At 64.5% G+C, this 102,372-nt stretch carries 93 protein-coding genes and 3 pseudogenes (1 of these 96 cut by a window edge); 71 read left to right on the top strand and 25 right to left on the bottom strand.

The annotated features are described in order from the left end of the window. Positions 1 to 452, bottom strand: a 452-nt coding sequence (locus IEY43_RS09505; protein ID WP_445236376.1) for a transposase-like zinc-binding domain-containing protein, incomplete at its 3' end; no start/stop codon positions are given. 80 nt (positions 453 to 532) lie between these two features. After that, positions 533 to 970: a hypothetical protein gene (locus IEY43_RS09500; protein ID WP_188948359.1), complete on the bottom strand. Its 438-nt coding sequence runs from the start codon at positions 968 to 970 to the stop codon at positions 533 to 535. A 340-nt stretch (positions 971 to 1,310) separates the two neighbouring features. Here IEY43_RS09500 and IEY43_RS09495 point away from each other — a divergent pair, with 340 nt between their 5' ends. Beyond that, positions 1,311 to 1,976 (top strand): integrase, encoded by a 666-nt coding sequence (locus IEY43_RS09495; protein WP_188948358.1) that lies wholly within the window; start codon positions 1,311 to 1,313, stop codon positions 1,974 to 1,976. Positions 1,977 to 2,107: 131 nt separating this feature from the next. After that, a complete protein-coding gene (locus IEY43_RS09490) occupies positions 2,108 to 2,248 on the top strand; it encodes a hypothetical protein (RefSeq protein WP_188948357.1) in 141 nt (46 codons plus the stop codon). Positions 2,249 to 2,857: 609 nt separating this feature from the next. On the opposite strand, the pseudogene IEY43_RS09485 reads toward IEY43_RS09490, so the two are convergent. Continuing rightward, positions 2,858 to 4,344 (bottom strand): annotated as a pseudogene (locus IEY43_RS09485) (IS3 family transposase). Between the two features lie 593 nt (positions 4,345 to 4,937). Between IEY43_RS09485 and IEY43_RS09480 the strand changes: the two are divergent. The 3 genes from IEY43_RS09480 (at position 4,938) to IEY43_RS09470 (ending at position 6,972) form a co-directional block, all read left to right on the top strand. Further along, on the top strand, positions 4,938 to 5,150 hold the full coding sequence (locus IEY43_RS09480) for a hypothetical protein (RefSeq protein WP_188948356.1): 213 nt from the start codon (positions 4,938 to 4,940) through the stop codon (positions 5,148 to 5,150). A 376-nt stretch (positions 5,151 to 5,526) separates the two neighbouring features. Then, a complete protein-coding gene (locus tag IEY43_RS18165) occupies positions 5,527 to 5,811 on the top strand; it encodes a hypothetical protein (RefSeq protein WP_209550406.1) in 285 nt (94 codons plus the stop codon). A 933-nt stretch (positions 5,812 to 6,744) separates the two neighbouring features. Next, positions 6,745 to 6,972 carry a hypothetical protein gene (locus IEY43_RS09470; RefSeq protein WP_188948355.1) on the top strand — a complete coding sequence of 76 codons (228 nt, stop codon included), beginning with the start codon at positions 6,745 to 6,747 and terminating at the stop codon, positions 6,970 to 6,972. A gap of 203 nt (positions 6,973 to 7,175) precedes the next feature. Here IEY43_RS09470 and IEY43_RS09465 read toward each other — a convergent pair. Beyond that, positions 7,176 to 7,589, bottom strand: a pseudogene (locus tag IEY43_RS09465) (transposase); the annotation flags it as partial. Between the two features lie 4 nt (positions 7,590 to 7,593). Between IEY43_RS09465 and IEY43_RS09460 the strand changes: the two are divergent. The 4 genes and pseudogenes from IEY43_RS09460 to IEY43_RS09445 all read left to right on the top strand — a co-directional run. Next, a pseudogene (locus IEY43_RS09460) lies at positions 7,594 to 7,920 on the top strand (IS1595 family transposase); the annotation flags it as partial. A 255-nt stretch (positions 7,921 to 8,175) separates the two neighbouring features. After that, positions 8,176 to 10,566 carry a PEP/pyruvate-binding domain-containing protein gene (locus IEY43_RS09455; RefSeq protein ID WP_188948353.1) on the top strand — a complete coding sequence of 797 codons (2,391 nt, stop codon included), beginning with the start codon at positions 8,176 to 8,178 and terminating at the stop codon, positions 10,564 to 10,566. After that, positions 10,559 to 11,164 (top strand): TetR/AcrR family transcriptional regulator, encoded by a 606-nt coding sequence (locus IEY43_RS09450; protein ID WP_188948352.1) that lies wholly within the window; start codon positions 10,559 to 10,561, stop codon positions 11,162 to 11,164. The genes IEY43_RS09455 and IEY43_RS09450 overlap by 8 nt, the downstream gene beginning before the upstream one ends. Positions 11,165 to 11,314: 150 nt before the next feature. Further along, positions 11,315 to 12,508 (top strand): MFS transporter, encoded by a 1,194-nt coding sequence (locus tag IEY43_RS09445; protein WP_308425054.1) that lies wholly within the window; start codon positions 11,315 to 11,317, stop codon positions 12,506 to 12,508. 106 nt (positions 12,509 to 12,614) lie between these two features. Here the strand turns inward: IEY43_RS09445 and IEY43_RS09440 are convergent, their stop codons facing one another. Then, positions 12,615 to 12,818: a cold-shock protein gene (locus tag IEY43_RS09440; protein ID WP_013349123.1), complete on the bottom strand. Its 204-nt coding sequence runs from the start codon at positions 12,816 to 12,818 to the stop codon at positions 12,615 to 12,617. A 1,174-nt stretch (positions 12,819 to 13,992) separates the two neighbouring features. After that, on the bottom strand, positions 13,993 to 14,928 hold the full coding sequence (locus tag IEY43_RS09435; protein WP_209550405.1) for an NAD(P)/FAD-dependent oxidoreductase: 936 nt from the start codon (positions 14,926 to 14,928) through the stop codon (positions 13,993 to 13,995). 45 nt (positions 14,929 to 14,973) lie between these two features. On the opposite strand from IEY43_RS09435, the gene IEY43_RS09430 reads away from it, so the two are divergent. Then, positions 14,974 to 15,576 (top strand): helix-turn-helix domain-containing protein, encoded by a 603-nt coding sequence (locus tag IEY43_RS09430; RefSeq protein ID WP_308425053.1) that lies wholly within the window; start codon positions 14,974 to 14,976, stop codon positions 15,574 to 15,576. Positions 15,577 to 15,668: 92 nt separating this feature from the next. Next, complete coding sequence (locus tag IEY43_RS09425; RefSeq protein WP_188948350.1) at positions 15,669 to 16,487, top strand: thioesterase family protein; 819 nt, start codon at positions 15,669 to 15,671, stop codon at positions 16,485 to 16,487. Here the strand turns inward: IEY43_RS09425 and IEY43_RS09420 are convergent. Further along, the gene (locus IEY43_RS09420) at positions 16,484 to 17,092 is read right to left on the bottom strand and encodes a uridine kinase family protein (RefSeq protein ID WP_229777341.1); all 609 of its coding nucleotides are present in this window, start codon (positions 17,090 to 17,092) and stop codon (positions 16,484 to 16,486) included. The two genes, IEY43_RS09425 and IEY43_RS09420, sit on opposite strands and share 4 nt — an antisense overlap. 119 nt (positions 17,093 to 17,211) lie before the next feature. Here IEY43_RS09420 and IEY43_RS09415 point away from each other — a divergent pair, with 119 nt between their 5' ends. Continuing rightward, on the top strand, positions 17,212 to 17,958 hold the full coding sequence (locus tag IEY43_RS09415; protein WP_188948349.1) for a lipoate--protein ligase family protein: 747 nt from the start codon (positions 17,212 to 17,214) through the stop codon (positions 17,956 to 17,958). 54 nt (positions 17,959 to 18,012) lie between these two features. On the opposite strand, the gene IEY43_RS09410 is transcribed toward IEY43_RS09415, so the two are convergent. Beyond that, entirely contained in the window at positions 18,013 to 18,291 is a 279-nt protein-coding gene (locus tag IEY43_RS09410) for a mycoredoxin (RefSeq protein WP_188948348.1), read from the bottom strand. Between the two features lie 120 nt (positions 18,292 to 18,411). Between IEY43_RS09410 and IEY43_RS09405 the strand changes: the two genes are divergently transcribed. Further along, positions 18,412 to 19,137, top strand: coding sequence for an SOS response-associated peptidase (locus IEY43_RS09405; RefSeq protein WP_188948347.1), 726 nt, complete (start codon positions 18,412 to 18,414; stop codon positions 19,135 to 19,137). Here the strand turns inward: IEY43_RS09405 and IEY43_RS09400 are convergent. The 3 genes from IEY43_RS09400 to IEY43_RS09390 form a co-directional block, all read right to left on the bottom strand. After that, positions 19,134 to 19,670, bottom strand: coding sequence for a hypothetical protein (locus tag IEY43_RS09400; RefSeq protein WP_188948346.1), 537 nt, complete (start codon positions 19,668 to 19,670; stop codon positions 19,134 to 19,136). The genes IEY43_RS09405 and IEY43_RS09400 overlap by 4 nt on opposite strands. An 89-nt stretch (positions 19,671 to 19,759) precedes the next feature. Then, the gene (locus tag IEY43_RS09395; protein WP_188948345.1) at positions 19,760 to 20,389 is read right to left on the bottom strand and encodes an MBL fold metallo-hydrolase; all 630 of its coding nucleotides are present in this window, start codon (positions 20,387 to 20,389) and stop codon (positions 19,760 to 19,762) included. Beyond that, positions 20,389 to 21,474: an S-(hydroxymethyl)mycothiol dehydrogenase gene (locus IEY43_RS09390; RefSeq protein WP_188948344.1), complete on the bottom strand. Its 1,086-nt coding sequence runs from the start codon at positions 21,472 to 21,474 to the stop codon at positions 20,389 to 20,391. Before IEY43_RS09390 ends, IEY43_RS09395 begins: the two co-directional genes overlap by 1 nt. A 253-nt stretch (positions 21,475 to 21,727) precedes the next feature. Between IEY43_RS09390 and IEY43_RS09385 the strand changes: the two genes are divergently transcribed. Then, entirely contained in the window at positions 21,728 to 22,102 is a 375-nt protein-coding gene (locus IEY43_RS09385) for an aldo/keto reductase (protein WP_188948343.1), read from the top strand. Between the two features lie 114 nt (positions 22,103 to 22,216). Here the strand turns inward: IEY43_RS09385 and IEY43_RS09380 are convergent, their stop codons facing one another. Beyond that, positions 22,217 to 24,631, bottom strand: coding sequence for a HelD family protein (locus IEY43_RS09380; protein WP_188948342.1), 2,415 nt, complete (start codon positions 24,629 to 24,631; stop codon positions 22,217 to 22,219). A 1,147-nt stretch (positions 24,632 to 25,778) separates the two neighbouring features. On the opposite strand from IEY43_RS09380, the gene IEY43_RS09375 reads away from it, so the two are divergent. From IEY43_RS09375 to IEY43_RS09350, 6 genes are all read left to right on the top strand, one after another. Beyond that, positions 25,779 to 26,606: an aldo/keto reductase gene (locus IEY43_RS09375; protein WP_188948341.1), complete on the top strand. Its 828-nt coding sequence runs from the start codon at positions 25,779 to 25,781 to the stop codon at positions 26,604 to 26,606. Between the two features lie 249 nt (positions 26,607 to 26,855). Further along, complete coding sequence (locus IEY43_RS09370) at positions 26,856 to 28,211, top strand: MFS transporter (RefSeq protein ID WP_188948340.1); 1,356 nt, start codon at positions 26,856 to 26,858, stop codon at positions 28,209 to 28,211. Between the two features lie 196 nt (positions 28,212 to 28,407). After that, positions 28,408 to 29,268 carry an SDR family NAD(P)-dependent oxidoreductase gene (locus IEY43_RS09365; protein ID WP_188948339.1) on the top strand — a complete coding sequence of 287 codons (861 nt, stop codon included), beginning with the start codon at positions 28,408 to 28,410 and terminating at the stop codon, positions 29,266 to 29,268. 48 nt (positions 29,269 to 29,316) lie between these two features. After that, positions 29,317 to 29,820 carry a nuclear transport factor 2 family protein gene (locus tag IEY43_RS09360; RefSeq protein WP_188948338.1) on the top strand — a complete coding sequence of 168 codons (504 nt, stop codon included), beginning with the start codon at positions 29,317 to 29,319 and terminating at the stop codon, positions 29,818 to 29,820. A 223-nt stretch (positions 29,821 to 30,043) separates the two neighbouring features. Further along, the gene (locus tag IEY43_RS09355) at positions 30,044 to 30,352 is read left to right on the top strand and encodes a DUF6504 family protein (RefSeq protein ID WP_229777340.1); all 309 of its coding nucleotides are present in this window, start codon (positions 30,044 to 30,046) and stop codon (positions 30,350 to 30,352) included. A 33-nt stretch (positions 30,353 to 30,385) separates the two neighbouring features. Beyond that, positions 30,386 to 33,844: a DNA polymerase III subunit alpha gene (locus tag IEY43_RS09350; protein WP_188948336.1), complete on the top strand. Its 3,459-nt coding sequence runs from the start codon at positions 30,386 to 30,388 to the stop codon at positions 33,842 to 33,844. A 30-nt stretch (positions 33,845 to 33,874) separates the two neighbouring features. Here the strand turns inward: IEY43_RS09350 and IEY43_RS09345 are convergent, their stop codons facing one another. The 3 genes from IEY43_RS09345 to IEY43_RS09335 form a co-directional block, all read right to left on the bottom strand. Further along, entirely contained in the window at positions 33,875 to 34,558 is a 684-nt protein-coding gene (locus IEY43_RS09345) for an HAD family hydrolase (RefSeq protein ID WP_188948335.1), read from the bottom strand. Between the two features lie 48 nt (positions 34,559 to 34,606). Continuing rightward, positions 34,607 to 35,047: a VOC family protein gene (locus IEY43_RS09340; protein ID WP_188948334.1), complete on the bottom strand. Its 441-nt coding sequence runs from the start codon at positions 35,045 to 35,047 to the stop codon at positions 34,607 to 34,609. A 165-nt stretch (positions 35,048 to 35,212) separates the two neighbouring features. After that, entirely contained in the window at positions 35,213 to 36,793 is a 1,581-nt protein-coding gene (locus tag IEY43_RS09335) for an MFS transporter (protein WP_188948333.1), read from the bottom strand. 79 nt (positions 36,794 to 36,872) lie between these two features. Here IEY43_RS09335 and IEY43_RS09330 point away from each other — a divergent pair, with 79 nt between their 5' ends. The 11 genes from IEY43_RS09330 (at position 36,873) to IEY43_RS09280 (ending at position 49,787) form a co-directional block, all read left to right on the top strand. Then, the gene (locus tag IEY43_RS09330) at positions 36,873 to 37,520 is read left to right on the top strand and encodes a winged helix-turn-helix domain-containing protein (RefSeq protein ID WP_188948332.1); all 648 of its coding nucleotides are present in this window, start codon (positions 36,873 to 36,875) and stop codon (positions 37,518 to 37,520) included. Positions 37,521 to 37,628: 108 nt separating this feature from the next. Continuing rightward, positions 37,629 to 39,644, top strand: a complete 2,016-nt coding sequence (gene thrS / locus IEY43_RS09325) for a threonine--tRNA ligase (RefSeq protein WP_188948331.1) — start codon at positions 37,629 to 37,631, stop codon at positions 39,642 to 39,644. Between the two features lie 28 nt (positions 39,645 to 39,672). Then, on the top strand, positions 39,673 to 40,233 hold the full coding sequence (locus tag IEY43_RS09320; RefSeq protein WP_188948330.1) for an HIT family protein: 561 nt from the start codon (positions 39,673 to 39,675) through the stop codon (positions 40,231 to 40,233). Positions 40,234 to 40,734: 501 nt separating this feature from the next. Further along, on the top strand, positions 40,735 to 41,994 hold the full coding sequence (gene bioB, locus IEY43_RS09315; RefSeq protein WP_188948329.1) for a biotin synthase BioB: 1,260 nt from the start codon (positions 40,735 to 40,737) through the stop codon (positions 41,992 to 41,994). After that, positions 41,991 to 43,352: an adenosylmethionine--8-amino-7-oxononanoate transaminase gene (gene bioA, locus IEY43_RS09310; protein ID WP_188948328.1), complete on the top strand. Its 1,362-nt coding sequence runs from the start codon at positions 41,991 to 41,993 to the stop codon at positions 43,350 to 43,352. The genes bioB and bioA overlap by 4 nt, the downstream gene beginning before the upstream one ends. Further along, positions 43,345 to 44,535 (top strand): aminotransferase class I/II-fold pyridoxal phosphate-dependent enzyme, encoded by a 1,191-nt coding sequence (locus IEY43_RS09305; RefSeq protein ID WP_229777339.1) that lies wholly within the window; start codon positions 43,345 to 43,347, stop codon positions 44,533 to 44,535. The genes bioA and IEY43_RS09305 overlap by 8 nt, the downstream gene beginning before the upstream one ends. Next, positions 44,532 to 45,713: a cytochrome P450 family protein gene (locus IEY43_RS09300; RefSeq protein WP_188948327.1), complete on the top strand. Its 1,182-nt coding sequence runs from the start codon at positions 44,532 to 44,534 to the stop codon at positions 45,711 to 45,713. The genes IEY43_RS09305 and IEY43_RS09300 overlap by 4 nt, the downstream gene beginning before the upstream one ends. After that, positions 45,710 to 46,426 (top strand): dethiobiotin synthase, encoded by a 717-nt coding sequence (bioD, locus tag IEY43_RS09295; RefSeq protein WP_188948326.1) that lies wholly within the window; start codon positions 45,710 to 45,712, stop codon positions 46,424 to 46,426. The genes IEY43_RS09300 and bioD overlap by 4 nt, the downstream gene beginning before the upstream one ends. A gap of 88 nt (positions 46,427 to 46,514) precedes the next feature. Next, entirely contained in the window at positions 46,515 to 47,186 is a 672-nt protein-coding gene (locus IEY43_RS09290; protein ID WP_188948325.1) for a TetR/AcrR family transcriptional regulator, read from the top strand. 10 nt (positions 47,187 to 47,196) lie between these two features. Continuing rightward, a complete protein-coding gene (locus IEY43_RS09285; protein WP_188948324.1) occupies positions 47,197 to 48,126 on the top strand; it encodes an ABC transporter ATP-binding protein in 930 nt (309 codons plus the stop codon). Next, positions 48,126 to 49,787 carry an ABC transporter permease gene (locus IEY43_RS09280; RefSeq protein WP_188948323.1) on the top strand — a complete coding sequence of 554 codons (1,662 nt, stop codon included), beginning with the start codon at positions 48,126 to 48,128 and terminating at the stop codon, positions 49,785 to 49,787. Before IEY43_RS09285 ends, IEY43_RS09280 begins: the two co-directional genes overlap by 1 nt. On the opposite strand, the gene IEY43_RS09275 is transcribed toward IEY43_RS09280, so the two are convergent. Next, positions 49,784 to 50,476 (bottom strand): HAD family hydrolase, encoded by a 693-nt coding sequence (locus IEY43_RS09275; RefSeq protein WP_209550438.1) that lies wholly within the window; start codon positions 50,474 to 50,476, stop codon positions 49,784 to 49,786. The genes IEY43_RS09280 and IEY43_RS09275 overlap by 4 nt on opposite strands. Beyond that, positions 50,473 to 51,276: a DeoR/GlpR family DNA-binding transcription regulator gene (locus tag IEY43_RS09270; protein WP_209550404.1), complete on the bottom strand. Its 804-nt coding sequence runs from the start codon at positions 51,274 to 51,276 to the stop codon at positions 50,473 to 50,475. Before IEY43_RS09270 ends, IEY43_RS09275 begins: the two co-directional genes overlap by 4 nt. A 313-nt stretch (positions 51,277 to 51,589) precedes the next feature. Between IEY43_RS09270 and IEY43_RS09265 the strand changes: the two genes are divergently transcribed. The 5 genes from IEY43_RS09265 (at position 51,590) to pdxS (ending at position 57,100) form a co-directional block, all read left to right on the top strand. Then, positions 51,590 to 52,567 (top strand): carbohydrate ABC transporter permease, encoded by a 978-nt coding sequence (locus IEY43_RS09265; RefSeq protein WP_209550403.1) that lies wholly within the window; start codon positions 51,590 to 51,592, stop codon positions 52,565 to 52,567. Further along, positions 52,564 to 53,457 (top strand): carbohydrate ABC transporter permease, encoded by an 894-nt coding sequence (locus IEY43_RS09260; protein WP_188948320.1) that lies wholly within the window; start codon positions 52,564 to 52,566, stop codon positions 53,455 to 53,457. Before IEY43_RS09265 ends, IEY43_RS09260 begins: the two co-directional genes overlap by 4 nt. Positions 53,458 to 53,517: 60 nt before the next feature. After that, positions 53,518 to 54,885 carry an ABC transporter substrate-binding protein gene (locus tag IEY43_RS09255; RefSeq protein WP_188948319.1) on the top strand — a complete coding sequence of 456 codons (1,368 nt, stop codon included), beginning with the start codon at positions 53,518 to 53,520 and terminating at the stop codon, positions 54,883 to 54,885. A 2-nt stretch (positions 54,886 to 54,887) separates the two neighbouring features. Further along, positions 54,888 to 55,637, top strand: a complete 750-nt coding sequence (locus IEY43_RS09250) for a glycerophosphodiester phosphodiesterase (protein WP_188948318.1) — start codon at positions 54,888 to 54,890, stop codon at positions 55,635 to 55,637. Between the two features lie 560 nt (positions 55,638 to 56,197). Then, positions 56,198 to 57,100 (top strand): pyridoxal 5'-phosphate synthase lyase subunit PdxS, encoded by a 903-nt coding sequence (gene pdxS, locus IEY43_RS09245; RefSeq protein WP_188948317.1) that lies wholly within the window; start codon positions 56,198 to 56,200, stop codon positions 57,098 to 57,100. A gap of 129 nt (positions 57,101 to 57,229) precedes the next feature. Here the strand turns inward: pdxS and IEY43_RS09240 are convergent, their stop codons facing one another. Continuing rightward, complete coding sequence (locus tag IEY43_RS09240) at positions 57,230 to 57,787, bottom strand: hypothetical protein (RefSeq protein WP_188948316.1); 558 nt, start codon at positions 57,785 to 57,787, stop codon at positions 57,230 to 57,232. Positions 57,788 to 57,972: 185 nt separating this feature from the next. Between IEY43_RS09240 and IEY43_RS09235 the strand changes: the two genes are divergently transcribed. Then, positions 57,973 to 58,533, top strand: coding sequence for a dihydrofolate reductase family protein (locus IEY43_RS09235; RefSeq protein ID WP_188948315.1), 561 nt, complete (start codon positions 57,973 to 57,975; stop codon positions 58,531 to 58,533). Positions 58,534 to 58,617: 84 nt separating this feature from the next. On the opposite strand, the gene IEY43_RS09230 is transcribed toward IEY43_RS09235, so the two are convergent. Together IEY43_RS09230 and IEY43_RS09225 are read right to left on the bottom strand one after the other, a co-directional pair. Next, positions 58,618 to 59,382, bottom strand: coding sequence for a GNAT family N-acetyltransferase (locus IEY43_RS09230; RefSeq protein ID WP_188948314.1), 765 nt, complete (start codon positions 59,380 to 59,382; stop codon positions 58,618 to 58,620). Beyond that, positions 59,382 to 61,388, bottom strand: coding sequence for a M3 family metallopeptidase (locus tag IEY43_RS09225; protein WP_188948313.1), 2,007 nt, complete (start codon positions 61,386 to 61,388; stop codon positions 59,382 to 59,384). The genes IEY43_RS09230 and IEY43_RS09225 overlap by 1 nt, the downstream gene beginning before the upstream one ends. Positions 61,389 to 61,481: 93 nt before the next feature. On the opposite strand from IEY43_RS09225, the gene IEY43_RS09220 reads away from it, so the two are divergent. Then, positions 61,482 to 62,690 (top strand): CapA family protein, encoded by a 1,209-nt coding sequence (locus tag IEY43_RS09220; protein WP_188948312.1) that lies wholly within the window; start codon positions 61,482 to 61,484, stop codon positions 62,688 to 62,690. A gap of 15 nt (positions 62,691 to 62,705) precedes the next feature. Here the strand turns inward: IEY43_RS09220 and IEY43_RS09215 are convergent, their stop codons facing one another. Then, on the bottom strand, positions 62,706 to 63,599 hold the full coding sequence (locus IEY43_RS09215) for a hypothetical protein (RefSeq protein ID WP_188948311.1): 894 nt from the start codon (positions 63,597 to 63,599) through the stop codon (positions 62,706 to 62,708). A 6-nt stretch (positions 63,600 to 63,605) separates the two neighbouring features. Continuing rightward, positions 63,606 to 64,247: a DUF6318 family protein gene (locus IEY43_RS09210; protein ID WP_188948310.1), complete on the bottom strand. Its 642-nt coding sequence runs from the start codon at positions 64,245 to 64,247 to the stop codon at positions 63,606 to 63,608. A gap of 404 nt (positions 64,248 to 64,651) precedes the next feature. On the opposite strand from IEY43_RS09210, the gene pdxT reads away from it, so the two are divergent. From pdxT to IEY43_RS09165, 9 genes are all read left to right on the top strand, one after another. Then, positions 64,652 to 65,263 carry a pyridoxal 5'-phosphate synthase glutaminase subunit PdxT gene (gene pdxT, locus IEY43_RS09205; RefSeq protein WP_188948309.1) on the top strand — a complete coding sequence of 204 codons (612 nt, stop codon included), beginning with the start codon at positions 64,652 to 64,654 and terminating at the stop codon, positions 65,261 to 65,263. Between the two features lie 3 nt (positions 65,264 to 65,266). Beyond that, positions 65,267 to 66,025, top strand: coding sequence for a YebC/PmpR family DNA-binding transcriptional regulator (locus tag IEY43_RS09200; RefSeq protein ID WP_188948308.1), 759 nt, complete (start codon positions 65,267 to 65,269; stop codon positions 66,023 to 66,025). A gap of 3 nt (positions 66,026 to 66,028) precedes the next feature. Further along, entirely contained in the window at positions 66,029 to 66,628 is a 600-nt protein-coding gene (ruvC, locus tag IEY43_RS09195) for a crossover junction endodeoxyribonuclease RuvC (RefSeq protein ID WP_188948307.1), read from the top strand. An 85-nt stretch (positions 66,629 to 66,713) separates the two neighbouring features. Beyond that, positions 66,714 to 67,337 carry a Holliday junction branch migration protein RuvA gene (ruvA, locus tag IEY43_RS09190; RefSeq protein WP_188948306.1) on the top strand — a complete coding sequence of 208 codons (624 nt, stop codon included), beginning with the start codon at positions 66,714 to 66,716 and terminating at the stop codon, positions 67,335 to 67,337. A 9-nt stretch (positions 67,338 to 67,346) separates the two neighbouring features. Further along, positions 67,347 to 68,396: a Holliday junction branch migration DNA helicase RuvB gene (gene ruvB / locus IEY43_RS09185; protein ID WP_188948305.1), complete on the top strand. Its 1,050-nt coding sequence runs from the start codon at positions 67,347 to 67,349 to the stop codon at positions 68,394 to 68,396. A gap of 185 nt (positions 68,397 to 68,581) precedes the next feature. Then, positions 68,582 to 68,995 carry a preprotein translocase subunit YajC gene (gene yajC, locus IEY43_RS09180; RefSeq protein WP_188948304.1) on the top strand — a complete coding sequence of 138 codons (414 nt, stop codon included), beginning with the start codon at positions 68,582 to 68,584 and terminating at the stop codon, positions 68,993 to 68,995. 55 nt (positions 68,996 to 69,050) lie between these two features. Further along, a complete protein-coding gene (secD, locus tag IEY43_RS09175) occupies positions 69,051 to 70,787 on the top strand; it encodes a protein translocase subunit SecD (protein WP_188948303.1) in 1,737 nt (578 codons plus the stop codon). Next, entirely contained in the window at positions 70,780 to 71,754 is a 975-nt protein-coding gene (secF, locus tag IEY43_RS09170) for a protein translocase subunit SecF (RefSeq protein ID WP_188948302.1), read from the top strand. The genes secD and secF overlap by 8 nt, the downstream gene beginning before the upstream one ends. 272 nt (positions 71,755 to 72,026) lie before the next feature. Next, positions 72,027 to 74,294 (top strand): RelA/SpoT family protein, encoded by a 2,268-nt coding sequence (locus IEY43_RS09165; protein ID WP_188948301.1) that lies wholly within the window; start codon positions 72,027 to 72,029, stop codon positions 74,292 to 74,294. A 7-nt stretch (positions 74,295 to 74,301) separates the two neighbouring features. On the opposite strand, the gene IEY43_RS09160 is transcribed toward IEY43_RS09165, so the two are convergent. After that, positions 74,302 to 74,946, bottom strand: coding sequence for a hypothetical protein (locus IEY43_RS09160; RefSeq protein ID WP_188948300.1), 645 nt, complete (start codon positions 74,944 to 74,946; stop codon positions 74,302 to 74,304). Between the two features lie 59 nt (positions 74,947 to 75,005). Continuing rightward, positions 75,006 to 76,364 (bottom strand): DUF349 domain-containing protein, encoded by a 1,359-nt coding sequence (locus IEY43_RS09155; protein WP_188948299.1) that lies wholly within the window; start codon positions 76,362 to 76,364, stop codon positions 75,006 to 75,008. Positions 76,365 to 76,545: 181 nt separating this feature from the next. Here IEY43_RS09155 and hisS point away from each other — a divergent pair, with 181 nt between their 5' ends. The 4 genes from hisS (at position 76,546) to IEY43_RS09135 (ending at position 81,394) form a co-directional block, all read left to right on the top strand. After that, a complete protein-coding gene (gene hisS / locus IEY43_RS09150; protein WP_188948298.1) occupies positions 76,546 to 77,868 on the top strand; it encodes a histidine--tRNA ligase in 1,323 nt (440 codons plus the stop codon). 87 nt (positions 77,869 to 77,955) lie between these two features. Next, entirely contained in the window at positions 77,956 to 79,764 is a 1,809-nt protein-coding gene (gene aspS / locus IEY43_RS09145; RefSeq protein WP_188948297.1) for an aspartate--tRNA ligase, read from the top strand. A gap of 184 nt (positions 79,765 to 79,948) precedes the next feature. After that, positions 79,949 to 81,100 (top strand): hypothetical protein, encoded by a 1,152-nt coding sequence (locus IEY43_RS09140; protein ID WP_188948296.1) that lies wholly within the window; start codon positions 79,949 to 79,951, stop codon positions 81,098 to 81,100. 3 nt (positions 81,101 to 81,103) lie between these two features. Beyond that, positions 81,104 to 81,394 (top strand): PadR family transcriptional regulator, encoded by a 291-nt coding sequence (locus IEY43_RS09135; protein ID WP_188948295.1) that lies wholly within the window; start codon positions 81,104 to 81,106, stop codon positions 81,392 to 81,394. On the opposite strand, the gene dtd is transcribed toward IEY43_RS09135, so the two are convergent. After that, positions 81,391 to 81,828, bottom strand: coding sequence for a D-aminoacyl-tRNA deacylase (dtd, locus tag IEY43_RS09130; protein ID WP_188948294.1), 438 nt, complete (start codon positions 81,826 to 81,828; stop codon positions 81,391 to 81,393). The two genes, IEY43_RS09135 and dtd, sit on opposite strands and share 4 nt — an antisense overlap. Positions 81,829 to 81,905: 77 nt before the next feature. Here dtd and IEY43_RS09125 point away from each other — a divergent pair, with 77 nt between their 5' ends. From IEY43_RS09125 to carB, 20 genes are all read left to right on the top strand, one after another. Then, complete coding sequence (locus tag IEY43_RS09125) at positions 81,906 to 83,294, top strand: replication-associated recombination protein A (protein ID WP_229777338.1); 1,389 nt, start codon at positions 81,906 to 81,908, stop codon at positions 83,292 to 83,294. A 203-nt stretch (positions 83,295 to 83,497) separates the two neighbouring features. Further along, positions 83,498 to 84,121, top strand: a complete 624-nt coding sequence (gene rpsD, locus IEY43_RS09120) for a 30S ribosomal protein S4 (protein WP_188948293.1) — start codon at positions 83,498 to 83,500, stop codon at positions 84,119 to 84,121. A 122-nt stretch (positions 84,122 to 84,243) separates the two neighbouring features. Then, complete coding sequence (locus IEY43_RS09115; RefSeq protein ID WP_188948292.1) at positions 84,244 to 84,615, top strand: DUF948 domain-containing protein; 372 nt, start codon at positions 84,244 to 84,246, stop codon at positions 84,613 to 84,615. Positions 84,616 to 84,654: 39 nt separating this feature from the next. Then, a complete protein-coding gene (locus tag IEY43_RS09110; RefSeq protein WP_047119185.1) occupies positions 84,655 to 84,864 on the top strand; it encodes a hypothetical protein in 210 nt (69 codons plus the stop codon). A 19-nt stretch (positions 84,865 to 84,883) separates the two neighbouring features. Then, entirely contained in the window at positions 84,884 to 87,574 is a 2,691-nt protein-coding gene (gene alaS, locus IEY43_RS09105) for an alanine--tRNA ligase (RefSeq protein WP_188948291.1), read from the top strand. Beyond that, on the top strand, positions 87,567 to 88,040 hold the full coding sequence (gene ruvX, locus IEY43_RS09100; protein ID WP_188948290.1) for a Holliday junction resolvase RuvX: 474 nt from the start codon (positions 87,567 to 87,569) through the stop codon (positions 88,038 to 88,040). The genes alaS and ruvX overlap by 8 nt, the downstream gene beginning before the upstream one ends. A gap of 45 nt (positions 88,041 to 88,085) precedes the next feature. Then, entirely contained in the window at positions 88,086 to 89,480 is a 1,395-nt protein-coding gene (gene mltG / locus IEY43_RS09095; protein WP_188948289.1) for an endolytic transglycosylase MltG, read from the top strand. 75 nt (positions 89,481 to 89,555) lie between these two features. Then, positions 89,556 to 90,404 (top strand): shikimate dehydrogenase family protein, encoded by an 849-nt coding sequence (locus tag IEY43_RS09090; RefSeq protein WP_188948288.1) that lies wholly within the window; start codon positions 89,556 to 89,558, stop codon positions 90,402 to 90,404. A gap of 29 nt (positions 90,405 to 90,433) precedes the next feature. Next, positions 90,434 to 91,633 carry a chorismate synthase gene (aroC, locus tag IEY43_RS09085; protein WP_188948287.1) on the top strand — a complete coding sequence of 400 codons (1,200 nt, stop codon included), beginning with the start codon at positions 90,434 to 90,436 and terminating at the stop codon, positions 91,631 to 91,633. 23 nt (positions 91,634 to 91,656) lie between these two features. Next, positions 91,657 to 92,145, top strand: coding sequence for a shikimate kinase (locus IEY43_RS09080; RefSeq protein WP_188948286.1), 489 nt, complete (start codon positions 91,657 to 91,659; stop codon positions 92,143 to 92,145). 79 nt (positions 92,146 to 92,224) lie between these two features. Then, on the top strand, positions 92,225 to 93,316 hold the full coding sequence (gene aroB, locus IEY43_RS09075) for a 3-dehydroquinate synthase (protein WP_188948285.1): 1,092 nt from the start codon (positions 92,225 to 92,227) through the stop codon (positions 93,314 to 93,316). Next, entirely contained in the window at positions 93,313 to 93,849 is a 537-nt protein-coding gene (locus IEY43_RS09070; protein WP_188948284.1) for a tetratricopeptide repeat protein, read from the top strand. Before aroB ends, IEY43_RS09070 begins: the two co-directional genes overlap by 4 nt. 147 nt (positions 93,850 to 93,996) lie before the next feature. Further along, positions 93,997 to 94,557 (top strand): elongation factor P, encoded by a 561-nt coding sequence (gene efp / locus IEY43_RS09065; RefSeq protein ID WP_188948283.1) that lies wholly within the window; start codon positions 93,997 to 93,999, stop codon positions 94,555 to 94,557. Then, positions 94,557 to 94,967: a transcription antitermination factor NusB gene (nusB, locus tag IEY43_RS09060; RefSeq protein ID WP_188948282.1), complete on the top strand. Its 411-nt coding sequence runs from the start codon at positions 94,557 to 94,559 to the stop codon at positions 94,965 to 94,967. Before efp ends, nusB begins: the two co-directional genes overlap by 1 nt. A 349-nt stretch (positions 94,968 to 95,316) precedes the next feature. Then, positions 95,317 to 95,886: a bifunctional pyr operon transcriptional regulator/uracil phosphoribosyltransferase PyrR gene (gene pyrR, locus IEY43_RS09055; protein ID WP_188948281.1), complete on the top strand. Its 570-nt coding sequence runs from the start codon at positions 95,317 to 95,319 to the stop codon at positions 95,884 to 95,886. Next, on the top strand, positions 95,883 to 96,845 hold the full coding sequence (locus IEY43_RS09050) for an aspartate carbamoyltransferase catalytic subunit (RefSeq protein WP_188948280.1): 963 nt from the start codon (positions 95,883 to 95,885) through the stop codon (positions 96,843 to 96,845). The genes pyrR and IEY43_RS09050 overlap by 4 nt, the downstream gene beginning before the upstream one ends. 10 nt (positions 96,846 to 96,855) lie before the next feature. Continuing rightward, entirely contained in the window at positions 96,856 to 98,160 is a 1,305-nt protein-coding gene (locus IEY43_RS09045; RefSeq protein ID WP_188948279.1) for a dihydroorotase, read from the top strand. Next, positions 98,153 to 98,665 (top strand): PH-like domain-containing protein, encoded by a 513-nt coding sequence (locus IEY43_RS09040; RefSeq protein WP_188948278.1) that lies wholly within the window; start codon positions 98,153 to 98,155, stop codon positions 98,663 to 98,665. Before IEY43_RS09045 ends, IEY43_RS09040 begins: the two co-directional genes overlap by 8 nt. Continuing rightward, complete coding sequence (carA, locus tag IEY43_RS09035) at positions 98,662 to 99,831, top strand: glutamine-hydrolyzing carbamoyl-phosphate synthase small subunit (RefSeq protein ID WP_188948277.1); 1,170 nt, start codon at positions 98,662 to 98,664, stop codon at positions 99,829 to 99,831. Before IEY43_RS09040 ends, carA begins: the two co-directional genes overlap by 4 nt. Beyond that, positions 99,831 to 102,372 carry the 5' portion of a carbamoyl-phosphate synthase large subunit gene (carB, locus tag IEY43_RS09030; RefSeq protein WP_188948276.1) on the top strand. The gene runs 737 nt beyond the window's last position, so only the first 2,542 of its 3,279 coding nucleotides appear in the window; the start codon lies at positions 99,831 to 99,833; its stop codon lies beyond the right edge, outside the window. The genes carA and carB overlap by 1 nt, the downstream gene beginning before the upstream one ends.

Genomic DNA, 102,372 nt, shown 5'->3' with positions numbered 1-102,372 from the left:
ATCGCACGGTCGTTATTGGAGACCGGCGGGTTCAGGCCACGTTTACACTCTGAATCCTGAAGAGCCACTTTGCCCTTGGCGATGGCGATGAGAAGACACCATCCTTGGCGGAGGTAGATCCCGTCGACTTGGATCTCATCGAACACTTCACCGGTGTGGTTCAGGAACGGGTATACGTTCCAGCACCACATGGTTTGGTGCCGGAAGGTCCTGCCGGTGCCGCCGGCGCGCTCGGCTTGGCTTTGTTTGCTGAGCAGCCAGTTGGTGAATCCAGTGAGGATGTTGCGTTGTGTGGTGTCTGGTCGTTGGTGGGTGGCTGAGGCATTGCAGTTGATACATCGCCAGCGTTGTCTGCCGTTGCGTTTCCCGTTCTTCTTTTGGGGGCTTTGGCAGATACTACATAGGTGGGTGTTTTTTCTCTTAAGGGTCACACCGATGGGAACAAAACCCATGGATGCCTTGATTCTGCCCTGGGATTCCGGGGCAGAATCAAGTTTTCAGACACCATTTACCGCCTATCGGCCTAAGACGTCTATGGTTCTTGAGGTGCGGAATTTAGCGATTGTTGGACGGTCCAACTGTCGCCAAGAAGAGCATCTGCGAATACCTTCTCCAGCAAATCAATAGAGAAACCGGTACGTGCACCTAACCAGATGGCAGCGGAACGGGAATCAGATGCTTTACCTTGAACCCAGAATGTCCCATTTCCCGTCATCGCGAATCCATGACCTACATCAATCAGAATGTTTGATGAGTCACCCGTGCGCAAAATCGGATATATTCCAGTGGTCCATTCCTTCCCAAACGATCTCTCAAAAAAGTCAGGATTTCCATAAGTAGGCATGTTCAAGACACGAACCGCTTCTGGAAACTCAGAAATGGCTTGAATTATCCACTGTATGGCATTCTCTCGCCGCTGGATTCTTGCGTTCTTGCGTTCGACTATTGCGTTTATATCAATGGAAGCCATGTTGCTCCAATACAAAGTTTCGGGCTGTGGATGATGAAGGTATTACCGAATCGGCACCGATTTAATTATCAAACCGCTAACGGTAATCAGATCGTATCTACAACAAGTCAGAATTGGAAGAGGTCGCGTTGGCTCATCTAAAGTGCTCGCGAAATGAGGCCCGTGCCTCACTTATTTCTGCTCGCGAAATCTCTGGCGTTCAGGCGGGCACGGTGGCCTGCTGGAGGAATGAAACAGGAACTCACGATGACAACAAGCCATCAGATAGCCATGGGCTTCGCCCTGAAGGATGCTAAGGCCACCAAACGCGAAAGGCATCTTCCTGGACAGCCTCTGCGCCGTGACCAGTTGGTTCAAGGCCAGCGCCCAATGCCGGGTCGCCGCCGAATACAACAAGATCACCGGCAAGAAACCGGTGATGCCACCCAAGCACCGGCCCCGCATCTACCAGCCTTCCACTATCAGCTTGCTGGCCCGGACCTGGACCCTGACCGGCGAGCCCTGCGGCAAATACCTCGCGGTGAACATCGCCGATGTACTTGAACGCCCCGAACGGTTCGGCGAGCTGGAAACTTATGCCGACTTGCTCACCGACGAGGTTCTCCACCAGCTGCTGAACATGTTCGCAGCCACGATGGACCGCTACCTCAAACCGGTGCGCGACACGCGCTACCCGGCAGGTGCCCAGTCTTCCACCACGCCCGGGGCAATGCTCCTTTCCGAGAGCCCTATCCGCTGGTCAGGCACCCCGATGGAGCAAGCTCCCGGATTCTTCGACGTCGATACGGTTGTCCATTGCGGGCACAGCCTCAAGTGCGAATTCCTGTACTCGATCACCATCACCGATGTGTTCACCGGCTGGAGAGCGAACCGTGCGCTGAAAAACCGGGCCCACCGCAACGTCGTGGCGGGCATCGAGGCACTAGTGCAGTCACAGCCCTACCCGATGACCGGGCTGGACTTCGATAACGGCGGGGAGTTCATCAACGTCCAGCTGATCGAGTGAGCCGAGCAGCAGCACATCGACTTGACCAGGGTCAGGGTCTACCAGCACAACGACAACGCGTAGGTCGAACAGCGCAACCGGGACTGGGCGCGCCGCCATATCTTCAGCTACCGGCACGAAGGGCCTGAAAAATGGCGCTGCTCTACGAGCTCTGGGAACTGGTGGGATGGAGCAAGAACCACTTGCCGCCCTTGGTCAAGGCCAACGTTTACGACACGGCACGCCCTGGGTGCAGCAAGCGCACCTACGATACCCCGCGCACCGCCAAATAGGGTCTCTTGGTAGTGATGTACCGGCGACTTACGATGCCGTGAGATCGGTTGTCTACGAAGCCACGATATTCAGTGTCCACGAAGCGCCGAGATTACACACCGGGTCGTCGGAACGTCACTACCCACTGACGCTATTCGGTAGCACAGCTATCAGCGGCTGCTAGATCTCGGGGCCATGGACGCAGTCCATGCCAAGGAGCTAGCCGCGGAGCATCGAGAGTTGAACCCTGCGCAGATCACCCGGAGGATCAACCAGCTGCAATGACAGTTGATGACTAAGGCCAGGCTACGGTCACGGGCTGGCGGAGTCGATTTTGGCGAGTATTTTAGGTGCGGCACGCGATAAGTTTTCTCGAGCATATTGACATGAGGCACTGCGGTTCATGGAACTGCGGAACAGGATCCAGGAGACCCTCGATGGTCTTCCTAACCCATGCAAAGGCCGCGGCGGAAGACCCAAGGCCCTCGGCCTGCACCAGCTGCTTCGGATCGTGCTGTACCTGCTGTGCCACATCATTCGCCAATCGTTCATAGCCGACCAGTAAGGCATCAGCCACGCCGCCGTCTCCCAGATCCGGAAATTTTCAAGTCAAGTGAGACCAAAGGGTGCTAAGCAGCGAGTATCTCTTCACCTTCCTCCTGCGTCACCGGTTCGTTGATCCACGCGGCCTCAGGCATCTGTAATTTCTTCGGCATGCGACGCTGACCGAACCGTTCGGGATGCGCATCCCACGCTTGCTGCAACGCCACCAGCCGCTGGTCCTCAACATGCCCGGTCATCCCGAAATGCACGTCCGCAGGCGTATGGAACCCGATCCCCGAATGCCGGTGATGACCGTTATACGCCTTCACGAACCGGTCCATGAAATCCCTGGCATCAGCCAGCGAACCGAAACGCTCGGCAAACACCGGAAGATACTTCCACGTCGTGAACCAGGCCTCCGAATACGGATTGTCGTTGCTGACCTTCGGCCGCGAATGCGACTTGAGCACATCCAAATCTGCCAGCAATGCGGCGACCGGCTTCGAGGTCATCGACGTCCCCCGGTCGGCGTGCACCACCTTGGGGATCTGGTCGGTGGCGAATACCTGCGCGATGAACTCACGCGCCAATTCCCCGGATTCACGGGCATGGACCTGGCAACCGACGATGTAGCGCGAATAGATATCGATCATCACGTGCGCATCAAAGTAGGCGCCCTTGGCCGGGCCGGCTAATTTCGTGATGTCCCACGTGAACACCTCTCCAGGCTGGTACGCCACCAGCTCCGGGACCTTTCGGGTTGGATGCCGGGCCTGCCGGCGGCGTTCGGCCACTTGCTTCTCACGGCGCAGCAGCCGATACATGGTGGAGACCGAGCCTAAATACGTTCCTTCAGACAGCAAGGTGGCGTAGATCTGTTCGGGTGCCTGGTCGATGAACCGCTCGCTGTTCAGCGTCTCCAAGATCAGGGCTTCCTCCTGCGCGGTGAGCTTGTTCGCCGGCGCCGGACGCGGTGCTGCAGCGACCGGCCGCGGCGCGGAGCCCGGGCAGCTTGCTGGCGACGGTGCATCGTGGCCCGGCTGACCCCGGACAGGGCGCTGGCCAGCCGGGTGGGCACCCCGACGCCGAGCAGCTGCTGGTAGGTGTCGGTGAGCAGGCCGCGGACTTCTACTTGGAATCCGCGCTCTTTTCAGATTTGTTCCAAGAGCGCGTGCGCTTTTCCCATGATTTCTAGGGCGGTCTGCGTGGTGGCCAGCTTCTGCTCGCTGGTGGCTAGCTGCTTTTTCAGTCGGGCGATTTCGGCTTGTTCCTTGCTCAGCTTGCCCTTCGTGGCACCGGCGCTGCCGGTGCTGGCGGTGGTGTTCCCGTCGAGGATTCCCGCGTCGCGCAGCCTGCGCCACTCCACGATCTGCGAGGAATACAACCCGTTGGCGCGCAGGTAGCCGCGGCCCTCGCCGGTTTGGATCGCGTGCTCGTAGCCTTGCAGGTAGGCGAGTTTCTGAGCCGGGGTGATGGTGCGCCGGCGTGGCTGGTCCGGGCGGGGCTGGGTGGAATCCATGGTCCCATTCTCCGGCATGGTCCCGGTGGCTGGGTGGATGGAGGCGATGCTCATGGTGGAGGTTGGTCCTGTTCTCGCCCTGTCTGGGGAGGATAACTTGCTATGAATCGGTGGTCTCACTCAACCCTGACAGACAGGGATCTACCGCGACCTCATACCGCTGGTCAGCATGGCGCGGGCGCTGGAGCCCCCGATCTCAAGGAAGCACTATCCAAGGGCGAACCGTTGATCGTAGATGGCACTGACGTGCGGGTTCGTAAACACCAGCCAGCGCTCAGAACGCATTACTAACGGAAGAAGAGGCGGCCGGATCAGGGCGGTGCCGGTAGGCGCCGGCAGACAGACGGTGCCTGGTAGGCTGGTCACCAACTTTGAGGAGCTGAACAGCCTGTTCGCCGCATGGGTGACCACGGTCTATCATCACGCGGTGCATTCGAGCACCGGGCAAACCCCGATCGCCCGCTGGGAGGCGACCCGGTACGCAAGCCTATGGAAGAGATCCGGGTGGCGTACTGTTGGGCCGACACCCAAAAGGTGAGCCGGTCCGGGACGGTGTCCTTGTATTCAAATACCTACGAGGTGGATCCCCCTTTGGCTGGCACCACGGTGGAGCTGGTCTAGACCCGTATGACCTGAGCGCCGGGAAGATGGTTGATTCGCATCTGGGAGTTCGCTCAGGCACGGCCAAGTCGTTTGTGGTCGGCCGGCACGTGCATGCCAAGGTAGTGAACGCGGCCAAGGACGCGGATGGGACCGCGCAGCTGGGTTCGGGAGATCAATTACCTAGGAATGCTGGCCTAAGCGCACCGGGAATCGCCCCGGCCATAGACGACGTGTCGGCTCGGGCGGTGGACGACTGATGAGCGCGCTGAACCTGCAGTTCCATTACGGGTTCACCCGGATGCCGTTCGGAAGGGACATTCCGCCCTCGGCGCTGGCCCAGCATTCTTGGCACCGCGAGGCGGTGTCCAGGATCGTCTGGTCCATTGACCAGTGCTGGCTGGGGCGGATCACTGGGGAGGTCGGGGCCGGGAAGACCGCAGCGGCCGCGCCGCGTTGGACGTCTGGAGCCGGCCTGACACTTGGTGATCTATGTTCCGGACCCGACGATCGGGGCTGCGGGGCATCCACTCGCAGATCGTCACCAGCCTCGGGGCAGTCCCCTCGTATTATTCCGGGGCGTTGTCGTCCCAGTCGGCGAAGTTGCTGGCCGGGGAACCCGATGAGCGCTCATGATTGCCGACGCTGGTGATCGACGAGGCGCACCTGTTATCGAATGACCAGCTTGAGGCGTTGTGGATGCTGACGAACGTGGGGATGGATACGGAGTCGAAATTCGAGTTGCTACTGCTGGGCCGGCTGACGTTTCCGCGGCGGATGAAGCTGGCAGTCCTTTCGGCGTTGGACCAGCGGGTCGGTACTCGGTACACCCTGGAAGGGATGGGTATCGGGGATTTGAAGGACTACTTGGGCAAGCACCTTGGGTTTGCTGGCCGGTCGGACACGTTGTTCTTGCGATGATGCGACCGATGCGATCCACCAAGCTTCGCGTGGGTATCCTCGGATGGTGAACAAGCTGTCCATGGCCGTGTTGATTGCCGCTTATGGGCGGCAGAAGTCGATCGTGGATCAGTCTTCGGCGCAGCTTAATGAGTGATCCTCGGTATCCTGACCGGTCCCAGCACATGTGACGAGGACCGCACCAGCTTGACCAGCAAGACACCCCGCCAAAGTAGTTGTGGCGGGGTGTTCGCGTCGGTGGTGGTCGGCATTCGGGGTGGTGGCTTCGTCGTCAAGCGAAACGACGGTAAACAACTATATGTTTACGCAGGTAAATCTTTATATCCTATCGTTGCTTGGTTTGGGAGGCCCTGAGCCGTGATTCGGCAATGAGTGCTTTCCTGCGCTCTTCTTCCTCGCGTTGACGCAAGCGCTCCCGCTCCTTCAAGTACCGTTTGGCTGCTTCAGGATCCGCCTTCTGCACAATTGAAGGGGGTTGCTGGTGAGCTGAGTAGTCCATAATTTCATCCTCGCTTCGGTAGGTGACCCACATCATATCTCAGGAAAGGCGAAACTAATAGGTCGGCAATGTGGGTACACTCTTTTCTTTTACAAGTGAGACTGAGCTGATATTGCCAGTGCCAGAATGAAAAGTTAAATTCTCAGCAACAAGCCATCCGGCAACGCAGGAAACTGTTTCTAAGTTGGAACTATAGGCTTATTTCTGGCAAGTCGAATGCCGCCATTTATTCTCATCCCGGCGAAGCCAGCGTTAACCTTGATGTCGCAAAGCAACTGACTGACCCTGGACGATACTTGGTCAGCTTACTTTCTGACCTGACGGAAGAAAACATTCAAGGGGTAGAGTAGGAGATCGAACATGTCCGTCACCCAAATGGTGGACTCCCATCAGTTCTACATTCCGCTATCGAATCGAGTCCGAAGAGTGGGCCCTTGTATTGGCTCGATTGGATCAAAGTTGTCGAGAACATCAGTTTCAACGTATGGTCAACCTATATGCTCAAGGGTAAATCGAAACCGTCAATGCTTGAAGTGTGTATGGACGTCCTGCGCCACCAATACGCTCCAGCAGCTGCAGCATGGGTAATCAGCCAACGCGGTGGCGAAGTCCTAAATGTAAACATTCTCAACCAGCAACTGCGTGATGGGTATGAAGATTGAGCTGGAAAAATTACCAAAAAATGGTAATGGACCGCTTCTGTAAGTGGCGACGCTAAAGGACTTTTATCACGGTTGAATTGGGTTATGATTTGAGTTCAGTTCTTCAACGCATAGAAGTTTCTGCAGTCAACTATCTGGCATTTAGGGTTACTTGGACCAGTTGGATAAAAGGGCTCTTAAAAGTTTAGCGTGGTGCAGGATGCTCAGCAGGTCCGTAGCACTGTCGTTTGTAAGAGTAACCGAAGCCGATAGTTACCATGATTTCGATAACCACGCCCAATGAGTTTCAGCTTCTTCGTCGTCAGATTCGCCGCCTTCCATCGGGCATTGATCAGTCCTGACCGCACGATCACCAGTATCTCCCTCTGCCATGCGGTCAACGTCCTGAACAGGGACTTCGCATCGGTTATTGTCGTGGCTTTCACCGACTTCTCCAGCACCGCCCACCGGGACTGGAGCTCATGGACGTCAGTGGTTTTCAGCAGTTGCCGCACGTTCTCCTTAATCGCATAGATCACCCCAAGTTCCGGATCCGCGTCAAGGATCGATTTGAGTCGTTCGACCTGCGTGATCGACAGGTTGTTCAGGTTGCAGGTCAACATTTTCCGGTACGTGTAGACCCTCTGTGGGTTTGTGCGCGAAACTGTAGACTCTGGTGCCATTGTCCATACAGATGGGTGGACGGGATATCTCCCGCTAACCAAGACCGGCTATGACCACCGTCCCCGTTTCCAGCGAACAGCCAAGCACGCCGGTGATACCGAGCTGATCATGCCTCGCGTCCATTGTGCTATCAGCAATTTTAAGTCCTGGCTGCGAGGTACTCATCGCTCGATCAGCAGCGAGCACTTGCAGGTCTACCTTGATGAATTCGTGCTCCGCTACAACCGTCGCCACTCACCGATGTCTGCATTTCGAATCCTTCTAGAGCTGGAATCTCACCAATAGCCCGCGACCTACCGACAGATCACAGAGCAGGATCCACGCGCTAATGAGTTGAACCTGCGCTAACCGTCTACCTACTAGCTATCTGAATCCGAAGCCCGAACATGGGTATCGTAGGTCTGGACTTCCTCGTGTTCCATGACCGAGATGCAGTCTGAGCCGCGATGTTCGCAATGGCTGCCCAGACTGAAATAGCTACTATCTGAACCTGTTCAAGAAGTAGTATACGGATCGTTCTCTAAGTCGTAGCATGGCCTCATGGAAAAACCGCAGATCCTGCCTTTGGCATTAGCCTCCCAAGACAATCTGAACGCCGTGGGAGGCAAGGCCGCAGGTTTGGGTGAACTGATCAAGCTGGGGGAAAACGTGCCTCCGGGGTTTGTCGTGACGACGGATGCCTACGAAGAATTCCGGTCGGCTGGTTCCTCCACCGCGCTCAGCGGAACAAAACTCGCCGAAGTGATCGGAGCAGCTTACCGAGAACAAGGAAGTCCGTTAGTTGCCGTCCGTTCCAGCGCGACGGCAGAAGACCTGCCGGGTTCCGCTTTCGCCGGACAACAGGAGACATACCTGGGCATCTCGGGCGAGAGGCAGCTGTTCCGGGCTGTTGAAGACTGTTGGGCTTCCTTGTACTCCGACCGCGCCCGAGCGTATCGAAGAGAGCGAAAGATCGATGAATCGGTGATGTCGATGGGCGTCGTGGTTCAGTCAATGGTGGATGCAGAGTTCGCCGGGGTGATGTTCACCGCTGATCCGGTGACCGGGGACAGAAGCCATATTGTGGTGGAATCCAACCCGGGCTTGGGCGAAGCAGTGGTTTCGGGAATGGTGACCGCAGATCGGGCGATCATTGATTCCAAGGGGAGGATCATCGAGCGCCGAGCCGGACTGGCCGGCACTGTCATCAAGCTGAACTCCGACGGCGGAACCAGAAATGAGACTCCCAAGGAAAACCACCAGCTTTCCGAGGAATCACTGCGCAAGATCGCGGAAGCCGGCGTTCGCATCCGCGAAGGTTTCGGTCGGCCCATGGATATCGAATGGGCCGTAGCCAACGGCGATCTCCTGATCCTACAGGCCAGGCCGATGACAGCCTTGCCTCCAGCCCCGCGCAATATCGGCCCGCTGGCACGGAAAGTCGCACCGATGCTCTACGAGTTGCTGCCGCAGCGCCCCACTATTTTGGAAACCGAAGCATGGATCGATGCCGGCATCGCCCCATTGGTCGCGGGTATGCTGCACGGAATCACCGGGGTTCGCGTGGACTACTCCGCATGGCTGAAGCGCGAGAACGGGGTCGTCACCGAATTCATTCCCGTCACGCCGAAACCATCAGCGGCAACGCCACGAAAAATCGTTCAAGCCCTTATACAGAAACCGCCAACCAGATCATGGCGAAAAGATCCCCTGTATGACGAGTACCTGCGCAACTGCCAACAGCTCAACGAACTCCACTTGGCGGATCTGTCCTGGAAGGAACTGTCGGAGATTCCAAGCAGGGCCACCACCGGCATGCAACTTGTGACTGAGCTGCGCGTGAAATACCTACGCCAAGCGATCCCCGCGGGAATCAAGCTGATCCTGGTACTGGCGTTAGCCGGAAGGCTGTCGCAGTTTGCGTCGCTGAGCGTGACTGCTGATACCGAGACCCACCGAATCAACGACGCTCTGCAACGTATGGCCGAACTGATTGCCGAGACGCCCGGAGCCGCCCAGCTTCTGTGGGATACGGAGCCAGAATCAACACTCCAGGCGCTGCGCTCGCAACCGCACATGGAAGAAATCGCTGACCACATCGATAACTTTCTCGCTCGCTACGGCCACAGGGAATCAGCCAGCTTGCTGCTGCCGCGGGCAGCAACCTGGGGAGACGACCCAACCCCGGTATTCAACCTGCTGCGCATGCTGATCGATGGAACTGGCGCAGAAGTAGCGGAAAAAGACGTCTTGGAAAATCTGATATCCCACTCGCTGCTTGGCAGTCGGTGGCTGGAACCGCGAATCAGGCGATGGGTCAAGGGGCTGCGCGGATTCATCTCCGTGCGCGAAGACACGCATTTCGAAATTACCCGAACCATGCCGGCAGTACGCTCCGCCATCAAGGAAATGGGGCGCCGGCTACATGATGCCTCGGCCCTGGAATGCCCAGGAGATATCTGGTTCGTGAACTATGACCTCCTGCGCCGAGCACCAGATGTCGCTGCGCTCAGCGGTGGACAACTTGCCCTGATTGCGGCTAGCCGTCGACGCCGCCATGATGAACTGGCCGGTGCGCCGATGATTTCTCCGGCCACCCTCTACGATCTGTCTCCGGTGCCAGGGGCATTACTGCACGGCACCGGTTCCGGCGGAGGCAGGGCCAGCGGAAGTGTTCGCATCATCAATTCACCAGAAGAGTTCGAAAAGCTGCTGCCCGGAGAAGTCCTGGTCTGTCCCGCTACCAACCCCTCGTGGACTCCGTTGTTCGCCCGGGCCGCGGCGGTGGTGGTCAATCACGGTTCTGCAGCCTCCCACGCTGCCATCGTTGCCCGTGAATACCGGATCCCAGCGGTCATGGGATGCGCGAACGCCACCACCGTGCTGGCCAATGGCCAGCAAATCATCGTCGACGGCGACCGGGGTCTCGTGTTGGAGCCAGAACATGGCTGATCAGAAAGATTATCGATCAGGCCCACGACGGCGCGGGGAGCAACTTGTCACTGCAATACTCGATGCCGCGGCGTTGGAGCTGGCGCAGTCCGGATTCGCCGCCCTGAGCGTTGAAGCAGTAGCACGACGGGCCGCTGCTTCCAAGGTGTCCATCTACCGGCGGTGGCCGAACAAGATTGAATTGGTGCGGGCCGTTGCGGCGCATAAAGCCGTCATGCCGGTCCTGCCGGAACAGGCTGCAACACTTCGCCAGGACCTGCTTCTGGTGCTGCGCTCGATGGCAGCGCAGATCGACGAACCGATCGGGGAGCTGTTGCGGGGCTTGGTCATCGCGAGCTTGTCCGATGAAGCGCCGAGCATGGCAGACATGTCGTGGGGGATGGGCCCCAACATGATGCAACTGATTGCCGAGCGTGCTCAGGTGCGCGGGGAGCTGGCGGAAATCCCGTCCGAGCTGGTGCTTCGGGTCCCCACCGAACTGTTCAAGCAGCGTTTCATCGGTTTCGGGAAGGTTACCGACCGGTTCATTGTTGAACTTGTTGATCAGATCGCATTACCGCTGTGGACCCTGAAACCCGGGGAGTCCCACGCGAGCTAAGCGCCCGGACATGGCGATGTATCCGAAGCTATAGAATACGGTGAACCCAGCTGGGCGAAGTACCAAGGAGTAATCATCACAAAGTCAGATGCCAGGGCTGAGCAGTTTAGCGAGCCTCAGATCCGCGCAATTCGCCGGCGGTCCATTTCAGTGCTCGCTCTGGGGCAGATACTGGGAGGGCTCGGCGGCGGCGCGACAATAACGCTGGGTTCCCTGCTCATCGTTGATGTTTCGGGCCTCGACTCGCTGGCCGGCATGGCCGCGACTATGAACACCCTCGGCGCGGCGATCATGGCGATCCCGCTGGCGATGCTGGCCCGCCGCTTTGGGCGCCGGATCTCGCTTTCCACCGGCGCCTTGATCGCGGTTCTCGGCTCGCTGCTGATCGTAACCTCTGCGATCCTTGATTTGGTGCCGCTGCTGTTCCTCGGAATGCTGGTGCTGGGAACCGCTTCAGCGATGAACCTGCAATCGCGTTTCGCTGCGACCGACCTGTCGGACGAGAAGACCAGAGGCCGGGATTTGTCCTTGGTGGTTTGGACGACAACCATCGGTGCCGTGATCGGCCCGAATCTCTTCGCCCCGGGCGAAGTAGTGTCCACCGCTTTGGGACTGCCCGCTTATACCGGAGGATTCTTGATTGCGATGGCGGCGCAGCTGGCCGGCATGAGCATTTACCTCCTTGGACTGCGGCCGGACCCGATGAAGGTCGCCCTGCAGCAAAACAGTGGCAGCGTTCCGGCTGCTGCGCGTCGTGGAGGGGGTTTCCATCTCCTGCGTGAGCGGCCGGCGGCTCGTCGGGCCGTGGTGACCGTTGCGCTGAGCCATGCCTACATGGTGGCGCTCATGTCCATGACCCCGGTGCACATGCAGCACCATGGGGCAACATTGACGCTCATCGGATTCACCATTTCGCTTCACGTGCTGGGGATGTACGCGCTGTCGCCGCTCTTTGGTTGGCTGACCGACCGGGTCGGCGGGTCTCGCGTTGCCCTGATGGGGCAAGTCCTGCTGATCGGGTCGAGCCTCTTCGTCTGGTTCAACCCGGAGGACCACGTCATGGTGACTGTTGCCTTGGCGTTGTTGGGCCTGGGATGGTCCGCTTCAACGGTGGCGGGCTCGACCATGGTTTCGGCAGCTGCGCCGATTCATGAACGAACCAGTCTCCAGGGAACCAGCGACCTGCTGATGAACCTCGCCGGCGCACTGGGCGGCCTCAGCGCGGGTCCGCTGCTGGCGCTCTTCGGGTTCCATGGGTTGGCGCTGCTGCTGTTGGCTTTGGCAGTAGTCGTGATTTTTGCCAATCGCGATGCACTGAAGCCGAGCCAACGCGTGGCTCTCTAGACTGGTGCGAAACCCCCGGCTCGCGGAGCCGGGGGAATGAGCCCGAAAACAATAACGGCGTGGACTTCATCAAATGATGAAGTCCACGCCGTTATTTCAAAGACTCTTAGCGGGCCTGAATGTTGGTTGCCTGTGGGCCCTTTGGACCGGCTTCCAGGGTGTACTCAACGGTCTGGCCTTCTTCGAGGCTGCGGAATCCGAAGCTCTGGATAGCGCTGTAGTGTGCGAAGACGTCAGCCGATCCATCCGAAGGAGCGATGAAGCCGAAGCCCTTTTCAGCGTTGAACCATTTCACGGTGCCAGTGGCCATAGTGTTATTTCCTTATTATTGGTTGGCCACAGCGTGGCCTGAGTGCCGATCCGGAGATTCGAATCGGAAATTTTTGAGGTTACCTCGGGCAGTGCCATCCGCAACGATTCGCCTGCCGTCGATACGGGGGATCGATTACTGATTTTGCCGGTATCGGCCAAAAACGGATGTCGCTGCACTGGATTAGTTATCCGAGAGATTCCGGGAGAAGGACGGTAATGAACCAGTCCCATCGAAGTAGAACACGGAATCGGTTGTCATCGGACGCACCGATGCGTCTGGATAACCAGTTTGCAGTGAAGAAGAGAAGATGAAGAATTCGTTTCGGTTAGGAGCTGATCTGATCCAGGATCTGACCAGCCGATATGTGCTGCACAGACGATTTGTTGGCTGTGCTACAAATCCATACTGCTAACGCTTGCTGGTGGGTGAATCACACCTTCAAGCGCCGAGGTAACTCAATAACTCTACCATCTGGAGCCGACGATGTCTTCGTGACGTTCCTAACGGACAGCTTAAGCAAGCGCGGATTGCTATTGTCGGCGCGCGAGTTGGAGCCTTCGGGCTGGAGTATAGGTCCGTCCCGTATGTGAAATTTATGGAACGCTCGGAATGAGATTTCGCGAAGAGTCCGGCAATGGCAGCAGTCGGTTGTGGCCCCGGTCGATGCATTGAAGCCAAAGGGGACTCTTTCGATTCATCGTCTGTAGGCTGTTTCTCCATGACCGGCCTCTTCCCGTTGAGCCAGATTGCGGCGCCGCGGAGGTGAGTCGGATCCTGCATGACCAAATTTATTGTTCACTGATGTTGAATTGCCCTTCTAGGCCCTGAATCACTCGTCGGACGAAGAAATGATGAGCGGACTCGACAAATTCCGCGCCCCTCTACCGAGCAGGTTGATCGTCAAAGGCATCGAGCTCTATGCATTTTTATTGATGAACATTGCATCGTGCTCCTTGAATGAAGGCGATTCGCCCCGCATCGTAAATCGATTGCCGATTTCTCCTGAGCTTCGAGCGCGGTGTGGTCGGGACTGTCTCCAACGGGAATATCGCAGGGGAAATAGTCCGCGATGCCCTTTTGGTAGGCGTAGCAACGCCATGCCCTGTTTCAACTGGCCCGGCAAGTCCTGCGATGGCTGTTCCGAGTGAGGCCATCACAGGACCCCAAGCCGTTAGGCATGCATTTTGTTCAGCTCAGAGTTTAGGCTCGAGATGGCAAGGTCTGCGTTGAGTGCTGCTCCGGCGACGGTGCCAGATGCCGCCGCGGCCATGACCATGGCGCCCAAGTTGGCTGCGTTGCCGGCTGCATAGACCCCGGGAATGCCGGTTAGGCCCATTTCGCTCACCTGGATAAACGTTCCCAGGGGATGCTCTTGCAGCTGACCGCCGAGCTGTTGGTAAAGGCCTGCATTGGCATTCATTCTGCTGGCTACGACGGCCGCTTGGGCATCAACCAGATCGCCGTTGCTCAGCTCAACGCCTTCGAGCTGCCCGTCGCCGTTCACTCGAAGCCTCGCAATCCTGCTCTCCACAATTGGAACACCTAGCTTGTCAAGTGTTGCCCGGTTTTCCTCGGAAAGAACATTTGGCTGGTGATTGATGAAGACCACCCGGCTGCTGAGTTGTGCGAACAGCAGAGCCTGGTGGATGCTCATCGGCCCGACCCCTAAAACGGCAACTGCCTGATCCCGCACTTCCCATCCGTGGCAGTACGCGCAGTGGATGGCGGAGACACCCCAGGCTTCGCGCAACCCGGGGATCCCTGCGAGGTCATCGGTAAGTCCGGTGGCCAGCACGATGCGCGAGGAGGAGTATTCGCTGGTGTCGGTTTTGACGGTGAATCCGTCCTCGATGGATCCGGTCAGGTGTTCCGCCTCCTCGGTGACGATTCGTGCGCCGTAGTGTTCGGCTTCGCTTCGCCCGAGCTCCAATAGATGCTGCGGGCTGATTCCTTCTTGGCCCAAGACGTTATGGGCGTGGGAGGCACGGGCATTGCGCGGCTTGTTCGTGTCGATAACTAAAACCGACCGGCGAGAGCGCCCCAGCGCTACGGCCGCCGCAAGTCCAGCGCTGCCACCGCCGATGATGATTGCGTCGTAGTGTTCCATTGCCATGTCCTTTCGAGAGGTAGTGAAAACTACGATAATCAGTCCTTGCTTATTCAGGGTATCGTTTTGCGTATGACGCAAGAACTTGATGTGGACAGCACGATTCGCCAGCGGATTCGCGCACTGCGGCAAAGCCGGGGCTGGTCCTTGGAGTCCCTGGCAACCAAGGCGCAACTCAGCGTCTCAACACTGAGTCGCATCGAAACCGGCTCCCGGCGTATCGCCCTGGACCAGCTGGTACCCATAGCCCGCGCCCTGGGCACCACGCTTGACGAATTGGTGGCGACGGCCGGGGAAGACGTCGTCATCAGGCCCGAGCCGGTTGACCTGCCGGGAATGACCATTTGGAAACTGACGAATGAGGACGCGGTCAACGGCGTGACGGTGTCGAAAATCCGCTACGACTCCGCGACCGCCCCGGCGCCCAGCGAGGCAAGGATCCATCAGGGCAAGGAATGGTTCACCGTGCTCTCCGGCGAAGTGCAGTTGAAGCTCGGCGAAAGAACCTACCATGTCGTCGCAGGGCAAGCAGCCCAATTCGACACGCTGACCCCGCATGTCATCTGGGCAGTGAATGGGGTTGCTGAAATTCTCAGCATCATGGATCACGAGGGCCGGCGAGCGCATCACGGTGATCGACCAAGCTGATCCGGCGCGGTGGATGATTTAGTGGTTTAGCTCACCCATTCGATACGCTGGGATCAACGACACATCCGCGCGAACATGCCTGGAGGGCAGCAATGACGCATCAGCTCACCGAGGACCTGGACAAGATTCTTGCGTCGGGGGACTTCTACTTCGAGTCGCTGGGCGAGGGGCGATACCGTTCTTCGTGGCATGCCCAGGGCGCGTGGAATGCGCACGAGCAGCATATGGCGCCGGCCTCGGGGATCATGGCCCATGAACTTGAGCAGTTCCAGCCGCGAAGCGACATGCGCATTGCGCGACTGAGCTTTGAAATCCATGGCCTGATCCATGCTGGCGAATTCGAGATCACCACGCGCATGGTGCGCCCAGGCCGGACCATCGAATTGATCGAAGCCGAAATGAAGGCCAAGGGCCGGACGAGCATTGTCGCGCAGGCTTGGCGCGTGATTACCGGGGACTCCGCGGCTGTTGCGGGTGTTGAGGACGCACCGGTGATCGGGCCGCAGGACTGTGAAGCATTGGAGATTTCAAAGCTCTGGCCCGGGGGATACATCAAGTCCGTTGAAATGCGTGCCGCTGAAGGCCGCCGCAAGGGAAAGGGGCTTGCCTGGCTGCGCACTCCCTACGATCTGGTCGACGTCCACAATGCCTCGTCGATGTCCCGCCTGATTGGGCTTGTCGACACCGCCAATGGTGTCGCTCCGCGGGTGGAACCCGGCGCCGGCGAGTGGATGTTCCCGAACCTCGATCTGCAGATCCACATGTACCGCGCCCCGGCGGGAGAATGGCTGGGGCTGGAGGCGCAGCAAAGCTACGGCACCGATGGCATTGGGCTGACCTCGACGGTTCTGCACGATGAAAGCGGTCCCTTCGGACGGGCAGAGCAGATCCTGACCGTCCGCTCGCGCTAGGAAACCGGGCTGAGGTTTGCCAGCAGCTTCTTGAGCTGGGGCTTCGGCATGATCGTGAATCCCTTGGCCCGGTAGTTTTCCCTGTCGGAGGCATGCGCCTTGAACAGTGCGTAGCCTCGCTTGATGAGGAACAGCAGCGGCTTGCGGCGCTGGGAGACGTCCCTGACGAAGCGGCGGATCGTCGTCAGCAGCGCGGACTCGTCGACGTAGTAGGCCTGGACATCGATTCCCTGGGCGCGCAGCGGCTCGAGGATTTCCGAGAGGAAGATCCCTTCCGCGATGATGGGGCCGCCGTTGCCGGAGATCTTTCGATGCCCGTCGTAGCTTGAGGTGGAGATGGAGTAGTTCGGCACCATGGTGCTGCCCGATTCCAATAGCTCGTTGACTGCCTTCAACGCTGCGTCCATGTTCCAGGTGCCCGGGTGGTCCCAGTCGACTTCTCCGTAGGGAGTGCGGGGGAATGCCTCGGGGTGCCCGTCTTCGGAGAGCTGGCGGTAGAACTCATCGAGTGGAAGATGCGGATTTCCAAACCGAGCTGCAAGGTATGACTTGCCTGAGCCTGAGGGTCCGCCGATGAGAATTACTGGTGTAGATGAAGAAGGCACACGACCAATTATGTCCTACCGCGCTCAACGCCCAGTAATTTCGATCCTCGGCCCACCCAGCCGATGACTGGGCGTCATACGTTCGAAGCGGCTTCGCCGGCTGAATTAGACTCATGACCATGACCTTGTGGAACCGCCAATCTGATGCCCCGTTGACCTTGCTGCGCGAGGAACCCAGCGGAGATCCCGGTGCTGATCTGGAGCGCGGGGTGCAACTGTTGCGCGAAGTCCAGTCCGGTGAGCGCGGGCCGCTGTTGCGCCTGTACCGTCCGGACCCCACCTTGGCGTTCGGCCAGCGTGATGTTCGCCTCCCGGGCTTCGAGCTGGCCAGCCGGGCGGCTGCGAACCAGGGATTCGCGCCGCTGGTGCGGAAGGCGGGCGGCCGGGCGGCCGCCTACCATCGCGGCACCTTGATCGTTGACCATATCGAGCCGCAGGCCGAAGCGATCATGCACCAGCAGCAGCGGTTCGAGATTTTCGCCCGGCTCTATGCCGATGCATTCCGCAGGGTCGGGGTCCAAGCCGAAGTGGGGCCGATCGACGGCGAGTACTGCGTCGGGGACCATTCGGTACACGGGGTCCCGGGGGCTGGCTCCGCGATCGGGCATGCGGTCAAGCTGGTGGGCACCGCGCAGCGGGTGATTTCCGGAGCTTGGCTGTTCTCCAGCGTTTTCGTGGTGGAGAACTCCGAGCCTCTGCGACGTGTGCTGGATGCCGTCTACCAGGCCATGGAAGTCCCGATGAATCCCGAGACGGTGGGGGCCGGTGACGACCTGGCGCCCGGGCTCACGACCGAAGCATTTATCGAGGCGCTGCTGGCTGAATACCGGGAGCATGTCGCGGTCCCGGAGCAGACGGCGGGTTAAACACGAAGTTCCCGGAACCTCCAAGGTTCCGGGAACTGTGCATTTAAGGCGAAATTACGCTCCGACGCGCTCGACGACTTCCTCGATGCGCGGGTTGGTTGCGGCGGTGCCGTCGGGGAAGATCAGGGTCGGGACGGTCTGGTTGCCGTTGTTGAACGACTCGACGATCTCCGCGGTGCCCTCGACCTCTTCGATGTTCACCTCGGTGTAGGCCACGCCCTTCTGGTCCATCAGGCGCTTCAGGTTGCGGCAGTAGCCGCACCAGCTGGTGGTGAACATGGTGACTCCGCCAGCGGCAGGAACGTACTTCTCAAGGTTCAATTCGTTGCTCATACTTCATGTAACCACGCGACCTGCCCGTTTGTTCCGCCTGACCCGGCTGCCACCACTGTTTTCTGCCGTTCGTCGGACTACACTGGGAACAAAATTCGAACAAATCTGCGGGGGTTCATCATGTGCGGACGCTACGTCATGGCCAAGGCCATCGGCGACCTGGTTGCCGAGGCGGAAGCGGAGGCGGACGCCAACCTGGAGCTTCGCCAGTCGTGGAACGTCGCGCCGACCACCGACGTGCCGGTAGTGCTCGAGCGGATGATCGACGGACAGCTGCACCGCCAGGTCCATGTGGCCCGCTGGGGCCTGGTTCCTGGCTGGGCCAAGGAGCTGTCGGTGGGGGTGCGCGCCTTCAACGCGCGCAGCGAAACCGCCTCCTCCAAGCCGACGTTCCGTTCGGCGGTCAAGAAGCGCCGGGCCGCAGTTCCCGTGCAGGGCTATTACGAGTGGAAGAAGGAAGGCAGCAAGAAGCGCCCCTTCTTCGTGCACCGCGAGGACGGCAAGCTGATCTTCTTCGCCGGACTGTACGAATGGTGGAAGGACGAGGACGGAAGCTGGATCCTGTCCACCACGATCATGACCATGGATTCGCCATCGAGCGAAGAGCCGGGGGTGCTCGGCGAGCTGGCCGGGCTTCACGACCGCCTGCCGATTCCGCTGGATCGGGAAATGATGGCCCGCTGGCTGGATCCGGAGCAGGAGGACGGCGAAGGACTGATTGAGCAGATCCGGTCCGAGGCCTTCGACGTGGCCTCGACCTGGACCATGCACGAGGTGGATCCAGCAGTGGGAAACGTGCGCAACGACGGCCCGGAGCTGATCGAACCGCATCGCTCGCTGTTCTAGGAGTCCTCGCTCCGGGAGCGCGCTCCCGCATGCAGCCCGAGGCCCAGGCCGATGGCCCCCAGGCCCAGCGCGCTGAGCAGCTTGCCGAGAATTTGCGTCCCGGTCACCGAAGGGGCGGGGGAGAAGGTGCTGTTGTCCAGCGGCGCGTAGGCGAACCAGCCGAAGCTCTTGACCTGCAGCGCATCCCAGATCAGCAGGCCGGTTCCGCCGGCCAGTACCAGCAGCCCGGTGAGCCAGATGATGCGTGTGGTGAGCGCATGCTTCCTGCTTTTGAGCATGCGCCGTCCCAGGATCAGTCCCAGGCTCAGGCACAGCGCCCCGAAACCCAAGGCCAGCAGCAGCTCGCCGGAGACCTGCAGCATCGAGGGGCCGATGGAAAAGGTGTCGACCGGTTGCGGTTCGGTGCCACCGGAATACAGCAGGTACTCGGCTTGGCTGTCGCGCCAGAGCAGCACGCTGCCGGCCAGGATGAACATCGTTCCGATCCAGCCGGGGATTTTCGCCGAGCGCACGCGGGCGGAAGATTCAGGCATGGGATCATCATTCCACACGAAAGCCCAAGCCGGGACGGAATTGCTCATTCCATCCCGGCTTGGGCTTTGCGTTGCGCACCGCTATGGGGTTAGTGCCCGCGGGCGATCCACTCATCCAGGTTCGGCGCTTCGTCGCCGATGGTGGTGGCGGCGCCGTGGCCGGTGTTGACCACGGTTTCCGCCGGCAGGGTCAGCAGCTTGGAGCGGATCGAGTCGATGATCGTCTCGAAGCTCGAGTAGCTGCGGCCGGTGGCGCCGGGCCCGCCGTTGAACAGGGTGTCGCCGCTGAACAGCACACCCAGGTCCTCCGAATAGAAGCAGGTGGATCCCGGCGAGTGCCCAGGGGTGTGCAGGGCGGTCAGCGTGGTCCCGGCGACGGTGAAGCTGTCGCCTTCGTGGATTTCCGCGTCGATGTCGCGTTCCGGGTACACCGCGTCCCAGAGCATCTGGTCTTCGGGGTTCAGGAACAGCGGGGCGTCGACCTCGTCGGAGAACTGCGCGGCGGCGCGGATGTGGTCGTCGTGCCCGTGGGTGAGCAGCACCGCCATCACCTCGCGCTGGCCGATGGCCTGACGGATGGCCTGCGGGTCGTGCGCCGGGTCGATGACGATGACCTCGGCGTCGTCCCCGACGAGCCAGACGTTGTTGTCCACTTCCCAGGTGCCGCCGTCCAGGCTGAAGGTGCCGGAGGTGACGATGTTCTCGATGCGTGCGGTCATTAGATTTCCACCACCGAACGCAGCACGGTGCCCGCGTGCATCTTGTCGAAGGCGGATTCGATCTCGTCGATGGTGATGCGCTCGGTGACGAAGGCATCCAGGTCCAGCCGGCCGAGCTTGTACTGCTCGACCAGCATCGGGAAGTCGTGGCTCGGCAGGCAGTCGCCGTACCAGGAGCTCTTCAGCGATCCGCCGCGCCCGAAGACGTCCAGCAGCGGCAGCTCGAGGGTCATCTCCGGGGTCGGGACGCCCACCAGCACCACGCGGCCGGCCAGGTCGCGGGCGTAGAACGCCTGCTTGTAGGTTTCCGGGCGGCCCACCGCGTCGATGACCACGTCGGCGCCGAAGCCGCCGGTGAGGTCCTGGATTGCGGTGACGGCGTCGACCTTGCTCGAATCCACGGTGTGGGTGGCGCCGAAGCGCTTGGCGGTTTCCAGCTTGTCCGGGTTGACGTCCACCGCGATGATGGTGGTGGCGCCGGCCAGCTGCGCGCCGGCGATGGCCGCCGCGCCCACGCCGCCGCAGCCGATGACGGCCACGGATTCGCCGCGCTTGATCTCGCCGGTGTTGATGGCCGCGCCGATGCCGGCCATGATGCCGCAGCCCAGCAGGCCCACGGCCGCAGGATCGGCGTCCTCGTCCACGATGGTGCACTGCCCGGAGTGGACCAGGGTCTTCTCGGCGAAGGACCCGATGCCCAGCGCAGGGGAGAGCTCGGTGCCGTCTTCCAGGGTCATCTTCTGGGTGGCGTTGTGGGTGTTGAAGCAGTACTTCGGCTCGCCCTTGGCGCAGGCGCGGCACTGGCCGCAGACCGCGCGCCAGTTCAGGATGACGCGGTCGCCGACCTTGACGTTGGTGACGTTCTCGCCGATCTGGCTGACCACGGCGGTGGACTCGTGGCCCAGCAGGTAGGGGTAGTCGTCGCCGATGCCGCCGAGCTTGTAGTGCAGGTCGGTGTGGCAGACGCCGGTGGTCAGCACGTCGACCACGACCTCTCCCGGCCCGGGATCCGGAACGATGATGTCGACAACCTCGACCGGGGCGTCTTTGGCGCGGGAAATGACCGCTTTGACCTTATGGGACATGTCGGTGGGCTCCTTGTGGTGGATTGTGCTTCTGACCCGATGCTATCGGTGCGGCAGGCGCGAAGCTAGGAGCCGCGCGCCGAATGACCAAGTGTGGCGTGGGTCAGCGGCCTTTTCTGCCCGCTCCGCCCATTGTCCCGGATTCCTACATAGTTGCTGTCCTGTTTAATCGTGGACTTTTACACGGTGGGCGCTTAATACTTGAATGGACTATCCAAGGTGAAAAGCACAAGTCAGGGACGAAGGAGCAGTAATGCAGGAACAACACACGATCGAACTGGCCCCGGGGCTTCGGATCCCCGCCATCGGGCTGGGCACCTGGCCGCTGACCGGAGAAGAGGCCGCCGACGCGGTGGCCAGGGCGCTGGGCAACGGCTACCGCCATGTGGACACCGCGGCGAACTACGGCAACGAGCAGGCCGTCGGGGCGGGCATCGCACGGACCGGGGTACAGCGCAAGACAGTGTGGGTGACCAGCAAGTTCAACAACGAGGACCTGAATCGCACCGGGTTTAATCGAGGCAAGGAACAAGGAGCGCGATCGCGTGCCATCGGTGAACTGTTGGTTCAGCGATGGCATGCTTTGTCCCGAAGTCGGGATGGGTTGACAAGGGGGTGGGCCACTTAACTAGACGACACTGCCGATAGTCCGGCAGGGAGGTTTTACCGCGGGTGTTCGGCAGTGGCCTAGACGAATTGATAGCGGCAGGTCGGGCAGGGCGTCTTTGAATGTTGCGCCGATTTAGGAATCAGTCATGTGTGAGACTTTAGAACAGAGGTTCAAAGCTTCCTGCAGAATGGCTACCTGTACGTTTGAACCATAGAACTTCAACACAGTTTCATTCAAGAACTCTGCGTTGCGACGAACCAGTTCCTGTTCAATCGGCGACAAACTGATTGGCTGCTCAACAGGTTTATACATTTTCTGGGGAGATTCTTTTTGAGCATGGGATTCTGAAGCAGACTGCAACAAAGTGGGTGGCGAAGTTTTCTTGCCAGCCAGAATAGCCGGCGTGGGTGTCATCGACGCGGATCGACCATAAGGCTCATCGTCTACCGGTTCTTTGGCCTTAGTTCCCTCATCGACTGAATCAGTGTCTGTATTCTGAGTGTTCTCAACTGGGTTGTCGATGACCGTGATTTTTTCAAAGGCGTCGGCAATGATTCCCGGGATATTGCCGCTCGTGCATAGGACATCGAGACGATGAGTGGTTCGTGTCAAAGCAATGTAAAGGAGCCGCGCACCGTTATCCTCATCCAAGATACTTTGGGGGTCCACAATAACGACCGAATCAAATTCCAGTCCTTTGGAGTCATTAGGTGTGATCAGATTTATGGATTTGCCAAGCTGACCGTCACTTGAATCGCTGTAGGTCAACTCTTCGTGTTGGAAGGCCGTCTTGATCTCATCCCAGCGTTCTTTCGGGGCGATGACGCCCACGAATCTTCCCTTGCCGCTGTGGTGGCTTGCAACCTTTGCTACTTCAGATGCCAGTTGGCCCTCGGGCACGTCAAATAGCTCGGGCAAAGCGTTAGCACTGCGAACAATCGTTGGAGGTTTCAAACCGGGTGCAGCAAGTGGGAGCAATTTGGCCGCGACCTCGAATACCTCCCGTGGCACGCGATAGCCGTGTTCAAGCGAAACTAAGTTGTGAGGTAGAGATGTCCCTAGTGCCGTGATCACCTCGGACCAATCGGCCCGTGCGAATGACCCGGTGGATTGGGCTACGTCGCCGACGATGGTCATTGAACCGGTGCGAGTTCGACGACGAAGTGAGAGCAACTGCATGGGACTGAGGTCTTGTGCCTCGTCGACGATGATGTGGCCATAGAGATCGACGTTTCCGCTCATGCTTTCGTTGGCTTCATCGATCAATGCAAGATCTCCAAGGGTCCATGGTTCCTGATCCATGCGAGCAGCCGCTTGACGGTAAAGTAGCTCGATCGCAGAAGGATCTAGTACGTTCGCTGTCGCAATTCTTAGGCGACTCTTGGAGCCAAGCAACTCTCGAATGAACTGGGGGCCACTTAGCGTAGGCCACATCCGGTCCAGCGCGGCATCCACTGAGGGTGGATCCAAGATGTCCTTAATATCGACAGATCCGTGAAAATTGAGCTGTTCGAGGCAACGCTCCAGCAAGCGTTCGCGCAGTTCTTGACGTCCCTTGCCGTAGGGGAGATGACGCAATGAGTTGACATCGTCGGCAATCATCTCAGGACTGATATTGACAGTAACGGACGAATTTCGACGTTTGATTCGTAGGACCGAAGACGGTACCTTGATCCGGTCGTTGAGGCCATTGGCGATGACATCTGCCATTTCGGCCATCCCCTTGATGCGGGCTGTCGCTTCGTTGTCAACGGCACGGGCTGGAAGACTGCCAGCCATGAGTTCCTGAATGGACGTTTGCCTTATGTCCCGGTCGCCCAGCGAAGGCAGTACGTGCTGGATGTACTTGGTAAAAGCAGGGTTGGGTCCTACAACTAAAAGGTCTCGCGGAGAAAGTTTGTCCCTGTAGTGGTATAGAAGCCAAGACGCTCGGTGCAGTGCGACTGCCGTTTTGCCGGTTCCAGGACCGCCTTGAATCACGAGAAGTTGATTCATGTCAGCGCGCATGAGTTTGTCTTGCGAGGCTTGGATTGTGCGCACGATATCCAGCATTTGACCCGTTCGACCCTCTTGGAGCGCGTGCAGTAGCGCATCGTCGGTGTGGAAATCGCCCCCTAGCTCGTCAAGTCGCTCACGAATCTCTGCGAAAAGTTTGTCGTCGAAGGCATCAACGTGGTTGTACGAGGTGGAAAAAACGCGCTTTCTGGTCAGATCCATAGCATCGGTAGCGGACGCTTGGTAGAACTTTTTAGCGAGGGGCGCCTTCCAACTGATAACACGGCGCTCTCCATCTTCGGCAGCGATCGACACTTTGCCTACGTAAATTGAGCTGCCATCGTCTAGGTCCATGCGTCCGATAGCAACTGCGTCATTCTCGGACAGCTTCTCCACGGAATCTAGATGCCGCTTCATTGCGCGTCGATCGGGGCCGGTTCCTGCAACATTGCGAAGTCGCTGGCGTTCGCTTACCGCGTTTTCATATACCAAACGCGCGTCGTCGAAATATGCCTGCTCTTTCACTAATTCTTCGGCATACGAATTCTGCACCGTTAAGTTCCCCCTTGTTGTTGTAACCAAAACCTAGTTATGCAGTTGCTCCCACCCAGCCTAAGAATGAACTCCGACACTTTAGTGGATTTTGAATGATTTCGGGAAGCGAGTCATGATGAAGGAAAGGGAGCTTCGGTCTAGTTGTGAGAGTTTCAAGTGCTTCGAAAAGCTCATCTGGAAACGCGGGTTCAAGGTCTTAGTGAACCGAAAAATTCTCCGGCCTCCTATCGGTTCCGAATGCCCAATGACGATTACTTTGGCAGTGGCGTCTGTATGCTCGGTGGCTCCACTCGCCCATAGACGATGTAGCTCATCAGATGCATTATTCTCATAGGAAAGCCAAATCGTGCCAACACTCCGGTGCGGGGTCCCGAGTGTTAACCACGGCAGTTTAGAACCACACGACGGGTGAACCGGTGTGACGAAACGGTAGCGCGGGTGTAAGTATCGAGAGAATATGCCAAACGAAGCCAGGTTCGCTTGGTGACGGTTTGCGATCAGTTTCCCTAATTCGATGCTCCGGAGGCACCGCTAGAAGTTCAAACAGGCTCGACGAGTTCCTAGGCAGCATATTCTGCCGTGAAACCCGGGCATGGGCGAGTCAGTCTCATCGCCACCGAACAGTGAGCCTGTAGTGGTGCCCTGTCTGAGGGGAGATTTATTTGCTATGAATCGGTGGTCTCACTCAACCCTGAAAGTCAGGGCTGCGCTAGGAAGAATTCCTCTCCCAGTGATTGAGTAAGGACCTGGATGAGGGAGTCTCGTTGCTCTTCGATCAGGAAGCAACTGTTCAGGTTTCCTGCGTGCTAGGGAAACAAAAACTTCATGTTTTGCTTAAGCCAATCCACTTCCCAATTCATCAACGGAGAAGGTTAACGATCCATAGGTCAGCTACTATCTTGGGTGCCACGTCCCGAGAGGGCAGGAGCGAGCCCTTCGGTGCGGCAGGCGCGAAGCTAGGAGCCGCGCGCCGAATGACCAAGTGTGGCGTGGGTCAGCGGCCTTTTTTGCCCGCTCCGCCCATTGTCCCGGATTCCTACATAGTTGCTGTCCTGTTTAATCGTGGACTTTTACACGGTGGGCGCTTAATACTTGAATGGACTATCCAAGGTGAAAAGCACAAGTCAGGGACGAAGGAGCAGTAATGCAGGAACAACACATGATCGAACTGGCCCCGGGGCTTCGGATCCCCGCCATCGGGCTGGGCACCTGGCCGCTGACCGGAGAAGAGGCCGCCGACGCGGTGGCCAGGGCGCTGGGCAACGGCTACCGCCATGTGGACACCGCGGCGAACTACGGCAACGAGCAGGCCGTCGGGGCGGGCATCGCGCGGGCCGGGGTGCAGCGCGACCAGTTGTGGGTGACCAGCAAGTTCAACAAGGAAGACCATTCGCGCGACGGCGTGGCAATTGCATACGAACGCGCCTTGGAACTGATGGGGCTGGATTACCTGGACTTGTATCTGGTGCACTGGCCCAACCCGGACCAGGGAACGTTTGTCGAAGCCTGCCAGGGGCTGGAGGACCTGGTGCAGGCGGGAAAGCTGCGCTCCTGGGGCGTCTCCAACTTCAAGCCGGCGCACCTGCAGGCAGTCTTCGACGCGGGGCTGCGCCCCGTGCTCAACCAGGTGCAGGTCGATCCCGAGCATCTGCAGCGCGAGCAGCTGGAGTTCCATGCCCAGCACCGGCTGGCCACGGTCGCCTACAGCCCGTTGGGCCGGGCGGGGGATTTCCTGTCCCATCCGGCGATTACCGCGGCGGCGGAGCAGTACGGAAAGACCCCGGCCCAGATCGTGCTTCGCTGGCACCTTGATTCGGGGCGCATCGCGGTGCCCAAATCCGCCAGCGACGTCCGCCAGCGGGAGAACCTGGATGTTTTCGACTTCGCGCTGACCGGGCAGCAGCTGGCGGCGATCGATGCGCTGGACACGGGAGCCGGCCCGCGCCTGGATGCGGATTCCTTCGGCCACTAAAACACAACACCATGGAAGGCTGCCCCGGAATACGGGGCGGCCTTTTTCGGCTTTAATCGAGGCTCGCAAGCCGGTAAATGGTTGCTGACCTGTGGTTTGTCGAGCGTTCCGGGGATGCCTTCCAGGCCGGTGAATTTCCCCAAAATTTCCTTAGGTGTTGCGGGTCACACGGGGGTACACTCAAGTGTGCGCAAAACGTACTGCTGTTCGGATAGCGTACAATTCAGTTCTTGATACTTGGAGGTTCCCATGGCGATTGGCCAGAGCAGCGCAGTGGCCGGTACAGAGCTCTCGCGCGCCGAGCAGTCTTACCGGGTGAAGCGGGCGAAGAAGGCGGCCCTGGCCGCGTTCCTCGGCGGCATGCTGGAGTACTATGACTTCTTCATCTATGCGACTGCCGCGTCGCTGATCTTCTCGCACATCTTCTTCCCGGCGGGGGATCCCACCATCACCCTCATGGCGTCGTTCGCCACCTTCGGCGTCGCCTATGTGGCCCGCCCCTTCGGCGCCATCGTCTTCGGGCATCTGGGCGACCGGCTGGGACGCAAGAACACGCTGGTGCTGACCCTGATGCTGATGGGCGGGGCAACCTTCGCCATCGGCCTGCTGCCGAACTTCGCGCAGGCCGGCTACCTGGCCCCGGCCCTGCTGGTGTTCCTGCGGCTGGTCCAGGGCTTGTCCGCCGGCGCCGAGACGGCGGGATCCTCGACGCTGACCATGGAGGAGTCCCCGGTGGGCCGGCGCGGGTTCTTCCCCTCCTTCGCGATGAGCGGGATCTCGGCGGGTATCGTGCTGGCCTCGCTGGTCTTCATCCCGGTCGCGGCGATGGACGAGGCCGCCAGGATGTCGTGGGGCTGGCGTGTGCCCTTCCTGCTTTCGGTGGTCGTGATGATCGTGGCGATGCTGGTACGACGTTCGCTCGAGGAGCCCGAAGTCTTCGAGGACGAGGTCAAGTCCCAAGGCGGCGGCGAGAAGGAGAAGCTGCCGTTCCTGCTGATGCTCAAGACCCACCCGGCGCAGTTCTTCCAGGTCTCGCTGATGTCCTTCCAGTGCGTGACCAATACCCTGATGCAGGCCTTCGGCCTGGCCTACGCGGTCAGCGTGGGAATCCCCGCGGCGACGATGCTGGTGGTCAGCATCGCTGGCAACGTGCTGGCGATCTTCTCCCAGCCGCTGAGCGCCTACCTCTCGGACCGCTTCGGCCGCCGCACCATCTTCATCACCGGCATCCTGTCCTCTGGCGTGCTGATCTGGGTCTACTTCTGGGCGATCTCCACCTCCAACATCGCGCTGGTCTTCCTGCTGAGCATCGCGATCACCGCGGGCAGCTACGCGGTGTCCAACGCGATCTATCCGGCTTGGTTCTCCGAGCTGTTCCACGTCAAGGTCCGCTACTCGGGTGTCGCCATCGGCCTGCAGGTGGGCATCCTGTGCGCCGGGTTCACCCCGATGATCGCCACCGTGCTGGTCGGCGGGACCCCCGCCAACTACGGGCCGGCGGCCTGGATCGTTGCAGGGTCCTCCATCGTGGCGGCCATCGGCGCCATCTGGGCCCGCGAAACCTTCAAGACCCCGCTGCATGAGCTGGGCAACGCGGTGGATTAGAACTTCCGCTTCCTGCCAAAGGCCCGGAATCAGTTGGTCATCGACCGGCTGGTTCCGGGCCTTTGCGCGTGCAGGGGTGGCGCGTCCGGACGTCCCGCTCAGTGGGATGGCGGATTCCGGCGGTGCATGGCCGGGATGTAATTGTGCCACGTGCGCCCGGAATCTCGGGCGACGCCAGAACCACGGGAGGAAATCGATGACCCAGAAAACCCGACGCGTCGCCGTTGTCACCGGCGCCAGCCGCGGCGCAGGCAAGGGGATCGCACTGGCACTGGGCGAAGCCGGGGCCAAGGTCTACGTCACTGGGCGCACCACCACCGAAGGCGAGGCCCCGCTGCCGGGAACCGTTTTCGCCACCGCCGAGGAAATCACCGCCCGCGGCGGGATCGGCGTGCCGGTGGTGCTCGACCACACCGACGACACCCAGGTGAAAGCGCTCTTCGAACGCATCGCTGCCGAAGACGGTGCCATCGACATCCTGGTCAACAACGCCTACGCGGTGCCGGCGGAGCTGACGCTCGCCGGAGCGTTCTGGGAGAAGTCGCTGGACCTGCTTCAGGTGTTCAACGTCGGGCTGCGCTCCAGCTATGTCGCCAGCTACTACGCCGCACCGCTGCTGATCGCCGGCGGCGGGCTGGTGGTGAACACCTCCTCCTTCGGCGGCACCTGCTACATGCACGGGCCGGCCTACGGGGCAGGCAAGGCCGCCGTGGACAAGATGGCCAGCGACATGGCCGTGGACTTCAAGCCGCACGGCGTCGCCGTCGTCTCCCTGTGGATGGGGATGCTGAAGACCGAGCGCACCCTGGCCGAGCTGGCGAAGAGCCCCGAGCAGTACGGGGACCTGGAAGCCACCGCCGAATCCCCGGAATTCCCCGGCCGGGTCATCGACGCGCTGCACCGCGACCCGCAGCTGATGCAGCGCAGCGGCCAGGTGCTGATCGCCGCGGAGCTGGCCGCAGAGCTGGGAGTGCTGGACGTGGACGGGGCGCAGCCGATCTCCCACCGCCCCATGCTCGGAAACCCGCCGGTGTTCTCCGGTGCCGTGATCGCCTAGACCGCCGACCGAACCCCAACCCGAAACGATTTGTCAGGAGAACGACCCATGGATATGGAACAACGCCTTGCCGCGCTGGAGGCGATCGAAGAGATCAAGGCGCTGAAGCACCGCTACTGGCGCGCCTGCGATGGGAAGGACCCGCAGGGATTCCGCGACTGCTTCATCCAACGCGGCGCGGTCATCGACTACGGCCCCATGGGCGCCTTCGACGACGTGGAGCCGATGGCCGAGATCTTCACCCAGGTGGCGCTGGCGAAGGTCGACGGCAAGCACGTGATCTTCGACATGCACCACGGAATGCACCCGGACATCACGCTGCTTAGCCCCACCACCGCCCGTGGGCGCTGGACGCTGCGTTTCCGCCAGGTCAATCTGCGCGAGGGCACCGAGTACCTGAAGACCGGCGAATACGACGACGAGTACGTGCTGGTGGACGGGCAATGGAAGATGTCCGCCTGCCGCTTCACCGACACCTGGTCGATGACCCGCGCGCTGGATGAGAGCGCGCAGATCACCGAGGGCGAGTTTATGGCGGTTCCGGCTCCCTAGCGGCACCCATTAAAGGCCCGGGGCTCATGCGGATCCACCGCGCAGGTCCCGGGCCTTTCGCGCGCCTGCACCGGGGAGGCTGGCTCGTGTTGTCCTGATCAAAAAATTTGTTCAAGAATCCGGGGCCCGAGCCAAACTGTCGGCCGGGTTGACTAGTGTAGCTACCGATCGAACACATGTTCGAATATAATGAGTTTGTTGACTAAGGAGCGCACACGTGGGCATGTTCACCGAGCCGATCGAGGTTACCCGCGCAGCGAATGGAATACCGCTGCGCGTCACCTGGCAAGGGAAAGACTACCGCCTGGTGGCCGAACCCGAACGCTGGTTCGAACGCCGCAAATGGTGGGAGGAGAACATGAGGATTCCGCGTGGACTAGGGGCAGGAGTAGCCGATTATGAAATGTGGCGACTGCAATTGGTCTCGTCGGAGGGTCGCGGCGAGCCCTTCAGCGTCGATGTCAGCTTCGACGCGCAGAGCGCCCGCTGGCGCCTGGTCCGCCTGCATGAACAGCATGCCCGCAGCGCCTAAGCCACCTTTCGAATACATGTTCGAGCCGATGGCATGAGCTTCACGCATCTGAATGTGGCCTCTTCCTACAGCGCCCACTACGGGGTCTCCACCCCGCCCCAGCTGGCCGCCGCCGCTCACGCCATGGGCGCCGAAGCTCTGGCCCTCACCGACCGAGACGGACTCTACGGGGCGGTCAAGCACGTGGCCGCCTGCCTGGAACATGGGCTGCGCCCCCTGCTGGGCGTGAACCTGGCCCTGCTCGACACTCCGGGCCGCGCGGCCGGGCGAATCATCCTGCTCGCCCGCGGGAACAGCAATGGCGCCGGCTACGCGGACCTGTGCCGGAGCATCAGCCAAGCCCACCAGGCGCCCCACGGCATTCCGGGGCTGACCCGTCGCCAGATCTCCCACCGGGTATCCGCGGGAAACCTAATGCTGCTGGTCGGCGGTGAATCCGACGTGGCCCGGTCGCTGGTTCGCGGGCAGTATGTCAAGGCCCGCGCGCTGTTGGCCGACTGGAAAAATCTGGCCGGCCCCATGCTGCGCGTGGAAATCACCACCCACCTGTCCACCCGCGGATCCCGCTACCATCTCGGGGAAGCCGGAAGGATGCTCCGCTATGCCGATGAACTGGGCCTGAAGGCGGTGCTGAGCAACGCGGTGCGCTACGCCGACCCCGATGGCGCGGTCACCGCAGACCTGCTGGATTCCGCCCGCACCCTGAACAGCCTGAAGGAGATGGACTCCTGCCAGCCCAACGGCCAGGGCTGGCTCAAGTCCCCGCGGGAAATGCGCCAGTTGGCCTCCGAAATCTCCCGAGCCACCGAGCGCGGCTGGATGCGCAAGCTGCTGCAGGAAACCGAGTCGGTGGCCCGCTTCGCCGTCCTGGACCCCGCCAGCGACCTGGGCTGGAAAAAGCCGGTCATTCCCGAAGCCTCCGTGCTGGGCCTGCACCGCCCGGCCATGCAGGAGCTGACCGAACGCGTCTACGCCGCCGTGCCCCGGCTGCTGCCGGGCGAAAAGCGGCACGACGTCGAAAAGCGGCTCTCCCTGGAGCTCGGGGTCATCAACCGGCTGGACTTCGCCGGCTACTTCCTCACCGTCGCCGAAACCGTGAAGCTCATCACCGGGCTGGGAGTGCGCGTGGCCGCCCGCGGCTCCGGAGCCTCCTCGCTGGTCAACTACCTGCTGGGGATCAGCCAGGTCAATCCGCTGGCCCACGACCTGGTCTTCGAACGCTTCCTCTCCGACACCCGCACCACGCTGCCGGACATCGACATCGACGTGGAATCCGCGCGCCGCCATGAAATCTACCGCACCATCTTCGACAGCTTCGGCGAAGAGCGGGTGAGCCTGATGAGCATGCAGAACGCCTACCGCGCCCGCGGCGCCGTCCGCGACGCCGGAGCCGCCCTGGGGCTGGACGACGGGCAGGTGGACGGCATCGCCAAGCAGCTCTGGCGCTTCTCCGCCTCCTCCTTCCGCGAAGCGCTCGCCGAGAAACCGGAGCTGGGCGAACTGGCCGAGCGGCTCGCCGCCGACTCCCAGCTGGACATCCTGATCGACGCCACCGAACGCCTGGACCGGTTGCCCCGGCACATCTCCATGCACCCGTGCGGGGTGATCCTCTCCGACGCCTCGCTGCTGGACCGCACCCCGGTGCAGCCCTCCGGGATGGGACTGCAGATGAGCCAGTTCGACAAACACGACATGGACCTCATGGGCCTGATCAAGCTCGATGTGCTCGGGGTGCGCATGCAGTCCGCCATCGCCTACACCCTTGAGGAAATCGCCCGGCTGCACCCCGACGCGTCCGCGGTCGCCCGCGCCGGGGGACACGCCGACACCAGCTACATCGACCCGGCCGGGCACATCGACCTGGCCCGAGTCCCGCTGGACGACGCACCCACCTTCGAGCTGATCCGCTCCACCCACACCCTGGGCTGCTTCCAGATCGAATCCCCGGGCCAGCGCGAACTGATCGGCAAGCTCGCCCCCACCGAATTCAACGACCTGATCATCGACATCTCGCTGTTCCGCCCCGGGCCCATGCAGTCGAACATGGTCAAGCCCTACCTGGAGCACCGCCACGGCTTCGCCCCCGAGCAGTTCCTGCACCCCGACCTCAAGCCCGCGCTGGCCGAAACCCACGGGGTCACCGTCTTCCATGAACAGGTGCTGCGCATCCTGGACACCATGACCGGCTGCGGCCTGGGCATGGCCGACGTCTACCGACGCCACCTGGGCAACCCCGCCCAGGAACCGGCGGTCGAAGAATACTTCCGCGCCAACGCCGCCGCCAAGGGCTACAGCCCGGAAACCATCGACAAGGTCTGGGAAGTGCTGGCGGGCTTCGGCTCCTTCGGCTTCTGCAAGGCCCACGGGGCTGCCTTCGCCGTACCCACCTACCACTCGGCCTGGCTCAAGGCCCACCACCCCGAAGCCTTCCTCGCCGGCATCTGGGAACACGACCCGGGTATGTACCCCAAGCGGCTGCTGGTCTCCGAGGCCCGCCGCATGGGCATCCCGATCCTGCCGCTGGACATCAACCGCTCCACCGGGCACTACCGAGTCGAACGAATCTTCGAATACGCTCCCGCCGCGGCCCCCACCGTGCCCAGGGCCCCTGGAACCCTGCGTCTCGGACATTACGGTGTCCGCCTGGCCTTCCGCGACATCCACCAGATGAGCGAACGCGAGGTCCAGCGGCTGGTCGCCGGCCAACCCTACGAGCACCTGGCCGAGGTGCGGGACCGCGCAGGCCTGTCCCGACGCACCTACCAGAACCTCGCGGCCCTGGGCGTCTTCGACTCCCTGCTGTCCGGAACCAACCGGGCGGATACCATCGCCCACACCCAATCCATGGCCCGCACCAGCCTGCCGGCCAAATACCGGCCCGGCCCCGGCCAGCTCACCTTCGACCTCGGGCAGATCGAACACATCACCAACACCGGAGCGCAGCTGGAACCGGCCGAGATCATCCGCACCGAACTGGACCTCATGCACCTGGACGCCAGCGAACACCTCATCACCTCCTACCGGCAACGCCTGGCCCATCTGCCGATCACCCAGGCCATCGAGCTGCTGCACCTGCGCAACGGCACCGAGGTGCTGGTGGCCGGGGTGCGCGTGGCCACCCAGACCCCGCCCATGCGCGGAGGCAAACGCGTGGTGTTCATTTCCGTGGACGACGGCACCGGCTGCATCGACGCCACCTTCTTCGACGACACCCAGCAGCGCACCGGGCCGCTGCTGTTCTCCACCCGCATGCTGCTCATCCACGGCATCACCCGGCGCACCGGACCCCGCGGCATCTCGCTGCAGGCCCTGAACGCCTGGGACCTGCACCAGCCCGAAACCCTGCCCGCCGCCGGATACCTGGAGAACACAGCCCGCCCGCACCCCAGCTACCGGCCCAAGCTCGGCCAGAGCCCCGCCGAAACCGTCGGAGAGCTCGCCCGCCGCATGAACGCCGAAGGCCTGGACCAGCGCGGGGCCCAAAGCATGTAGGGGGAACCATAGGTGCGAGGGATCAGCTCGTCAGGCTCCGCGAACCACGCCGGGCAGCTGTGCGAGCGAAACCGGTTCCCGGCCCCGCTCCCGCGCGCCGACATAGCAGGCGCGCATCCCGACCGCTTGCGGGCCCCGGATGTCCGCATCCCAGTTATCTCCCACAAACACCGCATCCTGCGCAGCGATACCATGCGCATCCAGCACCATCCGGAAGATCTGCCGGTGAGGCTTGCGCCACCCCAGCTCTATGGAGGTGAAGACCCGATCGAAATATGTATCCAACTGCAGCTCGCGCAGCAGCCGCGGCACCAGCGCCGCATCGTGGGTATTGCTCACCACGCTCAGCACATGGTCTGCGCAGAGATCCTGCAAACAGGACCGGACATCGGCAGCGGGGGCAACCTGAGCGCTCCACACCGCAAGATACTCCCGCACCAGGCGGGCAAGCTCGCCCTCGCCGATAGTCGGAGAACCCAGCAGCTCCCAATAGCGCCGGGCGATCTGCAGCATCGAACACTCACGCCCGGAGCGGTGCGCCGCCGAGTCCAGCTCGTCCCATGCGCGAGTCCACAACGCATCGGCTTCTGCCTGGCCCACCCGAGCCGAAGCCCTGCGCGCAAATTCCAGCGGAGCGTTGAACGCGCTCGGCAGGATCGAGGGGTCATAGCGCACCAAGGTGCCGAAGAAATCAAAATAAATGTGCGAGGGCATGGGTTCATCTTCCCCTGTCCTACTGGGCACGGGGAAAACGCTCATTCGCTATACGGAGGACACGTGCCCGTCCGCATCAATGACAAATGATGGATTGTGCACGAAATCCCAGCGGAACCCGTCCGGGTCGGCCACGCAGGCGCTCATCCCGCCCCACGGCTGCACCGTAGGGGCCGTGACGGATTGGGCACCGGCATCAAGCGCTCGCCGGTAGAGCTGTTCAACCTCCGCGTCGGTATGCACATTGTGCCCCAGCGAAACCGGGGGAGCCTTCTCGCCGTGCCCGATGTCACCGTACTCGCTGGGCATCTGCGCAATGTCCCACAAGGCCAGCATCAAGGAATGCCCGGCACGGACAAAGGCAATCTCCGGGTGGGCCGGCTGCACCAGCTCGAAACCCAGTCCCTCGGTATAGAACCTGGTTGAAGCACCGACATCACGCACGCCGAGGGTGATCGCGCTGATGGTCGGCGGGGCCGACTTGTTCATATCACCAGACTAGGGTGCGTTGACCTCGAATGATAGAGGCAGAGCCACCCCTGTCAATGTCTTGACAGGGGCAGCTCTGGCTGACCCAGGTGTCACCCGCGGGATGCTGGTGCTTCGAGTACATCGAAACTGGGCAAGAGCTAGTGTTGAAGTTTGCCGAAGCCCTTACAGGTAGATCCACTGCTCATTGCGCGGCGAGGACAAATTGCGATCACGCTGGGCACGAAACTCCTGATCCATTCGGCTCGGGGCATGATGGTGGCGTTGCACGCTGCTGGGAATGCGCCGCAAGCCGAGCCGGCCGGCGGACGCCGATGATTCTGGGGCTGGATTGTTTTTCATGGTCACTTCTCCTTGAACCTGCGGCAGCTCGCCCTCTGCAGACATCACGTCTGCAGATTCCCTCGCCTCCGCTTCGATCTGAGAATTTGCGCTCGCCGGTTCGCTGGTCCAGCGATCCGGGTGCGGGATGCCGCGCACATGCCGTGAGCACCAGGCGGCGACGGTTGCAACGATCACCAGGGAGCTGAAGAACACCAGCGTCGGCCCCATGCCCAGCCATTGCAGGCCGAGCCCGGTGAGAAACGGCGCCAGCGGCAAAGCCGACAGCGCCATGAACAAGATCAGCGAATTGGCGCGTCCTGCCATCTCCCGCGGGACCACCGCCATGAAATAGCCTCCGACCGACGCGTTCAGCGCCGGGACGCTGAGGAAGGCGACCAGCAGCATGGTGCCCAGCCAGACCAGGTGGGTGTTGAAGCCCATGAGCAGCATCGCGCCGCCCAGGACGCTCAGGCAGCTGCAGGCCAGCACCCCGGTCCGGACCTTCTCGATCAGGCGTCCGGCGAACAGCGACCCGGCGAACATGCCCAGTCCCATGAACGTGGATACCAGTCCGATCACCCAAGGGGCCTCGCCGCGCTGCTGCAATCCGTAGATCAACGTGGTGTTCAGCCCGTTGGTTCCGATATTGATGACGGTAATCAGGATCAACAGGCTGCGCAGCTGAGGTTTGGCGAAACACCACCGCATGCCCGCCGCGATGCCGGGGGAGACCTGCGCGCTGCCAGCAGGGGAGTTTTCCACGGGCCTGGAACCGGCTTCAGCTGCGCGCAACGGCCCGCGCAGCGCGAATCCCGAAGCAGCGGCGAGCAGCTGCAGGAAGCTGACGGCCAGCAGGGCAAAACCTGCTCCCAGTCCGAGCAGCAGTCCGCCCAGCGGGGCAGCGCCCAGCATGAGCGCCGAATCGCGCCCCTGGTTCGCCGCCATGGCGCGTCCCAGCTGCTTGGGATGGACCACGTCCTTCAGCGCCGCATTCGTGACGGTGCCGAAGTAGCCTCCGCGCAGCTCCATGAGCACATGGGCGACGCACAACACCGCGACGCCCAGCGACCCGCTGAAACTGGCCACTGCCAGTGCCGAGGTGAGCGCCGCACCGCAAATACCGCCCAGGAGCATCATTCGCGCCCGGTCGGAACGGTCGGCCGCGGAACCGCCCAGCAGCGTCAGGCTGGCCCGCGCGGCCAGGCCCACCGCCGCCAGGGTTCCGGCCTGCACCGGCGAACCGGTCAGCGCCAGCAGGATCAGCGGCAGCACGAAGGCATAGATGCCGCCGGCCAGCAGGGCAGTGGTATCGGCAACCCACCAGATGCGGTAGCTGCGCTGGCGCCGCAACGCCGGCAGCCGTTGTGCGCCGGCGCCGGCCGTCTGCGGCTGCAGCAGGGGAGTCGTCTGGTCCGTGGTCATGCACCCACCATAAACCCGCAAATAAAGTTGCGCAATAGAACTTGTGCAACTTTATTTGGGCAATTGTTATGCTGAATCCATGACGCAACCACAGTCGAACGTCACGTTCACCACTCCCATGCTCAAGGCCATGGCCAACCCGCTGCGCCGGCAGATCTTCGACGCGCTGGCGGCCATGCGCACCGGGCGGGCCTCGGACATCGGGGAGCTGCTGGGCCTCGCGCCGAACAAGGTCAGCTTCCACCTGCGCGAGCTGGCCAAGGCGGAGATGATCGAGGAAGCCCCGGAGCTGGCTCGCGACAAGCGCGACCGCGTCTGGCGTCCGGCCGCCACCGGCTACACCACGGGCCAGCCTGCGGACCGCAGCGAAGACGGTTCGGCCACCGCCATGAACGCCTATCTCGGGCAGGTCATCCACGACGAGCAGCGGCGCCTCGAAGCCACGCTGGCCCACGCCCAGCAGTGGTACGACGGCGGCGAGATCCGGGAGGACCTGGCGCAGCTGAGCACCAGCAACCTGATGCTCACCGATGACGAGCGCCAGGAACTGCAACGCCGGCTGGACCAGGTGATCCCCGCCTTCCGCAAGGACCAGGAGAACGGGAAGGTCGCCACCGCGCAGCCGATCTCCGAGCGCAAGCTGTGGCACTACTCGGGGCTGCTCTCGGCCGATGAGCTGTTGAACGGGTCACACTCGGCCGGACAATCGACACAAAAGCCGAAGTGAACCGGTTGCGCGGGGCGATGCTGAACTAAACTGGGTTCTGGCTGGCTGTGGCCAAGGTATGCCACAAGCTATGAAGCCATCACAGATTGAAAGGTAGAACCCGATCTCATGAGCGAGCAGCTGACTCTCACCATCGACGGCGAGCAGGTACAGGTGGACGCGGGAACGACCGGTTTGCAGTTCTTCGCCAAGGACAAAGACGTGGTAGTCATGCACGTCGACGGCGTACTGCGAGACCTGTCCCGCGAACTCGAAGCCGGAACCACTGTCACCCAGGTAACCATCGCCGACCCCGAGGGTCTGGAGGTGTTGCGCCACTCGACCGCCCACGTGATGGCCCAGGCGGTGCAGCAGCTGCGTCCCGATGCCAAGCTAGGCATCGGCCCGTACATCACCGACGGCTTCTACTTCGACTTCGACGTGGACGAGCCGTTCACCCCCGAAGACCTGAAGCAGCTGGAAAAGATGATGCTCAAGATCGTCAACCAGAACCAGCTCTTCGCCCGCCGCGAGGTCTCCCCCCAGGAGGCCAAGGCCGAGATGGTCAACGAGCCGTACAAGTGCGAGCTGCTGGCCAAGGCCGATTCGGCCGACACCTCCGGCGAAGGCGTGACCGTCGAGGTCGCCGCCGGCGAAACCACCATTTACGACAACGTGGACCGCAAGTCCGGCGAAACGGTCTGGAAGGACCTGTGCCGCGGCCCGCACCTGCCGAACACCAAGCTGATCAAGAACGCCTTCTCGCTGACCCGTTCGGCCGCCGCCTACTGGCTGGGCAGCGAAAAGAACAAGCAGCTGCAGCGCATCTACGGCACCGCCTGGCCGACCAAGGAAGACCTGAAGGCCTACCAGGAGCGCCTGGCCGAGGCCGAGCGCCGCGACCACCGCAAGCTGGGCGCCGAGCTGGACCTGTTCTCCTTCCCGGACGAGCTGGGCTCGGGCCTGCCGGTGTTCCACCCCAAGGGCGGCATCATCAAGCGCGAGATGGAAGACTACGTGCGCGACCGCCACGTGGAAGAAGGCTTCCAGTACGTGGGCACCCCGCACATCTCCAAGGACGGGCTGTTCCACACCTCGGGCCACCTGCCGTACTACGCGGACACCATGTTCCCGGCGCTGCACATCGATGAAGAGCGCGACGAAGACGGCAACATCACCAAGCAGGGCCAGGAATACCGCCTGAAGGCCATGAACTGCCCGATGCACAACCTGATCTTCCGCGGCCGCGGACGCTCCTACCGCGAACTGCCGCTGCGCCTGTTCGAGTTCGGCCACGTCTACCGCTACGAGAAGTCCGGCGTGGTCCACGGCCTGACCCGCGTGCGCGGCTTCGCCCAGGACGACTCGCACTCCTACGTCACCAAGGAGCAGGCCCCGGCCGAGGTCGAGCACCTGCTGAACTTCATGCTGTCCCTGCTCAAGGACTTCGGCCTGGACGACTTCTACCTGGAGTTGTCCACCCGCGATCCGGAGTCGGACAAGTTCATCGGCTCCGACGAGCAGTGGGCGGAAGCCACCGCGGTGCTGGAGCGCGTGGCCACCGAAACCGGCGTCGAGCTGGTCGCCGACCCGGGCGGCGCGGCGTTCTACGGCCCGAAGATCTCGGTCCAGGCCAAGGACGCCATCGGCCGCACCTGGCAGATGGGCACCGTGCAGTACGACTTCAACCAGCCGGCACGCTTCGGCCTGGAGTACCAGGCCGCCGACGGCTCCCGCCAGGAGCCGGTGATGATCCACGCCGCCAAGTTCGGGTCGATCGAACGCTTCCTGGGTGTGCTCACCGAGCACTACGCCGGCGCCTTCCCGGCCTGGCTTGCCCCGGTGCAGGTCCGCGCCATTCCGGTGGCCGAGGCCTTCAACGACTACCTCGCCGAGGTCGTCGCGAAGCTCAAGGCCGCCGGCGTACGCGTGGAGCTGGATGACTCCTCGGATCGCTTCCCGAAGAAGATCCGCAATGCGTCCAAGGAGAAGATCCCGTTTGTGCTCATCGCCGGCGGCGAGGATTCCGAAGCCAACGCGGTCTCCTTCCGTTTCCGCGATGGCAGCCAGGACAACCAGGTGCCGGTCGACGAGGCGGTTGCCCGCATCGTGACCGCCATCAAGAGCCGCGACAACAACAACTAAGCACACCGCAACAAGGGAGTCCACCAGCATGCAGTATCCGCAGGACGCACAGGTCACCGACGATTTCGAACTCGCCGGCGTGCCCGACTCGTTCCAACGCTTGTGGACTCCCTACCGGATGGCCTACATCAAGGGCGGCCAGGACCAGGTCAAGGACGAGGCGAGCTGCCCCTTCTGCGCCGGCCCGGGCCGCACCGACGGCGAGGCGCTGATCGTGCACCGCGGGGAAACCTGCTTCGTGATCCTGAACTTGTTCCCCTACAACCCGGGGCACTTGCTGATCTGCCCGTACCGCCACGTGCCGAACTACACCGACATCACGCTGGAGGAAACCGCGGAAATGGCGGCCCTGGCGCAGAAGTCGATGCGGGTGCTGCGCGCGGTGTCCAACCCCGCCGGCTTCAACCTGGGCATGAACCAGGGCGAAGCCGGGGGAGCCGGGATCGCCGCGCACCTGCACCAGCACGTGGTGCCGCGCTGGAGCGGCGACGGGAACTTCTTCCCGATCATCGCCCAGACCAAGGCGATTCCGCAGACCCTGTCCGAGGTGCGCGAAGCCATCGCTACGGCGTGGCTGGACGTCGAATAGGCCGGGCACCACCCCGAGGCGGTACGCCGCTTGGGCGCGCCGCGGCCCGGAAGGAATTCCCTTCCGGGCCGCGGCGCGCTTTTTGCTGCCCGGACGCCGTTCCGCGGTGATTGACGGCGGCTTCAGGGGTGATCGCCTCCCGAAACACGAAGCACTTTTGAAGCGCGTGCGCGCAGCCGGCCGGGGCGTGCCCCGCGCGGCGGAACAGGTGCCCGGCGGATGGCTGCGCGGCGGGCGTGATCCCCTGGAATCAAGCCGAAATCAGCACGTCGCCCATCCGGCGCGACACCGCGGCGCCTCGAAACCTCCCGGCGGCTGCAGGGACTTTTCGGCGCATGCGGCGCCCGGGACACATAGTTGAACGGTGTTCAAGAAAACTCCCGCAAGGGTGTACGGTGTGTAATCAACATACATTGAACACCGTTCAAGGATGCCGCGCCTGAAGAACATTCTCCTCGCCGGCAGGATCCGGACGCGGTGCTCCCGTTGGAAAGGCACCCCATGACCTTGGATACCGCAGCCGCAGAAACCGCCCAGCCCGCGCTCCTCGACGCCGACGAGCTCGCCGCCCGGATCGCCTCCGGACACCGGATCACCGAAGCCGAGGCGCTGGCGGTGCTGGCCACCCCGGACTTCGCCACGCTGCCGCTGGTCGGCGCCGCCGGCACCCTGCGCCGCCAGCACTTCGGCAACACCGTCAAGGTCAACTACCTGGTCAACCTGAAGTCCGGGCTGTGCCCGGAGGACTGCACCTACTGCTCCCAGCGCCTGGGCTCGAAGGCCGAAATCCTGAAGTACACCTGGCTCAAGCCTGACGAGGCCGTCGCCCAGGCCGGCTACGGCATCGCCGGCGGCGCCTCGCGGGTCTGCATGGTCGCCTCCGGCAAGGGCCCCACCGACCGGGACGTGGACCGCGTGGCCACCATGGTGGAACAGCTCAAGGGCGAGCACCCGCAGGTGGAGGTCTGCGCCTGCCTGGGCATCCTGAAGGACGGGCAGGCCGCCCGGCTGAAGGACGCCGGGGCGGATGCCTACAACCACAACCTGAACACCTCCGAATCGCTCTACCCGGAGATCTGCACCTCGCACAGCTACCAGGACCGGGTGGACACCGTGCAGCAGGCCCAGTCCGCCGGGCTGTCCTCCTGCTCCGGGCTCATCGTGGGCCTGGGCGAAACGCCCGAGCAGCTCGTCGAAGCCGTCTTCGCGCTGCGCGAGCTGGGCTCGGAGTCCATCCCGGTCAACTTCCTGATGCCCTTCGACGGCACCCCCATGGAGGGCACCTGGCTGCTCACCCCGCTGGCCTGCCTGCGCATCCTGGCCCTGGTGCGGCTGGCCTGCCCGGACAAGGAGCTGCGCATCGCCGGCGGCCGCGAGATGCACCTGCGCTCGCTGCAGTCCACCGCGCTGGAGGTCGCCAATTCCATCTTCCTGGGCGACTACCTCACCAGCGAAGGCCAGGGCGCGGCCAAGGACCTGGACATGATCGCCGACGCCGGCTTCGTGGTCCTGGGCCAGGAAGCCTCCAGCCCCGCAGACGTCGCCCGCCGCCTGCGCGAAGCCGCGCACGCGGCCGCGGCCCACGAGGAGCAAGCCCCGGCCGGGGGCTGCGCCAGCGGCTGCGGCACCGGCTGCGGCCCGTCCGCTTCCGCCGACGCACCCGGCTGCGGCAGCGCCGCCGCCGGCTGCGGGCCCAGCGCCGCGCGCGAACCGGTGCTGCGCCGCCGCGGTGCCGGAACCCAGCAGGGCCCGAACGCATGAAAACCGCCACCGACCTTCTGACCCGGGATGCAGGGCTGCTCTGGCACCCGTACGCGCCGCTGGATGCCGGGGCGCACTACGCGGTCACCGCGGCCGGCGGGGCCGAGCTCACGCTGCGCGACGCGCAGGGCGCCGAGCACCGGGTCATCGACGGCATGGCCTCCTGGTGGTCCATGGTGCACGGCTACCGCAACCCGGCGCTGGATGCCGCCGCGCATGCCCAGATTGACGCCTTCAGCCACGTGATGTTCGGCGGGCTGACCCACCAGCCGGCCATCGAGCTGGCCGAACGGCTGGTGGAACTGGCCCCTGAGGGCCTGCGCCACGTGTTCCTGGCCGACTCCGGATCCATCAGCGTGGAGGTCGCGCTGAAGCTGGCCCTGCAGTACCAGGACGCCTGCGGCCGCCCCGAACGCCGCCGCTTCCTGGCGCTGCGCGGCGGCTACCACGGCGACACCTTCGCCGCCATGAGCGTCTGCGACCCGGTGGACGGCATGCACGCGGCCTTCGCCCCGCTGGCGCGCGAACAGCTGTTCCTGCCCCGCCCGCCGGCCGCCGAACGCACCATCGCCGGGGACTGGATCTACGACGAGGACGAGCTCCAGCTCTGGGAGACCCGGGCCCGCCGGATGGCCGCGCAGCACGCCGGGACGCTGGCCGGGATCATCTGCGAGCCGCTGCTGCAGGGCGCCGGCGGCATGTTCATCTACCCGCCGCGGGTGCTGCAGGTGCTGCGCGAGATCGCCGACGAGCACCGGATGCTGCTGATCCTCGACGAGATCGCCACCGGCTTCGGCCGCACCGGCAAGCTGTTCGCCGCGCAGCACGCCGGCATCGAGCCGGACATCATGTGCGTGGGCAAGGCGCTGACCGGCGGCTACCTCTCCCTGGCCGCGATGCTCTGCACCGCAGCGGTCGCCGCGGCGCTGGATTCGGGCGCCGGAACCGCCGGCTCCGCGCTGCTGCACGGGCCCACCTTCATGGGCAACCCGCTGGCCTGCGCGGTGGCCTGCGCCTCGCTGGACCTGCTCGCCGGGCCGGCCGGCACCGCCCCCGGGCAGGCCCCCTGGCAAGCCCAGGTCGCCCGGCTTGAACGCGGGCTGAGCAGTTCGCTGGCCGGCACCCGGGCGCTGCCCGGCGTGCGCCAGGTGCGTGTGCTCGGCGGGGTCGGGGTGATCCAGCTGCAGGCACCGGTGCAGGTGGCTGCGGTGACCCGCGCCGCGGTCCAGCGCGGCGCCTGGGTGCGCCCCTTCCGCGACCTGGTCTACGTCATGCCGCCCTACATCTGCACCGAGGACCAGCTGCGGACCCTGGGATCGGCCCTCACCGCGGCGGTCGCCGAGGTGCACGGTGAGTGAGCTGACGGCGGCGCCCGCCGCGACGGCGTGGGACGGGTGGCTGCGCGGCCGGGCGGCGGTGCGCGCCAAGCGGGACATGCAGCGCGCCGACAGCGCCCGCGCCGACCTCTACGACCTGGCCTCCAACGACTACCTGGGCCTGAGCGCGCACCCGCTGGTGCGCACCGCGGCCATCAACGCCCTGTGCACGGTGGGAGCCGGCGCCAGTGCCAGCCGGGTCGCCTCCGGCACTTGGGGCATCCACCGCGAACTGGAAACCGCGCTGTGCGACTACACCGGCCGCGCGCAGGCGCTGGTCTTCTCCAGCGGCTACACCGCGAACCTCGGGGTGCTCGGCGCGCTGGGCGGGCCGGGCAGCCTGTTCCTGCTCGACGCCCACGCCCACGCCAGCCTGATCGACGGGGCCAAGCTCTCCGGCGCCGCCTGGCACAGCTTCGAACACAACAACCTGGCCGCCGCCGAAGCCCTGCTGCGCGCCAACCGCGACGCGCCGGCCCCGAAGCCGCGGGTGGTGCTGGTGCTCGAATCGATCTATTCGGTGCTCGGCGACGCGGCGCCGCTGGAACGGGCCGCCGCCCTGTGCGCGCAGTACGGCGCGCTGCTGCTGGTGGACGAGGCGCACTCGCTGGCCGCGGTGCCCGGCGGATCCGCGGTGCGCGCCGCCGGGTTGGAACAGGCAGGCCACGTGCTGGCGACCGCCACCCTGTCCAAGGCGCTGGGCGCCCAGGGCGGCGTGGTGCTGCTCGGCGGGCCGCAGGCGCAGCTGTGGCGCGAGCACCTGCTGAACACCGCCCGCACCTTCATCTTCGACACCGCGCTGGCCCCGGCCGCCGCGGCCGGGGCGCGGGCGGCGCTGGACCTGGCCACCACCGAGCGCATCGCCGCGCTGGCGGCGAACACCCGGCTGATCCGCGACACTCTGGCCGCCCACGCGCGGCTGGCCGGCCGCATCGACCCCGCGGCCGGAGCCGTGCAGTCGGTGCGCATGCGCACCCCCGGCCAGGCCGCCGCGGCCGCGGCGCTGCTGCGCGAACGCGGCTGCGCGGTCAATTGCTTCCGGCCGCCCAGCGTGCCCGACGGCATCTCCCGGCTGCGCCTGACCGCCCACGCGCACCATCACCCCGACACCCTCGCCGCCGTCCTGGAGACGGTGGCCCGCACCATCAAGGAGGTCGAATCATGAGCTGCCCCTACGCCGGAACCCTCCCGGTGGCGGCTTCCGCGCCGCTGGCCCGGCCGCTGGAACAGGTCTTCCCGCCGGTAATCGCCGACCGCTACCGCAGCATCGAGAACCCGGCGATCGTCCGCGAGATCCTGCGCCGCGCCGAAGACTTCACCCCGGCCAACGCGCTGCATGCCGCGGTCGACCTGGCCCCGGCCACGCTGCGCCTGCTGGCCCGCGGGCGCTTTGCGCTGCCGCCGGTGCTGGCCAGCGCCTCCGGACCCGAGCACCTGGCCGTGCGCCGGGTGGTCGCCGGTTTCTTCAGCCCCGCCAAGGTCGCCGCCCAGGCCGAATTCATCGCCCGGCGCACCGGCCAGCTCTGCCGGGCGCTGCAGCCTGGCTACCGCACCGGGGCGGAGCTGGACCTGGCCGACGAGCTGGCCGCCGTCATCCCGCCGGAGGTCATGGCCAGGCTGACCGGCACCCCGCTGCCGCCCATGGACCGGCTCAAGCGCTGGAGCCGGGACTCGCTGGAGCTGTTCTGGGGCTGGCCGGACGCGCAGCGCCAGCTGGAGCTGGCCCGCAGCGCGGTCGAATACCACGCCTGGCTGCGCGGCACGGTCGACCAGGCGCTGGAACGCGGGGACGGCAACCTCTACGCCGCGCTGCACCGCGCGGGAGTGGATACCAGGCGGATCGTTTCCCTGGCCTATTTCCTGGGCATCGCCGGGCAGGAAACCACCGCCATGCTCATCCAGGGAACCCTGTTCAGCGCCCTGCACGACGGGAGCTGGTCCGCCTGTGCGCGGCCGGAAGGCGGCGAAGCGGCCAGCGCCCAGGTGATGGCGCAGGTGCTCCTGCAGGCCTCCTCCGTGCCGACCTGGCGGCGCATCGCCCGGACCAACGCGGAGGTGGGCGGCCAACGCTTCGCCGCGGGCGAGGAGCTGGTGCTGCGCCTGTCCGGGGGAGCCCTGGCCGAGGCGCAGGACGATTCTCTGGTGTTCGGCTACGGGCTGCACCGCTGCCTGGGCGCCGGGCTGGCCCGCATGGAAACCGAGGTGGTGCTGCGCGCCGCCGCCGCGGCGCTGCCAGACCTGGAGCTGGCCGACCGGCATCCGGACTGGGAGCACCTGCTCTCCTTCCAGGCCCCAGCCGCCGTCCGCACCAGACGCACCGCATCCGAAGGGAACCTGCCATGATCTACGCCATCACCGGAACCGACACCGACGTCGGAAAAACCGTCGCCACCGCGGCCCTGGCCGCCCGCGAACTCGCCGCGGGCCGGCGCGTCGCGGTCTACAAACCCACCCAGACCGGGGTGCTGCCCGGGGAGCGCGGCGACGCGCAGAACATCGCCGCCTGGCTCGGGTCCCCGGCGGGCCTGGAGGTCCGCGAGGGCATCCGGCTGCGCGAACCCATGGCGCCGGTGGACGCGGCGCTGGTCGAGGGCGGGCCCGCCGCCGTGGCGCAGCTGCCGTTGCTGGGCGACCATCTGGAACGCATCCGCGAGCTGGCCGAATCCAGCGACACCGTGCTCGTCGAAGGCGCCGGGGGGCTGCTGGTCGGGCTGACGGCGGCCGGGCAGACCATCGCGGATTTGGCGCTGGCGCTCGGCGCCGGGCTGGTGGTGGTGGCCCGCCCGGATCTGGGCACGCTGAACCACACCGCGCTGACCCTGGAAGCCACGGTGCGCCGCGGGTTCGCATCCGGCACCCTGCTGCTGGGAAGCTACCCCGCACGGCCCGGGGCGCTGCACCAGCGCAACCTGGCGAACCTGCAGGGACTGGCGGCCTCGCACCACTGGTACTGGGGCGGGGCGCTGCCCTCCGGACTGGTGCTCCACGACGCGGAACAACGCCTCCTCGCCGCCGGGATGTCGCTCGCGCAGCCCCACGCCGCGGCGGGGTGCTGACACCGTTCGGGCGGGGCCGGGAGGCGGCCGCCAATGCCGGGAAAAAAACCCATTGCCAATGGCTATACACCGGAGTAGTCTCCTATACGTGAGTACAGCCCAGGAGGATCTGACCGGCCGGGCCCGGTTGCGCGACGCCGCAATCGAGGCCTTCGCCGCGCAGGGATTCGACGAATCCCTGCGGGCCATCGCCGCCCGGGCCGAGGTCAGCGCCGGGCTGGTGCGGCACCACTTCGGGTCCAAGGAAGCGCTGCGCGCGGAGTGCGACGCCACCGTGCTTGAACGCTACCGCCGGCTGAAGGAAGAATCCCTGCAGGCAGAGCCGAAGCAGGTATTCAACCAGCTGCCCGGCTCGCGCGAGGGCGGGGTGCTGCTGCTCTACATCCTGCGCTCGGCGCGCGAAGGATCCCCGGCCGGCCGGCAATTCACCGAACAGCTGATCGAGGAGGCGTTGGTCCTGCTGGACCAGGCCGTGTCCCGCGGCCTGATCGTCCCGAGCCGCGATGAACCGGCCCGGGCGCGCTTCCTGATCCTGCAGTCACTGGGTGCGCTGGTGCTCTACTTCGCGCTGAACCCGCCGCAGGATCCGGAAGACTTCACCACCGTGATGCAGGACTACTACGCGCACGTTGCCCTGCCCACCCTGGAACTTTTCACCGAAGGCCTGTTCGCCGACCCTGGCTACCTCAACGAGTACCTGGCCTCCGGCGCAGCAGGCATCCCGCCCGCGGGACCCGCGGGAGACACCGTATCCCGGTAAGGAGCAGGCCATGGCCAGCAATGCCCCGGCCATTGAAGTAAGCGGACTGGCAAAGAACTTCGGGCGCACCGCCGCCCTGTCCGGCTTGGACCTGAGGGTCGAGACCGGCCAGGTCGCCGGGTTCCTGGGGCCGAACGGTTCGGGAAAATCCACCACCATCCGCATCCTGCTCGGCCTGCTCAAGGCCGACGGGGGAACCGCGCGGATGCTCGGCGCCGACCCCTGGCAGGATGCTGTCGCGCTGCACCGCCGCGTGGCCTACGTCCCGGGCGAGGTGAACCTCTGGCCGAACCTGACCGGCGGCCAGGCGATCAGCATCCTGTCCAAGCTGCACGGCGAGGTGGATGAGCGCCGCCGCGCCGAGCTGCTCGACCTCTTCGACCTCGACCCCACCAAGAAGGCCCGCAGCTATTCCAAGGGCAACCGGCAGAAGGTCGCCCTGGTCGCCGCCCTGTCGTCCCGGGCCGAGCTGCTGCTGCTCGACGAACCGACCTCTGGCCTGGACCCGCTGATGGAGCAGGTCTTCACCTCCTGCATTCGCGAGGCCGCCGCGCAGGGGCGCAGCGTGCTGCTTTCCAGCCACATCTTCGCCGAGGTGGAAAAGCTCTGCGAGACCGTCACGATCATCCGCGACGGGCGGACCGTGGAATCCGGCCGCCTGGCCGAGCTGCGCCACCTGCAGCGCACCCAGGTCACCGTGGAGGTCGCCGGCAACCCGGCAGAGCTGGCCGGGGTGCCGGGCATCGAGGAGCTGCAGCTGTCGGGAGCCACCGCGAGCTTCAGCGTGGACCCGGACCTGCTGCCGGGGGTGCTGGCCGCGCTGGCCGCCCATTCCCCGCGCAACCTCGTCAGCGCCCCACCGTCGCTGGAAGACCTGTTCCTGCGCCACTACTCCGAGGACCCGGCCCTGCCGGTGTCGGCCCGCGGAGGTGAGCGGTGATGAGCACCGGCACCGCCCGCCGCCGCACACCGGCCGAGCACGCCCAGCGCCATGCCGCCGCGGCACGCGGCACCGGCACCCTGACCGGGGTCGGCACCGCGGCGCTGTTCATCCTGCGCCGCAACTGGCTTCGCCTGGCCATCTGGGCCCTCGTGCTGGCCTCGATGATCCCGGTGGTCTACGACTCGCAGCAGCAGGCATTCCCCACGCAGGCCGCGCGCGACGCCTACGCGCAGGTCGCCAACACCCCGGCGGTGGCCGCCATGACCGGCCTGCCCTACGCGGCCGGTTCGCTGGGCGGTATCCTGGTCATCAAGATCTGGATGACGTTGGCCGTGGCCCTGGCCTTCGCCGTGGTTTTCCTGGTCACCCGCAATGGCCGGGCCGACGAGGAAGCCGGGCGCACCGAACTGCTGCGCTCCACCGCGCTGGGGCGCCACGCCTACCCGAGCGCCAACTACCTGGTGTCCGCAGCGCTGTGCCTGGCCACCGGCCTGCTGATCAGCCTGCTGTGCCTGTCGGTGGAGCTGCCCGCGACGGGCAGCTGGGTCATGGGCGCCTCTATCGCCGGCACCGGCTTGGCCTTCATCGGCCTGGCCGCGATTTGCGGCCAGCTGGCCTCCACCAGCCGCGGGGCGAACTCGCTGGGCGTGGCGCTGATCGGGCTGTTCTACTTCATCCGCGCCGCCGCCGACCTGCAGGCCGAGGGCGTCAACCCCAGCGCGGCCAGCTGGTTCTCGCCCATCGGCTGGGCGCAGAATATGCGCGCCTTCGGCGAGGACAACTGGTGGCCGTTGCTGGCGCTGGCGAGCCTGGGGCTGGCCGGCTGCCTGCTCGCGCTGCGCCTGGAAAGCACCCGCGATCTGAGGGCCGGGCTGCTGCCCGAACGGCGGGGCCCGGCCGCGGCCGGAAGCTTCACCACCACCGCGCTGGGACTGGCGCTGCGCCTGCAGCGCTCCTCGCTGATCGGCTGGTTTCTCGGCGCCGCCGTCTCGGGACTGTTCTTCGGGTCCGTCGCGCAGGCCATGAGCTCGCTGCTGGATCCGGAGAACCCCTTCGCCCGCAACTTCGTGGGCACCGGGCACAGCATGCTCGACGGGGTACTGGGCATCTTCGTGCTGTTCAACGCGCTGCTGGCCGGCGCCTTCGCGATCCAGTGCCTGGGCGCGGCGCGCAGCGAGGAGGAAAGCGGCCGGCTGGAGCAGCAGCTGGCAGGCTCGCTGGCCCGCGGCACCTGGCTCGGGGCGCACCTGCTGATCGCGGTCCTCGGCTCGGGGGTGATCCTGCTGCTCGGCGGCTACCTCACCGGGGCGGCCTCCCAGGGATCGGCCGCGCCGGCGCTGCTGGCGGGCGCCTGCCTGGCCTTCTGGCCGGCGGTGCTGTCCCTGCTGGGTCTGCAGCTGCTGGCCTTCGGCTACGTGCCGCGCTTCACCACCGCGATCGCCTGGGCTGCCTACGGCATTTCGGTGATGGCCGCGATGTTCGGCGGATTGTTCTCGCTCTCGGAAGACGTCATCCGCGCCACCCCGTTCGGGGCGATCCCGAGGATGCCAGCCGAAGACTTCAGCTGGGCGCCGCTGGCGGTGCTGCTGCTGATTTCGCTGGTGCTCGGCGCCGCCGGCATGGGCCGGTTCAACCGCCGCGACGTGCTGGCGAACTAACCGGCCAGGACCGGCCGACCCACCAGTTCACCGAGCTGGGCGGCCGACCGGCCGGCCAGGCTGTCCCACCGCGCCAGCCCCGCGCTGGCTTCCAGCGGCACCATGTTGGGCACCCCCACGGTGCACAGGCCGGCCGCGAGGGCCGAGCGCACCCCGGGCCGCGAATCCTCGACGGCAACCATGGCCCGGGCCGCCTCGGGCGGCATGCCGTGCATCCGGCGCAGCCGCTGCACGGCCAGCAGGTATGGCTCCGGATCGGGTTTCCCGCGGCGCACCATTTCACCGGTCACCACCACGTCGAAAGTCTGCGGCGGCAGCGCATCGAGCAGCACCTGGGCCAGCGGCCCGCGGCTCATCGTGACCAAGGCGCAGGGAACACCCAAGGAGTTCAGCTCCTGCAATAGCTGCCTGGCACCGGGCCGCCAGGGGATATCGGCGCGGGTGCGGGCCGCCACCTCGCCGATCAGGGTTCCGATCAGCTCGTCCGCCGGCAGCGGCACCCCGAGCTCCCGGAAGAAGGCCGCCGAGTCCGGCAGCGCGCTGCCCACCAGGGCATGCGCCTGTTCCTGGGTCCACTTGATCGAGTATCGGCCCAACAGTTCGCGTTGCGCCAGGAACCAGTACGGTTCGGTGTCGACCAGCGTGCCGTCCATGTCCCACAGCACCGCGCTGGGAAGCTTCTGCTTCATCGGGCAGCTCCTTCCGGCGCGTTCGGAGCCACATGCACCCGTACCCCCAGCGCCTTCAACTGGCCGAGGAAATCGCCCGGCGCCTGCATGTCGGTGATCAGATCGTCGACGTGCTCCCATCCGCCAAGCCGGTGCATGGAGCTTTGCCCGAGCTTGCTCGAATCCATCAGCAGCACCCTGCGCCGGGCGGAGCGCAGCATCGCCATCTTCAATTCGACGATCGCTTCCTCCTGGTGGTAGAAGCCGTCGGCGTCGGCGGTGCTCGTGGAAACGAACGCGACATCAACGCGTAATTCTTCCACCGCCCGCACGGCGGCCAACCCGAGAAACGACTCGTGGCTGTGGTTGTAGGCGCCGCCGATAGCACGAACCTCCGCTGCGCCGGATTCTGCCAGGGTATTGATCAAGGGCAGGTAATTCGTCGAGATGCCCAGCCCCTCGATCCCGGCGACGGCCTGGGCCATGAATGCCACGGTGGTTGAGTCATCAAGAAAGAGCGACTGCCCCGGATGCAGTAGTCCCGCGGCGCACTCGGCGAGCCGCTGCTTGTTCTCCGTGGCAATATTCCGTCGCAGCGAGGCGGCAATCTCATGATTTCCGGTGCGCGCCACAGAAACGCCTCCGTGGAACTTGCGCACCATTCCCCGCCGCTGCAGCTCGTCCAGGTCTCGATGGATGGTCATCACGGAGACGTCAAAGCGCGCCGCCAGGGATTGGGCCGAGCTCTTTTCGTCGTCAAGAAGCAGCTGCAGAATCTCTTCAAGCCGCTGGGGGCGAGTGCTGGTTTTTGGTGTGCTCATGGTCCGCCTTTCAGGGATTTATAACAACTTACCTCATCTAGTGATTTAACTTAAAAGCAGTTATGAACCCTTGGTGAACTTCACTTGAAGTTTCCCTGTCGCCCATTTGTCGTGCCGGTGGATTCTGCTGGCGAAGCGTGGTGAGGACCGCCGAAGAACCTTGTGAATACGCGAATTCCAGAGGAATGAGAAAAGCGAAATGTGAGATTTCAAGCAGGCGTCAATCAAGTTGACCGGGTTTGAAGCTGGTGAAACTATCGTTCTCGAGTACGTGAAATCTCAAGAAGTCATGTGAAATTTGAGAGGCATGAGAATGACGGTTCTCGAAACCGAAAGAACAGCGCCACCCACTGGCGCGACCGCGGCTATCCGCCCAACGGTCCCTGGGCCGGCTCCAGAGTCCGCTCAGACGAAATCCGGCAACCGCCGGCAGTATGTATTGTTTGCGCTCTTCGCCTTCCCCAACCTGCTTTTGATCGGGGTATTCGCCTACTGGCCCATTCTGGGAAATTTTGCCCTGAGCCTGACCGACTGGGACATGATCTCCCCAATGCCGAATTTCATCGGCTTGGACAACTACACCGCGCTTTTCAGCGATCCAGGTTTCATTGACGTCATGCGCCGAACCCTGATTTGGGTGGTGGCCGTGGTCGGTTCCAGCCTCATCTTCGGGCTGGGCATGGCATTGCTGTTCAACGGGGGAGCCCGAGGCGGCAAAGCCGTATCAACGTTGGCCTTTACCCCGCACGTCATTTCCGGTGCGGCCGTGGCTGCGGTCTGGTTGTTCATCTTCGATCCCAATTACGGCCTGTCGCGATTGCTGTTCAACTCCATCGGCATGGACTCTCCGCATTGGACGACCGATCCGGACATGGCGTTGGGAGCACTGATCATCGTGGCCGTGTGGAAAGGCGCGGGCTTCGTCGCCATCGTCTATCTTGCAGCACTCCAATCGATTCCCCGCGATGTCATTGAAGCGGCGCAATTGGATGGGGCGGGTCGCTGGAAGACGTTTACAAAGATCGTCTGGCCGCTGCTGACACCGACAACTTTTTTCCTGTGCGTTACGCAAATCATCGGAGCTTTCCAGGCGTTCGACCTGATCGCGATGATGACCAGCGGCGGCCCGGCCGGTTCCACCACGACTCTGAGCTGGTACATCTACGAGCAGGGATTCCAGGAATTCAATATCGGGTCCGCCGCGGCTTCCTCGGTATTCATGTTCGTGATCCTGCTCCTGGTTACCGCGGTGCAGATGCGATTCGCTGAACGAAAGGTGCACTACTCATGAGCACCCTTGCTTCCCGCAGCCACGGCACAGCCGCCCCGGTGCCAAGCCCTGCACCGCGCCCTACCGCCAGGTTCCGGCCGACCAAGATCACCAGCTACCTGTTGCTCGGGCTGGTTGCGCTGGTGTTCCTGATTCCCGCCTACTGGATGGTTTTGGCGGCATTCAAGCCCAACGACGAGATCTACCAGTGGCCATTCACCCCTTGGCCCAGCGAGCCAACCACCGAGAACTTCTCGGCGGCTTTGGCGGCGGCTCCCTTCGAGCAATTCTTCATGAATTCGCTGCTCGTCACCACCATCGGGGCTACCGTCAAGGTGGCACTTGCCGCATTGACAGCCTATGCATTCGCCTTCCTGCCGTTTCCCGGCAAGAAATGGTTGTTCCTGGCTGTGCTCGGGGCGCTCATGGTCCCCGGGCATGTCACCTTGCTGCTGAACTACTCGACCATCAGCAATCTGGGCCTGATCAACACGTACGCGGGCATTATCCTCCCAGGCCTCGGCTCGGCTTTCGGGACCTTCCTGCTGCGCCAGCACTTCATGGGGCTGCCTAAAGAGGTGCTGGAGGCAGCCGAGCTCGACGGGGCCGGCCACCTGCGCAAGCTGTGGTCATTTGTGCTGCCGATGTCCAAGCCGGCCGTGATCACCGTGGCACTGATCGCGGTCATCGACGAATGGAACGACTTCATCTGGCCGCTGCTGGTGACCAACACCCTGGACATGCGCACTATGCCAATCGGCCTGATGTTCCTCAAGCAAACCGAGGGCCTGGATGACTGGGGCATGATCATGGCCGCCACGCTCATGATCGTGCTGCCCATGCTGCTGCTTTTCCTCTTCGCCCAGAAGTACATCATCAACGGCATGGCCGGTGCCGCGGTTCGCCGCTAACCGGTTTATGACCCGAACGAATTCCTTCCACCTCCCATCGCAATCCAAAAGGACATTTCCATGCAGAACAACCCTCTTGCCAGCACCCTGAACAAATCCTCGTCGCGCCGAAGCTTCCTGGGCGCACTCGGGCTCACCGCCTTGGCGATTCCTGCGCTGGCCGCCTGCGGCAACTCGTCAGCGGGAGCATTCTCGCAGCCTGCGACCAAGGTTCCCGCAGGTTTCTCGGGACGACGCAATGTCGTGATCTGGAGCTCGTGGGGAGGCGACAACGGAAAGATGTTCGCCGACCTGATCAAGAAATTCAACGAATCGCAGACGGCGATCTACGCAGAAGTCCAGCAATTCGATGGCTATGACGGTGTCGGCGAAAAGCTCACTGCAGGCCTGAGGGCCAAGCAAATCCCGGATCTTGCCGTGCTTTCGGACATCCACTGGAACCGCTACTTCCTCTCCGATGCCTTGGAGCCGCTGAACAAATACCACGATTCGGGCTTTGGTCCGGCGGTCTACACGGAGAATTTCTACAAGGAAGGCACCGTGCGCGAAGAATCCTATTGGGTTCCGTTCGCGCGGTCGACCCCGCTGTTCTACTACAACCGCGACCTTTTCGCCAGCGTGGGCCTGCCTGATCGCGCCCCGGATACCTGGGATGAATTCCGCAGCTGGGGCAAGGAAATCACGGGGGTGAAGTTCAAGGGCAACACGATGAAGATGCGCGCGCTGACCGGCACCGATGACTGGTACTTCAGCGGCCTGCTCTGGGCCTTCGGGGGATCGATATCCAAGGGGCTGGACGTGACCCTGGACAGCGCCGAGTCGATGGCGGCGGTGGACTTCGAACGCCAGCTGGTCCACGAGGACAAGAGCATGTACCTGGCGCAGAGCTTCGTCAACGACTTCAGCAATGGCCAATGCGCCACCGTGACCCAGTCCACCGGCGGGCTCACCAGCGTCACCAAAGCCGCCAAGTTTGATGTGGGCACAGGGTTCATGCCGAAGGGTCCGGCAGGTGCTGGAACGCCGACCGGTGGTGGCGGCCTCTCTGTCATGCGCCAGATCAGTGATGAACGCAAGGCCGACGCCGTCGAGGTGCTGCGGTTTCTGGCCAGCGATGAAATCTCCGCCCAGTGGACCGTCGGAACCGGATACCTGCCGGTCACCAAGGGGGCAACCAGCTCCAAGCTCGTCACCGACCTGATGGGCAAGAACCCGAACTACCGGGTCGCAGTGGACCAGCTCCAGATTGCCTCGGGCCCCGACGACGTACGCCGCTACGTCACCTCCGCCATTTCGGAGCTCAAGCAGATGGTCCAGAAGAACTACACCTCGAACGTGTCGCCGGAAGAGCTGGTCAAGCCGGTGGCGGAGAAACTGCGCGCCGAAGCGGAGAAGATTCGTTCCACCTACGAAGAAAAGGTTGCCTAGCGATGAATGAGAACACCAGACCGCGAATTGTCGGGCACCGAGGCGCGATGGCGCATCGTCCGGAAAACACGCTGGAATCCTACCGCTATGCCGAAGAGCTCGGTGTTGCGGAGATTGAATTGGATATCAGGCTTTCGGCCGATGGACACGTCTTCATCCTGCATGATGCGACCATCGACCGTGTCGCCCCCGTACCAGGCAGCCTCTCCGGCGTCGATGTCTCGACCCTGACCCTGGAACAACTTCGGGGCGTCGATTTGGGGGAGTGGCTGGGAATTCCCACGCTCACCGAGGCACTGGATGCCACCACAACATCGATCCAAATCGAAATCAAGGATCCACGTGTGGTGCCGGCGGCGGCTGCGATCCTCAATGCCCGACCCCAGGACCATGGGCGCCTGCAGTTCACCAGCTTCAACCATGAAGCACTGGTGCAGGCCAAGAACCTCTGCCCGCAGATTCCACGCGGTTTCATTCTCGGCGGGACCACCGCCTTGACCGAGGACCTCGACTCGCTCTTCGCCCTGCTCGAGGACAACGGGGCGGCCTTTGTGCACCTGAATGTCGATGCGGTGCGTGACGCAGCCGTACAGGAACTGCACCGGCGCGGATATCTTCCGACGCTGTGGCCGCTGCGGGGCCCGGACGATGTGCTTAAGGCCCTGGCCATTGGAGCCCATGCAGTGTGCGCCGACGATCCGGCGGCCGCCAAGCGATGGATTGCGCAGGTCATGGCCGCCACGACGTCCTAATTGTCATGGGCGCCTTCCGCCGTCCCGGGAACCTTAATGTCGCGCAAGCGCGACAGCTGGTTCCCGGGACGGCGCTTCCTTTGCGGTTGAGAATGCCCCGCGGGCAATGCGGCGATCGAATCCCGCAGACCGGGATACGCCGTGAGCACGTGCAGGCAGTTCCTGTAGCGTGCGATCAGGCCCCGGCCTTGCATGGCTCAGCGAATGGGGCGCGGTTCATTGTCATCGAATCGATCGACGTTGGCTCATCAAGAGATGTGGCAGTTGGTTCAACGACATTGCAGGCTCAAGTGACAAGTCAGCTAGTTCACATGCTGGACTTAACAACTCCGTGGAAACTCTAGCTGACCAGTAGTGATCCGAATTCTCGTTTGTTACGGAGAAAAGTGGATCCAATGGATAAGTCTCCTATCGTAACAATGTTACGCAACACAGGAGGTAATGAACTTCATGGATCCTACGATGAATGTGTACGACCTCGCCGCTCCCCGAATTCCACGGTAGAACCTCGGGTGTCAGGCGGCATTTTTTATGCAGTATCGAAAGGAACCAGTTCCCCCATGTCTTCGAACTCCCAGAACCCAATTATCGGTTCGGACCGCGTCAAGCGCGGCATGGCTGAAATGCTCAAGGGCGGCGTCATCATGGACGTGGTCACCCCGGAGCAGGCTCGTATCGCCGAAGATGCCGGCGCGGTCGCTGTCATGGCGCTGGAGCGGGTTCCTGCCGACATCCGCGCCCAGGGCGGGGTGTCCCGCATGAGCGATCCGGACATGATCGACGGCATCATTGCCGAGGTGTCGATCCCGGTGATGGCCAAGGCCCGCATCGGCCACTTCGTCGAGGCGCAGATCCTCCAGTCGCTGGGTGTCGACTACATCGACGAGTCCGAGGTGCTCTCGCCAGCCGACTACGAGAACCACATTGACAAGCAGCCTTTCACCGTGCCTTTCGTCTGCGGAGCCACCAACCTGGGTGAGGCCCTGCGCCGCATCAACGAGGGTGCCGCCATGATCCGCTCCAAGGGTGAAGCCGGCACCGGCGATGTCTCCAACGCCACCGGACACATGCGCAAGATCCGCGCCGAAATCGCCAAGCTCTCCGCACTGCCGGAGGACGAACTGTACGTTGCCGCCAAGGAACTGCAGGCTCCTTACGAGCTCGTCAAGGAAGTTGCCTCCACCGGCAAGCTCCCGGTCGTGCTGTTCACCGCAGGTGGCATCGCAACCCCTGCCGACGCTGCCATGATGATGCAGCTGGGCGCAGACGGCGTGTTCGTTGGATCGGGCATCTTCAAGTCGGGCAACCCGGTACAGCGTGCCGAAGCCATCGTGAAGGCCACCACCTTCTTCGACAACCCGGATGAGCTGGCCAAGATCTCCCGCGGCCTGGGTGAAGCCATGGTCGGCATCAACGTGACCGACGTGCCTGTGCCTCACCGCCTGGCAGAGCGCGGCTGGTAAGCACTCAGCGCTTCCACGGGGCCGCCCAGCCATTCCAATGGCTGGGCGGCCCCGTGTCATTTCTCGGCACGTTGGCGAACCCGCGCGGTGCATTGCAGTGTAGGTTCGACCTCACGCAGGTTCTCCGAACTACCTGCCCGCCCGGTGATGTCCCGGCAGCAGGAGTCCCGAATACGTGCCCTGCCCGCCAGCCTGGGCTTGGACACAGGCAAGCATCGACGGACCGTCCTTCAAGAACAGCGATGCCGATACGGCTCCACCGGCTCGGGTGACTCCGGCGTAGGTAACCCGGGCGGCGCTCGGGAAGCCGTCGATGGTTCCTTCGAATCCACCGGTGAACTTGAACGTGTCGGAAAAGGTCCCCGGAGGCATGGCCAATGCGTCGGCGCACGGCGCATCAATTTTGGCGACGGTGGTGCCCGAAGCCGCGCCTACTGCGGTGCCGGTGAGGTGGAGTACGACGTTAACAGTGAACTGGCACCGGTTGCCGCCAGAAATCGGCACTGCCTGAAGCGAAGATGGATCCAGCTGGACCGCAAGTTCTCCGGTTGCTTGCCGGACGGGGGAGCGCTTGCCATTCTGGTTCTGGTGAACGGCGGACTGCACGGAGCCTTGGGTGCCGAGCGGTGGCCTGGCCGCTGCGGCGGGACCTGCCATCAACGAGCCGAGCAAGAGTGCAGAAGCCACGGCTCCACCGGCGCGGCACATGCTTGAGATGCGAGTTTTCACGATGATTTACCTCCGCTTGTCGGCACCGCGACACGGTGCAAGCCAGACACTGTGATCTATGGGGACTTTCATGATCGTCAGGCTCTCTCGGGCTGTCAATGGCAGATCACGGCCAAGAATTCTCGCGTGGCTAGACTAGCGGTATGGGCAAGATAGTTTTTGATGCAGCGGTTACGCTGAACGGTTTCCTGGCCGATGAAAACCACAGCCTGCAGTGGCTGTTCGAGGTGGAAGGCGCCGATGATCCGGACCCCGGTCTGCTGCCCACCGACGTCGCAGTTCACGTCGAAGGAGCGAACACGTACCTATGGGTTCTTGAACATGAAAAGTTCATGGATGAACCCGCAAAGTGGCAGGCCTACTACGGTGAGCGGCCGACGTATGTATTCACCCATCGGGACCTTCCGATCCCAGAGGGTGCCGATGTCCGTTTCCTGCAGGGGCAAGTCGCCCAGCATCTGCCCGAGCTTCGTGCAACCGCTGGCGACGGGAACATCTGGGTGCTGGGTGGAGGCGAACTGCTCGGCCAGTTCCTGGACATCGACGAACTCGACGAGCTGGCACTGACGATCGCCCCGGCGACCGTTGCTTCCGGCGCTTCGCTGCTGCCACGGGCCATCGGCAGCCATCGGCTCCGCCTTGTTGAGGCGCGGCAGGCCGGGCCGTTTGCGAGACTGCGATATGAAGTACGCAAGCGCGGCTGACTTCCGGCGTCCACGCCAGAACACATCAACGGCGGGACCGGTGGTGATCCCGCCGTTGACGCGGCAAATTGTTCCAGCTTGAGGCTAGACCCAGGAACGCAGCACCATGTGACGTCCGCGGCCGAGCAGCTTCAGCCCGTTGGCCGTGAAGAAGTCGGCACTGGAATGCGTTGCCGCTGCGATCAGCTCGGTTGGGCCTTCGTCTTCGGCCGGAGCCAGCGGGTTGATCATCGATCGCGACAGGCCGTGCAGCAGCGCCGTGCCGATGCCCTGGCGACGGAAGTCGCTGCCGACAGCCAGCGCATGGATCATCAGCTGGCCGCTGAGGCCCTGCTGAGCGAAACCGCGGCCGACAATGTTGCCTTCTTCGGTACGGGCAAGAGCATGCTCCACCCGGCGCAGCGCAGGGTGCCCGCTGGAGAGCTGTGGCGAGGCTTCACGCCACAGATTCGTGACTGCAAGTTCAGCGGCATCGGCCCCGGTTGCTTCCGGAACGTTGTTGCCAAGGCGAATCTTTCCCTCCCAGCGGTCCATGGGAATGGCCAGCGGCCCGGCATGCCATGACACCTGGGCGTTGTCGCTGAACCCCGCGGACTTGAGCTGCGTGGAATCCGCACCCGAATTAACCCAGGCTTCCACGCGGCGTGCTCCCAAGCGCATGCCTTCGGCCAGTGCGGGGCGCAGGCCAGCCGGTTCCGGGTTTTCCGGGAAGAGCAGCACCAGGCGCCGGCGCACCGGCTGCCATGCCCACGAGCACCCATGGGTGGTAAAGATCTTGCCGCCAGTGGCAACGGCCAGCGCCTGATGCCAGTGGCTCAGCGCTTCCTGAGCGGAGGCAATCGTCGTCATTATTCTGCGTTCACCAATCCTCGACGGCGCAGCAGCGGTTCGACCTCTGCACTGCGTCCGCGGAACAATCTGTAGGACTTCAGGGGATCGCGCGTGTTCCCGCGCGACAGCAGCTCCTCACGGAACCGATTACCATTTTCCCGCATTAAGCCACCATTTTCCGCGAACCACTGCACAGTGTCGGCATCGAGCACCTCACTCCAAATATAGGAGTAGTACCCAGCCGAGTAGCCATTGGCGAAAATGTGTTGGAAGTAACCGGTGCGGTAGCGCGGTGCAATCATCTGCGGATCGAATCCGGCATCGGCCAGTACACGCTGCTCGAACTCTTCCGGATCCGAGATCACCGTTCCCGGCTTGATGGTGTGCCAGGCCCAGTCCAGAACGCTCGCAGCCAGGTATTCGGTTGTCGCGAAGCCCTGCCCCCACAATTCAGTAGCCCGCAGGCTGTCGAGCACGGAGGGATCCAGCGGCTCGTCGGTCGCGTAGTGCTTCGCATATCCGCCGACGACGTCTTCATGCAGCGCCCACATCTCGTTGACCTGCGACGGGAATTCCACGAAGTCGCGCGGCACCGAAGTGCCGGATAGCGAAGCGTACTTGCCGTTGGCAAACATGCCGTGCAAGGCGTGGCCGAATTCGTGGAACAGAGTATGGGTCTCGTCCAGCGTCAACAGCACCGGTTCACCGTCTGCCGCCGGTGCAATGTTCAAGGTGTTGGTGACAATCGGACGTTCGTCGAGGAACGATGCGCCGTCGCGCAGTGTGGTCATCCAGGCGCCGCCCTTCTTCGTGGGGCGGGCCAGGAAATCACCGGCATACAACGCCAGTGCGCTGCCATCAGCATCGAAGACCTCCCAGACGCGGACGTCAGGGTGGTACCCGGGCAGATCGAATCGCTCGGCAAAGGTGATTCCATACAAACGGGTTGCGGTGGCAAAGACGCCGTGGACCAGTACCCGCTCGAGCTCGAAGTATTCGCGCAAGGCCGAGGTGTCCACCGAATACTTTTCCTGCAGAACCTTTTCGGAATAGTAGCGCCAGTCCCAAGCATTGATCGCTCCGCCGGCAACTTCGGAAAGTATTGCCGCCTCGGCGTTGGCATTGCGCACGGCCGGGGCACTCAGCTCCGCCAACCGTTCAGCCACGGCCGCGGTGCTTGGCGCCGTTGCATCGGCAAGCACCGTTTCGGCATGATTGGAAAAGCCGAGTACCGAAGCCCGCTCTGCACGCAGGGATGCCATTTCGGCCGCGAGCTCCAAGGTCGAGTTCAACCCGCGGGAGAGTGAAGCCTCATGCACCTTGCGCCGGGAATCCGAGCGGGCAAGTTGGGAAAGCACAGGCTGCTGGGAAGGAGAAACCAACGGCAGCAAGAAACCATCGCGGTACCCGGCGTCCAAGGCGGCCTTAGCCGCCGACGCGATGGCCGCTTCACCTAGTCCTTCAAGTTCAACGGCATCGGCAAAATGCACTGCGTGTGCGTTTTGGTTTTCCAATGCCAAATTAGAGAACCGGCTGGAAAGTTCCGAGATTTGTTCATTCAGCTTCGACAACTTGCCCTTGGCTTCTGCGCCTAGCGCAGCGCCTGCCAGCTCGAATTCCCTCAGCGTCTGATCGGCCAGCCGCGCGTCTTCACCCTCCAGAGCATTGAGATCTAACGCTTGTAAACGAGAAAACAACGTTTCATTTAGGTGGATGGCATCCTGCTGGCGTGTCATGATGCTCGACATCTCGCTTTGGATCGCACGCAGATCCTCGGTTCCGTGCGCTGAGAGCACGGTGAAGTACGTCATTAGCGTGCGTCGAAGCACCTGTCCCGAGGCTTCAAGGGCGAGCAGCGTGTTCTCGAATGTCGCGGGTTCGCTGTTGGAAGTAATCGCGTCCAGCTCTTCAAGCTGTAAGGCAGCTCCTTGGCGCGCTGCAACAACATAGTCCTCGGCAGTAAGTGCCTGGAACTCCGGCCACTGATAAGGGTTTTCGCTGGGAGAAAGAAGCTGATTCGACATGCCATAAGGTTCCCATAGTCAACGTGACGCAGCTTGCATTGACGCTGCTGTCATGCCAAGGGCGAACTGCCATCCACGGGTAAGCTGTGGCGTATGACCATTCCCTTGCCGATTCGATTCGCTGCGCTGACCGCATCGCTTATGCTTCCTGCGGCTCTCCTGTCTGGATGCAACGCTTCGCCGAACACGCAACCAAGTGCAGTGCCGCCACCGTCGGCCGCACCGGAGCTCGAAGCGACGCAGCCAGCCACGAGCACAGATTCCCCGAAAGAAACTGTAAACGAGCTACCGCAGGAGCTGTCCCTGATGGTCACAGGGGATGTGCTGCTCCACCCGCAACTGCTGGATGAGGCAGCTACGGCTGCTGGGAAAACCGGTGGCCACGGCAAGGACTTCGATTTCAAGCCGCTCTTGGCAGGCCTGAAGCCCTATGTTCAGGACGCAGATGCGGCCATATGCAATCTGGAGACGCCGATCGGGACCCCTCCGTATTCGGGGTATCCGATGTTCACCGTTCCATCGCAGATCGTCTCGGATCTGGCCGACATTGGTTACGACGGTTGTACTACCGCGACAAACCACACCGTGGATGCCGGTACGAAGGGCGTCATGCGGACCCTCGAAACTCTGGCGAAACACGAAATGTTTTCCACCGGTAGCTATGAAAGCGAGAAGGACTCCAAACAACCACCCATTATGGATATCAAGGGCGTGAAGCTCGGTGTCATAGCCACAACATATTCATTGAACGGCATGAGCGCCGATACCGATTGGCGCGTCGATACGGGGGTCAACCCGGCAAAGCTCATTGATCGTGCCAAATCCGCACGGCAGGGTGGGGCCGATATTGTTGTCGCAGCAGTGCATGAAGGCGCTGAATACACTAATAGGCCAACGGAAGCCCAGCGAAAATTGGGCCGCGCCTTGGCCAGCTCGGGGGAGTTCGATTTCATCTACATGCACCATACGCACTCTGTCCTGCCGATAGAGAAGTACAAGGGAACCTGGATCGTGTATGGGCTGGGGAATTCGGTCGCGAAACACGCGACTCCTACGATCCTGAATCGCGAAGGAATCAGCGTTAAGGCGACATTCACCCGAGATGGCGAGAGCTGGGACGTATCAAAGCTGCAATGGGTGCCTCACCAGCTAAGCAAGGCGCCAGTAACCTGGTGTCAGGTGGCAACTTCGCAAACATGTGTAACCGAGGGTGACGCTAACGCGTCACTAGAACGCACATTGAAGACTGTTGACATCTACGACGCTGTTGAACACGGTTTGGAGGAGTGGACATTGCCCTGAATCGCCCCGGCTCGACTACTCGTTGGCGATCAATTCTTTCTTGGTTTTCCAGACATCGATCTGTATCGGCGTACTGGGTATAGCGGCTTGACCTGGGATCCTTTGCCATGGGCCTCCGTCTACACTGAATTCGCCACGATACAGTGTTGTAACACCGACGCTGTACGGCCCTGTTTCTTTATAGACATGACTTGTAGGTGTTTCATCATGCAGGGTGTGCTCAGGGGTGGCTTCCCCAGGAAAATTGAGACTCCGTGTAGTTCCATCGCCATAACTCCAATTCCACTGTATTGGAATCGCCTTAATACGGACATCTGAGCCTGAAAAATTGGACTGGAACTCTTGAGTTCTTCGAATGGCCCAAAAGTGGGTGTTGCCGTTTTTCAGTGAGAAACCGTCTGGATCGCTGCTTATCCTTGATTCAAGTATGGGGAAGGATCTAAACATCGCAGGCGTTACGCGAATTTCTTCCTCACGGATCGTTGCGCCTTCAGGGGTTGGAACAGGGTCTCCTGGGCAATACGAGTATTGCTGCAATACAAGGCCTTGGAGATCAACAACTTGACGTTGAATAGGGTAGGAACCGTCTTTGCATGCTTTGACATCAGGATTGCTTTTACAGCCGAGGACCACTTCCATTCCTGGAATGCACGTATCATACTCCCGGACCTTGTATCTGGGTTTTTCTTTCTTTTTTGTACTATGGGGTTCTTGAAACCATGGCTCCGTAGGTGAGTAATCTTCGCTTTCCCCCGCGGGACATTCATCACTTGACTGTTGGATGTCCTTCGGGTTTACACGCATGATGAATTCTGGGCAAATTACGTCACTCTCCATCCGAATACTAGAACCAGGAAGCGGCGCAAATATCACGAACGACAATAGGATGATTCCAAATAATTTGCTCATCTGTAGCTAACTTTCACCGACAATGCTGTCTACTTTCCAACCCTTGTCGTACAGGAGATTCAATGCAAGGATTGTTGACGGAAGGCTTTCAAGTTTAGCTTCAGGTTTGTATTTCATAATATAAAATTCAGACTCATCAACTTTGTATCTAAGCGAAACGACTGTTCTATTATTTGCTGTTTTATAGACATCTATAACTTCAAAATGATGCTTCCCGCCAACCTGCCACATATTCTTCTGTTTGGCTCGCCCGGCCGGGTCAATAATGTCTTCTCCGCATACTTGGCACTGACGGGTTGTTACCTTTTTAATTAAGGAAACATCATTTGTCTCAATCGAGTAATTGATCAGGGAAAAGTAGTACTCAGCGAAACTTTTAGCACCATCGTCCGAATTATTCTTGGCAACAGCTGGCATCGTAGGAATAGGCACATTCTTGGCGGGGGCCGCCGCTGTGGCCGGCTCATACTTTTCCGTGGCCTTCGGTGCAGCGGTTGAGGTTTCTGAAGGAGCAGAACTTCCTCCCTGATTATCCTGACTCTGGGTCGGAGTCTGAGTCGGCGGAGCAGTAGAACCCGAATCGCACGCTGCAAGTGCGATTGAGCCGGCTGCAAGCAGCGCTACACATGCAATTTTCCGAGCGCTCATGGGAACTCTCCGTAATCACTGGGATGCCGTAGTGAGCGTCATCCTATGCCCGGAGGCCATGGAATGGGAGAGTTTTGCTCAAATCTGTGGATAAGTCTCGATGAGTGCGCAGTCCCAATTGACGGAATTTTGCAGCGCAAGCATGAAGAGGCTCCCCAACCATTGATTCCACGGTGTCCGAGTGCATGCGACAGAGTTCGACCACGGTCGTGATCGAAGCTGTCAAAGGTTCTTCTGGCGATGCGAAAGAATCGCGACACGCCTGGTAACAAAACCGACGCTGGACGTGGCGGAGGAATAACGTTGATCCGGCGCTTCCTGGATTGCCGGCGCGCCGATCCCATGGGTTCCGCAGTCAAAGTACTGGACCTGTGGGGGATCGATTCAATTGTGAAGGTAGAAACATGCCGCTCTTTGGCGTCCTTGCATTGCAGGGTGATTTCCGCGAACATCTTGCTTCGTTGACCGACCTCGGTGAAGTAGCCGTGCCCGTGCGTACCGTGGAAGATCTTGAACGGATCGATGCACTAGTCATTCCCGGCGGCGAGTCGTCCGTGATCGACCGGCTTTCGCGCAACTACGGTCTTGCGGAGCCAATTCGCCGACGCATCTCGGAGGGCATGCCGGCCTATGGTTCGTGTGCCGGCATGATCATGCTTGCGGACCGCCTTGAAAATCCGGCGGTTGCCAGCAACGGCGCGGTGCAGGAGACCTTCGGCGGCATAGATATGACTGTGCGGCGCAACGCCTTCGGTCGCCAGGTTGATTCGTTCGAGAACCGTTTGGATTTCAACGGTACGAACATAGAAGCGGTGTTCATCCGTGCACCAGAAGCGGTGCAGGTCGGTGAGGGTGTTGAAGTGATCAGCACGGTACCCGGAGCGGATCCGACGTCACAAGGTAGAATTGTTGCAGTACGTCAGGGAAATCTGTTGGCAACCAGTTTTCATCCGGAGGTATCCGGAAACGCTGCCATCCACGAATTCTTTATCAACATCACGCGAGGAGACGCTTAAAGCATGTCAGGCCACTCCAAATGGGCAACAACCAAGCACAAGAAGGCTGCCATTGACGCCAAGCGCGCCAAGGCCTTCGCAAAATTCATCAAGGGCATTGAAGTAGCAGCCCGTGCCGGCGGTGCTGACCTGGCCGGTAACCCTGCTCTTGAACTTGCAGTCAGCAAGGCCAAGAAGAACTCCGTGCCGATCAACAACATCGACCGCGCCGTTAAGCGTGGTGCCGGCTTGACCGGTGAGGTTGTTGACTACACCGAGATCATCTACGAAGCTCGCGGCCCGCAGGGCTCCGCGCTGCTGATCGAATGCCTCACCGACAACAAGAACCGAGCAGCATCCGAGGTCCGCGTCGGAATCACCCGTAACGGCGGCTCAATCGCCGACCCGGGCTCCGTGAGCTACCTGTTTGCCCGCAAGGGTGTTGTCCGCCTGCCAAAGGGCGAGCTGACCGAAGACGACCTGCTGATGGTTGTCCTGGATGCCGGCGCCGACGAGATTCTGGACGAGGACGAAACCTTCGCCATCGTCTGCGAACCGAGCGACCTGCGTGCAGTCGCCACCGCCCTGGACGAGGCGGAAATCGACTACGAGTCCGACGAAATGGAATTCCTGCCTTCCATGAAGGTGGACCTGGACGTGGATGGAGCGCGCAAGTTCCTGAAGCTGTTCGACGCACTGGAAGAACTGGACGACGTGCAGAACGTCTACACCAACGCAGACCTCTCCGACGAGGTTCGCGCAGCTCTGGACGAAGAGAGCTAGGGTTTGTCCCTTCGAGTCGTGGGCGTCGACCCCGGCCTGACCCGTTGCGGGTTGGCCGTGGTCGACGTTTCTGCAAGCCGCCAGGTCGAGCTGGTCGACGTCACCGTCGCCGGGACGCCGCCGGGCACCCCGCTGGATGCCCGTCTGTTGACCATCGCGAATGCGATCGATGCCTGGCTGGACACCCACAAGCCGGACGTGCTGGCCATTGAACGGGTTTTCGCCCAGGTCAACGTGTCCACGGTGATCGGCACCGCGCAGGTCACCGGCATCGTCATCACCGCCTCCGCGCGCCGCGGCATTCCCGTGGCGCTCCACACCCCGACCGAGGTTAAGGCCGCGGTCACCGGTTCCGGGCAGGCCACGAAGGCAGCCATCGGCAAGATGGTCGCCAAGATCTGCCATCTGGATGAACCGCCCAAGCCGGCCGACGCCGCCGACGCGGTGGCCCTGGCAATCGCCCACGCTTGGCGTGGGGCCGCCGCCGGATCAAACGCCTCGGCCTCCGCTGCCAGCTCCAGCGGTTCCCAGCAGCTCACCTCAGCCCAGCGCGCCTGGATCGCCGCCGAGGCCTCGTCCAAGCACCGCGCCGCCCGGCGCTGAGACTCACCGGCGATGCGTAGGCGTCGCGCTTCGTAGGTATCTTCGATAAACTGTCTGGGATCGAACATATATCCCAAGGAGTGGCATGATCAGCTCATTGACCGGCACCGTCCAAGCGGTGTCCCTGAACACCGCCGTGCTCAACGTGAACGGCTTTGGCATGTTGGTCAATGCCACCCCCGGCACGCTGTCCACCCTGCACCAGGGCCGCGAAGCCACCGTGCACACCTCGATGGTGGTGCGCGAGGACTCCATGACCCTGTTCGGCTTTGCCACCACCGAGGAGCGCGACGTCTTCGAGGTGCTGATCGGCGTTTCCGGCATCGGTCCGCGCACCGGTCTGGCCATCCTCGCCGTGCATACCCCCGAAGAGGTGCGCATCGCCGCCAACACCAAGGACACCGCCGCCTTCACCAAGGTCTCGGGCATCGGCCCCAAGGGCGCCAGCCGCATCGTGCTGGAGCTGAACGGCAAGCTCGTGCCCACCGGTGCGCCGGTCTCCTCCGCGTCCGCGGCCGGCGGTTCCGCGTCGGTCTGGGAACCCCAGGTGATCGAGGCGCTCACCGGGTTGGGCTGGAGCGAGAAGGACGCGACCGCCACGCTCAAGGCCCTGTCCAAGGCGGATCCAGAAATCGTCGCCACCGGCAACGTGGCCGACATCCTCCGTGCGGCCCTGCGCAGCATGTCCAGCGCCAACCGCGCCCGATAGGATGATCCCGTGTCTGATTCCAAACCGCTGACCCACGCCGGAAGCGAACCCGAGGAGCATGTGCTGGAAGCCGCGCTGCGTCCTCGCAACCTGGACGACTTCGTGGGCCAGTCCCGCGTGCGCCAGCAGCTCTCCCTGGTGCTCGAAGCGGCCAAGATCCGCGAACGCAGCGCCGACCACGTGTTGCTCTCCGGCCCTCCGGGGCTGGGCAAAACCACCCTGTCGATGATCATCGCCGCGGAGATGAACGCCCCGCTGCGCATCTCTTCGGGACCCGCCATCCAGCATGCCGGCGACCTGGCCGCAATCCTGTCGTCGTTGACCGAGGGCGAAGTGCTGTTCCTGGACGAGATCCACCGCATGTCGCGTCCGGCAGAGGAGATGCTCTACATGGCGATGGAGGACTTCCGCGTCGACATCGTGGTGGGCAAGGGCGCCGGCGCCACCGCGATCCCGCTGGATCTGCCGCCGTTCACCCTGGTCGGCGCCACCACCCGCGCAGGCCTGCTGCCGGGTCCGCTGCGCGACCGCTTCGGCTTCACCGGCCACCTGGAGTTCTACACCGTCGAGGAACTCGAGCTGGTGCTGCGCCGCTCGGCCATGATGCTTGACCTTCGCGTCACCTCGGCGGCCTTCTCGGAAATCGCCGGACGTTCCCGCGGCACCCCGCGTATCGCCAACCGCCTGCTGCGCCGCGTACGCGACTGGGCCCTGGTGCACAAGCTCGAGGAGATCGACGCGCAGTCCGCGGCTGCCGCGCTGGACATGTACGAGGTGGACTCGAAAGGGCTGGACCGGCTCGACCGCTCGGTGCTCGAGGCGCTGTGCCTGAAGTTCGGCGGGGGACCGGTAGGCTTGTCCACCCTGGCCATCGCCGTCGGCGAGGAAACCGAGACGGTGGAAACCGTCGCCGAGCCGTACCTGGTGCGCGAGGGCCTGATGGGGCGTACTCCGCGCGGACGCATCGCGATGCCCAGCGCCTGGAAGCATTTGGGGATTGCCATGCCCAAGGACGCAATTTTCGCCAGTGCGCAAAGCTATGAAAACGATGAGGATTAGATCAGCATAACTTCACCTGACGCGTAAATGGTTCGCCAGTAGTCGCTCACCCATTAGACTAAAGACGCCTGACCTATGCCCTTAACCGGGCCTGGGTGGGGCGTCTTTGCTGTTCTGCGCGTCGCCGACGCCTGCAGCATCCGGAATTTTCAGCATTCGCAACGAATCGTTAGCAGGTAATTTACGTGAACTCTCTGGTGATCGCCCAGGCCGCCGGTGGCGCTTTCAACCCCTCGATGATCCTGATGATCGCACTGTTCGCAGTGCTGATCTTCATGATGTTCCGCGGGCGCAAGAAGCAGGCAGCCCAGCAGGCAAAGCTGAAGGACAACACCGTCCCGGGCGCGAAGGTCATGACCAACTCCGGCATCTTCGGCACCGTCGTCGGTATCGACGCCGAGGACCGCGTGCAGGTCGAGGTCGCCAACGGCGTGGTGCTGACCCTGCACCGCCAGGCCATCTCCACGTTCCTGGACAGCGACGGCGCTGCGGCAGCTCCTGCCGTGACCGAGGCCGACGCCCCGTCGGCCACCGCGGAAACCCCGGAGGAGTCCCTTCGCCGCCTGAATGACGAAGGCAAGGACGAGCGCAACGCCTAACCAGGCAGAATCGCGGCGGCCCGCCTTGGTCCGCCTAGACGAGAAAGCACATTAGATGTCATCAATTAGACCTGTGAAGCAGGCACGCAAAGCCTTGCTGTGGCTGCTGGTGGTCTTCCTCATCGCCTCCGGCGTGCTGGTGGGCGGCGTACTCAGCGGCAAGACGAGCTTCGCACCGAAGCTCGCGCTGGACCTGGAAGGCGGCACCCAGATGATCCTGGCCCCGCGTGTCCAGGGCGACCAGGCGATCAGCCAGGAACAACTGGACCAGGCGGTGGAGATCATCCGCCAGCGTGTTGACGGCGCCGGCGTGACCGAATCGGAGATCACCACCCAGTCCGGGCGCAACGTCGTCGTTTCGATGCCGGGCGTCCCGACCCAGGAGACCCGCGACCTGATCCAGGCCTCGGCGAACATGGAGTTCCGCCCGGTGCTGATCACCGGAGCCTACACGGCGACCCCCGAGGCCGACCTCACCCCTGCCAAGGACCTGCCCAAGCCGACCGGCAAGCCGGAGAATCCCTCGGACACCAACTGGATCACCCCGGAGCTCTACCAGCAGTTCGAGGCCTACGACTGCCCGACCGAGCTGAAGGAATCCAGCACCACCACCCATGATCCGGCCAAACCGATGATCTCGTGCGATGAGCGCATGGGCGTGAAGTACATCCTCGGCCCGCAGGAGATTCCCGGCGACCAGATTTCCGACGCCTACGCCCAGCTGGCGCGCGGCGTGAACGGCTCGGTCACCGGCGAATGGGTGGTGGTCATCGAGTTCAACTCCGAGGGCACCAAGACTTTCGCGGACACCACCCAGCGGTTGATCTCGCTGACCGGTTCGCGCAACCAGTTCGCCATCGTGCTCGACGGCAACACCATCTCCGCTCCGACCACCAACGCCGTGATCTCCGACGGCCGCCCGCAGATTTCCGGCGGCTTCACCCAGGAGACCAGCCAGGCGCTGGCCGAGCAGCTGAAGTACGGCGCCCTGCCGATCAGCTTCGACATCCAGTCCGAGCAGCAGGTATCGGCAACCCTGGGCGCCGACCAGCTCAAGGCCGGCCTGATCGCCGGCATCATCGGCCTGATCGCGGTGTTCATCTACTCGATCTTCCAGTACCGCGCGCTGGGCTTCGTGACCATCGCGTCGCTGCTGGCCTCCGGCGTGCTGACCTACCTGGCGCTGGTGCTGCTGGGCTGGGGCATGAACTACCGGCTGTCGCTGGCCGGCGTGGCCGGCCTGATCGTTGCCATCGGCCTGATCGCGGACTCGTTCATCGTGTACTTCGAACGCGTGCGCGACGAGCTGCGCGACGGACGCCCGCTGGCCAGCGCCGTGGCGGTCGGCTGGAAGCGCGCAGAGCGCACCATCCTGGCCTCCAAGGCAGTCAACGTGCTGGCGGCCGTGGTGCTGTACATCGTGGCCGTGGGCAACGTGCGAGGCTTCGCCTTCACCCTGGGCCTGACCGCCGTCATCGACCTCGTGGTCGTGTACGGCATGACCCACCCGACGCTGGTGCTGCTGGCCCGCACGAAGTTCTTCGCCGAGGGCCACCGCTTCTCCGGCCTGGATCCCTCGCTGCTGGGCGCCGAACCGCTGTACAAGGGCGCGGGCCAGATCCGCCGCTTCACCGACAATGTGGAAGCGAACCGCGGGAAGAAGAACCAGAAGGCGGGCGTTGAGGCAGCCAAGCGCATGACCATCGCCGAACGCCGCCGCGCCGAAGCGAACTCCGCCCCGGCCGGGGCGAAGACCGCGAAGGACAAGGCGCAGGAGGAGAACAATGAATAAGCTGGTCACGTGGGGCAACGAGCTCTACACGGGCAAACGCTCCTACCCGTTCACCTCCAAGCACCGCCTGTGGTTCAGCATCGCGGCAGTACTGGTCGTGTTGTCGATCCTGCTGCCCGTCGTCAAGGGCGGCTTCAACCTGGGCATCGACTTCCGCGGCGGCTCGGAGTTCACCGTCTCCAACACCACCCACACCGAGCAGGGCATCGGCGAGCAGGCCGTCAAGGCCGTCGCGCCGGAGGCCATGGCGACCGTCACCAACATCGCCCCTGGCACCATGCGCATCCAGACCGAGCTGCTCTCCGACGACCAGACCCTGGCCATCGCCAAGGACCTGGCCGCCGGCTACGGCGTGAGCGCCAACGAGGTCACCAGCAACTTCATCGGCCCGACCTGGGGGCAGGACGTCTCCCGCCAGGCCCTGGTCGGCCTGCTGGTGTTCGTGCTGCTCGTGGGCCTGCTGATGGCCGCCTACTTCCGCACCTGGAAGATGTCGCTGGCCGCCCTCATCGGCCTGTTCACGGTGATCGTCGTGACCGGGGGCATCTACTCGCTCACCGGTTTCGAGATCACCCCGAGCGCGATCATCGGCTTCCTGACGATCCTGAGCTACTCGCTGTACGACACCGTCGTGGTGTTCGACAAGATCCGCGAGAACACGAAGGACTTCTCCAAGCGCAATGAGCGCACCTTCGAACAGCAGGTGAACCTGGCGGTCAACCAGACCCTGGTCCGCTCGATCAACACCTCCGTGGTCGCGGTCCTTCCGGTCGCCGCGATCCTGTTCATCGGCTCCTACCTGCTGGGGGCCGGTACGCTCAAGGACCTGTCGCTGGCGCTGTTCGTCGGCATCATCGTGGGCACGCTGTCCACGATCTTCATCCAGGCCCCGCTGTACGCGTGGCTGCGCCGCAACGACCCTGAGGTCGTCGCGCACACCAAGAAGCTGGAAGCCGCCGCGGCCTAGCCCGCCGGCCTCGAGCCCGACGCGAATCGGCACCCGCCACCTGTGTGGCGGGTGCCGATTTTCTTAACCCGTGACGCCGTGGAATTCGTGGACACCGGGTTCACGTGCTATAACGAATAAACTGGAGAACGTGTTTTTACTGGAAGCCGCGGTAACCCCCGCGGCGGCACGGATCTCGACCGAACGCAGGCAGTGGCGTCGGCACCTGGCGATTCCCTCGCCGTGCACGGCGCCGTCTCTGTTTGACCGGTGCAACGTGGAAGGAGCGGGGCATGGCCAACACGCCTAACCTGAACAATGCGAAACGACGCTCGATCTCACGTTTGGTGCGCTTCGCCGGCCGCGGCAGCACCCCGGGCACCTCGCCGACGCTGGAACCGCTGCTGCGCACCGTGAAGTCCAAGCACCCCAAGGCGGACCTGGACCTGCTGGTCCACGCCTACGAGGTCGCGGAGAAGTACCACGAGGGGCAGAAGCGCAAGAGCGGTGACCCCTACATCACGCATCCGGTGGCCGTGGCGACGATCCTCGCCGAGATGGGCATGACCGGCTCGATCCTGGCCGCCGCACTGCTGCACGACACCGTGGAGGACACCGAGTACTCGCTGGAGTCGGTCAAGAAGGAGTTCTCCGAGGAAATCGCGATGCTGGTGGACGGCGTCACGAAGCTGGACAAGGTCACCTACGGCGACGCCGCCCCGGCCGAAACCGTGCGCAAGATGGTGGTGGCGATGTCGCGCGACATCCGCGTGCTGCTGATCAAGCTGGCCGACCGCCTGCACAACGCCCGCACCTGGCGCTACGTCTCGCCCGAGTCCAGCTCGCGCAAGGCCAAGGAAACCCTGGAGATCTTCGCTCCGCTGGCGCACCGGCTGGGCATGAACACGGTCAAGTGGGAGCTGGAGGACCTGTCCTTCGCCGCGCTGCACCCGCTGGTCTACCAGGAGATCGTGCGCATGGTGGGGGACCGCACCCCCGAACGCGAAAAGTACCTGGCCAATATCCGCCAGACCCTGGACAGGGACCTGGGGGAGGTGGCGATCCACGCCGCGGTCTCCGGCCGCCCGAAGCACTACTACTCGATCTACCAGAAGATGATCGTGCGCGGCAAGGACTTCGACGACATCCACGACCTCATGGGCGTGCGCATCCTGGTGGACAACGTCAAGGACTGCTACGGCGCCCTGGGTGTGGTGCACGCGCAGTGGAACCCGCTGCCCAACCGCTTCAAGGACTACATCGCGATCCCGAAGCTGAACCTGTACCAGTCGCTGCACACCACCGTGATGGGCCCCGAGGGCAAGCCGGTGGAAATCCAGATCCGCACCCACGACATGCACGTGCGTGCCGAGTACGGCGTCGCCGCGCACTTCCAGTACAAGCACGGGCAGAGCGCGAACTCCATGCTCTCCCCGGAGCAGAACATGGACTGGCTGCGCTCGCTGATGGAATGGCAGGCCGACACCGAGGACTCCGAGGAGTTCCTGGACGGGCTGCGCTACACCATCAGCTCCGCCGAGGTGTACGTCTTCACCCCGAAGGGCGACATCATGTCGCTGCCGGTGGGCTCCACCCCGGTGGACTTCGCTTATTCCATCCACACCGATGTCGGGCACCGCACCATCGGCTCCCGGGTGAACGGCAAGCTGGTCCCGCTGCACACCGAGCTCAAGCAGGGCGACGTGGTGGAGGTCTTCACCTCCAAGGCCGAGGGCGCCGGCCCGTCCCAGGACTGGCAGAACTTCGTCAAGTCCCCGCGCGCCAAGGCCAAGATCCGCGGCTACTTCTCCAAGGAACGCCGCGAGGAAGCCATCGAGAAGGGCAAGGAGCTGCTCACCAAGGAGCTGCGCCGCAACCAGCTGCCGCTGCAGAAGCTGATGACCCACGACCTGCTCTCCGCGGTGGCCGGCGAGTTGCACCACTCGGACATCTCGGCGCTCTACCAGTCCGTCGGCGACGGACACACCAGCGCGCAGAACGTCATCGAGCACCTCACCGCCCTCATCGGCCCCCCGGAGGCCGAGCAGGTCGACGAGGAAGCCGTCGTCAAGGTCGCCACCCCCTCGAAGCGCACCGGAAACGACGCCGGCGTGATCGTGGAAGGCGTGGGCGACGTGCTCGTCAAGCTGGCCCGCTGCTGCACCCCGGTGCCGCCGGATGAGATCCAGGGCTTCGTCACCCGCGGCGCGGGCGTCTCCGTGCACCGCACCGACTGCCTGAACCTGGCCCAGCTGGCCGGGGAGCCCGACCGCATCGTGAACGTCTCCTGGGCCTCGAAGCACAACGGCGTCTTCCTGGTGGAAATCCAGGTCGAGGCGCTGGACCGCAAGTCGCTGCTCTCCGACGTGACCCGGATCCTCTCCGAGAACCACCTGAACATCCTCTCCGCCTCGGTGCAGACCAGCAGGGAGCGGGTGGCGATCTCCCGCTTCTCCTTCGAGATGGGCGACCCGAAGTTCCTGAGCCACGTGCTGAACCAGGTGCGGCGGATCGACGGGGTGTACGACGTGTACCGCACCACTGCAGGTTCCCGCCGCTAGCGGTCGGCTAGGCGGCGGCCGGGCGGCCCGGGTCCAGCCGGCCCTCGGGCGCGAAGGACTCGACCAGCCGCAGCGCGCGGGAGACCTCGGGCTGCGGGGGATACTGCGCCAGCCGGCCCGCCACCGCGTCCAGGTGCAGGAAGTCGTCCTCCAGCCGCACCACTTCCGCCAGCACCCGGGTGGCGGTGGGCAGCGGATCGTAGGCGGCGCAGTCGCAGACCGTGCGCAGCAGGCTGGTGACCTTCACCCGCTGGCGGAAGATGATCTCCTCCTCGGCCAGCTGCAGCTGCGAGAAGCTGACCTGCAGCCCGTTGCCCGGCCGGTAGGGCCGCCGGTAGCTGGGCGAATTGATCCGCAGCGCGAAGGTGTAGGGCAGCAGCCCGTGCACCCAGGCCGCGGTCTCGCGGCAGATCACGTCGTGGCGCTGCAGCTGCCGCCCGGAAACGAACGCGGCGATCCGCGCCCGCACCCCGGCGTCGTACCTGAAGAACATGGGCACGAAGCAGTTGCCCATCGCTTCGCGCACCAGTCCGCGCCCCGCCATGGCACCGAGTTCATTGCGGCTGAATAGCTCGCCGGCAATCAGCAGATCCTCTGGAATGCGCAACGCGGCGGCGCACCGTCCAGCAGCCGTGGAATGTAGATTCTCCATGAGGCTACTGAAGCAGGTCACGCCGCCGCGTTGGCGGTGTTCGGACGAACTGTGGATTATTACTCGAAGTCGGCGGCCGACTTCTCCAGGGTGCTCAGCCACATGCGGCGGGCATCCAGGGCTTCCTGGGCCGACGCGATCTGCTTGGCGTTGCCCTTGGCCTGCGCGGCGGCCAGGTCGGCCTCCAACGCGGCGATGGTCTCCTGCAGCTGCGAGAGCATGGAGTTCGAACGGGCCTTGGTCTCCGGGTTCGACCGGCGCCACTGCTCCTCCTCGGCGCCCTTCACCGCATCCTCGACCTGGCGCAGCGCGGACTCGATGCGCTGCAGGTCGGCACGCGGCACCTTGCCGGCTTCCTCCCAGCGGGAGCGGATCGAATCCAGCTTGGCCTTGGCGGCGGCCAGGTCGTTGATCGGCAGCAGCGCGCGGGCTTCCTCCAGCAGCGCTTCCTTCACCACCAGGTTGGCGGCGAATTCGGCGTCCACGGCGGCGTTGGCCTCGGCGCGGGCCTGGAAGAACACGTCCTGGGCGGCGCGGAAGCGGCCCCAGAGCTGGTCGTCGTCCTTGCGCGAGGCACGGCGCGACTTCTTCCACTCGTCCATGAGCTTGCGGTACTCGGCGGCGGTGGCGGCCCAGTCGGTGGAATCCTGCAGCGCCTCGGCGCGCGCGATCAGCTCCTCCTTGACGGACTTCGCCGCGGCGTTGGTGGAATCCAGCTGCGAGAAGTAGGCGCGGCGGTGGCGGTCGAAGGTCGTGCGGGCGGCGCGGAAGCGCTTCCACAGTGCGTCTTCGGTGGCGCGCGGCAGGCGCACGGAGGAACGCTGGGTGGCCTTCCAATTTTCGAACAGCTCGTTCATGGCCGCCGAGGCGGTCTTCCACTGGATCTGCTCGGGGCGCTTGGCGGCCATGGCCTCGGCCTGCTCGACGATGCCCTCGCGCACGGCGAGCTGCTCGGCGCGGGCGGCCTCGTTGGCCTGGCGCTGGGCCGCGGACAGCTCCTGCACGGCGACGCGCACGGTTTCCAGACGCGATTCCAGCAGCGCGATGTCTCCGACCATGTGGCGTTCGGCCACGGCGGCGGCCAGCGCGTCGATGGTCTTGCCCATCTCCCCGGCCGGGGCCTTGGCGGCCACGCGCTGCTCCAGCAGCATCAGCTGGGAGAAAACGTCGTCATATTTGCGCACGAAATACGCCAGGGCCTCCTCGGCGGTCGCGTCCGGGTACTGGCCGACCGGGTGCTCGGCGCCATCGATGATGACGAAAACGTGGCCATCCTCGGCGACACGGGCAAATTTGGCTGCCTCGTCAAGGGGCGTGGAATGCACGACTGGCTGGGCTACGACCGGCTTCGCGGCAGGCTTTACGGCCTGCGGCAGGGGGGTCTTCTGGCTGTCGTCGGATTGCTGACTGGTGGTCACCGCTGAAACTCTTTCACTTTGCGCTGTACTTGCTCAGCCAACTCTACCTGTGACCTCCGCTTCTTAGTAAGCCGACGTGCGCAGGTTTCTTCGTGTTAGCGCTATAAGATGGGTAGGTGGCGCGTTCGCACGGCGGTTTGCGCACAGTTTTTGCCTACAGCAATTTGCACCGAGGAGTTTCATGGCACGCAAGGCCTCCCTATCAGGTTTCCCCGAATGGCTTCCGGCCGAGCGGGTCGTCGAACAGCATGTGCTGGACACCTTGCGCCGCACCTTCGAGCTGCACGGCTTCGCGAACATCGAGACCCGCGCCGTGGAAACCCGGGCGCAGCTGCTGCGCAAGGGCGAGATCGACAAGGAGGTCTACGGCCTGAGCCGGCTGGCCGCCGAGGACGAGAAGAACGACCCGAACGCGCTGGCCCTGCACTTCGACTTGACCGTGCCCTTCGCCCGCTACGTGGTGGAGAACGCCGGTCATCTGGCCTTCCCCTTCCGCCGCTACCAGATGCAGAAGGTCTGGCGCGGCGAACGCCCGCAGGACGGCCGCTTCCGCGAATTCACCCAGGCCGACATCGACGTCGTCGGCGAAGGCACCCTGCCTTTCAGCTACGACGTGGAGCTGGCACTGACCATTGCCGACGCGCTGTCCGCCCTGCCGATCGGCGACTTCCGCCTGCGCGTGAACAACCGCAAGCTCGCCGAGGGCTTCTACCGCGGCCTGGGGCTTGAGGACCCCGACGCGGTGCTGCGCGCCATCGACAAGCTGGAGAAGATCGGCGACGACGCCGTGGCCAAGATCCTCATGGAAGAGGTCGGCGCCACCCGCGAGCAGGCCGACGCCGCGCTCGCGCTGGCCAAGATCCGCACCATGGACACCTCCTTCGTCGAGCAGGTCCGCGCCCTGGGCGTGCAGCACGAGCTGCTGGACACCGGCCTGGACGAGCTCACCCAGGTCATCGCCGCGGCATCCCGGCGCGCCCCGGGCAAGGTGATGGCGGATTTGTCCATCGCCCGCGGCCTGGACTACTACACCGGCACCGTCTACGAGACAGTGCTGGTCGGCCACGAGTCGCTGGGCTCGATCTGCTCCGGCGGACGCTACGAGTCGCTGGCCTCCAAGGGCAAGAAGACCTACCCGGGCGTGGGACTGTCCATCGGCGTCACCCGCCTGGTCTCCCGCATCCTGGCGGAGGAAACCGTCACCGCGGCCCGCTCGGTGCCCTCGGTGGTATATGTCACGCTGGCCAACGAGGACTCCTGGCACGAGGCGCAGGACGTCGCCGCCGCGCTGCGCGCCCGGGGGATCGCCTGCGAGGTGGCCTCCAGCGCGGAGAAGTTCGGCAAGCAGATCAAGTACGCAGATCGCCGCGGGATTCCGTTCGTCTGGTTCACCCACGCCGACGGCAGCCACGAGGTCAAGGACATCCGCTCGGGCGAACAGCTCGCCGCCGATCCGGCCTCCTGGGCCCCGCCGGCGCAGGACCTGCACAACACCGTCGGCTAGGCCCCGGCCGCCTGCGCCCGCACCGGGTGCACTAAACTCTTGCGAAGAAGAACTTCGCACTTTGTCGAATCGACCGAAAGGATCGTAGTGCTACGCACTCATCAGCTGGGCGTGCTAAACGCCGAGCACATTGGACAGCAGGTCACCCTCACCGGCTGGGTCGCCCGCCGCCGTGACCACGGAGGCGTCGCCTTCCTGGACCTGCGCGACGCCTCGGGCGTGGCCCAGGTCGTGGTGCGCGACGAGGAGGACTTCCACCCGCTGCGCAATGAGTTCGTGCTGCAGATCAAGGGCACCGTCGAGCGCCGCCCGGAGGGCAACGAGAACCCGAACCTGCCCACCGGCGAAATCGAGGTGATCGCCGACGAGGTGATCGTGCTGAACACCGCCGCGCCGCTGCCGTTCCAGGTTGATGAGCACGTCGAGGTCGGCGAGGAGGCGCGCCTGCGCCACCGCTACCTGGACCTGCGCCGTCCGACCCCGACCCGCAACCTGCGCCTACGCTCAGAGGTCAACCGCGTGGCCCGCAACCTGCTGCACGAGCAGGGCTTCGTGGAGATCGAGACCCCGACGCTCACCCGCTCCACCCCGGAAGGCGCCCGCGACTTCGTGGTTCCGGCCCGCCTGAGCCCCGGCAGCTGGTACGCGCTGCCGCAGTCCCCGCAGCTGTTCAAGCAGCTGCTGCAGGTCGGCGGCTTCGAGAAGTACTACCAGATCGCCCGCTGCTACCGCGACGAGGACTTCCGCGCCGACCGCCAGCCCGAGTTCACCCAGCTGGACATCGAGGCCTCGTTCGTCGAGGAAGACGACATCATCGACCTGGGCGAGAAGCTGGTCAAGGCCATCTGGTCGCTGATCGACGTCGAGATCCCGACCCCGATCCGCCGCATGACCTACGCCGAGGCCATGGAGAAGTACGGCAGCGACAAGCCGGACCTGCGCTTCGGCCTCGAGCTGACGGAAATGACCGAGTACTTCGCAAACACCTCCTTCAAGGTGTTCCAGTCGGCCTACGTCGGCGCCGTCGTCATGCCCGGCGGCGCCTCGCAGCCGCGCCGCACCCTGGATGCCTGGCAGGAATTCGCCAAGCAGCGCGGCGCGAAGGGCCTGGCCTATGTGCTGCTCAAGGAGGACGGCGAGCTCGCCGGCCCGGTGGCCAAGAACCTCTCCGAGACGGAGAAGGCCGGCCTGGCCGCGGCCACCGGCGCGAAGCCCGGCGACTGCATCTTCTTCTCCGCCGGCGACAAGGCCGAATCCCGCGCCCTGCTCGGCTCGGTCCGCGTGGAGATCGGCCACCGCACCGGCCTGATCAAGGACGGCGACTGGGCCTTCGTATGGGTCGTCGACGCTCCGATGTTCGAACCGGCCTCCGCCGCCGTCGCCTCGGGCGACGTGGCAGTGGGCGCCGGCGCCTGGACCGCGGTGCACCACGCGTTCACCAGCCCGAAGCCCGAGTTCCTGGACACCTTCGACACCGACCCGGGTTCGGCCCTGTCCTACGCCTACGACATCGTCTGCAACGGCAACGAAATCGGCGGCGGCTCGATCCGCATCCACCAGCGCGACGTGCAGGAGCGCGTCTTCAAGCTGATGGGCGTCACCGAGGAGCAGGCGCAGACCCAGTTCGGCTTCCTGCTGGAGGGCTTCAAGTACGGCGCCCCGCCGCACGGCGGCATCGCCCTGGGCTGGGACCGCGTGCTGCAGCTGCTCACCGGTTCGGAGTCCATCCGCGACGTCATCGCCTTCCCGAAGACCGGCGGCGGCTTCGACCCGCTGACCCAGGCTCCGGCGCCGATCACCGCGCAGCAGCGCAAGGAGGCCGGCATCGACTTCAAGCCCGAGAAGAAGAAGGCCGACGCCGACGCGAAGGCCGAGGCTCCGGCCGAAGCCAAGTAGCCAGCTGCGCCGCACGGCCCAGCGCTACGCCGACCGCAGGGCCGGCGCTCCATCCCGCACGGGGTGGCGCGCCGGCCCTGCGCCGTTTTCCGCGCCTGCCGCCTGCCGCCTGCCGCCCGGCGCTTGGCCTGAGCCGGAATGTGCACTAGGTTGGAAATCCACCTAGCCGACCCCGAGGAGCCCGATGCCCGAGAACCGCCGCCACGCCGGCGCCGCCGGTGATTCCGCCGGCGCGCTGATCGCGCGCTACCCGGTGGACGACCGCAACTGGGCCGAGACCTTCCATGCCTCGCTGCTCTGGGCAGGGCTGAGCCAGCGCCAATGCCTGGGCCTGCTGCGCGAGCAGCTGGACGCCATCTGCGACAGCGACGAATCGGTCGAGCAGCTGCTGGGGGACCCGTGGCGCTGCGGCGTCGAGAAGGCCGCCGAGGTCATGTCCCCGGAGCAGCTGGCCCGCCAGGAGCAGCCCGTGGACAGCGGGCGGGTGCTGCTGATGGGATTCCTGCTGACGCTGGGGCTGCTGCTTCTGGGTTTCGGGGTGTGGACCGCGGCCAGCGACGGCTGGCTGGCGCGGTCCTGGGACGGGTGGCAGCTGGGTGCCCTGTGCACGGCGGCCGGATCGGCCCTGTCCCTGAGCTTCGGGTGGTACCTGTACACCTGCGGCCGGCTGCATCGCGCCTGGCTCGTCGCCGTGCTGGGCACCGCGGCCTCCGCCGGCGCCGGCCTGCCCCTGGTCCTGCTCGTCGACGAGGTGCCGCTGCCTAACGCCGCAGGTCCGCTCGGCGGCGCACTGCTGCTGGTCCTGGCCTGGATCTGCATCCACCCGGGGTCCGGCGCCGCTGACCCCGAAAGCCCCGCGGAACCCGCCGGCGCCGCGGCGCCGGCGATGGACAGCGGGCAATGGCTGGCCCGCACGCAGATGCTGCTGCGCGGGCGCTACGGCTTCTCCCGCTCCGAGGCCGCACGGCAACTGGCAGAGGTCCGCGAGCACTGCCTGCAGACCGGCGCGCTGCATCCCGCCGAGCAGTTCGGCACTCCCTCCGAATTCGCCATGAGCCTGGGCGGTTCCAACCCGGGAGCCGTCGTGCGCCGCTGGTGGCTCGGCCGCCTGGCGTTCCTCGCGCTGGTGGCCTACTACGGGGTCTCGGTCCTCTCGCAGCTGTTCGAGCAGGGGCCTTCGCCGTGGCGCGTGGCCCTGGCCATCATGTGGTTCCTGCTGCTGTTGACCGCCTGCTGGCGCCTGCGCCCGGCGCAGCGCCGGGAAGAGGTCTGCGCGAAGCTTGAACAGCGCCAACGCCGCGCTGAGGCGGTGCTGGCCCGATATGACAACAGCTAGTTCTTGTACATTGCTCTACAAGGCGGTGCGCTGCGCCGCGGCCCCGCCCACGGCTACGCGCTGGCCAAGGCGCTGGCGGCCCGCGGGCTCGACCCGCTCAAGGGCGCGACGCTGTATCCCGCGCTGGCCAAGCTGGAGGCCGACGGCCTGGTGTCCACGTCCTGGGAGCAGGGGCAGGGCGGACCTGGGCGCAAGGTCTACGAGCTGAGCGGCGCGGGGCGCAGCGAGCTGGCGCACCAGTCGCTGGCCTTCGCCGCGTTCAGCGGCATCGTGCGCGGCGCCTCGGCAAGCTAGGGCAGGTCGGCCGAATCCACGATGATCGTCATCGGCCCGGAGTTCACCAGCGAGACGTTCATCATTTCCCCGAAGCGCCCGGTTTCCACGTGCGCCCCGAGCTCGCGCAGGCAGCCGACGAAGTACTCGTACAGCGGCTCGCTCACCGCTCCCGGCGCGGCGGCCGACCACGACGGGCGCCGGCCCTTGCGCACCGCGGCGTACAGCGTGAACTGGCTGATCACCAGCAGCGGCGCGTTGGTCGATTCGGCGCTGGCCTCGTCTGCCAGGATGCGCAGGCGCCAGATCTTCTCGGCGACCTTGCGCGCGGTCGCCTCGTCGTCCTCGTGGGTCACCCCCAGCAGGACCACCAGCCCCGGGGCGGGCAGGCGGCCGACGATCTCATCGTCGACCTCGACGTGGGCGGTGGAAGCGACCTGGATGACGGCGCGCATGTGATCCTTTCCAAAGCGGCGGGGTGGCGGCGCCCGGCGTGCGGGCGCAGCTTCCAGAGTATCGCTAGGCTGGAGGGGTGAGCGATTTGTTCGATGCACTCAACGAGGAACCCGGGTCAGCGCCCGTGAATCGGCCGCGGCCGCCGCTGGCGGTGCGCATGCGCCCGCGCACCCTGGACGAGCTGGTCGGCCAGCAGCACCTGCTCGGCCCCGGCTCGCCGCTGCGCCAGCTGGCCGAGCACCCGGAAACCGGCCTGGCGGGGCCCGCCAGCGTGATCCTCTACGGCCCTCCGGGGATCGGCAAAACCACCATCGCCCACGTGATCGCCCGCGCCACCGACCGCAAGTTCGTCGAGCTCTCAGCGATCACCGCCGGGGTCAAGGACGTGCGCCGGGTCATCGAGCAGGCCAAGGACGACCGCGACCTGCGCGGGGTCACCACGGTGCTGTTCCTCGACGAGATCCACCGCTTCAACAAGGCCCAGCAGGACGCCCTGCTGCCCGGGGTGGAAAACCGCGTGGTGGTGCTCGTCGCCGCCACCACGGAGAACCCGTCCTTCTCCGTCATCTCCCCGCTGCTTTCGCGATCGCTGCTGCTCACCCTGCGCCCGCTCACCGACGCGGACCTGGCGCAGCTGGTGGACCGCGCCCTCGCCGACGAGCGCGGCTTCGACGGCCAGGTCACCTTGGAGGCGGAGCAGCGCGAGGCAATCGTCCGGCTGGCCCAGGGCGACGCGCGCCGCGTGCTCACCGTGCTGGAAGCCGCCGGAGCGGTGGCCTGGAACGCGGCCGGCAAGGGCGTGCAGCCGCCCGTGGCGATCGAGGCCGGGCACGTGCACCTGGCCATGGATGCGGCCGTGCAACGCTACGACAAGGACGGCGACCAGCACTACGACATCATCTCGGCGTTCATCAAGTCGATCCGCGGCTCGGACGTGGACGCGGCCCTGCACTACCTGGCGCGCATGCTCGCCGCGGGGGAGGACCCGCGCTTCATCGCCCGCCGCCTGATGATCTCCGCCAGCGAGGACGTGGGCATGGCCGACCCCACCGCCCTGCCGCTGGCCGTGGCCGCCGCGCAGTCCGTGGCGCTGACCGGCATGCCCGAGGCGCGCATCATGCTCGGCCAGGCCACCGTGCACCTGGCCACCGCCCCGAAGTCCAACGCCTCCTACAACGCGATCAACGCCGCGCTGGCCGACGTGAACCAGGGCCGCGGCTCGCTGGTGCCCGACCACCTGCGCGACGCCCATTATCCCGGTGCCAAGTCGCTGGGCCACGGCACCGGCTACATCTACGCGCACGACGCCCCGCATTCGATCGCCGCCCAGCAGTACCTGCCCGACGACCTGCTCGGCACGAACTACTACACGCCCACCGCCAACGGGGCGGAGAAGACCATCGGCGCCCGGCTGACCCGGCTGCGCGAGATCATCCGCGCCAAGGATCCGCGCCGCAAACGCTGAGGTCCAGCCGCCCGCGCATGTGGGGCAGGCCTCACCGCGGCCGCGGGCTGATTCGTGTAAACTTGTTCCTTGGCTGGCAAGCCGCCTGCGCCACGGGTGACTGGGGCGCGTGCGGTTGCAGTGCTTCATCGGGACGCGACGCCCAAGCACTCTCCGTCCGGGAGGCCAGTAGACTCCGTCGCTTAAATGAAAAGGACACACTTATGGCTAACGCCCGTGCCCGCCGTACCGTGCGCCTCTCGCGCGCACTCGGCCTTGCCCTGACTCCCAAAGCTGAAAAGTACATGGAGCGTCGTCCGTACGGTCCAGGTCAGCATGGCCGCGCCCGCAAGAAGCAGGACAGCGACTACGCAGTGCGTCTGCGCGAGAAGCAGCGCCTGCGCGCCCAGTACGGCATCCGCGAAGTACAGATGCTGAACGCCTTCAAGGAAGCCAAGCGCCTGGGCGGTGAGACCGGCGGTAACCTGCTGGCTCTGCTCGAGTCCCGCCTGGATGCCCTCGTTCTGCGTGCCGGCTTCGCCCGCACCATCCAGCAGGCCCGCCAGCTGGTTGTGCACCGCCACATCCTGGTCGACGGCCAGCGCGTGGACCGTCCGTCCTTCAAGGTGAAGCCGGGTCAGCTGATCCACGTTCACGAGAAGAGCGAGAAGATGGTTCCGTTCCAGATGGCCGCAGCCGGCGAGCACGCACAGGTGCTGCCAGCCGTTCCTGCCTACCTGGACGTCAAGCTGGAATCCCTCCAGGCCACCTTCCTGCGCGCTCCTGAGCGTGCAGAGATCCCGGTGACCTGCGAAGAGAACCTCGTGGTCGAGTACTACGCACGCTAAACCCGTGCGTTTGATGGCCCGCAACCGGTTTCCGGTTGCGGGCCATCCGCTTAACTACCCGTTGCGGCCCACACTTCGATAAGGTGGACTGGCAGCAAAAACCCAAGCAGAAGAGGAAGCACATGTCGGGTTCGGATATCGCAGGGCTCATCGCCGCCGGAGCGTTTGTCATATTGGTGGCAATCCTCGCGGTGCCGATCATCAAGCTGGGCAAGGTGTTCGACGAGCTGCGCAACTCGATCAAGGACCTGGCCGACGGGACCACCCCGCTGATCGGCGAGGTCACCAACACCGTCGCGACCACGAACGACCAGCTCAAGAAGGTCGACACGATCACTTCCAACGTCTCCGACGCCACCGCCAACGTCTCGGCGCTGTCCTCCCTGGTCGCCGCCACCGTCGGCAAGCCGCTGATCAAGGTCGCCGCCTTCACCGAGGGCGTCAAGGCCGCGATGAACTCCAAGCCCTCGGGCAAGGCCCGCCGCAGCCGGTAGCCGCAGACGACCAACTGCCTCTCAGGCAAGGAGACTAGAATGAAAAAGCTCTTGTGGGTTTCGATCGGCGTCGGCATTGGCGTGCTGGCGTCCAAAAAATACACCGAAGTTTCCTCCGGGGCGGCCCTGAACCGCCAGGTCGGCAAGTACGCCGACCGCGTCTCGGAGATCGCGCAGGCATTCAGCACCGCAATGCACGCCCGCGAAGAAGAATTACGTTCCGCCCTCGGCGTGGACTCAGCTAAATGAAGGGATCATCCGTAACACGATGAAAACGCAGGAAATTGCCCGTCGATGGGTCGACTTTTTCGTCTCCAAGGGCCACACCGCCGTGCCCAGCGCCTCGCTGGTCTCGGCCGATCCGTCCTTGCTGTTCACGGTGGCCGGCATGGTCCCGTTCATCCCTTACCTGACCGCGCGCGAAGAGCCGCCGTACACCCGCGCCACCTCGGTGCAGAAGTGCATCCGCACCGGTGACATCGAGGAAGTCGGCAAGACCGTGCGCCACGGCACCTTCTTCCAGATGTGCGGCAACTTCTCCTTCGGCGACTACTTCAAGAAGGACGCCATCCACTTCGCCTGGGAGCTGCTGACCAGCAGCATCGAGGAGGGCGGCTACGGCCTGGACAAGGACCGCCTGTGGGTCACCGTCTACGAGGACGGCGAGGAGAAGGACCTCGAAGCCCGCCGCATCTGGGAAGAGGAGATCGGGCTGCCGCGCGAGCGCGTCGTCGGCACCGGCAAGGAAGACAACTACTGGAACACCGGCCAGCCCGGCCCCGGCGGCCCCTGCTCGGAGATCTACTACGACCGCGGCGCCCAGTACGGCCAGGAGGGCGGCCCGGCCGTCGACGAGACCCGCTACATCGAGATCTGGAACCTCGTGTTCATGCAGTACCAGCTCTCCGCGGTGCGTTCGAAGACCGATTTCGATGTCGCCGGCGAGCTGCCCAAGCGCAACATCGACACCGGCCTGGGCCTGGAGCGCCTGGCGATGATCCTGCAGGGCGTCGAGAACATGTACGAGACCGACCAGGTCCGTCCGGTGCTGGACAAGGCCGCGGAACTCGCCGCGATCACCTACACCTCCACCGAGGACCCGGAAGACCCGAACCACGCCAACGACGTGCGCCTGCGCATGATCGCCGACCACATCCGCTCCTCGCTGATGCTGATCTCCGACGGCGTCACCCCGGGCAACGAAGGCCGCGGCTACGTGCTGCGCCGCCTGATCCGCCGCGCCGTGCGCGCCATGCGCCTGATGGGCGTGGACACCGAGGTGCTTCCGGAGCTGCTGCCGGTCTCCCGCGACGCCATGAAGGGCGTGTACCCGATCGTCGCGGAGGACTTCGAGCGCATCGCCCGCATCGCCTACGCCGAGGAGCGCGCCTTCCGCCGCACCATCGCCTCGGGCACCACCCGCCTGGACGAGGCGCTGACCCATGCCAAGGCAGAGGGCCACAACCTCTCCGGCGACGACGCGTTCGCGCTGCACGACACCTACGGCTTCCCGATCGACCTGACCCTGGAGATCGCCTCCGAGGCGGGCCTGGCCGTGGACGAGGCGCGCTTCCGCGAGCTGATGAACGAGCAGCGCACCCGCGCGCAGAAGGACGCGAAGGCCAAGAAGTCCGGCCACGCGGACCTGTCGGTGTACACCGCGCTGGCCGAGGCCGGCCACGTGCACTTCACCGGCTACGACACCCTGGCCGGCGAATCGAAGATCCGCGGCATCATCCGCGACGGCGCCGTGGTGCCGTTCGCCGAGCAGGGCCAGGAAATCGACCTGGTGCTGGAGGAGACCCCATTCTACGCCGAGTCCGGCGGACAGGCCGGCGACGTCGGCCTGATCACCGGCGACGGCTTCGTGCTGGAGGTGACCGACGTGCAGGCCCCGGTCAAGGGCCTGAACGTGCACAAGGTCATCGTGCGCGAGGGCGAACTGCCCGCCGAGGCGCTGGTGCGCACCCAGGTCGACGCGATCCGCCGCCATTCCGGCGAGCAGGCCCACTCGGCCACCCACCTGGTGCACGCCGCGCTGCGCGAGCTGCTGGGGGACACCGCCACCCAGGCCGGCTCCTTCAACAAGGCAGGCTACCTGCGCTTCGACTTCTCCTGGGCCGAGGCCCTGTCCGCGGCCGCGCGCAGCGAGATGGAGGAGGTCGTGAACCTGGCGATCGCCGCCAACCACCAGGTCGTCACCAACGAGATGGCGCTGGCCGAGGCGAAGAAGCTGGGCGCGATGAGCCTGTTCGGCGAGAAGTACTCCAACAACGTGCGCGTTGTGGAGATGAACGGCGCCTGGTCGCGCGAGCTGTGCGGCGGCACCCATGTGGACACCACCGCCCGCATCGGCCAGCTGACACTGCTCTCCGAGGCCTCCGTGGGCTCGGGCAACCGCCGCGTCGAGGCGCTGGTGGGCATGGAGGCCTTCCGCCACGGCGCCGCCGAGCGCGCCCTGGTCTCCGAGCTCTCGGGCCTGTTCCGCGTGCCGGGCAACCAGGTCTCCGAGCGCGTGAACGAGACCGTGGCCAAGCTGAAGGCCGCGGAGAAGCAGATCGCTGAGCTGAAGAGCGCCGCAATGCTCGCGCAGTCGGCGCAGCTGCTGGACAACGTCGTGACCATCGGCTCCACCCGCCTGCTGGCGCACAACGCCGGGGCTGTCGACTCGGCCGACGCGCTGCGCACCATGGCCCTGGACCTGCGCGGCAAGCTGGGTTCGCAGGCCGCGGTGATCGTGCTGGTCGGCGTGTCCAACGGGCGCCCGCTGGTCCTCGCGGTCACCAATGAGGAAGCCCGCGCCAACGGCTTCAAGGCCGGTGCGCTGGTGCGCACCGCCACCGGGGTGCTCGGCGGCGGCGGCGGCGGCAAGGACGACATGGCCCAGGGCGGCGGACAGGATGCCTCGCGCATCGACGACGCACTGGACGCGATCCGCGCGGCGCTGGCCAATGGCTGACATCGCGCTGGGCGTCGACGTGGGCCTGGCCCGCGTCGGCGTCGCCGTGTCCGATCCCTCGGGCCTGCTCGCCACCCCGGTGATGACGCTGCGCCGCGACGCGAAGAAGAACTCCGACCGCCGCCTGCTGCTGCGCATGATCGTGGACCGGGGGGCTGGCGAGGTCTACATCGGCGAACCCAAGGCCCTGTCCGGGAACGTGACCGAATCCACCAAAATGGCCCGTGACTACGCCATTGCCTTGGCCGAGGAGGCAAATGCGGCTAGCATCGAGGTTGGGGTTTTCCTGGTTGACGAGCGGCTGAGCAGCGTCAGCGCCCATCGCGCGCTGCATGCTTCGGGCAAGAAGATGGCCTCGCACCGCGAGGTCGTTGACCAGGCCGCCGCCGTCGAGATCCTGCAGCAGGTGCTGGACATGCGCCGCAACGGCGTGCGCGTGCAGGCAAGCCGCGTGGTGCTGAAGTAGCACCCTGACCAGGCGATCCGGGACCTACCCGAGAAAAGAGAGTTGATGCGAGAGACAGCCCGCGCCGAACGGCAGCGCGCCACCCAACGGGCGCTGTACGAGCGTTTCGCCGCGGGCTCGTCCTCGCCTCCAACCCCTCTGGCCGCCCCCTCCGCCCCCGAGCTGAGCGGGCTGGGCTACTACCAGCTGCTGCCGGTCGATCCCGGCGCCCCGGCCGCGGACGGCGGCGCCGCGGCGCCGCCGGACCCCGAGTACATTCCCGCCGCCGTCCCCGCCCCGGGAGATCCGCAGGCCCAGGCGCAGCCGGCTCCCGCCGACGACCTCGTTCCGCCGGCGGATCAGCTGCCGGGCGAGGACGGCAAGAAACAGCGCCGCCGGCGCACCAAACGCCGCCGCAACCTCGTGATGCTCGCCGTGGTGCTGGTGTTCGCCCTGGTCGTCGCCGGTTCGGTGCTCACCGTGAAGTCCGTGCTCAAGCAGTTCAATCCCGACGACTACCCGGGCCCCGGCGGGGAAGCGGTGGAATTCACGGTCCAGGACGGCTGGGGCGTGCAGGTGATCTCGCGCAAGCTCGAGGAGCTGGACGTGGTCTCCGACGACAAGCTCTTCGCCCGGGCCGTGGAGGAATCCACCGCCGCTAGCAAGGTCATCCACCCGGGCAACTACCTGCTCAAGAAGCAGATGCGCGCCGCGGACGCCGCCGTCGAGCTCATCAACAACAAGCCCGACAAGGTCTTCTACGTGGCGCTGAAGGCGAACCTGCGGATGCCGGCGGCCCTGGAGGAGATCGCCAAGGGCTCGGGACTCCAGCTCTCCGAGCTGGCCAAGCTCGCCGAGCAGCCCGCGAAGTTCGGCCTGCCCGCCGGGGTGGAGAACCTCGAAGGCTGGCTGCACCCGGGAGAATACCGCTTCGCGCTGGACACCAGCGCGCACCAGGTGCTGCAGACACTGGTCGACGCGACCAAGAAGTCGCTGAAGGCCGCCGGCGAGGACGACCTCGCCCGCGGCTACCGCGCGCTGAAGATCGCCTCGATCATGCAGGCCGAAGCCACCCCGAACGACTACGCCGCCGTCGCCGGCGCGATCGAGAACCGCCTGCACAAGGACAACACGCAGACCCACGGGCTGCTGCAGGTGGACTCCGCGGTCATCTACGGGCTGGACCGCTACAGCTTGCAGTTCAGCGCGCAGGAGCGCGCGGATGCGTCCAACGCGTACAACACCTACGTGCACCCGGGCCTGCCGCCCACCCCCATCGGCTCGCCCAGCGACGACGCGATCAAGGCCGCGGTGAACCCCGCGCAAAACAACTACTACTACTGGGTCACGGTCAATACGCAGACCGGCGAAACGAAGTTCGCCGCCACCTACCCGGAGCACCAGCAGAACCAGACGGAATTCCGCGCCTGGTGCGCGCAGAACTCCGACGTCTGCCAGTAGCCATTCCAAGCGGTCCCGCGTCCCGCCGCGCCTGCGCGCAGCCGGAGGGCGGGGCAGAAAGTTCCAGGCATTCCCATGGCGCAGATCCCACAGCCGCTGCAGGCAGCGGTCCTGGGCAAACCCATCAGCCACTCCAAATCGCCGGTGCTGCACCGGGCGGCCTACGCGCTGCTGGGCGCGCCCGTGCGCTACGAGGCGATCGAGCTCGATCCCGCGCAGGCCGCGGCGCATATCGACCGCGTGCGCGCCGGGGGATGGGCCGGCTGCTCGGTGACCATGCCGCTGAAGGACGTGTTCGTTCCCTACATGGATGAGCTTTCGGACCGCGTCGCCCGGCTGGGCGCGCTGAACACCATCGTGGTGCGCGAGGACGGCTCGCTGTTCGGCCAGAACACCGACGTCGACGGGCTGGTGCTCTCGCTGGCCGATTTCGGCCTCACGCAGTGCGCGCACCCGACCATCCTCGGCTCGGGCAACACCGCGCTGGCGGCCATCGAGGCCTGCGCGGAGCTCGGCGCGCGGCGCCTGAAGCTGATCGTGCGCGATGCCTCCCGCGCTGGCCGGGCAACCGCCCTGGCGCGCAGCCTGGACATCGATCCCCAGGTGATCGAGATCGCCTCCTGCGCCGGCGACGCCGTCGCGCGCGACGAACTGGTCTTCAGCACGCTGCCCCCGCGGGCCGCCGACAGCTGGATCCCCGCCCTGGGAACCGGCGCCGGGATCCTGCTGGATGTCGCCTACGATCCGTGGCCCTCCGCGCTGGCCTCCGCCTGGACCGGAACGATCATCTCCGGGCTGCACATGCTGGTGCACCAGGCGGTGGAACAGGCCCGCGCCTTCAGCCGGATGGATTTTGATGAAAAAACCCGCGAAAGCGTCACAAATGCGATGTATGACTCCGTGGGGCTTCATCGACACGGTTAATGCGTGCAGGTCATGGCAAAATGGAGGACATGTTGCGTTGGTTGACCGCGGGCGAATCTCATGGCCCCGCCCTTGTAGGAATTCTTGAAGGTCTGCCCGCCGGAGTCTCGGTGGACAGTGAAGCAGTGCGCGATGCCCTCGCGCGCCGGCGCCTTGGCTACGGCCGCGGCGCCCGGATGAAGTTTGAAAAGGACCAGGTCACCTTCCTCGGCGGCGTGCGCCACGGGAAGACCCAGGGCGGACCGATCGCGATCGAGATCGGCAACACCGAATGGCCCAAGTGGGAAAAGGTCATGAGCGCCGACGAGGTGGACCTGGACGAGCTGGCCTCGATGGCCCGCAACGCGCCACTGACCCGCCCGCGCCCGGGCCACGCCGACTTCACCGGCATGCAGAAGTACGGGTTCGACGACGCCCGCCCGGTGCTCGAGCGCGCCAGCGCCCGCGAGACCGCCGCCCGCGTCGCGCTGGGCGCGGTCGCCTCCCGCTTCCTGTCCGATCTGGGCATCGAGCTGGTCTCGCACACCACCGCCGTCGGCGCCGTGGCCTGCCCACAGGACGCCGCCGTGCCTACCGCCGCGGACGTCGCGGCCCTGGATGCCGATCCGCTGCGCTGCTTCGATGCGGCGACTTCCGCCGCCATGGTGGCCGAGGTGGACGACGCGCACAAGGCCGGGGAGACCCTCGGCGGCGTCGTCGAGGTGCTGGCCTACAACCTGCCACCGGGCCTCGGCTCCTACGTGCACTGGGACCGCCGCCTGGACGCGCGCCTGGCCGGAGCCCTGATGGGCATCCAGGCCATCAAGGGCGTCGAGATCGGCGACGGCTTCGCCACCGCCGCCCGGCGCGGCTCCGCGGCCCACGACGAGATCGTGCGCGCCGAGGACGGCACCATCGCCCGCGCCTCGAACCGCGCCGGCGGCATCGAGGGCGGCATGAGCATCGGCGAGGTGCTGCGCGTGCGCGCGGCCATGAAGCCGATCGCCACCGTCCCGCGCGCCCTGCGCACCGTGGACACCGCCACCGGCGAGGACACCACCGCGCACCACCAGCGTTCGGACGTCTGCGCCGTGCCGGCCGCCGGCGTCGTCGCCGAGGCCATGGTCGCCCTGGTGCTGGCCCAGTCGCTGCTGGAGAAGTTCGGCGGCGATTCGGTCGCCGAAACCAAGCGCAACATCGACTCCTACCTGGCCAGCATCCCGGACAGCCTGGAATCCACCGGCGTCTAGGCACCCGGGGAAACAGCATCCGAATGATCTACCTCATTGGCCCGATGGCCAGCGGCAAGTCCACCGTGGGCAAGTCGCTGGCCGCCGCGCTGTCACTGCCCTTCATCGACACCGACGAGCTCATCGTCGCTGCGCACGGCTCCATCGCCTCCATTTTCGCCGCCCACGGAGAACAGCGCTTCCGCGACCTGGAGGAGGAAACCCTGGCCGGCGTGTCCGAGGGCGTCATCGCCACCGGAGGAGGCGCGGTGCTGCGCGAGGCGAACCGCCAGGTCCTGGCCCGCGGCACCGTGGTCTACCTGGAGATGACCGCCGCCGGCGCCGCCGCGCGCATCAAGGGCGACTCCACCCGCCCGCTTTTGGCGGGTGACGAGGCCCTCAGCGCCTGGACGACGCTGCTGGCCGCCCGCAAGGGCATTTACGAATCAATTGCTGACGTGCGTGTATTGGTCGACGACAAACCAGTTCTACAAATCGTCGAAGAGATCACGGCCCGACTTGGGCATCTGTGATTAGTGCCACGAGATGGCATATCTGCCCCCGTGCAGGGCTACGCTTGAAAAATCAGCACCATCAGGAGGTTTTAAACTGATGCCATTAGCACCAACCACACTGCAGGTCACCGGCGCCACCCCGGCGGAATCCTACCCGGTCCTGGTCGGCACCGGCTTGCTGGGCCAGCTGCCCGAGCTGCTCGGGCCCGCAGTCAAGAAGGTCTTGGTCATCCACCCCCGCGCGCTCCGGGCCACCGGCGACGTGGTGCGTGACGACCTGGCGACCGCGGGCCTCGAAGCGCTGACCGCGGAGATCCCGGACGCCGAAGAGGGCAAGCACATCCAGGTCGCCTCCTTCTGCTGGGAGGTCCTGGGCAAGAACGACTTCACCCGCTCGGACGCCATTATCTCGGTGGGCGGCGGCGCCGTCACCGACGTGGCGGGCTTCGTGGCCGCCACCTGGCTGCGCGGCGTGAAGGTCATCCACATCCCGACCTCGCTGCTGGCCATGGTCGACGCCGCCGTGGGCGGCAAGACCGGCATCAACACCGCCGAGGGCAAGAACCTGGTCGGCGCCTTCCACCCGCCGGCCGCCGTGCTGGCCGACCTGGACGCGCTGGCGACCCTGCCGAAGAACGAACTGGTCACCGGCATGGCCGAGGTCGTGAAAACCGGCTTCATCGCCGACGAGCGCATCCTGGAACTCATCGAAGAGGACCCCGAGGACGCGATCGACCCCTCCAGCCCCCGCCTGCGCGAGCTGATCGAGCGCACCATTGCCGTGAAGGCCGACGTCGTCTCCCGCGACCTGAAGGAATCGGGGGACCGCGAGTTCCTGAACTACGGCCACACCCTGGCCCACGCCATCGAGCTGGCCGAGCGCTACCAGATGCGCCACGGCGCGGCGGTCTCCATCGGCCTGTGCTTCGCCGCCGAGCTGGGCCGTTCGGTCGGCTACACCTCCGACGCCGTCGCCGACCGCCACCAGGACATCCTGCGTTCCCTGGGGCTTCCGACCAGCTACCGCAACGACCGCTGGGCGGCGCTGCTGGACGGCATGAAGCGCGACAAGAAGGCTCGCGGCAGCCAGCTGCGTTTCGTGGTGCTCGAGGACATCGGCCGCCCTCGCATCTACGAGGTGCCGGACAACTCGCTGCTCTTCGCGGCCTACCAGGAAATCGGGGAATGACCATGGTCGACTACACCGCTTACGCCATCGACGTCGCATCGGTGAACCGCGCGGGCGTCGGCACCTCGATCGACGGCGTGCTGATCGACCCCGAGACCCTCAAGCCGTACATCGCAGACGAAGAGGCCGCGCAGCGGCAGATGGAGGTCGGTTCGCCGACCGACCGGGTCGTCATCCTGCTGGCCCGCGGCGAGCTCGCCGCGGCCGGCGAGCTGATCGCCGAATCGCGCCTGCTGGACCCGATGAACGCCCACCTGCGCGTGCTGGATACCGAGCTGACCCGCATGCAGGGCAACTTCGACCGCGCGATCAACCGCCTGCGCAAGCTCGCCGAGGAGTTCGCCGGCACGCACTACGAGCCGCTGATGCACCAGCACCTGGGTTTCAGCTTCTTCGCGAAGGGCGACTACAAGGCCGCGGCGACCCGTTTCCGCAAGGCCATGGAACAGCGCATGGCGATGGGCGACGACGCCTACCTGATCAACGCCTCGAGCATCTGCCTGCAGATCGCCGAGGAGCGCGACGCCGCGTAGCGGCCGGGCCCCCACTGGCCCGGCCGCTCGCGCGTAACGCGCACCACTGCCCAAGCACAAGCCAGCACGCCGCGCATGGGGTAAACTGGTAGATGGATTTTTGATAATGCCGGCCCTGCGCAGGCGAAAATAGAGGATTGAGGAACCGTGGCGGATACAACCGACATCAAAAACGGCCAGGTCATTAAGATCGACGGCCAGCTCTGGACCATCATCGACTTCCAGCACGTCAAGCCGGGCAAGGGCGGCGCGTTCGTGCGCACCAAGATGCGCAACGTCGTCTCGGGCAAGGTGCTGGACAAGACCTACAACGCCGGCACCAAGATCGAGCTGGCCACCGTCGACCGCCGCGACTACCAGTACCTCTACCAGGACGGCGAAGACTTCGTGTTCATGAACCTGGAGGACTACGACCAGATCACCGTGGCCGGCGCCACCGTGGGCGACGCCGCAGGCTTCATGCTGGAAAACCAGGAACTGACCATCGCGATGTACGACGGCAACCCGCTGTACCTGGAACTGCCGGCCTCCGTGGTCCTGGAAATCACCTACACCGAGCCGGGCCTGCAGGGCGACCGCTCCTCGGCCGGCACCAAGCCAGCCACCCTGGAAACCGGCAAGGAGATCCAGGTGCCGCTGTTCGTCGAGCAGAACACCAAGGTCAAGGTCGACACCCGCACCGGCGACTACCTGGGTCGTGTCAACTAGTGCGAGCCCGTGCCAAAGCCCGTCGACGGGCCCTGGAATTCCTCTTCGAGGCGGAAGCCCGCGACGTCGACCCGGTAGGCGTGGCGATCGCACGTCGCGAGAACTCCGACATCAGCCTGAACGAGTACTCGATGACCCTGATCGAGGGCGTCATGGCCCACCTGGACCGGATCGACGAGGTCCTGGAGAGCTACGTCAAGGACTGGACCATCGAGCGCATGCCGGCGGTTGACCGCGCGGCCCTGCGCATCGGCGTCTGGGAGCTGCTGTACAACGACGACGTGCCCGACGCGGTCGCCGTGTCCGAGGCCGTCATCAACGTGCGCGAGCTGTCCACCGACGAGTCTCCCGAATTCGTCAACGGCGTCCTGGGCCGCATCCAGAGCGTCAAGGACACCCTGGTCGACTAGGCCCCGCTGTTTTTCACGCCGCAGCCCGAACCCCTTTCCCGGGGGTTCGGGCTGCGGCTTTTTTGCGCCGCCTTCCACCTCGGGCCGCGCCGCGCGGCGCCGCCCGCTGGGGCCGGCGGTCGTGTGGCGAAGGCGACACTTGCCCTTGCCAGCGCGCGGAATGCGGCTTGGAGCCCGGGATTGCGCGAGGCCGGGGGCCGCCGAAATCGGCCGTCGTGGCGCAATTCACTGTGCATTCACCCCCGTGCATACCCTTGCGCTCGAGAATCGGTCTTCACCCGTGATAATTTGAAGTAGCAATATTCCTTTAAGACCGTCCCGTGAGGCGGAGAAGGGAGAGGTGCACAGCATGAATGAAAATTCAGCGTCGTCCGGTGCCCGAACGGTTCTCACCGGGGACGACATCGAACGTGTACTGACCCGCGTGGCCTTCGAGATCATCGAGGCCAACAAAGGCATCGAGGACCTCGTTCTCCTCGGCATCCCGCGCCGCGGATTCCCGCTGGCCCAGCGCCTGGCGGCCCGCATAGCGGCTTCCGCCGACACCCCCATCGATCCGGCATCCCTGGTCGGCCAGCTCGACATCACCCTGTACCGCGACGACCTGCGTCATTCCACGACCCGCACTCCCGAGCCCACGAAGCTGCCCGCAGGCGGCATCGACGGCAAGGTCGTCGTGCTGGTGGACGACGTGCTCTACTCCGGTCGGACCATCCGCGCCGCCCTGGACGCCCTGTCCGACTGGGGCCGCCCGCGCATCGTGCGCCTGGCCGTGCTGGTGGACCGCGGGCACCGCGAACTGCCCATCCGCGCCGACCACGTGGGAAAGAACCTGCCCACCGCGAAGAGCGAGAAGGTGCGTGTGCACCTGGCGGAAATCGACGGAACCAATGAAGTGATGATCGAGGCAGCCGAATGAAACACCTTTTGTCAACCGCTGACCTGACGCGCGCCGAAGCGGTCCAGATCCTCGATATCGCCGGCGAGATGCGCGAAGCGGGCACCCGGGTCGTCAAGAAGCTCCCGGCCCTGCGCGGGCGCACCGTGGTGAACCTGTTCTTCGAGGATTCAACCCGCACCCGAATCTCCTTCGAAGCCGCCGCCAAGCGGCTGAGCGCGGACGTCATCAACTTCTCCGCCAAGGGCTCCTCGGTGTCCAAGGGGGAGTCGCTGAAGGACACCGCGCAGACGCTGCTGGCCATCGGCGCCGACGCGGTGGTCATCCGCCACCCCGACTCCGGGGCGCCGGCCCGCCTGGCGGCCACCGACTGGATCAACCTGCCGATCATCAACGCCGGCGACGGCACCCACGAGCACCCGACCCAGGCGCTGCTGGATGCGTTCACCCTGCGCCGCCAGCTGGCGCTGCGCGACGGGGTCTCCGCCACCGGGCTGGGCCTGGACGGGCTGAAGGTCGCGATCGTGGGCGACATCCTGCACAGCCGGGTCGCCCGCTCGAACCTCTGGCTGCTGAACACGCTGGGCGCCTCGGTGACCATGGTCGCCCCGCCGACCCTGCTGCCGGTCGGGGCGGAAGCCTGGCCCTGCGCCATCAGCTACGACCTGGACGAGGTCATCGCCGACGGCGTCGACGCGCTGATGATGCTGCGGGTGCAGGGCGAGCGGATGAATGCCGCCTACTTCCCGAACCCGCGCGAATACTCGCGCTACTGGGGCTTGGACGACGCCCGCCTGGCGGCCCTGGACGCGGCCGGCGCCGAAACGCTGATCATGCACCCCGGCCCGATGAACCGCGGCCTGGAGATCTCCTCCGCCGCCGCCGATTCCCCCCGCTCCACCGTGCTCGACCAGGTCACCAACGGGGTGGCCGTGCGCATGGCCAGCCTCTACATGCTCCTGTCCGGCGACCTGATCTAAGGAAGAACCCATGAACTACCTCATTCAACAGGCCCGCATCCTGGGCTCAGAGCCGCAGGACGTGCTCATCGCCGACGGGCGCATCGCCCAGCTCGGTTCCATCGAGCCGGGCGCGGACACGCAGGTCGTCGACGGCCGCGGCCTGGTGCTGCTGCCGGGCATGGTCGACCCGCACACCCACCTGCGCGAACCGGGCCGCGAAGACGCCGAGACGGTGGAAACCGGCACCCGCGCCGCGGCGCGCGGCGGCTACACCGCGGTGCACGCGATGGCCAACTCGACCCCTGTGGCGGACACCGCCGGCGTCGTCGAGCAGGTCTACGAACTGGGCCGCAAGGCCGGCTGGGTCGACGTGCGCCCGGTGGGCGCGGTCACCGTCGGGCTCGAAGGCAAGCAGCTGAGCGAGATCGGCGCCATGGCCGATTCCCGCGCCCAGGTGAAGATGTTCTCCGACGACGGCATCTGCGTCGCGGACCCGCTGCTGATGCGCCGCGCGCTGGAATACGTGAAGGCCTTCGACGGCGTCATCGCCCAGCACGCCCAGGAGCCGCGGCTGACCGAGGGCGCCCAGATGAACGAGGGCGAAGTCTCCTCGGTGCTGGGCCTGCCGGGCTGGCCGGCCGTGGCGGAGGAATCCATCATCGCCCGCGACGTGCTGCTGGCCGAGCATGTGGGCGCGCGCCTGCACGTGTGCCACGTGTCCACCGCCGGCTCGGTGGAGATCATCCGCTGGGCCAAGGCCCGCGGCATCCAGGTCACCGCGGAGGTCACCCCGCACCACCTGCTGCTGACCGACGAGAAGGTGCGCACCTTCGATCCGGTCTTCAAGGTCAACCCGCCGCTGCGCCGCCAGGAAGACGTGATGGCGCTGCGCGCCGCGGTGGCCGACGGCACCATCGACGTGATCGGCACCGACCACGCGCCGCACCCGGCAGAATCGAAGGAATGCGAGTGGGGCGCCGCCGCCATGGGCATGACCGGACTGGAGACTGCGCTGTCCATCGTGCAGCACACCCTGGTCGACACCGGGTTGCTGACCTGGGAAGACGTCGCCCGCATCACCTCGGCCACGCCGGCCCGGATCGGCCGCGTCGCCGACCAGGGCCGCCCGATCGCCGTCGGCGAGCCGGCCAACCTGGTGCTCGTGGATCCGGACGCGCGCTGGATCGTGGACCCGTACGCGATGGCCACCAAGGGCCGCAACTCGCCGTTCGCCGGCATGGAGCTGCCCGGATCGGTCCGCGCCACCTTCTTCCACGGCCACCCCACGGTGCTCGACGGCCAGCTGGCCACCCCGAGGCCTGCCGATGCCTGAGGAAGCCATCGTGCCGGTGGTCGTCACGGTCCTGGTCATCGTCGGCGCCTGCGCGCTGATCCTGATCGGCTGGCGCAACCTGAAGGCCCGGCAATCGGACGTCCCCGAGCCCTTCGAGCCCTTCGCCGACGAGGTGGCCCACGAGTTCACCGGAATGTACGTGGCCACCACCCAGCACGACGACTGGCTGGAGCGCATCGCGGTCCATGACCTGGGGGTTCGCAGCAATGCGGAGCTGCAGCTCGGCGCCGCGGGGCTGCACCTGATCCGCCCCGGCACCCGCGACATCCACATCCCGTGGGGCTCCTTCCAGAAGGCCAGCCGGTCCTCGGGCATGATCGGGAAGTTCGTCGAGAAGAACGGCCTGATCGTGATCAGCTGGGAGAAGGACGGCTTCGCCTTCGACACCGGCTTCCGCCCCCGGTTCGCCGAGGACACCCCCAAGATTTATCAGTTGCTGGCGTCGCACCACCGCGGCGCAGCCGAGCAGGAGACAAACAAGTGAATTCCCTGAGCAACCTACCCGCAGTGCTGGTCCTCGAAGATGGCCGCATCTTCCGCGGCCGCAGCTACGGCAAGATCGGCACCGCGCTGGGCGAGGCGGTGTTCACCACCGGCATGACCGGCTACCAGGAGACGCTGACCGATCCGTCCTACGCGCACCAGATCATCACCCAGACCTTCCCGCACGTGGGCAACACCGGCGTGAACGACGAGGACAACGAGTCCAAGCGCATGTGGGCCGCGGGCTACGTGGTCCGCGAGGCCAGCCGACGACCGAGCAACTGGCGCTCGACGCGCAGCCTCGAAGACGACCTGCTCAGCAACGGGATCGTCGGCATCCGCGGGGTCGACACCCGTGCGCTGACCCGCCACCTGCGCGAGGCCGGCGCCATGAAGTCCGGCATCTTCTCCGGCGACGCCGCCGCCGCATCCGACGCCGACCTCATCGCGCAGGTCAACGCGCAGCCGTCGATGGCCGGGCGCAACATCTCCGCCGAGGTGTCGGTGGACACCGCCTACGTCGTCGAGCCCGCCGACCACGGCTACGAGGGCGAGGCCAAGCACACCGTGGCCGCCATCGACCTGGGCATGAAGTCGATGACCCCGCACCGCCTGGCCGAGCGCGGCCTGCGCGTGCACGTGCTGCCGTACAACGCCACCCTGAAGGACATCAAGGCCACCGGCGCCACCGGCGTGTTCTTCTCCAACGGCCCCGGCGACCCGGCGGCGGCCGCCGCGCAGGTCGAGCTGGTGCGCTCGGTGCTGGACGCGGGCATCCCGTACTTCGGCATCTGCTTCGGCAACCAGATGCTCGGCCGCGCGCTGGGCCTGGAAACCTACAAGCTGCGCTTCGGCCACCGCGGCATCAACCAGCCGGTGATGGACAAGGCCACCGGCCGCGTGGAAATCACCAGCCAGAACCACGGCTTCGCCGTCGACGCCCCGATCGAAGGCAGCTTCACCGCGCCGATCGAACGCTACGGCAAGGTCGAGGTTTCCCACTTCTCCCTGAACGACCAGGTCGTCGAGGGCCTTTCGTGCCTGGACATCCCGGCGTTCTCCGTGCAGTACCACCCAGAGGCAGCTTCCGGCCCGCACGACGCCGCCTACCTCTTTGACCGTTTTGTATCCTCGATGGATTCCGCCGCAGAAAAGGACAGCAAGTAATGCCTAAGCGCACCGATCTCAACTCAGTTCTCGTCATCGGTTCGGGTCCAATCGTCATTGGCCAGGCCGCCGAGTTCGACTACTCCGGCACCCAGGCGCTGCGTGTGCTGAAGGAGGAGGGCCTGCGGGTCATCCTGGTCAACTCCAACCCGGCCACCATCATGACCGACCCGGAATTCGCCGACGCCACCTACGTCGAGCCGATCACCCCCGAGGTCGTCGAGAAGATCATCGCCAAGGAGCGCCCGGACGCGATCCTGCCGACCCTGGGCGGCCAGACCGCGCTGAACACCGCCATCGCGCTGGACAAGTCCGGCGCCCTGGAAAAGTACAACGTCGAGCTGATCGGCGCGAACATCGAAGCCATCGAGCTGGGCGAGGACCGCGAGAAGTTCAAGGGCGTCGTGGAGCGCTGCGGCGCCGAGTCCGCCAAGTCCGTGATCGTGCACACGCTGGACGAGGCCTTCGCCGCCGTCGAGGAACTGAACTACCCGGTCGTCGTGCGCCCGTCCTTCACCATGGGCGGCCTGGGCTCGGGCATGGCGTACAACGCCGAGGACCTGACCCGCATCGCCGGCGCCGGCCTGCAGTACTCGCCGACCACCGAGGTGCTCCTGGAGGAGTCGATCCTGGGCTGGAAGGAGTACGAGCTGGAAATGATGCGCGACAAGAACGACAACGTCGTGGTCGTGTGCTCCATCGAGAACTTCGACCCGGTTGGCGTGCACACCGGCGACTCGATCACCGTGGCCCCGGCCATGACCCTGACCGACCGCGAGTACCAGAACCTGCGCGACATCTCCATCGCGGTGATCCGCGAGGTGGGCGTCGACACCGGCGGCTGCAACATCCAGTTCGCGATCGAGCCGGACACCGGCCGCGTCGTGGTCATCGAGATGAACCCGCGCGTGTCGCGCTCCTCCGCGCTGGCCTCCAAGGCCACCGGCTTCGCCATCGCGAAGATCGCCACCAAGCTCTCCCTGGGCTACACCCTGGACGAGATCCCGAACGACATCACCCAGAAGACCCCGGCCTCCTTCGAGCCGGCCCTGGACTACGTCGTCGTGAAGGTGCCGCGCTTCGCCTTCGAGAAGTTCCCGGCCGCCGACGCCACCCTCACCACCACCATGAAGTCCGTCGGCGAGGCCATGGCCCTGGGCCGCAACTTCACCGAGGCGCTGCAGAAGGCGCTGCGCTCCCTGGAGCAGAAGGGCAGCGAGCTGTCCTTCGAGCCGATCCCCGCCGACGAGCTTGACTCGGTCATGAAGCACATCGAGAAGGGCTCCACCGAGCGCATGTCCCTGGTGCAGCGCGCGCTGCTCTCGGGCAAGAGCATCGAGGAGCTGTTCGAGGCCACCGGCATCGACCCGTGGTACCTGGACCAGCTGGCGCTGATCAACGAGACCGCCGCGATGATCGCCGCGAACAAGGACCTGGGCGAGGACGTGCTGCGCGAGGCCAAGCGCCACGGCTTCTCCGACGCGCAGATCGCCAAGCTCTCCGGCAAGTCCGAGGCCGTGGTGCGCGGCGTGCGCCACGCGCTGGGCGTGCGCCCGGTCTACAAGACCGTGGACACCTGCGCCGCCGAGTTCGAGGCCTTCACCCCGTACATGTACTCCTCCTACGACGAGGAGAGCGAGCTGGTCGCGCACGAGAAGAAGTCCGTGATCATCCTGGGCTCCGGCCCGAACCGCATCGGCCAGGGCATCGAGTTCGACTACTCCTGCGTCCACGCGGTGATGGCGCTGCGCGCCGAGGGCTACGAGACCGTCATGGTCAACTGCAACCCGGAAACCGTCTCCACCGACTACGACATCTCCGACCGCCTGTACTTCGAGCCGCTGACGCTGGAAGACGTGCTGGAGATCATCCACGCCGAGGAGGAGACCGGCGGCGTGCTGGGCGTGTTCGTGCAGCTGGGCGGGCAGACCCCGCTGAAGCTCGCCGCGCAGCTGAAGGCCGCCGGCGTGACCATCCTGGGCACCTCCCCGGAGGCCATCGACCTGGCCGAGCACCGCGGCGCCTTCCAGCGCGTGCTGGATTCGGCCGGCCTGATCGCCCCGAAGAACGGCACCGCCGTGTCCTTCCCGGAGGCCAAGGCCATCGCCGACTCGATCGGCTACCCGGTCCTGGTGCGCCCGAGCTACGTGCTGGGCGGGCGCGGCATGGAGATCGTCTACGACGAGGCCTCCCTGGAGCGCTACATCGCCAACGCCACCGAGATCACCGTGGACCACCCGGTCCTGGTGGACCGCTTCCTGGAAGACGCGATCGAGATCGACGTCGACGCCCTGTTCGACGGCACCGACCTGTACGTGGGCGGCATCATGGAGCATATCGAGGAAGCCGGCATCCACTCCGGCGACTCGGCCTGCACCCTGCCTCCAATCACCCTGGGCCCGGACGTGCGCGCCCGGGTGAAGGAAGCCACCCGCGCGATCGCCGAGGGCGTGGGCGTGCGCGGCCTGATCAACATCCAGTTCGCGCTGGCCTCCGACATCCTCTACGTGATCGAGGCCAACCCGCGCGCTTCGCGCACCG

The organism is Glutamicibacter protophormiae (assembly GCF_014647495.1).
GTDB classification, from domain to species: Bacteria; Actinomycetota; Actinomycetes; order Actinomycetales; family Micrococcaceae; genus Glutamicibacter; species Glutamicibacter protophormiae.
This window is presented reverse-complemented; position numbering and strand designations above follow the sequence as displayed.

Bases quoted from the DNA above. Each gene is read 5' to 3' on its own strand.
- IEY43_RS09500 (WP_188948359.1), bottom strand. From the start codon at position 970: ATGGCTTCCATTGATATAAACGCAATAGTCGAACGCAAGAACGCAAGA.
- IEY43_RS09490 (WP_188948357.1), top strand. From the start codon at position 2,108: ATGGCGCTGCTCTACGAGCTCTGGGAACTGGTGGGATGGAGCAAGAAC.
- IEY43_RS09480 (WP_188948356.1), top strand. From the start codon at position 4,938: ATGGTTGATTCGCATCTGGGAGTTCGCTCAGGCACGGCCAAGTCGTTT.
- IEY43_RS09455 (WP_188948353.1), top strand. From the start codon at position 8,176: ATGGAAAAACCGCAGATCCTGCCTTTGGCATTAGCCTCCCAAGACAAT.
- IEY43_RS09450 (WP_188948352.1), top strand. From the start codon at position 10,559: ATGGCTGATCAGAAAGATTATCGATCAGGCCCACGACGGCGCGGGGAG.
- IEY43_RS09440 (WP_013349123.1), bottom strand. From the start codon at position 12,818: ATGGCCACTGGCACCGTGAAATGGTTCAACGCTGAAAAGGGCTTCGGC.
- IEY43_RS09435 (WP_209550405.1), bottom strand. From the start codon at position 14,928: ATGGAACACTACGACGCAATCATCATCGGCGGTGGCAGCGCTGGACTT.
- IEY43_RS09425 (WP_188948350.1), top strand. From the start codon at position 15,669: ATGACGCATCAGCTCACCGAGGACCTGGACAAGATTCTTGCGTCGGGG.
- IEY43_RS09415 (WP_188948349.1), top strand. From the start codon at position 17,212: ATGACCTTGTGGAACCGCCAATCTGATGCCCCGTTGACCTTGCTGCGC.
- IEY43_RS09410 (WP_188948348.1), bottom strand. From the start codon at position 18,291: ATGAGCAACGAATTGAACCTTGAGAAGTACGTTCCTGCCGCTGGCGGA.
- IEY43_RS09405 (WP_188948347.1), top strand. From the start codon at position 18,412: ATGTGCGGACGCTACGTCATGGCCAAGGCCATCGGCGACCTGGTTGCC.
- IEY43_RS09400 (WP_188948346.1), bottom strand. From the start codon at position 19,670: ATGCCTGAATCTTCCGCCCGCGTGCGCTCGGCGAAAATCCCCGGCTGG.
- IEY43_RS09395 (WP_188948345.1), bottom strand. From the start codon at position 20,389: ATGACCGCACGCATCGAGAACATCGTCACCTCCGGCACCTTCAGCCTG.
- IEY43_RS09390 (WP_188948344.1), bottom strand. From the start codon at position 21,474: ATGTCCCATAAGGTCAAAGCGGTCATTTCCCGCGCCAAAGACGCCCCG.
- IEY43_RS09385 (WP_188948343.1), top strand. From the start codon at position 21,728: ATGCAGGAACAACACACGATCGAACTGGCCCCGGGGCTTCGGATCCCC.
- IEY43_RS09375 (WP_188948341.1), top strand. From the start codon at position 25,779: ATGCAGGAACAACACATGATCGAACTGGCCCCGGGGCTTCGGATCCCC.
- IEY43_RS09370 (WP_188948340.1), top strand. From the start codon at position 26,856: ATGGCGATTGGCCAGAGCAGCGCAGTGGCCGGTACAGAGCTCTCGCGC.
- IEY43_RS09365 (WP_188948339.1), top strand. From the start codon at position 28,408: ATGACCCAGAAAACCCGACGCGTCGCCGTTGTCACCGGCGCCAGCCGC.
- IEY43_RS09360 (WP_188948338.1), top strand. From the start codon at position 29,317: ATGGATATGGAACAACGCCTTGCCGCGCTGGAGGCGATCGAAGAGATC.
- IEY43_RS09355 (WP_229777340.1), top strand. From the start codon at position 30,044: ATGTTCACCGAGCCGATCGAGGTTACCCGCGCAGCGAATGGAATACCG.
- IEY43_RS09350 (WP_188948336.1), top strand. From the start codon at position 30,386: ATGAGCTTCACGCATCTGAATGTGGCCTCTTCCTACAGCGCCCACTAC.
- IEY43_RS09345 (WP_188948335.1), bottom strand. From the start codon at position 34,558: ATGCCCTCGCACATTTATTTTGATTTCTTCGGCACCTTGGTGCGCTAT.
- IEY43_RS09340 (WP_188948334.1), bottom strand. From the start codon at position 35,047: ATGAACAAGTCGGCCCCGCCGACCATCAGCGCGATCACCCTCGGCGTG.
- IEY43_RS09335 (WP_188948333.1), bottom strand. From the start codon at position 36,793: ATGACCACGGACCAGACGACTCCCCTGCTGCAGCCGCAGACGGCCGGC.
- IEY43_RS09330 (WP_188948332.1), top strand. From the start codon at position 36,873: ATGACGCAACCACAGTCGAACGTCACGTTCACCACTCCCATGCTCAAG.
- thrS (WP_188948331.1), top strand. From the start codon at position 37,629: ATGAGCGAGCAGCTGACTCTCACCATCGACGGCGAGCAGGTACAGGTG.
- IEY43_RS09320 (WP_188948330.1), top strand. From the start codon at position 39,673: ATGCAGTATCCGCAGGACGCACAGGTCACCGACGATTTCGAACTCGCC.
- bioB (WP_188948329.1), top strand. From the start codon at position 40,735: ATGACCTTGGATACCGCAGCCGCAGAAACCGCCCAGCCCGCGCTCCTC.
- bioA (WP_188948328.1), top strand. From the start codon at position 41,991: ATGAAAACCGCCACCGACCTTCTGACCCGGGATGCAGGGCTGCTCTGG.
- IEY43_RS09300 (WP_188948327.1), top strand. From the start codon at position 44,532: ATGAGCTGCCCCTACGCCGGAACCCTCCCGGTGGCGGCTTCCGCGCCG.
- bioD (WP_188948326.1), top strand. From the start codon at position 45,710: ATGATCTACGCCATCACCGGAACCGACACCGACGTCGGAAAAACCGTC.
- IEY43_RS09285 (WP_188948324.1), top strand. From the start codon at position 47,197: ATGGCCAGCAATGCCCCGGCCATTGAAGTAAGCGGACTGGCAAAGAAC.
- IEY43_RS09280 (WP_188948323.1), top strand. From the start codon at position 48,126: ATGAGCACCGGCACCGCCCGCCGCCGCACACCGGCCGAGCACGCCCAG.
- IEY43_RS09275 (WP_209550438.1), bottom strand. From the start codon at position 50,476: ATGAAGCAGAAGCTTCCCAGCGCGGTGCTGTGGGACATGGACGGCACG.
- IEY43_RS09270 (WP_209550404.1), bottom strand. From the start codon at position 51,276: ATGAGCACACCAAAAACCAGCACTCGCCCCCAGCGGCTTGAAGAGATT.
- IEY43_RS09265 (WP_209550403.1), top strand. From the start codon at position 51,590: ATGACGGTTCTCGAAACCGAAAGAACAGCGCCACCCACTGGCGCGACC.
- IEY43_RS09260 (WP_188948320.1), top strand. From the start codon at position 52,564: ATGAGCACCCTTGCTTCCCGCAGCCACGGCACAGCCGCCCCGGTGCCA.
- IEY43_RS09255 (WP_188948319.1), top strand. From the start codon at position 53,518: ATGCAGAACAACCCTCTTGCCAGCACCCTGAACAAATCCTCGTCGCGC.
- IEY43_RS09250 (WP_188948318.1), top strand. From the start codon at position 54,888: ATGAATGAGAACACCAGACCGCGAATTGTCGGGCACCGAGGCGCGATG.
- pdxS (WP_188948317.1), top strand. From the start codon at position 56,198: ATGTCTTCGAACTCCCAGAACCCAATTATCGGTTCGGACCGCGTCAAG.
- IEY43_RS09235 (WP_188948315.1), top strand. From the start codon at position 57,973: ATGGGCAAGATAGTTTTTGATGCAGCGGTTACGCTGAACGGTTTCCTG.
- IEY43_RS09230 (WP_188948314.1), bottom strand. From the start codon at position 59,382: ATGACGACGATTGCCTCCGCTCAGGAAGCGCTGAGCCACTGGCATCAG.
- IEY43_RS09225 (WP_188948313.1), bottom strand. From the start codon at position 61,388: ATGTCGAATCAGCTTCTTTCTCCCAGCGAAAACCCTTATCAGTGGCCG.
- IEY43_RS09220 (WP_188948312.1), top strand. From the start codon at position 61,482: ATGACCATTCCCTTGCCGATTCGATTCGCTGCGCTGACCGCATCGCTT.
- IEY43_RS09215 (WP_188948311.1), bottom strand. From the start codon at position 63,599: ATGAGCAAATTATTTGGAATCATCCTATTGTCGTTCGTGATATTTGCG.
- IEY43_RS09210 (WP_188948310.1), bottom strand. From the start codon at position 64,247: ATGAGCGCTCGGAAAATTGCATGTGTAGCGCTGCTTGCAGCCGGCTCA.
- pdxT (WP_188948309.1), top strand. From the start codon at position 64,652: ATGCCGCTCTTTGGCGTCCTTGCATTGCAGGGTGATTTCCGCGAACAT.
- IEY43_RS09200 (WP_188948308.1), top strand. From the start codon at position 65,267: ATGTCAGGCCACTCCAAATGGGCAACAACCAAGCACAAGAAGGCTGCC.
- ruvA (WP_188948306.1), top strand. From the start codon at position 66,714: ATGATCAGCTCATTGACCGGCACCGTCCAAGCGGTGTCCCTGAACACC.
- secD (WP_188948303.1), top strand. From the start codon at position 69,051: ATGTCATCAATTAGACCTGTGAAGCAGGCACGCAAAGCCTTGCTGTGG.
- secF (WP_188948302.1), top strand. From the start codon at position 70,780: ATGAATAAGCTGGTCACGTGGGGCAACGAGCTCTACACGGGCAAACGC.
- IEY43_RS09165 (WP_188948301.1), top strand. From the start codon at position 72,027: ATGGCCAACACGCCTAACCTGAACAATGCGAAACGACGCTCGATCTCA.
- IEY43_RS09160 (WP_188948300.1), bottom strand. From the start codon at position 74,946: ATGGAGAATCTACATTCCACGGCTGCTGGACGGTGCGCCGCCGCGTTG.
- hisS (WP_188948298.1), top strand. From the start codon at position 76,546: ATGGCACGCAAGGCCTCCCTATCAGGTTTCCCCGAATGGCTTCCGGCC.
- IEY43_RS09140 (WP_188948296.1), top strand. From the start codon at position 79,949: ATGCCCGAGAACCGCCGCCACGCCGGCGCCGCCGGTGATTCCGCCGGC.
- dtd (WP_188948294.1), bottom strand. From the start codon at position 81,828: ATGCGCGCCGTCATCCAGGTCGCTTCCACCGCCCACGTCGAGGTCGAC.
- rpsD (WP_188948293.1), top strand. From the start codon at position 83,498: ATGGCTAACGCCCGTGCCCGCCGTACCGTGCGCCTCTCGCGCGCACTC.
- IEY43_RS09115 (WP_188948292.1), top strand. From the start codon at position 84,244: ATGTCGGGTTCGGATATCGCAGGGCTCATCGCCGCCGGAGCGTTTGTC.
- IEY43_RS09110 (WP_047119185.1), top strand. From the start codon at position 84,655: ATGAAAAAGCTCTTGTGGGTTTCGATCGGCGTCGGCATTGGCGTGCTG.
- alaS (WP_188948291.1), top strand. From the start codon at position 84,884: ATGAAAACGCAGGAAATTGCCCGTCGATGGGTCGACTTTTTCGTCTCC.
- ruvX (WP_188948290.1), top strand. From the start codon at position 87,567: ATGGCTGACATCGCGCTGGGCGTCGACGTGGGCCTGGCCCGCGTCGGC.
- mltG (WP_188948289.1), top strand. From the start codon at position 88,086: ATGCGAGAGACAGCCCGCGCCGAACGGCAGCGCGCCACCCAACGGGCG.
- IEY43_RS09090 (WP_188948288.1), top strand. From the start codon at position 89,556: ATGGCGCAGATCCCACAGCCGCTGCAGGCAGCGGTCCTGGGCAAACCC.
- aroC (WP_188948287.1), top strand. From the start codon at position 90,434: ATGTTGCGTTGGTTGACCGCGGGCGAATCTCATGGCCCCGCCCTTGTA.
- IEY43_RS09080 (WP_188948286.1), top strand. From the start codon at position 91,657: ATGATCTACCTCATTGGCCCGATGGCCAGCGGCAAGTCCACCGTGGGC.
- aroB (WP_188948285.1), top strand. From the start codon at position 92,225: ATGCCATTAGCACCAACCACACTGCAGGTCACCGGCGCCACCCCGGCG.
- IEY43_RS09070 (WP_188948284.1), top strand. From the start codon at position 93,313: ATGACCATGGTCGACTACACCGCTTACGCCATCGACGTCGCATCGGTG.
- pyrR (WP_188948281.1), top strand. From the start codon at position 95,317: ATGAATGAAAATTCAGCGTCGTCCGGTGCCCGAACGGTTCTCACCGGG.
- IEY43_RS09050 (WP_188948280.1), top strand. From the start codon at position 95,883: ATGAAACACCTTTTGTCAACCGCTGACCTGACGCGCGCCGAAGCGGTC.
- IEY43_RS09045 (WP_188948279.1), top strand. From the start codon at position 96,856: ATGAACTACCTCATTCAACAGGCCCGCATCCTGGGCTCAGAGCCGCAG.
- IEY43_RS09040 (WP_188948278.1), top strand. From the start codon at position 98,153: ATGCCTGAGGAAGCCATCGTGCCGGTGGTCGTCACGGTCCTGGTCATC.